The following is a 112,766-nucleotide window of genomic DNA, read 5'->3' on the forward strand; positions in this document are numbered from 1 at the left end:
TTTATCTACACCCCCTCCCCCCCCCCGCGGGCCCGCGCGGCCCCCCCGCGGGGGGCGCCGGCCGGACGGACCGGCCGCTGCCCGTACCGCCCGGACGTCCGCGTCCGCGCAGAGAGGGTGAGGAAGATGTTCCACCACCACCGCCACGAGCGCGCCGCCGACGGCACCCGCTCCCGGGCCACCTGGGCGGAGCTGTTCTACGACATCGTGCTCGCCTTCGGCGTCAGCCAGACCACCCACATCATCGGCCACTCGCCGAGCTGGGCGACGTTCGGCCAGGCCCTGCTGATGCTCACCCCGCTGTGGTGGGCCTGGGTGGACGTCGCGCTGGCCGTCACCATGGTCGAGGAGACCCACGTCGAGCGCCTGCTGCTGCTCGCCGCCGGCCTGGCCACCTACGGCATGGGCGTGGCCGCGCCGAGCGCGATGTCCGGGCACGCGGGGGCGGCGCTGTTCGCCGGCTCCTACCTGGTGCTGCGGCTGCTGATGGGCGAGGCCACCCGCCGCGAACGCCCCTTCGCCCGCACCATCCACCCCTACTCGGTCGGCGTGGTGTTCGCGCTGGCGCTGACCGTCGGAGCCTTCGTCAGCGGCCCGGCCCGGGCGGCGATCTGGGCCGCCGCCATTCTGGCCGAGGCGGTGCTGCCCGCGGTGATGAGCCGCCGGCTGCACGCCATGACCTACAGCGCGGCCCATCTGCCGGAACGCTTCGGCATGTTCATCATCATCGCGCTCGGCGAGAACATCCTCGCGGTCGGGGCCCGCGCCTCGGCCGGGGCGCTCACCGCCGCGCTGGTCGCCGCGCTGGTGCTCAGCTTCGTGATCGGCGGCGCGCTGTGGTGGCTGTACTTCCACCTCGCCGCTCCCGCCGTCGAGCACTCGATGCGGACCCACCGCACCCCGGCCACCGTGGTGCGCGACGTGCTCAGCTACGGCCACCTGGTGCTGGTGCTCGGCCTGCTGCTGGTCGCGGTCGGCACCGGCAACACGGTCGCCCACCCCACCGGCGTCTCGCACGACCCGAGCGCGGCCCTGCTCCCGATCGGCGCCGCGATCTTCGCGCTGACGTTCGGCTACACCCGCTGGCGGATGTTCGGCGCCGCCTCGGCCACCCGGGTCGGCGCCGGGCTGTGCCTGCTCGGCCTGGCCGCCGGAGCCCCGCACATGCCCGCGATCGCCACGCTCGGCGCGACCGCCGTCCTGCTGGTCGCGGTCAGCGGCCTGGAGCACTGGCTGGTCGCCACCGGGCGCCGCGTACCGCTGCTGTTCCACCGTCCTGTCCCCACCGGTCACGAGTTGACGTAGTGCCGCTGACGACCTTTCACAGTGCTCTGCGGGGGAGCGGTCCAAGCACTGGACTTCGGCCATCTGGCTAGCGTTTTGGACGCGGGCACGCCCAGCCGATGCCGTCACCCGAATCTGCTCACCGTGCACCGGAATCCACCTGCGAAACGAGGTCCCGTGAATCCTCGAAACCCCACCCCTGCCCTGCTCGCGCTGGCACTCGGCTACTTCAGCCTGGGCACCATCTCGCTCGCCGTCGTCGGCCTCAACGCCCCGATCGGCAAGAGCCTGGAGGTCGCCCCGGCCAGCGTCGGCCTGCTGGTCACCGTGTTCGCCCTCACCTTCGCGGTGGGCGCGCCGACGGCGCCGGCGCTGCTGCGCCGGATGGACCGCAAGAAGGTCCTGCTGCTCGGCCTGGCGCTGCTCACCGTCGGCGGCGGGCTCAGCGCCGTCGCCCCCGACTACACCACGATGACCCTCACCCGGGTGCTCGGGGCGATCGGCGCGGCGATCTTCGGACCGGCGTCCTCGGCGGCCGGCGCGGCCATCGTCGGACCGGAGCGGCGCCACCGTGCCCTGGCGACGGTGTTCGCCGGCATGACCGCCGCCTCCGTGCTCGGCGTCCCGCTCGCCTCCTTCCTGGGCTCCACGATGAGCTGGCGCCCGGCCCTGCTGGGCGTCAGCGCGCTCTCGCTGCTGTCCCTGGTGCTGGTGGCGGTGCTGGTACCGGACCTGCCGGCCGGCGAACCGCCGACCGCCCAGGCCTACCGGGCCGCGCTGCGCACCCCCGGCGCGCTGCCCACCGTCACCACCACCCTGCTGTTCATGGCCGCCCAGTTCACCGTGTACGGCGTGGCCGGCGCCTACCTGGCGGCCCGCTTCGACGCCAGCGCCGGAGTGGTCTCCGGCACCCTGATGGCCTTCGGCGTCGTCGGCGTGCTCGGCAACGCGCTGGCGCCGCGGATCAGCGAGAAGCTCGGCGGCACCCGCACCATCACGGTGTCGCTGGCCGGCCTGGGCGTGGCCCTGGCCCTGCTGGTCGTCACCCCGAAGCTGACGGTCGCCGGCCTGGTGCTGTTCGCCGTCTGGGCCTTCTTCAGCCAGATGTACCAGGCCCCGCAGCAGGCCCGGCTGATCGCCGTCCTGCCCGCCCACCCGGCGCTGATCCTGGCGCTGAACGCCTCCGCGCTGTACCTGGGCATGAGCCTGGGCAGCCTGCTCGGCTCCACCTTCCTGCCCTCCGTCGGCGCGACCCTGATGCCCGGGCTCGCCCTGCTGCTGCTCGTCGCGGCAGCCGGCGCGCACGTGCTGTCCGGTCGCGGCACCAAGGCTCCGGCGGCCCCGGTCTCGGCCGAGGCACCGGTCCCCGCACCATCCAACTCATGACCACCAGACACCACCGAAACCCACGAACGGGAGAATCCGCGATGTCCGAGCACAACAAGCAGCTGGTGACCGACTACCTCGACACCGTCTGGAACGAGGGCAAGGCCGACGAGGCCGACCGCTTCCTCGCCGAGAACCTCGTCCAGCACAACCCCAACCTGCCCGACGGCCGCAAGCCGGTGGTCGACTTCGTCGCCGGCTTCAAGACCCAGGTCCCGGAAGGCCGGTTCACGATCCAGCGGATCGCCTCCGACCACGACCTGGTCTTCGTGCACAGCCACTTCACCGCGCAGGACGGCGACCGCGGCATGGCCGTGGTGGACGTCTTCCGCATCGAGGGCGGCCTGATCGCGGAGCACTGGGACGTCAAGGAGAACGTCCCGGAGACCACCGCCAGTGGCCACCCGATCGTCTGATCGGCCATCTGCTGCCCGGAAGCACCGACGGCGCTTCCGGGCAGCGCCCTTCTCCAGACCCCGGAGGCTGCTGTGACCCCCATCGAAGAACAGACCGTCCTCATCACCGGCGCCACCGACGGCCTCGGCCGCGCCATGGCCCGCGAACTCGCCGCCCAGGGCGCCACCCTGGTACTGCACGGCCGCAGCCAGGAACGCGGCGACGCCCTCCTCGCCGAGCTGCGCGCCGAGACCGGCAACGACCGGATCAGCTACCTGCTGGCGGACTTCGCCCGGCTCTCCGACGTCCACAAGCTGGCCGAGCGGGTGTCCGGCCTGGAGCGGCTCGACGCGCTGGTCAACAACGCCGGCATCGGCGTCGAGCTCGACCGCCAGGAGAGCTGGGACGGCCACGAGATGACCTTCCAGGTCGACTACCTGGCCGCGTACGTGCTGGCGGTGCGCCTCGCCCCGCTGCTGGCCCTCTCCGCGCCCGCCCGGATCGTCAACGTCACCTCGGCCGGCCAGGCGCCCATCAACTTCGACGACGTGATGCTGCGCCGCCGCTGGGACGGCGTCCAGGCGTACTGCCAGGCCAAGCTGGCCCAGATCATGCTGACCTTCGACCTGGCCGAGGCGCTCGCCGGCACCGGGGTGACGGTCAACGCGCTGCACCCGGCGTCGTACATGCCCACCAAGATGGTGGTCAACCTCTTCACCCCGCAGAGCACCGTCGCCGAGGGCGTGCGGCACACCCTGCGGCTGGTCACCGACCCGGCGCTGGACGGGGTGACCGGACGGTACTTCAACCGCTCCGACGAGGCCCGGGCCAGCAGCCAGGCCTACGAGAGCAGCGCGCGGGCGCGACTGCGCCTGCTGAGCGAAGAGCTGACCGGGGTGCCGTTCGGCGCGGCGCGCTGAGCCGGGCCCGGACGCGCCACCGGACGCGACACTCGGGGGCGGCCCGTCGGGCCGCCCCCGAAGCACCGACGCCGCCGGCTGCACCGCCGACGGCGCCGATGGTGCCGGTCAGCCGGTGGCCGAGGTCTCGCGGGCGGACTCCAGGTCGGCCAGCCGGTCCAGCAGGTCGTAGCCGTGGGCGGCGGCGACCAGCGTGACGTGGTGGTGCCAGCCGCGGTAGGAGCGGCCCTCGAAGTCGCCGAGGCCGTAGTCGCGGTGCAGCCGTTCGACGGTGTCGGCGGAGCGGCCGCGCAGCTCGGCCAGGGCGACCAGTTCGGGCAGTCGGTGCACCGGGAGGTTGGTCACCCAGTAGGTGCGCGGCTGGGAGCGCCCGAACGGCCACTCGACCACCAGGTGGCGGGGCGCGGCGGGCACCAGCTCGGCGAAGCGGCCGCGGCGGGCGCTGCGCCCGTCGGTGAGCGGGACCACCAGGAACTGCGAGTGCCGCACCCGTGCGGTCGGCTCCTCCCGCCAGGCCAGCACCGCGCGCTCGCCCTGCGGGACCAGCTCGTCGGCGAGCTCGGCGGCCCGCCGCCGGACGGTGGCGGCCGGCCGGCGCACCGGCTGGGCGCCGTGGCCGCCGTGGGTGACCGGCAGGGCCCGCTGGGCACCGGTGGCGCAGGCGGGCAGCGCGGTGCCGGCGCCGACCTGGACCAGGTAGCCGAGCCCGCGTTCCTCCAGGCCGAGCAGCAGCGGCTCGACCTCCTTCTCGTTGCTCCAGTCGGCGAGCACGGGGGCGCTGGGCACGTCCCAGCCCAGTATCTCGTCGACCGAGTCGAGCAGGTGCTGCCAGCGCGGCAGGTGCCGGGCCTCCTCGGGGAGGTGGGCCTGGGTGCGCAGTTCCAGGTCGGTGTCCCAGTGCCGGGGCAGTGCCAGCTGCCAGGTGACCGGCTGGGCGCCGTGCGGGTGGATCAGCGAAGTGGCCATCGCCAGTTGGCAGTTCATGGTGCGGCCCTCGGTGGGGACGAACTGGCGGGCGACGCCGGCCGAGCGGGTGCCGTTCTTGGCGAACACCACGTCGTCGACGGCCCAGGCGTGCGGGGCGGCGGCCGAGGCGACCAGCTCGGCGAGCCGGCGGCGGACCTCGCCGACCCCCCAGGTGGACTGGTTGACGAACTGTTGGATGGGCTGCACCATGCGTTGGCCGAGCACCTGCTCGGAGATGTTGGCGGGCGTCTTGCGGCCGTCCGCCTGGCGCAGGCCGCGGAGGTAGACCTCGCCCCAGCGCCGTTGGTCGGAGCGGGCGAAGCAGCTGAAGAGCTCGTGGCAGTATGCGGAGATTCCGTCCTGCCGCAGGCCGGCGTGCGGTGTACGGAAGTTCGAAATCATGGACACATCGATCCTTGGGTGAGGTTCTGGCGCGATGGCGGTCGGGCCGGGCTCCGCCCCCGCCGGAGTGGGGCCGGCGGGGGCGGGGCGGGCCCGGCTCCCGCCGGGTGGGGGCGGCGGGGGCGGGGCGACGTCAGTCCGTGACGCAGGTCCGGTCGTCGTCGACCAGGAAGGCGTCGGTGGCCAGCAGGGCCTGGGTGACCTCGGGGAGACTGCAACCGACGATCACGAAGTCGACCTCAAGGCCCATCTTGGCGCGCTGGAACAGCAGTTCGTTGATGGCCGGGCGGCCGATCTCGGTCACCTTGCAGAGGTGGAACTCCACCCGGCGGGGCTCCACCGACAGCGCCTCGGTCAGGCAGCGGCGGAACTTCTCCAGCTCCTCGCGGTCGATCACGCCCTCGCAGTGGATGTGCGCGGTCTTCCCGTCGAAGTCGCTGGAGACCCGCAGCCGCATGTCGGCCGGCTCGACGTCCACCCGGACCTTCAGCGGACGGTTGCTCAGCGGCAGCCGGACGGTCAGCTGCTTGGGGTCGAAGTCCTCGTACGGCTCGTCGTCGATCCACACCCGGTCGATCTGGACCGAGCCGGCCGGCAGCAGGTCGGGCGACACCCGCAGCAGGCGGTCCGGGAAGGCCCCGGGCTGCGGCCGGAAGTGCAGGGTGAGCGGCGCCGAGGTGATCAGCAGGCCGGTGTAGGCGGCGGCCAGGTAGCACAGCTCCAGCGCGTGGTAGCCGGCCATCGAGTGGCTGCCCTTGAGCCGCTCGGTGCCGAGCAGGTACGGGATGCCGTTGGCCAGCACGTTGAAGTACACGCCGCCGTCGTCGTAGTCGAGGAAGTTGGCGTTGTAGAAGGCCGCCGACTCGCGGGCCAGGCGGCGGTGCTCCGGGTCGCCGGAGACGCCGGCCAGGATCAGGTAGGCGAGGATCGCCTGCTCCTGCTGCCACCAGGCCTTGCGGTCGTGCCAGACCAGGTGGTGGGCGCCGGTGTCCGGGTCGGCCACCCGCTCCACCACGTCGTACCAGCCGCCGCGCTGCTGGTCGCTGCCGACCGGCGGCATCAACTCGGCGATCCGCTCGGCCAGTTCGGAGTAGCGCTCCTTGTCGTGCAGGGCGCGGATCCGGGTCAGGTTCCAGGCGATCTTGAGGTTGTGGCCGACCACCGCGCGGTTCTGCTGCCAGCCCCAGGTCCGGTCGGCGCTCCAGTCGCCGTGGAAGCGCTCCTGGACGAACGGGCTGGCCGGCTCGTCGGGGAAGCGCTCGGCGATGGTGTCCGCGGTCTCCTCCAGCAGCTTGGAGAAGTCCTCCCGGCCGGTGGCGAGATAGGCGTTGATCAGGTACGCCGGGGCGTGGTCGCCGATCGAGTTCCAGTTCTTGCGGGACCGGTTGCGGCCGAGCGAGTCGGCCCGCGGGTCCATGGTGATCGGGTCGAGGTGGGAGAAGAAGCCGCCCTGGTCCTCGTCCCGGAAGAAGCGTTCGAACAGGGCGACCGTGCGGTCGATGTCGTCGAGGATCCGCGGGTCGCCGGTGATCCGGTAGGTCTGGGTCGGCCCGGCCAGCGCGTAGATCTGCTCGTACATCGGGATGGCGTCGAAGTCGTCGCCGAACTCCGAGGCGTAGACCTTGCGTTGGCCGGCCTCGGTGATGTCGATGCCGTGGTACCAGTAGACGACGCCCTCCGAGTCGTCGGCGACCCGCATGTGCTCGCGCAGGTACTCGGTGCCGGACTCGGCGGCGCTCAAGAACCGCTCCTCGCCGGTGAGCAGGAAGGCGGTGGCCAGGCCGTAGACCAGCCGGGAGATGGTGTCGGTCTCCTGCCGCACGTCCTCGCCGGTGAAGTCCGGGACGTGGGTGCCGCTCAGGGTGAGCCGGGTGCGGAAGTTGCGCCAGTCGTACCGGCCGTCCTTGTCGGGGCCGTCCGGGAAGTGGCCGCGCAGGTAGAAGTCGGCGATCTCGGCCGCCTGCTGCACCCACCAATTGGGGTGCTCGAAGACGTAGTTGCCGCGGCTGGTCTCCGGGAAGGTGATCTGCCGGGCCTCGATCCGCTCGCCGCCGTCCCAGCGGTAGAACAGGCCGTAGACGAAGACGTACCGGCCCTCGGCCAGCATGTCGCGGGTGGCCTCGCCGGTGTCGCGCGGGCCGTCGCCGAGGTTGCGGACGATCTCGGAGCTCAGGAAGCCGTTCAGGTGGATGGTGAACTCGCGCCCGTCCGAGGTCCGCAGGCCGAACCGGTCGTGCGCGGGGTCGTAGTTGGTGACATAACCGGCGATGCTGTCGGAGTACATCCGCCGGGTGTCGGGTGCGTTCATCGGTGCGTTCCTCCCTCATCGGGCAGCGCCGCCAGGACGACGACACTGCGGCCCTGGGCATGGAAGGTGTGGCCGGGGACGGGTGCCTCGGCGCCGGGGGCGAGGACGTCCTCGCCGGCGCCCTGCGCGGTGTCCACCAGGCGGGCCCACCGGTGGCCGTCGATCGACGGCAGCTCGAAGTCCAGGCCCAGGTGGAACATGTTGAGGACGACGTGCAGGTCCGGGTCGCCGTCGAAGCCGGCCAGGGTGAGCGCCAGCACCCTGGCCTGCGGGTCGTCCCAGCCCGGCTGCTCCAGCCGGGTGCCGTGCCAGGTGACGTCGGGCAGGCCGCGGGGGTTGGTGCGGCCGGAGAAGAACCGGGCCTCGCGCACCGCGCGGAAGCGCCGGCGCAGGGCGGTCATGTTCCGGAAGAAGTCCCGGACCTCGGTCTCCTTCTCGGCCTGGTTCCAGTCCAGCCAGGCGGTCTCGTTGTGCTGGCAGTACGCGTTGTTGTTGCCGCCCTGGCTGTTGCGGAACTCGTCGCCGGCCAGCAGCATCGGCACGCCCCGGCTGAGCAGCAGCACCGCGAGGTGGTTCTTGATCTGACGCACCCGCAGCCGCTCGACGTCCGCCGAGTCGCTGGGGCCCTCCACGCCGCAGTTCCAGCTGAAGTTCTCGTGGGCGCCGTCCGCGTCGGCCTCGCCGTTGGCCCAGTTGTGCTTCTCGTTGTAGCTGACCAGGTCGTTGAGCGTGAAGCCGTCGTGGCAGGTGATGAAGTTGATGCTGTTGGTGGGCAGTTCGCCGTTCCGGCCGAACAGGTCGGGCGAGCCGCCGAGCCGGGTGGCGACGGTGCCGACCAGGCCGGCGTCGCCGCGCACGAAGCGTCGGATGTCGTCCCGGTACGGGCCGTTCCACTGGGCCCAGCGCTTCCCCGGGAAACGGCCGACCTGGTAGAGGCCGCCGCCGTCCCACGGCTCGGCGATGATCTTCGACTCGGAGAGGATCCCGGACAGCTCGATCCCCCACAGCACCGGCGGCACGTCCATCTCGTAGCCGCCGGCCCCGCGCGAGAGCTCCGAGGCCAGGTCGAAGCGGAAGCCGTCGACGTGGTGCTCGGTCACCCAGTACTCCAGGCACTCGATGACGAACTTGGCCACCGCCGGGTGGTTGGCGTTGATCGCGTTCCCGCAGCCGGTGAAGTCCATGTAGTGCCGGCGGTCCTGCGGCCACAGGTGGTAGTACACCTCGTTGGCCTGGCCGCGGAAGCTGATCACCGGGCCGTTCTCGTTGCCCTCCGAGGTGTGGTTGAAGACCACGTCGAGGATCACCTCGATGCCGGCCCGGTGCAGCGCCTTCACCATGTCGCGGAACTCGGTGATGTGGGTGCACTCGCACGGGTCCGAGCAGTAGCCGGTGTGCGGCGCGAAGAACCCGAACGGGTCGTAGCCCCAGTAGTTGTACAGCGGCGCGCCGTTCGGCCCGATCCGCAGCACCTGCCGCTCGTCGAAGTCGAAGATCGGCAGCAGCTCGACCGCGGTGACGCCGAGCTCCTTCAGGTACGGGATCTTCTCCACCACCCCGTTGAAGGTGCCGGGGTGGACCACGTGCGAGGACGGCGAGGCGGTCAGCCCGCCCACGTGCATCTCGTAGATCACGGTGTCCGCCAGCGGGGTGCGCAGCGGCTCGTCGCCCTCCCAGTCGTAGCCGTCCAGGTCGACCACCATGCTGCGCATCGAGTACGCGCAGTTGTCCTCGGTGCCGATCGCCCGGGTGCGGTCCCACAGCGAGTTGACGTTGGCGCGGGCGTACGGGTCGATCAGCACCTTGCGGGGGTTGAAGAAGGTGCCGGAGTCCTTGGTGCGGCGGGGGCCGTCGACCCGGTACGCGTACACCTGGCCCTTGGTCAGGCCGGAGAGGTGGCAGTGCCAGAAGTGGTAGCTGCGGTGCCGCTCCGGGTCGAGCGGGATCACCCGGGTCGGCACCAGGTCCTCGTGGTGGGTGAAGAGCAGCAGGTCGACCCGGGTGGCGTGCTCGGAGTAGAGGGAGAAGTTGACGCCGTCGCCGTCGCCGTCGAGCGTGGCGCCGAGCGGCTGGGCGTGACCGGGTCCGATCTCGGCCGCCTCGATCTCGGCCCTGCGAGTCTCGTGGTGTTCGCTCATGTCGGCGTCAGCCCACCGGGGTCCGGTCGCCCTGGAGCCCGGCGAACGCCTCGCTCCACGCCGGGAAGGTGCTGCCGGGCTCGTTGAAGATCTCGAAGGTGACGCCGTCCGCGGCCGGCTGGAGCAGCGCCTGGACGCAGGCCTCGGCCAGGTCCGGCCGGGAGACCTGGCCGAAGCCCTGGTCGCCCTGCTCCAGCCGGACCCGCTCGCCCGCCTCCCGGGTGTCGGTGAGCCAGCCCGGCCGGATCACGGTGTACGGCAGGCCGGATTCGCGGACCGCGTTCTCGCCGGCCAGCCGCCACTCCAGCACCCGGCCGTAGGCGTTCAGCGGGTGGGCCAGGTGGGTGGCGTGGATCTGGCTGACCAGCACCACCCGGGGGCGGTGGCCCCCCTCGGCGACGGCCGCCAGGGCGTTGCGCACGCCCTGGTAGACGGTGGTCTCCGGCCGGTCCGGGCCGCTGTCGGCGGTGCCCGGGGCGACGCAGTAGACCAGGGCCGAGGTGCCGGCCAGCGGTTCGATCAGGGTCTCCGGCCGGCGGACGTCGCCCTCGAAGTAGAGCGCGCCGGGCGGCAGGCTGCGCCGGGCGTGCTGCACGCTGCGGCCGATCGCGCGGACCGGTTCGCCGCGGTCCAGCAGACGCTGGGCGATCAGGCGGCCCAGCCGTCCCGAGCCGCCGATCACCGCCACGGGGTTGTCCATCGCTTGCTCCTCGTCTCTCGGGCTTGCTCGGGGTCTGTCGGGCTGCTCGGGTGTGCTCAGATCCAGCGCAGGATGTCGTCGGAGTTGGTCAGCCGGGTGCCCGAGGGCAGGTTGGCCAGGGCCGGCACCCGCAGCCGCGGATAGATGCTCACCCCGGTGAGGCGGGTGCCCTGCCAGACGTGCACGCCGTCGCCGACCGCGCAGTAGCCGTCCATCCGGACCGGGTTGTCCCGGGTGGAGTGGATGTCGGCCATCGGACCGATGTAGGAGTCGCTGATCCGGGCGTACGGGCCGACCATCGAGGAGTCGCCGAGCGAGGTTCCGCTCAACCGGGCGCCCTCGCGCAGCTCCGCTCCGTCGCCGATGTCGGCGTGCTCCAGCCGGACGCCGGAGCCGATGGTGACGTGCCGGCCGATCCGTACGCCCTGGCCGATCACCACGTCGCCGCTGGCGATCTTGTCGGCGAGGGTGGTGCCGGAGACGTCGTCCTTGGTGTGCAGGCTGCTCTCGTGGATCCAGTACCGCGGGCGGTCGCTGCGCGGCTCGGGCATCAGCTGGTTCATCTGGTGGAAGTCGCCGGCCAGCACCTGGCGCAGCGTCACCAGGTAGTCCTCGACGTTGCCGAGGTCGCCGAGCCGGGCGATGTGGTGCGCGGCCACCGCGCGGCCGTGCTCGACCAGCCAGGGCAGCAGGTCGCCGCCCCAGTCCAGGCGCTGCTGGGCCTGCCGCATCAGCTGCGGCTCCCGGGCGGCCAGCCGCAGCCGACGGCAGTCCACCAGGTACATGCCCGCGTTGGTGGGCACCAGGGCGCAGTTGTCGCTGGTCGCCTCCGGGAAGATCTCGTGCACCCGGGCCAGGCTGGGCTTCTCGACGAAGCCGGAGACCAGGCCGTCGGCGTCGGTGCGCATCGCGCCGTACTTGCCGGCCACTTCGAGCGGGCTGCGGGCCACCGCGGCCACGGTGACCACGGCGCCGGTCGCCTCGTGGGTGGCCTCCAGCTCGGCGAGCGAGAAGTCGAAGACCGAGTCGACCGGGAGCACCAGCGCCCGCTCGGTGAGGTCCCACTGCTCCAGGTTGTGCAGGGTGGCGGCGCCGGACCCGACGTTGTACCGGTCGAAGCTGGAGCGCGAATAGCGCACTTCGACCCCGTACTGCTCGCCGTGGCCCAGCAGCAGTTTGATCTGGCTGCGGTTCTCCAGGCCCTGCGCCACCACGTAGAAGCGGCGGATGCCCTGCTCGCGGCAGGCGTCGATGACCCACTCGATCAGCCGTCGGCCCGCGAACGGGATCAGCGCCTTGCTCCGGATGTAGTCCGCGGACTCGAGGGTGATGGGCTTCGCGCGTTCTCCTCGTCCGCCGGCCAGGATGATCCCGACCGTCCCGCCGTCTCGCTCGGCCATCTCGCTTCCCCTGACTAGGCGACCTTGGTGCGGCAGATACAACACCAGATGTCAAATCGTGTCAAGGGAGGCTGTAAAGTTCATGGGCATGCCCATGTCATGTGCCCCGTGACGAGCGGGGACCGAATCAATATCGGCCGGAATGCTATTCCGCCAGGAATAGGGAATCTGCTGCCGCCGAAGTCGAGACTTCACGACGGCAAATGCGTGCGGCATGATTACCCGGTTGGTAGCGCCCCGCGCGCGAACAGAGCGGGAGCAGTACGGGAACGGAGGAGCGTGATCATCCGGCGTGGCCGCCGCGCGGCATTCTTCGACGTGAGATACAACCTGCTGTCGGCCGGCTCGGCACTCACCGTGCTGGAGGCCGCGGCCCACCATCGCTCGGCCGGCGACCTGCTGGTCTGCGTCGCCGACGGTCCGTCGCCCGGCGTCCCCGCCGCCCGTCCGGCCGTCGGCCGGGCGACCGTCTCGGGCGCCGGTCTGGCGGCGGATCTGGTGCTGTACACGGACGCGCCGGACGAGGCGGGCTCCGAGGTGGTGGTGGAGGCGATGGCCCGGCTCGGCCTGGACCCGGCCCAGTGCTTCGCGTACGGCGACCGCCGCGAGGGCCTCACCATCCTGCGGGTGGTCGGCAATCCGCGGGTGGTCGGCCGCGATCCGCTGATGACGGAACTGGCCCGCGACCGCGGCTGGCCCATCCTGCACACCGCCCGGTACTGACCGGAACTCGCCCCTCCGAAAAGCCCGGGTATCCGATAGTCGCCCACCGCACCTGACGCAGTACCGTATCCGGCCCGCGGTGGGCGACGGCCCGCCGACGGGGCTGCGTATCGTGCCCTGTATTCGTTCCGATCGCGCGTATTCCGGCCATTCGGCGGGACGGCCGCGACAATGGGAAAGGGTTGGTGTTGACCTTGGCTGAAACGACTCGTCGCGGGTTCCTCGGGGTGGCTGCCGCGCTCGGCGGCACTGTCGCGCTCCCCGCGATTGACAGTTTTGCCGCCGACTCTGTCAACAGCACTGTCGATTCGGCCGCGCTGTGGACACCGCCCGCCCGCACCATCCCGCCCACCGACCCGCGCTACCTCGACCTCACCTCGCGCGGCTACAACGGACGCTTCGTCGGACAGCCCGACTCGGTGCGCGTGGTGTACACCACCGCGCAGGTGATCGCGGTGGTGAACGAGGCGGTGCAGGGCGGGCGGCGGATCGCCGTCCGCGGCGGCGGCCACTGCCTGGACGGACTGGTCGACGACCCCGCGGTGCGGACGCTGATCGACACGTCCGAGATGAACGCGGTCTCCTACGACTCCGCCCGCCGCGCCTTCATGGTCGAGGCCGGCGCCACCCTGGGCCACGTCTACCGCACCCTCTACCTCGACTTCGGCGTCACCGTCCCCGGCGGCACCTGCCCGACCGTCGGCGTCGGCGGCCACGTCACCGGCGGCGGCTACGGCGCGCTCTGCCGCGCCTACGGCTCGATCGTCGACCACCTGTACGCGCTGGAGGTGGTCGTGGTGGACGCCTCCGGCACCGCCCGTGCGGTGGTCGCCACCAGCGACCCGGGCGACGCCAACCGCGAGCTGTGGTGGGCGCACACCGGTGGCGGCGGCGGCAACTTCGGCGTGGTCACCCGCTACTGGTTCCGCACCCCCGGCGCCACCGGCACCGACCCGGCCGGGCTGCTGCCCAAGCCCCCGGCCACCCTGCTGAAGGCCACCGCGGTGTGGAAGTGGAGCGACCTGAACGCGGCCGACTTCGCCGCCGTCGTCCGCAACCACGGCGCCTGGCACGCCGCCAACAGCGCCGACGGCTCGCCCTACGCCGGCCTGCACAGCGTGCTGATCCTCGGCAACGCCGCGGTCGGCACCCTGACCCTCAGCGCCCAGATCGACGGCACCGTCGCCAACCCGGCCGGCCTGATGACCGGCTACCTCGACGCGGTCTCGGCCGGCGTCCAGGCGCCCGCCGCCCGCACCCAGTCCACCTCGCCGTGGCTGAAGGCCACCCTCAAGGACCCGTACGACACCGGCGCGTTCAACCGCACCAAGTCCAAGGGCGCCTACCTGCGCAAGGGTTGGGACGCCGGCCAGATATCGACCCTGTACCAGTACCTCTCCGACCCCGGCTACGACGGGCACGCGTCGATCCTGCTCTACTCCTACGGCGGCCGGGCCAACGCCGTCGCCCCCGACGCCACCGCGATGCCGCAGCGCGACTCGATCCTCAAGGCCAACTTCACCACCTACTGGGCCGACCCCTCCCAGGACGCCCGCCACGTGGCCTGGATGCGCGCGCTCTACCGGGACGTGTACGCCGCCACCGGCGGCGTGCCGGTCAGCAACGCGGCCAACGACGGCTCCTACATCAACTACCCGGACGTCGACCTCGCCGACCCGCAGTGGAACACCTCCGGCGTGTCCTGGCAGACGCTCTACTACAAGGGCAACTACCCCCGTCTGCAGCAGGTGAAGGCCGTCTGGGACCCGACCAACGTGTTCCACCACGCACTGTCGATCACGGCCAACTGACCCGGACCGACCGACGGCCCGGCCGGGCGACCCCGGCCGGGCCGCGGGCCTGCCCGCACGCGGCACGGTTCCGGCACCGGCGGGGCGGCCGGGCACTCCCCGCCGCAGGCCGCTGCGCGGTGGCCCGTAGTCGGGCCATCACCGCAGGTCACGGCATATATGCAGACTGGTGCCCAGAGCCGGACTCGAACCGGCACGGCCTTCCGGCCAAGCAGTTTTAAGCTGCCCGTGTCTGCGTTCCACCATCTGGGCCTGGGAGCGCAATGAGCTCGACCACTGAGCCTAGTCGGCCGGGCGAGGGTTTCGCATATTTCCTGGGACGGAAGTTGTCATGCTTCCATGCGATCTGACGAAGCGTCTGTCATTTCGGCCACCCTTCGGCGCTTCTCGGCCACCGCGGGCTCTCGGGGTGCGAGTCATACCGAAGGAGGAGACCCCGGCGGGGTCCGTACGCCTGCGGGCGGGGCGGCAACCGTTCGACGGATCGACGAATTCCATGATCACGAAGGAGAGGATGGAGTAGCGGTCGACGTACGTGCGGACCGCCCTCCAGTGACGATCCCAGCACCTCCCGGACAAGGAGTCCCCTTCGTGAGCACCTCGACCGCGTACGCAGCCCACACCGGTCTGGCGGCGGCCCGCGCCACCGGTCTCAACAAGGTCTACGGCGAAGGCGACACCCGCGTCGTCGCGCTCGACAACGTCTCGGTCTCCTTCGGCCAGGGCGAGTTCACCGCGATCATGGGCCCCTCGGGCTCCGGCAAGTCCACCCTGATGCACTGCATGGCGGGCCTGGACACCGTCAGCTCCGGCTCGGCGACCATCGGCGACACCGAGCTGGTCGGCCTGAAGGACAAGCAGCTGACCAAGCTCCGCCGCGACAAGATCGGCTTCATCTTCCAGGCGTTCAACCTGCTGCCGACGCTCACCGCGCTGGAGAACATCACGCTGCCGATGGACATCGCCGGCCGCAAGGTCGACAAGCCCTGGCTGGACCGCGTGGTGGAGACCGTCGGCCTCTCCGGCCGGCTCTCGCACCGCCCGGCGCAGCTGTCCGGCGGCCAGCAGCAGCGCGTCGCCTGCGCCCGGGCGCTGGCCTCCAAGCCGGAGATCATCTTCGCCGACGAGCCCACCGGCAACCTGGACTCCCGCTCCGGCGCCGAGATCCTCTCCTTCCTGCGCAACTCGGTGCGCGAACTCGGCCAGACCGTGGTGATGGTGACCCACGACCCGGTCGCCGCCTCCTACGCGGACCGCGTGGTGTTCCTCGCCGACGGCCGGATCGTCGACGAGCTGGCCAACCCCACCGCCGACTCCGTCCTCGACCGGATGCGTCGTTTCGACGCCAAGGGCCGCACCAGCTGACGGCCCACAGCAGCGCCGACCCGACCACACCACCCCAGGACTGACCCATGTATCGCACCGCACTGCGCAATGTGCTGGCCCACAAGGGCCGACTGCTGATGACGGCACTCGCCGTCATGCTGGGCACCGCCTTCGTCGCCGGCACCCTGGTGTTCTCGGACACCATGGGCCAGGCCATGAGCAACAGCTTCTCCAAGAGCTACTCCGACGTCTCGGTGCAGGTCTCCGACCACCGCGTCGGCAACCTCAACCACAACGACGGCGCGCAGACGCCGGACCAGAAGAAGCGCGAGACGCTGAACGACGCCACCCTCAAGGACCTGACCGCCCTGCCGGGCGTCGAGCGGGCCCGCGGCGTGGTCTACGCGTTCACCGGCGTCGCCGACAAGAAGGGCAACCTGGTCGGCGAGGCGTGGAGCGCCCGAGGCACCAACTTCGTGCCCGACGGCTCCGGCCAGGACCCGCGCTACCCGATCGCACAGGGCCGCGGCCCGAAGACGGCCGGCGAGGTCGCGCTCAACCAGCAGGCCGCCGACAAGACCGGCTACCACGTCGGCGACAAGATCCGGGTGGCCGGCAACGGCGCCGCCGAGGACGTCACCCTGGTCGGCGTCTTCACCACCGACGACCCGCAGGTCACCTCCGGCGGCACGCTGGTCCTGATGGACACCGCCACCGCCCAGCAGCGCATGCTGGAGCCCGGCCGCTACAGCTCGATCGTGCTGACCGCCAAGCCCGGCACCTCGGAGAGCGCCCTGCTGGACGCCGTCCGGGCCAAGCTGCCCGCCGACTCGGTCTCGCTGGAGACCGGCCAGCAGCTCAAGGACGACCAGGCCAAGATGGTCGCCGACTCGGTCAAGGGCACCAAGACCATGCTGCTGGTGTTCGCCGGCATCTCGCTGTTCGTCGGCATCTTCATCATCGTCAACACCTTCACCATGCTGATCGCCCAGCGCCTGAAGGAACTGGCGCTGCTGCGCGCGGTCGGCGCCGGCCGGGCCCAGGTCACCAAGTCGGTGCTGGTCGAGGCGCTGCTGATCGGCGTGCTCTCCTCCGCGGCCGGCCTGCTCGCCGGTGTCGGCATCGGCGCGGGCATGCAGTCCCTGATCCACTCCATGAACGAGGGCATGCCCACCGGCTCGCTGGTGATCGCCCCGGTCACCGTGGTCACCACCCTGATCGTCGGCATCGTGGTCACCGTGCTGTCCGCGCTGTTCCCCGCGATCCGCGCCTCCCGGATCCCCCCGGTGGCGGCGATGAGCGCGGGCGACCTGCCCAGCACCCAGCGCGGCCTGGTGATCCGCAACTCGATCGGCGCGGTGATCGCCGGCGGCGGCATCGCACTGATCCTGGCCGGCGCGTTCGGCAAGGGCGACGGCGCCCGCGCCATGCTGGAGATCGGCGCCCCGTTCACCCTGATCGGCGTGTTCGTCCTGCTGCCGCTGCTGTCCCGCCCGGTGGTCGCCCTGGTCGGCCCGCTGCTCGGCAAGGTGTTCGGCACCCCCGGCAAGCTGGCCCGGCTGAACGCCGTCCGCAACCCGCGCCGCACCGCCAGCACCGCGGCCGCGCTGACCATCGGTCTGACCCTGGTCACCGCGCTGACCGTGATCGGCAGCTCCGTCACCACCACCGTCACCAAGATGGTCAGCGGCTCGATGAACGCCGACTACGTGGTCTCGATGGCCAACGGCCACGAGCTCTCCCGTGACCTGCCCGGCCTGATCGCCAAGGCGAACGGCGTGACCGCCGTCAGCCCGGTTGCGAACGTGATGTGGACGGTCGACGGCGAGGACCGGGCCGTCACGGGCCTGGACGCCGCCGCCTTCGACCAGCTGGTGAAGATCGACCTGAACTCCGGCTCCACCGGCGCGCTGAAGCAGGGCCAGATCCTGGTCAACGACGAGTACGCCGCGAAGCACAACGTGACCCAGGGCTCCACCGTCAAGATCGAGGTGGCCGAGGGCAAGACGGCGGACGTCACCGTCGGCGGCGTCTTCCAGCGCAACGACAGCCTGTCGCCGGTCATCGCCCCCAACGCGCTGATCGACCAGTACGAGCCCGACGCCTACGTCAACGAGATCATGGTCAAGGGCGCCAACGGCCCGTCCGCCGAGCTCAAGCAGTCCATCAAGGACGCGACCGGCCGCAACCCGGTGATCGAGGTGCTGACCGAGAAGGACATGGTCGACCAGTTCAGCCGCATCATCACCACCGCGCTGAACATCATGTACGGCCTGCTGGGCATGGCGGTGATCGTCGCCGTCCTCGGTGTCATCAACACGCTGGCGATGTCGGTGTTCGAGCGCAAGCGCGAGATCGGCATGCTGCGGGCGATCGGTCTGGACCGGCGCGGCATCAAGCGGATGGTCCGCCTGGAGTCCGTGGTGATCTCGGTCTTCGGCGCCCTGGTCGGTGTCGGGCTCGGCGTGTTCCTGGCCTGGGCCGCGACCCGGGTGCTCTCCTCCGACCTGAAGGGCCTGACCACCGTGATCCCCTACGGCAGTGTGCTGCTGTTCCTCGCCCTGGCCGCCCTGGTCGGCATCGTCGCCGCCCTCTGGCCGGCCCGCCGGGCCTCCCGGATGGACATCCTGAGCAGCATCAAGACCGACTGACGCCCGATCGACGACAGCGCCGCCCGTCCCCTTCCAACCGGGGGCGGGCGGCGCTGTCGTGGCGCGGTCAGCGGGTCTCGATCACGACCTTCTCGATCACCACGTCCTGCACCGGGCGGTCGTTGCGCGGGTTGGTGTCGGTGGTGGCGATCGCGTCCACCACCCGCTGGCTCGCCTCGTCCGCGACCTCGCCGAAGATGGTGTGCTTGCCGGTCAGCCAGGTGGTCGCGCCGACCGTGACGAAGAACTGCGAACCGTTGGTGCCCGGGCCCGCGTTGGCCATCGCCAGCAGGTACGGCTTGGTGAACGCCAGGTCCGGGTGGAACTCGTCGGCGAACTTGTAGCCCGGGCCGCCGGTGCCATTGCCCAGCGGGTCGCCGCCCTGGATCATGAAGCCTTCGATGACCCGGTGGAAGACCGTTCCGTCGTACAGCGGCGCGTTGCTGGGCTGCCCGGTGTTCGGGTCGATCCACTGGCGCTCGCCGGTCGCCAGCTCCACGAAGTTCTTGACCGTCTTGGGCGCGTGGTTCGGCAGCAGCCGGATCACGATGTCGCCCTTGTTGGTCTTCAGGGTGGCGTACAGCTCCTCGGCCATCCGGAGGGCCGCCTTTCTGATCGGGTGTCAGTTGCGTCTCCCACCCTGCCGTCTCGGGGGCCCCGCGCGCAGGCGACACGGGATCCTCCTCACGGCTGACGCGGAATACTTTGCCAAACCATTACTGTTGTGGTCTGAGTGGGTGGTGCTGTACCGCCCCGGAGGGAATGTGATGAGAAGCAGAAACCCGGTCTTCTCGCGGGAGGGGTCCTTCACCCGCGACAACCAGTACGCGGGGTTCGGCACGCAGCCGGCCGGGCAGCAGGCCCAGGCGTACGGCAACCCGTACGCCAACAACCCGTACGGCAACAACGCCTACGGCCAGCCCGGCGGTCAGCCCATGACCGACCAGCAGCTCGCCGAGATGTACGCCGCCCCTGCCGCGGGCCCGGCCCAGACCGGCCGGATGACGCTGGACGACGTGGTCGCCCGCACCGCGATGACGCTGCTCACCCTGGTCGCCGCCGGCGCGGTGGCCTGGTTCGTGGTGCCGGTCGAGAACTACGCGCTGGCCGGCGTCGCCGCGATCGCCGCGATGGTCATCGGCCTCGTGATCAGCTTCAAGCGGAGCGTCAACCCGGCGCTGATCCTGACGTACGCGGGCCTGGAAGGCTTCTTCCTCGGCGCGATCAGCAAGGCCCTCAACACCCTGCTGCCGGGCATCGCCATCCAGGCCGTGCTGGGCACCACCGCGGTCTTCGCGGCCACGCTGATCGCCTACAAGAGCGGCAGGATCCGGGTCACCCCGCGGTACACCCGGATCGGCATCTCGATCGCGATCGGCTTCGTGATCCTGATGTTCGTCAACGTCATCGCCACCATGTTCGGCGCGGACTTCGGCCTGCGCTCCGGCCCGCTCGGCATCGTGGTCGGCCTGGTCGGCATCGCCCTCGGCGCGTTCTTCCTCACCCTGGACTTCAACGAGGTCGAGGAGGGCATCCGGCACGGCGCCCCCGAGCGCGAGTCCTGGCGGGCGGCCTTCGGCCTGACGCTGTCGCTGGTGTGGATCTACCTGGAGATGCTGCGCCTGATCGCCATCCTGCGCGGCGACGACTAGCAGTTGCGGCGGTACAGCGGCGGGCCCCGGAGGAGCATCCTCCGGGGCCCGCCGCGTTCCGTTCCGCCCCGGCTTGGCTACCCTCGGGGCCATGTCCGAGGAGCCTCCCGTCACCCCCGCCCAGTTGACCGCCGCCGTGGACCGGCTGGCCGACCGCTTCCGGGCGCTGCCGCAGAGCCGCCTGCTGGCCGCCGTCCCCGGCCACCCCTCGCGGGCCGCCGCGGTGCTCGCGCTGGCCGGCCGGCTCGCCGACGCCGGCCGCGCGCTGGAGGGCCTGCCGCCGCTGCCCGTCCCCGACTGCGGGGCGTTCGCGGTCGGCGACCAACTCGCCGTCACCGGCCACGACCTGGCCGCCGCGGCCGCCGACCACCCCGAGGTGCTGGCCGACGCGCTCGCCGACCTCGCGGAGACCGACCGGACCACCGCCTGACGCGCCGCCTGACGCGCCGCCGGGAGAACGCCCGCGAGAACGCCGGAGGGGCGCCGATCCGCGCGGGCAACCCCTTGCCGCGCGGTCGACGCCCCTCCGGGCGTGGCTCAGATCGAGGCGACCACCCGGTCGGCCAGCACGTAGACGGTGTCGCCGTCGGTGGAGAAGGTCAGCGAGTACGACCCGGAGAACCGGGAGCCGCCCAGCAGCCGGACGTCCTCGCCGGCCCGGACGGCGTCGATCAGCCGGTACGCCGCCTCCCGGTCGCCGGGGGCCACGCACAGCGTGGTGCCGTCCGCGAACGCGTACACGTCCAGCGTGCCGAGCGGGCCCGGGCGGACGTCGGTGAGGGCGATCCGCTCCTCGGCGAGCGCGGCGAGCCGGTCGTCGGTCCACTCGCGGGACGGGGTCGGGCTGGGCACGAAGTCGGGGTGCGAGGGGTGGCGGCGCGGGTCGGGCGCGGCGGCGGGCTCGGCCTCGGCGTCCAGCAGCCCGGCCTCCAGGCCGGTGGCGAGCAGGTCGGCCTCCCGGCGGGCCTTCACGTCCCCGTTGTCGCCGGGCGCCGGGAAGCCGCCGCCCTGGCTCGGGTGCCGGATCCCGCCGTCGGCCGAACTGCCGTCCGCAGGGCCGTCCTTGACCAGGTCCTCCAGGGCGTTCCGCAGCGCCTCGCCGAACTCCGGGTCCATCACCCCGTGGTTGTCGGCGGCCTCCTGCGGGCCGGTCGGACGCGGGAAGAAGATCGGCCATTCCTCGCCGGTGGTGGTGAACGGGGTGTCGAACAACGGCGCGTCCTCGGCGGCGCGCGCCTCCTGCTCGGCCCAGAACGCCCGGGCCTCGGTGATCTCCCGTTCCCGGTCGGCGGCGAGCGCCTCGGCGACGGCACGGCGTATCAGCGCCTCGTCGAGCTGCGGGGCGGGCTGCGCGGTGCGCTGCACGGCGTCCAACTTCCGTCCCAGGGCCCGGAGGTGGAGCAGGACGGCGGCGGTCAGGGCGATCAGGGCCAGCAGCAGGGAGGTGTGGACGACGCTCACGGAACGTACTCCCAACGAGGAGCGGAACGGGGTTACGGCTCCACACTGCCGTATTGGCGGCCGTTACTGCAGAGGCTGATGTCCGATTTGCTGGTGACTTTCCTACTTGTCCTTAAATTGTTGGGTAATACCGTTCCACGCAGCGGAGTTGATCCATTCCGGTGCGTCGCCATTTCGGTCCCGGAGGGCAGAAAAAAGGGCCGGATCGCACCTCGGGTGTGATCCGGCCCTCAATTACGGACGGTGACTCCGGATGGGTGAGACGTCCGTCACGGCGTCACCGTCGCGATCAGCTCAGGCGCTCGATGACCATCGCCATGCCCTGGCCGCCGCCCACGCACATGGTCTCCAGGCCGAACTGCTTGTCGTGCCACTGCAGCGAGTTGATCAGCGTGGTGGTGATCCGGGCGCCGGTCATGCCGAAGGGGTGGCCGACCGCGATCGCGCCGCCGTTGACGTTCAGCCGGTCCAGGTCGATGCCGAGGTCCCGGTAGGAGGGGATGACCTGCGCCGCGAACGCCTCGTTGATCTCCACCAGGTCGATGTCGCCGATCGACAGGCCGGCCCGCTTCAGCGCCTGCTTGGACGCCTCCACCGGGCCGTAGCCCATGATCTCCGGCGACAGCGCCGAGACGCCGGTGGAGACCACCCGGGCCAGCGGGGTGATGCCCAGCTCGCGGGCCTTGGTGTCCGACATGATCACCAGCGCGGCGGCGCCGTCGTTCAGCGGGCAGCAGTTACCGGCGGTCACGGTGCCGTCGGGGCGGAACACCGGCTTCAGGCCGGACACGCCCTCCACCGTGACGCCCGCACGCGGGCCGTCGTCCGCGCTCACCACGGTGCCGTCCGGCAGCGTCACCGGGGTGATCTCGCGCTGCCAGAAGCCCGCCTTGATCGCGGCCTCGGCGAGGTTCTGCGAGCGGACGCCGAACTCGTCCTGCTCGGCCCGGGTGATGCCCTTCAGTGCGGCCAGGTTCTCCGCGGTCTGGCCCATCGCGATGTACGCGTCCGGCAGCAGGCCGTCCTCGCGCGGGTCGTGCCACTTGCCGCCGCCGACCTCGGCGCGGTGCGCGGTGCGGGCCTGGGCGTCGGCGAACAGCGGGTTCATGGTGCCCGGCATGCCGTCCGAGGTGCCGTGGATCGACCGCGAGACGGTCTCCACGCCGGCCGAGATGAAGACGTCGCCCTCGCCGGCCTTGATCGCGTGCAGTGCCATCCGGGTGGTCTGCAGCGAGGACGAGCAGTAGCGGGTGATGGTGGCGCCCGGCAGGTAGTCCATGCCCATCTGGACGGCCACGATCCGGGCCAGGTTGTGGCCCTGCTCGCCGCCCGGCAGGCCGCAGCCCAGCATCAGGTCGTCGATCAGGCGCGGGTCCAGCTGCGGGACCTTGGCCAGCGCGGCGCCGATGATCTGTGCGGTCAGGTCGTCCGGGCGGATGTCCTTCAGCGAGCCCTTGAAGGCCCGGCCGATCGGCGAACGGGCGGCGCTGACGATGACGGCTTCGGGCATGGCGGGCTCCTCGCTGAGTGACCTCGGGACGCGATCCGGTGGATCTCCCGGGAAAGTTACCGCTTGGTAGCTCCGGCGTCATCCGCCTCCGGCTGTGAGTTGGCCGACGCGATCGCCCGCAGCCGCGCACCGTCCGCGAGGGCGTCCGGCTCCGGGTCCTCGCCGCCGGGCAGCGCCAGCCGGAACCGCTGCTTGAGCGTCGCCCACCGCCAGGTGCCGTTCGACGGGCCCGCCGCCGTCACCTCGGTGCCCGAACGCCCCGCCGCCGCCGCGGCCGCCACCGCCACCGGCAGCACCGCCTGCGGCTCCACCGGGCCGCCCACCGCCGCCGGGGTGTCCTGCGGCCACAGCTCCAGCGCCGCGCACACCGACGGCAGCATCGCCATCGACGCCGTCGCGTAGCCCTGTGCGGACGGGTGGTAGCGGTCCGCCGAGAAAAGCTCCGGCCGGGTCGCGAACTCCGGGCCCAGCAGCGACCCCACCGAGACCGTCCGGCCGCCCGCCTCCACCACGGCGATGGTCTGCGCCGCCGCGAGCTGCCGGCTCAGCCGGCGCGCCACCCAGCGCAGCGGCGGGCGCACCGGCTTGATCGTGCCCAGGTCCGGGCAGGTGCCGACCACCACCTCGCAGCCCGCCGCGACCAGCCGGCCCACCGCCTCGCCCAGCTCCCGCACACTGCGGGCGGCCGGGGCGTGCCGCGTCACGTCGTTGGCGCCGATCATCAGCACCGCGATGTCCGGGAGGTGCGGCAGCGCCCGCTCCACCTGGCTCGCGAGATCGCCCGAGCGGGCGCCCGACTTCGCCACGTTCAGCAGTCGCACCCGGCGCTCGGCGACCGACGCCAGGCCGGACGCGAGCAGCGCGCCCGGCGTCTCCTGCGCCCGCTGCACGCCCAGGCCCGCGGCCGTCGAGTCGCCCAGGAACGCCATCACCAACGGGGGGCGGGTGTCCGCGGGATCGGCGAACGCCTCGCCGTGCAGGCCGTCGGCGCGCGGCGGATCGCCGTCCAGATTGCCGATCGCCCGGATCGCCATCCGGCTCTCGGTCAGCAGCACCCCGGCCAACCCGACCCCGAGCAGCCCCAAGCCACCACCGCCGTACGCTGCGGCGGTGGCGATCCGTCGCGCCACCCGCGCCCTCGACGCCTGCGAGCCGGCCATTCGGCCACCCCCTCTCCCTTTCCCCCTGCTCGTACCCGCTCCCCCCGATCCCCTACCGTCCACCCCTGCCAACCACCCGGCCGGAGCCCCGTACGGCCGGGTGTTTCGGGCCTGCCGGGTGGGGCGGTCGGGCGCGGTGGGGGGAAGTCGGGCCCCAGGGCCTGTCCGGTCGATCTTGTCGGATCGGCGCGCGGCGTCGGGCGCCCGGCTGGGAGTGCCGGCGAACCGTCCTCGTACTGGGTGTACTTGGATGGTTTGCCGGTGCTTCCAGGCGGGATGATCCGGCGTCGCGCGCCCGGCAAGATCGACCGGGCAGGCCCTAGGCTGGGGGTTTCGGCAATCAGGGCTGCCATTTACCGGGAGGACCCCCGTGCGGTACCACAATTCGATCATCGAGCTGGTCGGCGACACCCCGTTGGTGAAGCTCAACAAGGTCACCGAGGGCATCAGCGCCACCGTGCTGGCGAAGGTCGAGTACTTCAATCCGGGCGGTTCGGTGAAGGACCGGATCGCGATGCGGATGATCGAGGCGGCGGAGGCCTCGGGTGCGCTCAAGCCGGGCGGCACCATCGTCGAGCCCACCAGCGGCAACACCGGTGTGGGCCTGGCGATCGTGGCTCAGCAGAAGGGCTACAAGTGCATCTTCGTCTGCCCGGACAAGGTGTCCACGGACAAGATCAACACGCTGCGGGCGTACGGCGCGGAGGTCGTGGTCTGCCCGACCGCGGTCGCTCCGGAGCACCCGGACTCGTACTACAACGTCTCCGACCGGCTGGTCCGTGAGACCCCGAACGCCTGGAAGCCGGACCAGTACTCGAACCCGGAGAACCCGGCGTCGCACTACCACTCCACCGGTCCGGAGCTGTGGAAGCAGACCGAGGGCCGGATCACCCACTTCGTGGCGGGCGTGGGCACCGGCGGCACCATCTCGGGCACCGGCCGGTACCTGAAGGAGGCGTCCGGCGGCACGGTGCAGGTCGTCGGCGCGGACCCGGAGGGCTCGGTGTACTCGGGCGGCACCGGCCGTCCGTACCTGGTGGAGGGCGTCGGCGAGGACTTCTGGCCGACCGCGTACGACCGCGAGGTCGCGGACCGGATCGTCGCGGTCTCCGACAAGGACTCGTTCCGGATGACCCGCCGCCTGGCGAAGGAGGAGGGCCTGCTGGTCGGCGGTTCCTGCGGCATGGCCGTGGTGGCCGCGCTGGAGGTGGCCCGCGAGCTGGGTCCGGACGACGTCGTGGTCGTGCTGCTGCCGGACGGCGGCCGCGGCTACCTGTCGAAGATCTTCAACGACGACTGGATGGCCGACTACGGCTTCCTGCCGACCGCCACCGACGAGGCGCACATCGGCGAGGTGCTGGCCCGCAAGGACGCGCTGGAGCACGAGGGCATCCCGCAGTTCGTGCACATGCACCCGGGCGAGACGGTCGCCGAGGCGGTGCGGGTGCTGCGCGACTTCGGCGTCTCGCAGATGCCCGTGGTGTCGCCGGGCGCCGGCCACCCGGACATCATGGCCGGCGAGGTGATCGGCTCGATCGTCGAGCGGGAGCTGCTGGAGGGCCTGTTCAGCAAGCGGATCGAGCTCACCGACACGCTGGACAAGGCGATGTCCAAGCCGCTGCCGGTGGTCGGCTCCGGCGAGTCGGTGACCAACCTGATGTCCGTGCTGGAGAAGGCGGACGCGGTGGTGGTGCTGGTGGAGGGCAAGCCGCAGGGCATCGTCACCCGCCAGGACCTGCTGGCCTTCCTGACCGCCCGGGCCGGCCACTGACGTACCGTCACCGCCCCTCGGTCGACGGAACGCGGACGTCACAAGCGCGCAGCATCGGGTTAACACGGCTCGGGCATTGTGGTGGTCACGGCAAGAGAAGCCGAGCACGGTGACGGCGGGGTCGGGAGCGGCTCTCCGACCCCCGCGGTCACACCACGCGCCGTGAGGCGCGGCTTCCGCGCAGTCCCGGGTGGGGGAGTGCGCGCGAGGCGGCAGGGCCGGTCCGGGTACTCCGGGCCGGCCCTCGCCGCTTGCCGGAGCAGGGCCGCCGTTTCCGATGGACCGGGCGACCCCCTACGCTCGCTGTCATGACCAGCACTGACCTGCCCGAGCAGGACGCCCCGCGTTACGTTCGCCTCACCATCGAGCTGATCGCCGAAATCACCGACGAGCGGGCCCTGAAGGCCGCTGCCCTGACCCAGGTCGCCGACGACGAGTACCTGGACGACGAGGAGCGCGCCCAGGCCGTCGAGGCCATCGAGGTGGACCCGACCGGTTCGCTCGCCCACTTCGTCGACCCGGTGGCGCTGCTCGGCGAGGTTCCCGGCGTGGAGCTCGCCTCCGCGACCTGGGAGTCCGCCACCACCGACTACGACCCGGACGACGAGGGTTGGGACGAGTACGAGGTGCAGTAGGCGCCCACGCGCGCAAGGCCCGGTCCGGGGTTCCCGGGCCGGGCCTTTTGTCCGTTCTTTGGACTCCTTGAGTACTCTCGTATGATCTGCACATTTTTGAGCGATCTTGAGTGATCCGGGTACCGAGGAGCATGGACGTGGGCGCAGGGGAGAAGCAGGACCGGCCGCTCGGCGGCACTTGGAGCCGCCGCGGCGTGCTCGGCGGGCTGCTCGGCGCCCCCGTGCTGCTGCTCGCCGCCTGCCAGAGCGGCAGCGGCTCCAAGCCCGCCGCCGGCGCTGCTGCGGGCGGGGAGAGCCCGTCGGTCAGCCCGAAGGCGTCCGTCGCGAAGATCGCCATCACCCCGGCCGACGGCGCGACCGCCGCGCCGTTCACCGCGCCGGTCACCGTCGCCGTGCAGGACGGCACGCTGACCTCCGTCACCGTCACCGACGGCGCGGGCAAGCAGATAGCGGGGCAGCTCGCCGCCGACGGTGCGAGCTGGACCTCCAGCGACCCGCTCGCCAGCGGCAGCACGTACAGCGTCGCCGCGTCCGCCCAGGACAAGGACAAGCGCCCGGCGGACGCCAACGCGAGCTTCTCCACCGCCTCCCCGGCCAACACCTTCGTCGGCTACTTCACCCCCGAGGACGGCTCCACGGTCGGAGTCGGCATGCCGGTGTCGATCAACTTCAACAAGGCGATCACCGACCGCAGGGCCGTGCAGCAGGCGATCACCGTGGTCGCGGACCCGCCGGTGGAGATCGTCGGCCACTGGTACGACTCGACCCGGCTGGAGTTCCGCCCGCAGCAGTACTGGGCGAAGGGCACCACCGTCACGTTGAAGCTGCGGCTGAAGGACGTGGCCGGCGCCAAGGGCGTCTACGGCACGCAGTCGAAGAACGTCACCTTCACCGTCGGCCGCAGCCAGGTCTCGGTCGCCGACCTGAAGGCCGACACCCTCACCGTCACCACCGACGGCAGGGTCACCGCCACCTACCCGGTGATCGGCGGGTCGCCCGAGCACCGCACCTGGGCCGGCAAGATGGTGATCTCCGAGCGGTACAAGGAGACCCGGATGAACTCCAACACCGTCGGTCTCGGCAGCGAGTACGACATCCCGGACGTGCCGCACGCCCAGCGGCTCACCACCTCCGGCACCTTCATCCACGGCAACTACTGGTCGGCGGCATCACAGTTCGGCAACTCCAACACCAGCCACGGCTGCATCGCACTGCAGGACGTGCAGGGCGGCAACAACCCGAACACCAACGGCGCCCGGTTCTTCGCGAGCTCGATGGTCGGCGACGTCGTCGAGGTGGTCAACTCCGGTGACAAGACGGTGAATCCGTCGAACGGCCTGAACGGCTGGAACATGTCCTGGGCGGACTGGAAGGCCGGCAGCGCACTCTGACGCACCGTGCGGACGGGCGTCGGGGGCGGGGGCGTTTGTGAGAGTGTCCTAAACGAATGGTAAAAAATACTCGCGTGCGGGGGGATGCGTCGATGTGCTGAGGTGGCCTCCGCGGCAGGGCCGATCGGGCCCGAGTTCCGCGTTCAGGCACAGGAGTTCAGCCATCAACATCGCCCTTCGCCGGTCCGTCCGCGCCGGCATAGCCGTCACCACCGGAGCCGTTGTGCTCGCCGCCGGCCTCACCGCCTGTGGTACTGCCAAGCAGCTGAGCGCCGGCGAGAAGCTCTCCGGCGCATTCGAGAAGCTCGGCGACGCCAAGTCGCTGAGCTTCCAGCTGTCCGCCGACGCCACGGCGGAGCAGATCGTCGCCTTCGGCAAGGCCGTCGACGACCCGATCGAGCAGAAGGACGCCGAGCTGCTCTCGGACCTGACGCTGTCCATGTCGATGAGCGCCGACAAGCCGCTCAAGGACACCGAGGCGTTCAAGGCGTACCGCGCCGACCAGTTGAACGACACGTTCGACCTCAAGGGCGTGGCGATCGGCTACTCGCTGACCAGCAAGAAGTCCGGCAAGGCCCTCGCGGACATCCGGCTGGTCGGCGACAAGATGTACGTCCAGGCGGACGTCAAGGGCATCGCCAAGCTGGGCGGCGAGGACACCGCCGAGATGGACCGGTTCGTCTCCGCGCTGCCCGCCGAGGCCGGCCCGATCAAGGACGTCTTCGCCGGCAAGTGGATCTCGCTGGACCTGAAGAAGCTCAACGAGCTCGGCAAGAAGCAGCAGGGCTCCGGCGCGGCCGGCGCCAACCCGCTGAACCCGATGTTCGGCGGCGGCATGCCGGACCTCGACCCGGCCGAGCTGCAGCGCTTCGGCAAGACGATCAAGTCCGTGCTGTCGAAGAACGTCACGGTGGAGGAGAAGGGCAAGTCCGGCGACGCGGACGTCATCCAGGTCTCCGCGCCCGCCCGCCCGCTGGTCGAGGGCCTGCTGAAGGCCGTCGAGAAGCTGGCCTCCGGCACCACCGGCTTCCCGCCGGTCCCGTCCGAGGACATGTCCAAGGTGCCGGACCGCAAGTTCTCCGCCGACGTGCTGATCAAGAACGGCAAGGCGCAGGCCGTCACCCTCGACCTGATGCAGTTCGCCGACAAGCCCGACGCGTCGGCGCACTTCCCGCTGCGGCTCGGCTTCGCCGCCGACGCCCCGGCCGTCGCCGCGCCCACCGGCGCCACCGAACTCGACCTGGCCCAGCTGGAGAAGACCTTCGCCGAGCTGGCCTCCACCGACGGCCTGGGCGGCTCGGACGGCGAGGACGGCCCGGGCACCCCGGCCACCCCGCTGACCGAGGAGCAGTACACCAAGCTGGCCGCCGCGGGCATCGACCGGGCGCAGGCCAAGAGCATGAACGAGGCCGGTCTCTCCTTCGAGGAGATCATCGAGCTCAAGGACATCATCAAGGGCTGACCGCCCGACGGCGGGCGTCCGCACCACGGCCCGTCGCAGCTCCGGCTGCGGCGGGCCGTCGCACGTCCCCGACCCGGCAGACGCGATGTCCGGAACCCGCCGGAACGCGGCGGGCGGCGGGCGCAGGCTGGGGTGCATGAACACCACCGACACCACCCTCGACGTGCGGGCCGTCCCCGCGGAGACGCTCGCCGAACTGCGCCGACTCGACGACAGCGGACGCTGCCACCCCGTCACCGTCACCGAGGGCGCCGGCGCGCCGCTGCGCTGCTGCCTCACCCGGGCCCGGGTCGGCGAGCGGGTCGTCCTGCTGTCGTACGCGCCGCTGCGCCGCTGGGCCGAGGCGGCGGGCTGCGACCCGGGCGCGTACCTGGAGACCGGGCCGGTGTTCGTGCACGCCGACCCGTGCGAGGGCTTCGCGGGCGGTTGGCCGGACGGCTTCCACGGCGGGCAGCGCGTGGTGCGGGCCTACTCGAAGGACGGCCGGATCCTCGGCGGCCGGGTCGGCGAGCCGGACGAACTGCCGAAGCTGGCCGCCGAGTTGCTGGCCGACCCGGAGATCGCAGTGGTGCATGTGCGGGCCGTCGAGTACGGCTGCTTCATGCACGAGGTGCGGCGGGCCGCCTGAGGTGCGGCTTCGGCTTCAGCTCCGCTTCGCGTAGTCGGTGAAGCCCTGCCAGTCGACGACCACGCAGGCCACGTCGCCGATCACCCAGGCGTCGTGGCCGGGCGGGCAGATCATGACGTCGCCGGCCCCGAACTCCTCGGCCTGGCCGTCGTCCATCTCGATCCGCATCCGGCCGGAGATCACGTAACCGACGTGCGAGGCCTGGCAGCTGTCCGTGCCGGCGATCGGCTTCACGTGCTGCGACCAGCGCCAGCCCGGTTCGAACACGCCCCGGCCGACGCCGCCGGCCTTCAGGTTCACCAGTGCCACCTGTCCCTTGCCGCCCTCGAACGGGCGGACCTCCTCGGGGGAGTCCAGACTCATCCGCACCAACCCGGCCATCACCGTTCACCTCCGGCAGACAACGCCCCGCGCCCCCGTCGCCGGGCTCGGCGACGGGGGCGCGGCTGACGCTTCCCATCCTGGTGACCCGGCGCGCTCCGCGCCAGGCACGGCGGTCACTGCGCGGTGGCCGCCGTGACGATGTAGACCCGCCGGTCGGCGAACCGGTCGACCGGGTTCTCCCAGTACGTCCACGGCTCGGGGACGATCGGGCCGAGCGCGCGCAGGTGCGGCATCGCGTCGGCGTCCCGGCCCGACTGGGCCAGCACCCAGACCAACCAGCCGTGCGCGTAGGCGCGGTGGCGGTCGTCGGGGTCGGCCAGCTCCAGGTCGGCGACCACCGCGTCGGCGGCGGCCCGCACCTCGGGGGAGGTGTACGGCTCCTTCTCCCCGGTGAACTGCTCGAAGTACGCGTCCAGCTTGAGCGCGGTCAGCAGGCTGCCCGCCGGGGCGGCGGCGATCGCGGCGTCCGCGAAGGCGTGCATCTGCTCGTGGCTGCCCTTCCACTTGGCGCACCAGTACTGCAGGGCGCCGGTGTGGGCCGAGAAGTTGTGCGGGTCGCGGGAGACGATCTCCTGCCAGAGCGCCCGGAAGCGCTCGTTGTCCCAGCTCTGACCCATCGCCAGCGGGATCTGCAGGACGAACGGCAGCGGGTCGGCCGGGTCGGCGAGCCGGACGGCCTCGGCGGCGGCCGCCTCGGCGTCGGTCAGCACCTTGCCGAAGGCGGCCCAGCGCTCCGAGGTGACCTGGTGGGCGCGCTTGCTGGTGCGCACGTTCCAGGCCAGGACGATCAGCCCGTCCTGGGCGAGCAGCGCGGCGTCCGCGCTGTCCGGCTGCTCGGCGCGCCAGGCCAGCAGCCAGGCGTCGTCCTCGGCGGCGGGCTCGGCGAAGCGGCGCAGCAGGCCCCGGCGGCGGTCGTGGTCGCCGGCGGCGGCGGCCAGGAGTTCGGCGGCCGGGCGCCAGTCGCCGCCCTTCACCGCGGCCAGGGCGGCGTCCACGTCCGGGCCGCTCAGGCCCGGGTCGACGAACAGGTCGTCCCGGTGGAGCATGCCGTGGTCGGTCGGGTAGATGACCGGGCGGCTCGCCTTCTCGTACTCGTCGATGGTGGCCTGCGCGGCCTCGGCGCGGGCGTTGAGGGAGGCGACGCGGCGCTTCATCAGCCAGGTGGCGAGCTTGATCCCGACGATCAGGAGCAGCGGAATGATGACGATCAGACGGGCCATCGGACGGATCAGCTCCAGGGTGTCAGGACCGGGCGGCGGTCAGCTCGGCCAGCAGGGTGCGCAGCGGGGCGGTGTCCGGGGCGTCGGCGACCGCGGCGTCCAGCGCCTCGGTCAGCCGCCGGTCGGCGTCGCCGGGCAGCACCAGGGCGGCCGGGCGGCTCCACGAAAGCTCCCAGCGGGCCGCGTTCTTCGAGGCCAGCGCGAGCACCGTGAGCGACCGCAGCGCGCCCCGCAGCAGCGGGCGGCGGAACTCGCGGGCGGCCCGGCCGGTGGCCTGCGCGGCCTCCTCGCTCTGCGGCAGCCGCTGCGCGAGCTCCGCCGAGCGCCCGGCGTCCAGCGCGTCGAGCATCGCCTCGACGGTGCCGTGCAGGCCGCTGTCGGTGAGGGCGCGCAGCACCGGCTGGGCGTCCTCGCGGGCGTGCGCGAGCATCGCCTCGTGGACCAGGTCCGGCCAGTCCAGCCGGCGCATCTGCCGGGCCTCCGGGATCAGCGCCAGCGTCTCCAGGTCGGCGAGGCGCTGCTGCGGGTCGCGCAGCAGCGCCAGCGCGGGCCGGTCCGCGGTGAGGCCGCGCAGACCGGGGGTGTCCTCCAGCGCCTCGACGGCGGCGACCCGCTGGCTGATCGGCGGGTGCGAGTCGTACGGGTCGGGCTGCTCGTCGGGCAGTTCCAGGCCCAGCTCGGCGAGTTCCTCGCGGCGCTCCGGGTCGGCCAGCAGGCGGTCCAGGCCGCCGAAGAACTGGCCGGGCAGCGGGAGCAGTCCGGCGTCGACGCCCATGGTGGCGTAGCTGTTCAGGTAGAAGCTCTGCGCGGCGTCCAGCACGGGGATGCGGCGCAGCGCGGAGGCGGTGGCGTCGCGGCCGGCGATCCTTGCGGCGTGCCGGTCGGCGGCGTACTCCTGGCTGCGGCTGATCGACTCGGAGACCCGGAAGTACAGCTTGGCGTACAGGGTGAAGAACTTGGCGAGGTAGCGCTCGATGCCGCCGTTGCCGGTGTCCTCGTCGTTGCGGGTCTTGCGGCCGCGGGCCGACCGGTAGGCGTTGTCCTCGGCGATCTCGCGGGCCTTGTCGGCCACGTTCTGGTCGGCGCGGGCGTGCAGGGTGGCGATGGTGTGGCCGATCGCGGTGCGGCCGGACACGGTGACGGCCGCCAGGCGGACGTCGTTGTTGGCGTAGTGGCCGAACTCGTGGGCGAGCACCGAGTCCAGCTCGGCCTCGGTCAGGCCGATCAGCAGCGGCGCGCCGATGATCAGGTGGCGGGGGCCGGGGATCAGGCCGAGCAGCCTGGTCTCCTCGTACACGCCGGCGTTGACCTGCGGCACCAGGCGGATCTCGGCCGGGCCGCGGACGCCGGTGGCCTCGGCGATCCGGTCGACCCGGGCCCACAGTTCGGGCTGCTCCTCGCGGGTCAGCGGCAGGCCCTCCTCGCTGTCGTCGCGCCGACGGCGGGTCAGGAACACCACCCGCAGCACCGGGTAGGCGATGGCGGCGCTGAGCAGCCAGATCTTGATCATGGCGGGACGGAGGTGGTCGGAGTTGACGACCAGTTCGACGTTCAGCCAGACCAGGCCGACCACGACGGCCGCCGCGAGCAGGTAGAACCCGGCCAGCAGCGCGACCGCCAGCAGGGCCCGGGTGGATGTGCGCATGCCGGTGCGCTCGGTGGACATGTCCGCGCCCCCAAGTGTGTCGATCATGTGTGCGGCTGGCAGATCGTAGCGGTACGACCTGACATCCCGCGAGGCAGAAAAGGTGTCGGTACGGCAACCTGACGCGCCGACCGGGCGCACCCGCACAACCGCCGCCGGTGATCCGTCCGCCGCACTAGGCTCGACGACATGACCGAGCACCAGCTTTCCCACGGCTTCGAAACCCTCGCCATCCACGCGGGCCAGGAAGCGGACCCCCGGACCGGGGCAGTCGTCACACCGATCTACCAGGTGTCCACCTACAAGCAGGACGGCGTCGGCGGACTGCGCGAGGGCTACGAGTACAGCCGCTCCGCGAACCCCACCCGCACCGCCCTGGAGGAGTGCCTCGCCGCGATCGAGGGCGGCTCCCGCGGCCTCGCCTTCGCCTCCGGCCTGGCCGCCGAGGACACCCTGCTGCGCACCGTCCTCAAGCCCGGCGACCACATCGTCATCCCCAACGACGCCTACGGCGGCACCTTCCGGCTGTTCGCCAAGGTGCTGACCCGCTGGGGCGTCGACTTCTCCGTCGCCGACACCCACCACCCCGAGAAGGTGCGCGAGGCGATCCGCCCCAACACCCGCGCGGTGTGGGTGGAGACCCCGTCCAACCCGCTGCTCGGCATCACCGACCTGGCCGCGGTCGCCGAGATCGCGCACGCCGCCGGCGCGCTGCTGGTCGTCGACAACACCTTCGCCAGCCCCTACCTGCAGCAGCCGCTGTCGTTCGGCGCGGACGTCGTCGTGCACTCCACCACCAAGTACATGGGCGGCCACTCCGACGTGGTCGGCGGCGCCCTGGTGGTCGCCGACGCCGGCCTCGCCGAGGAGGTCGCCTACCACCAGAACGCGATGGGCGCCGTCGCCGGGCCGTTCGACGCCTGGCTGGTGATGCGCGGCATCAAGACCCTCGGCGTCCGGATGGACCGGCACTCCGACAACGCCGCCCGGATCGCCGAACTGCTGTCCGGCCACCCGAAGGTGACGCAGGTGCTGTACCCCGGTCTGCCCACCCACCCCGGGCACGGCATCGCCGCGAAGCAGATGAAGGCGTTCGGCGGCATGGTGTCGTTCCGCGTCGCCGGCGGCGAGCAGGCCGCCGTCGAGGTGTGCAACCGCGCCCAGCTGTTCACCCTCGGCGAGTCGCTCGGCGGCGTCGAGTCGCTGATCGAGCACCCCGGCCGGATGACCCACGCCTCCGCGGCCGGCTCCCCGCTGGAGGTGCCCGCCGACCTGGTGCGCATCTCGGTCGGCATCGAGTCCGCCGCCGACCTGCTCGCCGACCTGGAGCAGGCGCTCGGCTGACCTCACCGGGCAGGGCTCAACGGCGGCGGTGCGGACCGCCGTTGAGCCGCTGGTGGCTCAAAGGCGGTTGCGCAGACTGCCGTTGGCTCTCTCAGGGTTCAACGGCGTTTGCGCAGACCGTCGTTGAACCGCTCCAACAGTGCGCAGAACACCGCGCGCTCGTCCGCCGTCCAGGCCGCCGTCAACTCGGCGACCAGCCGCAGCCGCTGCTCGCGCACCTGCGCCAGCCGGCCCGCGCCGAGCGGGGTCAGCGCCAGGCGTACCGCCCGCCGGTCCGCCGGGTACGGCACCCGGGCCAGCAGCCGCTCGCGCAGCAGCGGCGCGGCCTGCCTGGTCACCGTGGAGGAGTCCACGCCCAGCGCGGCCGCCAGCGTCTTCACATTGGCCGGCCCGCCGGCGGCGAGCTGATCCAGCAACAGGAACGTGGCCCGGTCGAACTCCCCGGCGGCACTGATCCGCCGGGCGAACACCGCGACCTGGTAGGGGAGTCGGCAATCGGGCTCGGGATCGGGGGCATCGGGCGGGGAAAGGCTCATCGCGGCTCACGGGGGTGCGGGCGACTCGTGCCCAGCAGCGTACGCGCGCCGGGTGGGTACCGGAACTGCCCCGTTCTAAGCTGATCTTCATGCAGAACTGGCCGATCACGCTGGACGACGTCCGCGGCGCACAGAAGATGCTCGCCGGGGTGGCCCGGGTCACCCCCATGCAGAGCAGCCGCCACCTGTCCGGGGTGGCCGGCACGCCCGTGCACCTGAAGTGCGAGAACCTCCAGCGCACCGGCTCGTTCAAGCTGCGCGGCGCGTACCTGCGGATCGCGGGCCTGCTGCCGGTGGAGCGCGCCGCCGGCGTGGTCGCCGCCAGCGCGGGCAACCACGCGCAGGGCGTGGCGCTGGCCGCCGCACTGCTCGGGGTGCGCTCCACCGTCTTCATGCCGCTCGCCGCGCCGCTGCCGAAGGTCGCCGCCACCCGCGAGTACGGTGCCGAGGTGCGGCTGCACGGCGCCAACGTCGACCAGGCGCTGGAGGCGGCCCGCGAGTACGCCGACGCCACCGGCGCGGTGTTCATCCACCCCTTCGACCACTGGGACGTGATCACCGGCCAGGCCACCGTCGGCCTGGAGATCCTCGAACAGTGCCCCGAGGTCCGCACCGTGCTGGTCGGCACCGGCGGCGGCGGACTGCTGGCCGGCGTGGCGATCGCGATCAAGGCGCTGCGCCCGGACGTCCGGGTGATCGGCGTGCAGGCGGCGGCCGCCGCCGCGTACCCGCTGTCGCTGGCGGCGGGCCGTCCGGTCTCGCTGGAGCGGTTCTCCACCATGGCGGACGGGATCATGGTCGGCCGCCCCGGCGACATCCCGTTCGAGGTGGTCAACTCCCTCGCCGACGGCGTGCGGACGGTCTCCGAGGACGAGCTGTCCCGGGCCCTGCTGATCGGCCTGGAGCGGCTCAAGCTGGTGGTCGAGCCCGCCGGGGCCGCGCCGATCGCCGCGCTGCTGGCCGAGCCGGGCCGGTTCGAGGGCCCGGTGGTCGGGGTGCTGTCGGGCGGCAACATCGACCCGCAGCTGATGCAGCGGGTGCTGCGGCACGGTCTCGCCGCGGCCGGCCGCTACCTGTCGCTGCGGGTGCGCCTGGCCGACAAGCCGGGCGCGCTGGCCGACCTGCTCGGCGTGCTGACCCGGGTCGACGCCAACGTGCTGGACGTGGCGCACGTGCGGATCGACCCGCAGCTGGGCCTGACCGAGGTCGAGGTGGACCTGCACCTGGAGACCAAGGGGCCGGAGCACTGCGCGGCGGTGATCGGGGAACTGCGCGAGGACGGCTTCGTGGTCACGCACTGACGCCCGTCGGCCGGGACCCGCGTCACCTTCCGGGTTGACGCGATATATCGCGAGTGGCAGCATCTTGCGATGTATCGCGAGCTTCGCCATCGGCGGATCCGGGTATCAATTCGGGTGATCTGCGCCCAAATCCGGCTCGCATCGTGTGTGCGCATCCGACTTCAGGGAGATGAGGCACGACCATGGCGTCAGCCATCGAAGCCGAGAACCTGGTCAAGACCTTCGGCCCCGTCCGCGCCCTCGACGGCGTGAGCCTGGACGTTCCCGAAGGCACCGTGCTCGGACTGCTCGGCCCCAACGGCGCCGGCAAGACCACCGCCGTCCGGGTACTGACCACCCTGCTCCAACCCGACTCCGGTCGGGCCGCCGTGGCCGGCGTCGACGTGCTCAAGAACCCCAACCAGGTGCGCAGCCTGATCGGCCTGTCCGGCCAATATGCCGCCGTGGACGAGTACCTCACCGGCCGCGAGAACCTCCAGATGGTCGGCGAGCTCTACCAGATGAGCGCCCGCGACGCGAAGAAGCGGGCGCTGGAACTGCTCGAATGGTTCGGCCTGTCGGATGCCATGGACCGCACCGCCAAGACCTACTCCGGCGGCATGCGCCGCCGCCTCGACCTGGCCGCCGCCCTGGTGGTCCGCCCGCCGGTGATGTTCCTCGACGAGCCCACCACCGGCCTCGACCCGCGCAACCGGCTCGCCCTGTGGGAGGTCATCGAGACCCTGGTCGAGCAGGGCACCACGCTGCTGCTCACCACCCAGTACCTGGAGGAGGCCGACCGCCTCGCCCACGACATCGCGGTGGTCGACCACGGCAAGGTGATCGCCCGCGGCACCGCCGACCACCTGAAGGCGCAGATCGGCGGCGAACGCATCGAGGTCGTCGTGCACCGCTCCGACCTGGTCCCCGAGGCGGTCGCCGCGCTCGCCCCCTACGCCAAGGGCGACCCGGCGGTCGAGAAGAACACCCGCCGGATCACCGTCCCGGTCAGCGGCGGCGCCAAGGTGCTCGCCGCCGTCATCCGCGAACTGGACGCCCGCTCCATAGAGATCGACGACATCGGCCTGCGCCGCCCCACCCTCGACGACGTCTTCCTCTCCCTCACCGGCCACGCCACCGAGGACGGGAAGGACGCCGACGAGGACGGGAAGCCGGCGAAGAAGGGCCGTCGAGGCCACGGGAAGGACGCCTGAGATGGCCACCGCACTGCCCGACGCGGCGATCGGCCCCGTCCCCGTCACCCCCCGGCACGGCGCCGTCGCCATGCTGCACGACTCCTGGGTCGTCGCCAAGCGCAATTTGCGCAGAATGACCCGGATTCCGGAAATTGTCGTTTTTGGGCTCATGCAGCCGATCATGTTCGTGCTGCTGTTCTCGTACGTGATGGGCGGCGCGATCGCCATCCCCGGCGCCGCGCCCAACCACGACGTGTACATCCAGTACCTGATGGCCGGCATCTTCGCCCAGACCGTCACCTTCGCGGTGGCCGGCGCCTCGGCCGGCATCGCGGAGGACATGACCAAGGGCCTGGTCGACCGGTTCCGCTCGCTGCCGATGTCCCGCGCCGCGGTGCTCACCGGCCGCACCCTCGCCGACCTGGTGCAGACCGCGATCACCGTGGTCGTGCTGGCCCTGGTCGCGCTGCTGGTCGGCTGGCGGATCCACGACGGCTTCCTGAAGGCGCTCGGCGCGTTCGGCCTGCTGCTGCTGCTCGGCTACGCGTTCTCCTGGATCGGCGCGCTGATCGGCCTGTCCGTGCGCAGCCCCGAGGCCGCCACCTCGGCCGGGCTGATCTGGCTGTTCCCGCTGACGTTCATCTCCAACGCCTTCGTGCCGATCGGCTCGATGCCGGGCTGGCTGCAGCCGATCGCCTACTGGAACCCGTTCTCCGCCACCGTGCAGGCCTGCCGCAGCCTGTTCGGCAACCAGATCGGCCCCGCCCCCGACGTCTGGCCGATGCAGCATGCCGTGGTGGTGTCGATCGGCTGGTCGGTGCTGATCACGGTGGTGTTCTCCTGGCTGTCGGTGCGCAAGTACCGGCGCGCGGCGGGCTGAGGCCTTCCACGCGGCGGGCCGAGGCCTTCTGCGCGGCGGACCGAAGCCTTCTGCGCGGCGGACCGACGGGCCCACCCGGAAACGACGGACGGCCGCTCCCCCCACCCGGGGGAGCGGCCGTCCGTCGTCACCTCGTCGGTCAGCCGGAGAACGGCTTGGCCTCGACGATCTTCACGCCGGCCTTCTTGCCGTTCGGCAGCTCGTACTGCGCGTCCTCGCCGACCGACCTGCCGATGATCGCGCGGCCCAGCGGGGACTGCGGCGAGTACACGTCGATGTCGCCGTCGGTGACCTCGCGGGAGGCCAGCAGGAACTCCATGGTGTCGTCCAGGTCGCCGTCGAAGGCCACCTTCACCACCATGCCGGGGGCCACCACGCCGGAGTCGGCCGGAGCCTCGCCGACCTTCGCCCGCTCCAGCAGCTGGGACAGCTGGCGGATACGCGCCTCGGTCTTGCCCTGCTCGTCCTTGGCCGCGTGGTAGCCGGCGTTCTCCTTGAGGTCGCCCTCCTCGCGCGCCGCCTCGATCTTCTGGGCGATCTCGATGCGCCAGGGCCCGGTCAGGTGGTCAAGCTCGGCCTTGAGCTTGTTGTAGTGGTCCTGAGTGAGCCAGGTCACGTCATCGTTGGTCTGGGTCACAGGGTGCTCCTCGTCGGTGCTGGCGCTGCTGTGAGGGTGGTTCGGCAGCAGTGGGTCGATTTTCTGGGCAGATGCAAAGCAACGCCCGCTTCCGTGCCGTTCGGCAGGGAAGGGGCGAAATCACGAGCCTAACAAGTTCTTCGCGCGGGCGGGAAGGGCTGTGGGCGCCGAGGGCGCGCCGCTCCTCCGACTATGCGCTCGAAAGGGTGAGCGGAGCAAAGGCCCTCGGCGGGGACACGGCGGGACAGGGCGGGACCGTGTGGGGACCGGGCGGGGTTTCGGCGGGGGTTACTTCTTGTCGTCGGGGGTGCAGCCCAGGAGTTCGGCGGTGGAGCCGCGGGCGGTGGTGCGCAGCGTCACGACCTTGTCGTAGGTGGTGCCCTCGGCCGGCACCTGGAAGTCGGACTGGCCGACCACCGCGCCGTCCGTGCCCTGCGAGCGGACGGTGCACACGCCCGAGACGCCGTCGCCCTTGCGCACCGACAGCTGCAACTGCACCTCGCCGTCGGACACCGTCTGGAAAGTCGGCACCGTACCGTTCAGCTTCGTCTCGCGCAGCAGGTAGGAGGAGCCGAGCCAGGCGATCACGCCCACCAGCAGTGCGCCGAACAGCGCGCCGGCGATCCGCAGCCGGCGGTCGGTCGTCCGGTCGTCGGAACGGCTGTAGCGGCCCGCGGGGGGCGCCAGGGGCGGCTGGGGCGTAGGGCTCTGGTCCATGGTGCGGCTCGGTCCTTTCGCGGAGGAACGTTCGGCCGTCCGCGGGAATGGACGCGCCCTCCAGTCCGTCACTATAGGAGGGGCACGTCCGCGCCACAGGCGGCGGGGGAGCCGGCCCGACGAAGCGGACATACCTGTACCTGGAAGGGATACCCAGGCGTTGAGCGAGCAGTTGCGGTTGATGGCGGTACACGCGCACCCGGACGACGAGTCCAGCAAGGGCGCCGCCACCATGGCGATGTACGTGGCCCAGGGGGTGGAGGTCCTCGTCGCCACCTGCACCGGGGGCGAGCGGGGGTCGATCCTCAACCCCAAGCTGCAGGGCGACCCGTGGGTCGAGGAGAACATTCACGAAGTGCGCCGCAAGGAGATGGACGCCGCCCGGGAGATCCTCGGCGTCCAGCAGGCGTGGCTCGGCTACGTCGACTCCGGCCTTCCCGAGGGCGACCCACTGCCCCCGCTGCCCGAGGGCTGCTTCGCCCTTGAGGACGTGGACGTGGCCGCGGGCGCCCTGGTCAAGCTGATCCGCGAGTTCCGCCCGCACGTGATCACCACGTACGACGAGAACGGCGGCTACCCGCACCCCGACCACATCATGACCCACAAGATCACCATGGCGGCCTTCGACGCCGCCGCGGACCCGGAGGCCTACCCGAAGGCCGGCGAGCCCTGGCAGCCGCTGAAGCTCTACTACAACCACGGCTTCCCGATGGGCCGCATCCGCGCCCTGCACGCCTACCTCACCGAGCACGGCCACGACTCGCCCTACGGCGAGTGGATCGAGGGCTGGGAGAAGTCCGGGCGCGCCGAGCGGGAGATCACCACCCAGGTCGAGTGCGGCGAGTACTTCGAGGTCCGCGACAAGGCGCTGATCGCCCACGCCACCCAGATCGACCCCGACGGCCCCTGGTTCCGCGTCCCGATCGACATCCAGCGGGACGTCTGGCCCACCGAGGACTACGAACTCGCGAAGTCCCTGATCGACACCGACCTCCCGGAGTCCGACCTCTTCGCAGGCCTCCGCAAATAATCCCGTACCACCCCCCGGTGACCCGGCCCGCGTAGGGCCGGGTCACCATGGATGAATGAGCACCCCCGTGAACGTCACCCAGCTCGCCGCCGATCTCGCCCTCGACGAAACCAAGGTCACCCCCGGCCTGCTCGGCTTCGTCGTCTTCGCCGCGCTCGGCATCGCCACCTGGTTCCTCCTGAAGTCGATGAACGCCCGCTTCAAGAAGATCGACTTCACCGAACAGCCCGACCCGAAGGACGACTGACCCCCCACACGTGACCCCTCACGCGCCGGGAGCGGACGGCCTCGACCGCCCCGCGTGGTGTCCTGCTGCGCCGGCTACGTCAGGACCTTGAGCAGCTCCTGGGCCAGGGGGCCGGAGGAGGCCGGGTTCTGGCCGGTGTGGAGGTTGCGGTCGGTGACGGTGTAGGGCTGCCAGACGGGGCCGCGTTCGAAACGGACGCCCAGGCGGACGAGTTCGTCCTCCAGGAGCCAGCGGGCCTTGGGTGCGAGGCCCACGGCGTGTTCCTCGTCGTTGGTGAAGGCGGTGACGCGGTAGCCGGCGAAGGGGGAGACGCCGCGGATACGGGTGGCGAGGAGCGCGGCAGGGGCGTGGCAGACCACGGCGAGGGGTTTGCCGGAGGCGAGCGCTGCGGTGAGGAGGCGGCCGGCGTCGGCGTCGAGCCAGAGGTCCTCCATCGGGCCGTGGCCGCCGGGGAAGTAGACGGCGTCGTAGTCGTCGAGGCGGGCCTCGGAGAGCCGGAGGGGCCGGCGGAGCTCCTCGGCCGAGCGGATGACGGCCTCCAGGTCGAGGGCGGCCTGCGCGCCGCCGGCCAGCTCGGGCCGCAGGCTCATCATGTCGACGCCGGGGACCACCCCGTTCGGCGTGGCCACCACCACCTGGTGGTCGGCCCCGGTGAGGATCCGGTAGGGGGCCGCGAACTCCTCGGCCCAGTAGCCGGTGGCGTGCCGGGTGCCGTCCTTGAGGGTCCAGTAGACGGCTCCGGTCACCACGAAGAGCAGTTTCGCCATCGTCGATCACTCCTGGTCCACGCGCGGGGGTGCTGCCTCGGCCACGATCCCCCAGGACGCGGGCACCCGCATCCGCCCGTCGGGCGGACCCGGGCGGGACCGTGGCCCCATATCCTGAGAGGCGACAGGAAGGAGCCGTTGATGAGCGTCGACGCGGTCATGCACACCGAGTTCCCCGCTGGGTACGTGGTCTTCTTCGGTACCGACGGGAAGGTGATCATGACTCCGCAGAGCTTTGAGCACTCCAGCACGATCAAGTCGATGCAGATCGACTCGCTCTCGCTCGGCCGGCACGCGAAGACCGCCTCCGACGTCTACCTGGACTTCCCGGCCGACGAGAACTCCGCCCCGGACTTCGCGATCCTGCGGGAGGACGCGCAGCGGCAGGGCAAGCGCTACGGCTTCGAGGACGTGCTGTTGATCGCCGAGGTGGTCTCGGCCTCCTCCGCACGCAAGGACTACGACGACTGCACCGCGAAGTACGGCCGCTACGGCATCCCCGTCTACGTGGTGGTGGACCCGTACGCCGCTGAGGTCGTCGTCCACACCCGGCCCACCGGCTCCGGCTACATCGCGGCGCACACGCACAAGTACGGCTCGGGCAAGCTGCCCATCGACCTGGCCGACGGGCGGACCTACACCCTCGACCTCGACGAGCTGCCCCGGCCCGAGCCGGACGCCCGCTGACCTGTCGGGCAGACCTGTACCCGTCGTCGGGGGAGGACGTAGGTGCAGACGAGGGGAACGCCGTTGGCGGTCCGACGCGCGAGTCGGCAGATCGGCCGGTTCACCGACCCGGTGAACCGGCTGTTTCGGTCGAGACCGTCGGAACGGGAGCCGAGGTGTCCCCGGGGAGGGACGCAGCGGTGCCCCGCTCGCCGGTGATGCCGATGGTGCCGTCGGGGAGGAGCCGGACCGAGCGCACGCCGGGCAGCAGATTCAGCAGCACGCACGGCGTGCCGATGACGGCTGCGGCAGCCAGCAGTGTCGTGCGCGTCCCGAGGAACTCGGCGACCGGACCGGCGGCGGCGTAGCCGGCGGGCATGGCGATGAACGAGATCATCCAGTCCAGTGAACTGACCCGCGCCAGCATCTCCTTGGGGAAGAGCTGCTGCTGAACAGTCGCCAGGACCTCGTTGACGAGCGCGGTCATGAGGAAGGCCACGGCCACCCCGATGGCGATGACGAACACCGGGGCAGGGGGAGCGAGCAGAGCCAGTGGGCCGATGCCGAACACGGCGGTCGCGTTGGCGACAACCAGCGGACGGCGCGGCCGGTAACGCAGTGCGGCCAGCCCGCCGACGATGGAGCCCACCGCGCCGGTGATCAGGATGATGCTCCAAGCGGTGGCCCCGCCATGGCCGTGCTGCATCACGACCGGCCCCAGGACGAAGAAGAAGGCGATCGCGAAGTTCCATATGCCCCAGGCGAGCAGGTTGGCCAGGTACCAGCGGCGCCGGGCCACCACCACCCAACCGTCGCGCAGCTCCGCGAAGAAGTGGTGCTTCTCGGGCCGTTCCACCGGCCTGGACAGGTGCATCCGGGAGACCAGCACGAAGCTCACCAGGAAGCTGACGGAATCGACCAGGATCGCCGTGCCCGGACTGGAGACCGCCAGCAGCAGCGCGGCGAGGGCCGGGCCCACCACCTTGGTGGTGCTGTCGGTCAGGCCGAGCAGGGCGTTCGCCGGTTGCAGGTTCCCGGCATCGACGAGCTCGGGCACGACAGCCCTGGACGCCGGGGTGAAGAAGGCGAAGGCCATGCCGGCCACCGTGTAGGCGACGCCGAACTGCCAGACCGCGGCGTGGTTCAGGAACACCAGTACGGCGAGCAGGCCGTAGCAGACCGCCTGGACGGCGTCGGTCGCCATCAGGACGAGCTTGCGCGACAGCCGGTCCGCCCAGACCCCGCCCACCGGCAGCATCACCACCTGGCCGACCGCTTGGCAGGTCAGCACGGTGCCGACGTCCAGGGCGCTGCCGCCCGAGCGCAGGATGGCGAAGACCACTGTCACCGGCATCAGGGCATTGCCCATGGCGGAGATGCTGCGAGCGGTCCACAGGAGCCGGAAGGGACGATCTCGCAGGATGTGCAACGACTTCGGCAAGGGCATGGGTGGGCTTCCTTTCCGGGCGACGGGTTTCGCGGAACTGCCATGGGGGCGCAGCGAAACGACAGGCGGAGAAGTGGCAAGGGGTGCCCGCGCCGCCGTCGTCGAGGACGGTCTTCCGGGCAGGGAGCAGCGCCGTCCCACGCGCGGGTGGACCGGGATCGGGGGAGGACGTCGTCAGGCGGTCGTGCGGACCCGGCGCCGGTAGGCCGCGGGCGTCGTGCCGATCCGCTTGCGCAGCGCTCGGTGGAGCGTCTCCACCGAGCCGAGCCCGCACTCGGCGGCGACCTGGTCCAAGGTCCGGTCGGTGTCCTCCAGAAGCCGGCGGGCCGCTTCCACCCGCACGGCCTCGACGTAGGCGCCCGGAGTGGTCCCGGTCTGCTGGCGGAAGACCCGCGCGAAGTGACGCTCGCTCAGGTACATGCGTGCCGCGAGGGCGGCGGCGGACAGGTCGCCGGCCAGATGGTCGACGATGAACATCCGCAGATCGTCGATGTCTCGGCGGGTCGCGGGCGGCCGGCTCAGCGGGGCCGAGACCTGGCTCTGGCCGCCCGGGCGCTTGAGGTACACGACCAGCTGCCGGGCCACTGCCAGGGCGACCTCCTCGCCCAGGTCCTCGGCGACCAGCGCCAGTGCCAGGTCCACGCACGAGCTGATCCCGGCGCCGGTCCACACGTTGCCGCAGCGTACGAAGATCGGGTCGGGGTCGACGGTGACCCCGGGATGCTCGGCCGCCAACCGCGCCGCGGTCGACCAGTGCGTCGTCGCCGTCCTGCCGTCGAGCAGCCCGGCGGCGGCCAGCAGGTGCGTGCCCGTGCACACCGACACGACCCGCCGGGCCAGCGGCGCGACCCTGGCGACCCACGCCACCACGTCGTCCGAACCGGCGGCCCGGTCGTCGGGGCCGGCATTGACCGCTCCGGGGACCAGCAGCGTGTCCAGGACGCCGTCCACCTCGGCGAAGGCAAGGTCCGCGACCAGCCGCAGCCCCGCCGACGTGGCGACCTCGCCGCGGGTTCGCGCCACGAGCTCGACCTGGTAGCCGGCGGCGCCTCCGGTCTCCCGGTTGGTCAGGGCGAAGACCTCGGCCGGGCCGGTGACGTCGAGGAGGTCGACGCCCGGGAAGACCGCGATGACGACACGGCGGGTGCTGGACATGGGTCCATCCTGACCCGCGTCGCTCGGCGGCGACAATGACGGTCTGCTGTCAGATCCGGACATGCCGGTCCGCCATGCGCGCCGGTCGTAGGGGAACGCCGTTGGCGGTCTGCTCGATCCGCCAGTAGAAGGCGATACCGGCCTGGGCGTACCGATCCACCTTCACGATGCGGTCGGTGGTCTCCGAACCCGGTGGCACGACCTCGACGACCAGGAGAACGTGCTCCGGGCGGGTGGGCGTGATGTCGACGGTCTCGGCCCGGTAGACCACGACGTCGGGCCGCCGGTTGGTCAGGGGCGCGTCCTGCAACCGGACGTCGGAGTCCGTGTCGGCGTTCCAGTCCGGACCGGCGGCTGCCTCCAGGGCGTTCGCCAGGATCCGGGCCAGGCGGTTGTGCCGCTTGGACGCACGCGGGCTCACGGCGACCATCCCGTCCACAATCTCGATGCCCGCGCACTGCTCCGCGGACCAGGAGTCGTCCTCGTCCGCGGTGATCTGCCGGTGCATCCACTCAGGAGCGACCATCTCGGCGGTCATCGGCGTACCTTTTCGGGGCTCGACGGGCCCGGTGCTGCCGGGCCAGCGTACTGTGCGGTCGCAGGGCGCGTGGTGTTCTCCGGTGCCGACGGGAAACCGGCCCACCGGCACATCCACCGCCGTCCGAAGCCGCTTGCGCATGGTGCGGCCCGCAATGTTGCGGTGGTTGAGATACTGCGCGCATGGTGAACCGTCTGGCTGATGCCGCGTCCCCCTACCTCCAGCAGCACGCCGAGAACCCCGTCGACTGGTGGGAGTGGTCTCCCGACGCGTTCGCGGAGGCGGAGCGGCGCGGGGTGCCGGTGCTGCTGTCCGTCGGCTATTCGAGTTGTCACTGGTGTCACGTCATGGCGCACGAGTCGTTCGAGGACGAGGAGACCGCCGGGTACCTGAACGAGCGGTTCGTCGCGGTGAAGGTCGACCGGGAGGAGCGGCCGGACGTCGACGCGGTGTACATGGAGGCGGTGCAGGCGGCCACCGGGCAGGGCGGGTGGCCGATGACGGTGTTCCTGACGCCCGAGAAGCAGCCGTTCTACTTCGGGACGTACTTCCCGCCGCAGCCCCGGCACGGGATGCCGTCGTTCCGGCAGGTGCTGGAGGGCGTGGACAAGGCGTGGACGGGGCGGCGGGCCGAGGTCGGGGAGGTCGCGGCGCGGATCAGCAAGGACCTCGCCGAGCGGGCCTCGGTGTACGCGGTCGGGAGCGGCATCGCCCAGCCGCCCGGGGACGCCGAACTGCACGGCGCGGTCGTGGAGTTGACCCGGTCGTTCGACGAGCGGCGGGGCGGGTTCGGCGGGGCGCCGAAGTTCCCGCCGTCGATGGTGCTGGAGTTCCTGCTGCGCCACCACGCCCGGACGGGCTCGGAAGCCGCGCTGCAGATGGTGCGGCGCAGCTGCGAGGCGATGGCCCGCGGCGGGATCTACGACCAGTTGGGCGGCGGGTTCGCCCGGTACGCGGTGGACGCCACCTGGACCGTCCCGCACTTCGAGAAGATGCTTTACGACAACGCGCTGCTGCTGCGGGTGTACCTGCACCTGTGGCGCGCCACCGGCGACGAGCAGGCCCGCCGGGTCGCGCTGGAGACCGCCGACTTCCTGCTGCGCGAACTGCGCACCCCGGAGGGCGGGTTCGCCTCCGCGCTGGACGCCGACTCGCTGGACCCGGCGAGCGGGAAGACCACCGAGGGCGCGTACTACGCGTGGACGCCCGAGCAGCTGACCGAGGTGCTGGGCGAGGCGGACGCCGACCTCGCGGTGCGGCTCTTCGACGTCACCGGCACCTTCGAGCACGGCACCTCGGTCCTGCAACTCCCGCACGACCCCGAGGACATGGACGCCTACCGGCGGATCCGCGAGCAGCTCTTCGAGGCCCGCGCGCAGCGCCCCGCCCCGGCCCGGGACGACAAGGTGGTCGCCGCCTGGAACGGCCTGGCGATCGCCGCCCTCGCCGAGGCCGGCGCGCTGCTGGAACGCCCCGACCTGATCGAGGCCGCCGAGCGCGCCGCCGACCTGCTGATCGCCGTCCACCTCACGCCCGAGGGACGGCTGCTGCGCACCTCCCGGGACGGCATCGCGGGCGCGAACGCGGGCGTGCTGGAGGACTACGCGGACGTCGCCGAAGGCTTCCTCGCGCTGTACGCGGTCGGCGGCGAGGCGGCCTGGCTGCAACTCGCCGGGGAGCTCCTCGACCTGGTGCTGCTGCACTTCGCGGACCAGGAGTCCGGCGCGCTGTACGACACCGCCGACGACGCCGAACAGCTGATCCGCCGCCCGCAGGACCCCACCGACAACGCCGTCCCGTCCGGCTGGACCGCCGCCGCCGGGGCGCTGCTCGGCTACGCCGCGTACACCGGCTCCGCGCGCCACCGCACCGCCGCCGAAAGGGCGTTGGGCATCGTCTCGACGCTCGGGGCGCGCGCGCCGCGGTTCACCGGCTGGGGGCTGGCCGTCGCCGAGGCGCTGCTCGACGGGCCGCGCGAGGTTGCGGTGGTCGGCCCCGCCGGCGACGCCGGGCGCGCCGCGCTGCACCTGGCGGCGCTGCGCTCCACCGCCCCCGGCGCGGTGGTCGCCGTCGGCGAGGTCGGCGACACCGAGGTGCCGCTGCTCGCCGACCGCCCGCTCCTGGACGGGAAGCCCGCCGCGTACGTCTGCCGGCACTTCGTCTGCGAGCGGCCGGTCGCGGACGCCTCGGAACTGGCGGAACGCCTGCACGGCAAGTGACCGGAACGACGGTGCCGCCGACCGAAAAGCGCTGGTCGGCGGCACTGTCCGCAGGGCAGGATGAGTCATGGGCTGGACACTGACCACATCACCGGACGACTTCCGCGCCGCCGCCGGGGAGTTCCTCGCGGCCGACCCCGTCGCGAACACCGTGCTGCTCACCATCCTCGACCGCCTCACCCGGGACGGCCTGCACGCGTACGGCGCGCAGCCGCCGCGCTTCGGCTGGTGGCAGGGCCCGGACGGCGAGGTCGCCGGCACCTGCGTGCGCACCCCGCCGTGGGGGCAGCGCCTCGGACCGATGCCGGCGGCCGCCGCCGAGGAGCTGGCCCGCACGCTCGCCGCCGGCGACGCCGCCGACCGCCCCGACACGGTGGCCGGCGACCACGACACCGCCCTCGCCTTCGCCGCCGAGTGGCACCGGGCCACCGGCGTCGACTGGCACCTGGAGCGGAGCGAACGACTGTACCGGCTGGGCGAGTTGACGCCTCCGTCGGTGCCGCCCGCCGGCCGCTCCCGGATCGCCGGGCCCGCCGACCGGGAGACCGTCGCCCGTTGGTTGGTGGACTTCTGCGTCGAGGCCGAGATCCTGCCGCCCGCCGACGCGGCGGCCGACGCCGAGCAGCGGATCGCCGCCGAGGTCCTGCTGCTGTGGGAGACCGAGGACGGGCGGGCGGTCTCGCTCGCCGGAGCCAGCCCCGCCGTCGCCGGGATGTCCCGGATCGGCCCCGTCTACACTCCGCCCGCCGACCGCGGCCACGGCTACGCGAGCGCCCTGACGGCTGCCGCCACCCGGCACGCACAGTCCCGCGGTGCGGCCGAGGTCCTGCTCTACACGGACCTCGCGAACCCGGTCAGCAACGCGATCTACCCCCGCCTCGGCTACCGGCCCGTCACCGACGCGGCCGAGGTCGCGTTCAAGTAGCGCTCCACGAAGGGCCCTTGGGGGAGAACCCGCCGGGGCCCTTTCGCGTGCCCTGGTCGAGCTGCGACGTCGACTGCGCAACCCCTCGGGGCCGGGCGGCCGTGGCCTCGTGCGGGTGGCTCGGCAGGGCGAGGTCGTCGGTCGGCGCTCAAGTGGGGGTCCGCGGAGGGTTTTGGGGAGCGCCCCCGGGGCCTTTCGCGCGCCCGGGGTGGGCTGCCGCTGCGCGGGGGTCCGGAGACGTCGGTTGTGCGCGCTTCCCGGGGGCGGGGGCCGGGCGGCCGTGGTCTGGTGCGGGTGGCTCGGCGGGGCGAGGTTGCCCGTCGGCGCTCAAGTGGTGCTCAACGGAGGGTTTTTGGGGAGCGCCCGGGGTGAGCTGCCGCTGAGCGGGGGTCCGGAGACGTCGGTTGTGCGCGCTTCCCGGGGGCGGGGGTGGGCAGCCTGGCAGGGCGAGGTTGCCTGTCGGCGTTCAAGTAGCGCTCCACGAACGGCCTTTTGCCCCCGGCTCTGCCGCCTGCCCTGGGTCGGCTGCCATCTCGCCGACCACCCTCAGGCCCCTGTCGCCTCCCTGAGGGGGAGTCAGCGGGGGCGCATGGTGCGGTAGCCGGGGTGGATGCCAGGGGTGAGGTGTTGCTGTGCGGCGATCCGGCCGAGCAGGGATGTCAGGTGTGCGTGCTCCTCGGGGGTGAGGGCCTGGGTGACGTCCTGTTCGTGGGCCATTGCCGCTTCGCGCAGGCGGCCGAGCAGGGCGAGGCCGTCGTCGGTGAGGTGCAGTGCGTACAGGCGGCGGTCCTCCGCGTTGCGGCGGCGTTCGATCAGGCCGCGCTGCTCCAGGCCGTCGGCGAACGGGACGAAGCGGCTGGGGGGCATGCCGAGCGCGTCGGCGAGTTCGCGCTGGCTGCGGCCCGGGTTCTGCACCAGCAGCCGGAGCAGGCCGGCCTGTGCGGGGGTGAGGTCGAGTGCGGAGATCCGTTCGGCGAAGCGCTCGGCGGCGTGCGCGCCCAGTTGGGCCAGCAGGAATGCCGCACCGCCGCCGGGCGGCCCGCCCGGGCCGGGCGCTGCCTGCGGGGTGCCGTCGGGCCGGTCCTGGCGGTCCGCCTCTCGATTCATGCTCATGCCGACATCGTACCCGTTTGACAATCGTTCCACGATGTAATCATTATTCCGAGTGTATCGATGGATGCGCGTCGACGGATGTCATGGAGGAACCATGAGCACCACCGCCCAGCCCCGCCCCGCCCCGGCCGCCCGGCCGAAGGGCGGCCCGCAGACCGGCCCGCCGCTGCTCGCGCCGACCCTCTCGGTCACCGGGCTGACGATCGCCTACACCGTGGTCAACCGGGCCACCCCGCACCCGGACGCCACCGGCGCCGAGGTGGTGCGGTACGCGCAGGAGCACGGCGGCACGGCCCGTCTCGGCGCGCTGCTGCTGCTGGCCGCCGCGGTGCCGCTGGCGCTGTGCGCGGCGCTGCTCTACCGGCGGCTGCGGGCGCTCGGCATCACCGCGCCCGGCTCCGCGATCACGCTGGTCGGCGGCGTGCTGGCGGCGTCCGCGCTGTTCCTGAGCGCGGCCGGGGCGTGGGCGGGCGGGCGGTTGTCGGCCGACGCGCCGCCCGCGCTGGGCCGGGCGCTGGCCGACGTGTCCTTCCTGGCGGGCGGGCCCGCGTTCGCGGCGGGCTTCGGTCTGCTGGCGGCGGGCGTCTCGGTGTCGGCGATGCTCACCGACCTGCTGCCCCGCGCCGTGACCTGGTCCGGCCTGGTGGTGGCCGCCGCCGGGATGCTCGCGCTGTTCGCCCTGGTGGCGGACGGCTTCATGTACCTGCTGCCGGTGGTCCGGTTCGGCGGGCTGGTATGGCTGCTGTTCGTGGCCGCCCTGCTGCCGAAGACCCGCCGTCGCAGCACCGAACACTGATCACAGGGGAGTTGAGTGCGATGACCGGAACGTATGCGGAACTGAAGGGCCGGACGGTGGTGGTCACCGGCGGTTCGCGCGGGATCGGGGCGCACACCGCGCGGGCGTTCGCCGCGCAGGGCGCGTCGGTGTGCGTGGTCGGCCGGGACGAGGCGGCGCTGGCGGCGGTGGTCGCCGAGATCGCCGCCGCGGGCGGCGAGGCGGTGGCCGCCGTCGCCGACGTGACGGACAGCGCGGCGCTGGACGGCGTGCGCCGGACGGTGGACGAGCGGTTCGGCCCGGTGGACGTGCTGGCGGCGTTCGCCGGCGGCCAGGGCTTCCCGGTGCCGACGGCCGAACTGTCCGAGCAGCGCTGGCGCGAGGTGCTGGACTCCGACCTGACCTCGGTGTTCCTCACCGTGCAGGCCTTCCTGCCGGGCATGCTGGAGCGCGGCGCGGGCAGCATCCTCACCATGTCCTCGGCGGCCGGCCGCCAGCCCAGCGGCGCCAACCTGGCGTACGGGGTGGCCAACGCGGGCGTGGTGATGCTGACCAGGCACCTGTCGGCCGAGCTCGGGCCGCACGGCATCCGCGTCAACTGCCTTGCCCCGTCGGCGATCCTGACCGAACGGGTGCAGCAGCGGATGCCCGCCGAGGTGCAGGCCAGGGTCGCGGCCACCCACCCGCTGAACCGGCTCGGCACCCCGGCCGACGTGGCGGACGCCGCGCTGTTCCTGGCCTCCGACGGCGCGGGCTGGCTGACCGGACTGACCGTCGACGTGGCCGGCGGGCGGATCACCAACTAGGGCGGACAGGCCCTGGGGCGGAGGCCCTGGCGGGCTGGGCTCACTCCCAGTCCCAGCGCAGCCCGAGCAGGCAGGGCGGCAGCCCCTCGGCCACCAGGTGTGCGCAGTGGTGCCCGTCGAGGGTCAACTCCTCGGTCTCCAGGGGGGATTGGCCGGGGGTGCGGACGGTGAACCGGTCGCAGCGGACGGGCAGCGCGGCCGGGTCGAAGGTCACCTGGAGCACGTACTGCCCGGCCCCCGCGTTGAAGCCGCGCACGTACTCGCGGCTGGGCTGCGGCGACGGCGACTCGTCGAAGCCGTAGCCCAGCAGGTGGGTGTCGCCGGTGCGCAGCCGGCGGTCCAGCAGGAGTTCCACGACCAGCAGGTGCGCGGCGGGGTCGCGGCGGATCCGGCCGACCCGGCAGTTCTCCTCGGCCCGGACCCGGACCCGGCCGATGTCGCAGCCCGGGTCGCCCTGGTAAATGGCGAGGTAGCGGTCGATGCCGTCGCGGTGGGCGCGCAGCACGTGCTGGGAGTCGCGGCGCCGCAGCCGCCGGTCCGCGCCGACCCGGATCCGTTCGATGTGGGTGACGGTGTGCAGCCCGGTGTCGGGCGGCCCGGAGAGGACGGCGATCAGGCCGTCCACCGCCTCGGCGGGGGTGATCAGGTCGCGGTACGGGCGGACGGGCGGCGAGGCGGGGTCGGGGGCGGTGCGGCGGGGGCCGAGCAGTCGGGTGAGCGAGTGCTCGGGCAGCTCCAGCACCTCTTCGAGCGCGGCGACGGCGCGCAGCGACTCGGCCCGTTCGGGGCGGCGCAGGCCCTGCTGCCAGTAGCTGAGGCTGGTGACGCCGACGTGCACGCCGCGCTGCGCGAGGTGTCGGCGCAGCCGGTGCAGGGCGAGGCCGCGGGCGGCGATGGCGGCCCGCAGGGCGAGGTGGAACGGTCCGGTGCGCAGGGCCAGGGCCAGTTCGGGCGGTGCGGTCGGCTGCGGCATGGCCGGCTCCTCAACTGAGCGTGAATATTCACACCTTGTGGACGGCGGGTCGCCGCCCCGGTCGATATTCGCGCTGCCCGGCGGGGGCGCGTTCACACCCGGCGGAGGCCGTTCACACCTCGACTCCCCGGCCGGGCGCGGCCGTTGACCGCCCGGTGGCAACGGCCGGATGCTCGTCGGCAGCGCGTCCGGACGCCGCCCCCACACCCCCACTCCTCTGCCAGGAGGACATTCCCCATGCCACTCACCCCGATGCGGCTGCGTCGGACGGTCGCCGTACTCGCCCTGGGCGTTCTCGCCCCGGCGTTGAGCGCGGCCGCCGCCGTTCCGGCCGTGGCCGCCCCCGCCGTGGCCGCTCAGACCCCCGCCGCGATACAGCCCGCCGCGATACAGTCCGCCACCGCCGCGAAGCCGCAGGCCCCGCTGGCGGCGGGCACCGCGCGCACCCTCAACCTGACCATGCAGGCCCAGCAGCAGACCAACTGGTGCTGGGCGGCCTCCGGCAACACCATCGCCTCCTACTACGGCTACACCTGGAGCCAGAACCAGTTCTGCAACGCCGCATTCGGCCGCTCCACCAACGCAAGCTGCCCGAACAGCCAGGCCAGCCTGGCCGAGGTGCAGAACGCGCTGTACACGATCGGCATCAACCCGGGCTCGTACGTCAGCGGCTACCTGCGCTACTCCACCGTGCAGGGCGAGATCGACGCCGGCCGGCCGGTGGAGACCCGGATCCAGTGGAGCTCCGGCGGCGGCCACATGAACGTGCTGTACGGCTACGACAGCGGCAACAACTGGCTGTACTGGGGCGACCCGTGGCCGTCCAACTACCGCTACAACTGGGGCGACTACAACTACTACGTGAACAACGGGTCGTTCTCCTGGACCCACTCCCTGTACCGGATCGGCGCGTGAGGAGCCCCGTCATGAGCAGCCACCGCGTCCGACTCGCCCGCGCCGCCGCCGCACTCGCCGCGGCCACCGCCCTCGGCCTCGCCGCCGCCCCGCTCGCGCAGGCCGCCGATCAGCAGCTCGGCTCCGGCGACCTCGCCGCCGCCCGGGCCGCCGCCCAGAACCCGTCCGTGCTCGACCAGTTGGGGCACTTCTTCGCCCGCAAGGGGGTGCCGCCGACCCAGCCGTTGGCGATCGGCCCGAGCGACGAGGCCCGGGCGGCGAGCGACGCCGCGCCCCGGCTCAGCGGCGACACGGTGCCGGTCCGCACCCTCGATGCCGGCTTCGTGGCCGGCCGGCCCGGCGCACCGGTCGCCACCGTCGAGTTCACCGCCACCAAGGCCGTCGCCGCCGACGGGCAGAGCGCCTCGGTCTGGACGGCGCAGCAGAACGGCAGCTGGCGGGTGGTCAACATCGCCTCCGGCAGCGACGAGACCGACTACGCGGCCCGGGCCGCCGCCGACGGCGGAACCGCCTTCCGCGAACCGCAGTTGGGCGCCTGGTACGAGCTCAAGGACGGCCGGGTCCTGCCGCTCGACGACACCGCCCGCCGCTCGGTCGGCGCGCACGGCGCCACCGTCGCCGCCTACCAGCAGCTGGTCCACCAGCGGTACGGCGACAAGCTGCCCGGCTCCGCGTACGACCGGGCCGGCAAGGCGGGCGGCTTCCAGGCCGACGCACCCACCGCCTCCACGAGCACCGCACCGCTGCTCGCCGCAGGCACCGCACTGGGCGCAACTGCCCTGGTGGGCACGGTGATCGGGGTGCGCCGCCGCCGCAGGGGCTAGTGCCGCGGCACTAGTTCCCGGCGAAGGTCCGCCGGTAGGCGAGCGGCGAGACGCCGATCGCCGCGTGCAGGTGCTGACGCAGCGACACCGCGTTGGCGAAGCCGACCCGGCCGGCGATCCGGTCGACGGTCAGGTCGGTGGATTCGAGCAGGTCACGGGCCAGGGCGACGCGCTGCTGGGTGAGCCAGCGGCCGGGGCTCTGGCCCGTCTCGTCGTGGAAGCGGCGGGCGAAGGTACGGGTGCTCATCGCGGCGTGCCCGGCCAGCTCGGCCAGCGTCAGCGGCAGGTGCAGCCGCTCCAGCGCCCAGGCGCGGGTGGCGGCGGTGCCGACGGCCCCCGCCGCCGGGACGGGCTGCTCGATGTACTGGGCCTGCCCGCCGTCGCGCCACGGCGGGACGACGGCCAGCCGGGCGGCGTGGTTGGCGACGGCCGCGCCGTGGTCGCGGCGCAGCACGTGCAGGCACAGGTCGACGCCGGAGGCCGCGCCCGCCGAGGTGAGGATGTCGCCGTCGTCGACGAACAGCACGTCCGGGTCGAGCCGTACCCGGGGGAAGAGCCGGCGGAAGCGGTCGGCGAGCGCCCAGTGGGTGGTGGCGGGCCGGCCGTCCAGCAGGCCGGCGGCGGCGAGCACGTACGCGCCGGTGCAGATCGAGATCAGCCGGGTGCCGGGCCGGATCAGCGCCAGCGCCGCGGCGACGGCGGGGTCGAGGTCGGCGGTGGCGAGGGCGGGCGAGAACGGCGGGATGACCACGCTGTCGGCCGCGCGGAGGATCTCCGGGCCGTGCTCGACGCCGATGGTGAAGTCCGCGTCCGAACGCACCGGCCGCCCGTCCACGGTGCAGGTGGCCAGCTCGTAGCGGTCGCCCGCGGCGGCGAACACCCTTCGGGGGATGCCGAGTTCGAACGGGTAGACGCCCTCCAGGGCGAGCACGGCGATCCGGTGCGGCGGTGTCTTCGCGGCGTTCGGCACGGCAGCCTCCTGGCAGAATCCCATCGGACAGTGGCCATCATGCCACTGCCGCGCCCGCCCCGGCCGGGACAGGCTGAGGGCATGACGACGAACACGATGCGTGCGATCAGCCAGGACGTCCTGGGCGGCCCCGAAGTCCTGAACGTGGTGGAACTCCCGCGCCCCGAGCCCGGGACGAGCGAGATCCTGGTCAAGGTCCGGGCGGCCGGCCTGAACCCGACGGACTGGAAGCACCGGGCGAACGGCCTCTTCCTCGGCAAGCCCCCGTTCGTGCTCGGCTGGGACGTCGCGGGCACCGTCGAGGCCGTCGGCTTCGGGGTCACCCTGTTCAAGCCCGGTGACGAGGTCTTCGGCATGCTGCCCTACCCGCACGGCGTCGGCGCCCACGCCGAGTACGTCACCGGCCCGACCCGGACGTTCGTGACCCGGCCCGAGGGGGTGGACGTCGTCCAGGCCGGCGCGCTGCCGCTGGCCGCGCTGACCGCCTGGCAGGCGCTGGTCGACACCGCCCGGGTGAAGGCCGGCGACCGGGTGCTGGTGCACGCCGCGGCCGGCGGCGTCGGCCACCTCGCCGTGCAGATCGCCAAGGCCCGCGGCGCCCACGTGATCGGCACGGCCAGCGCCGCCAAGCACGACTTCCTGCGCGGCATCGGCGTGGACGAGCCGGTCGACTACCGCGCCGCCGACTTCGCCGAGACCGTCCGGGACGTCGACGTCGTGCTGGACACCGTCGGCGGCGAGTACCAGCTGCGCTCCCTGCGCACCCTGCGCCCGGGCGGCCTGCTGGTGTCGATCCTGCCCGTGCCGTACGAGGGGCTGGCGGAGGAGGCCGACCGGCTCGGCGTGCGTACCGCGATGATGCTGGTGGAGGCCGACCACGCCGGGATGGCCGCCGTCGCCGACCTGGCCGGACGCGGCCTGCTGCGGGCCGAGATCGCCGATGTCCTCCCGCTGGAGGAGGCCGCGAAGGCACACGCCCTGGGCGACACCGGCCGCACCACCGGCAAGCTGGTGCTGCGGGTGGACTGACCCGGCGTCAGAGGTTCTGCAGGTGGGCGAGGGCCCGGTCGAGCAGGTCCGCCAGGTTGTCCCGGGCGCCGTTGTCGGCCCAGTACAGCGAGGTCTCGGTGAGCGCGGCGGAGACCGTGGCGGCGGTGATCCGCAGTTCGAGGGTGGGGGCGTCCAGGCCGGCTCGTTCGGTGAGCAGGCCGAGCAGCATCCCGGTCGGCTGGCCGGAGCCGTTGAGCATCCGGGCCCGCAGGCTCGGGACCGAGGCGGTCAGTTGCATCCGCTGGTACAGCTCGGCGTGCTCCCGCTCGTCGATCCGGCGGACCAGCCCGACCAGCACCTCCCGCGCGGAGGTGAGGAAGGGCTCGTCCGCCGGCCGGGACCGGATCGCGGCGGCCATCAGCGGGTCGTACTCGTCGCTGAGGACCAGGTCCTCCTTGGTCGGGAAGTACCGGAAGAAGGTGGACGGGGAGACCTCCGCCGCCGCCGCGATCCGGTCGACGGTGGTGGCCTCCCAGCCCTGCTCCGCGAACAGCCGGAACGCCTCCCGGCGCAGGGACTGGCGGGTCTTCAGCTTCTTGCGCTCGCGCAGCGACAGCGGTGCTTCGACCAGCTCCTCCAACGAACCGGAGGAGTCGTCGGACGGGCGGGGCCGGGCGCTGCGCGGGGTGGTCATGCGGTCGATTCTCCGGGATCACCCGCCGCCGCGGCCACCGGCCGCACCTCGGGGGCGTCCGCGGCCACCGGGTCGCCGGCGCCCGGCATCCGGGCCGCGACCAGCACGGCGGCCACCGCCGCGAGCAGCCCGGCCGTCAGCAGCACCAGGCCCATGCCGTGCACGTACGCGCCGTGCGCGGACGCGGCCAGCCCCGGATCGGCCAGCCGCTCGGCGACCGCGTCGGCGGCGACCACCGAACCGCGGACCCGCTGCGCGGCGTCCGCCGGGAGCGTCGGGAGGTGCAGTCCGGAGCGGTAGCCGGCAGCCAGCAGGCTGCCGAACACGGCGACGCCGATCGCGCCGCCGACCTGGCGGAGCGTCTGCACCAGCCCGGCGCCGACCCCGGCCTTGGCCGGCGGCAGCAGGAGCAGCGCGGACGCCGTCGCGGTGATCAGGACCAGGCCGAGTCCGGCGCCGAACAGCACCAGCCACAGCGCCGTCCACCCGTAGCCGTCGCCGACCGAGGTGCGGCTGCCGAGCAGCATCGCGAGGGCGATCAGCGCCAGCCCGGCGGTGATCACGCCGCGCGGGGCGAAGCGGCGCACCAGGCGCTCGCCGAGCCGGGCGGCGACCAGCAGGCCGCCCATCATCGGCATCAGCCGCAGGCCGCTGCCGAGCGCGTCGGCGCCCAGCACGCTCCGGAAGTACGCCGGCAGCACGAAGAACCCGCCGAACAGGGCGATCGAGACCAGCGTGACGGCGATCGCGCACCAGCGGAACATCGGCTCGGCGAGCAGCCGCAGGTCGAGCATCGGGTGCTCCCGGCGGCGGCTGCGCAGTACCAGCGCCGTCAGCGCGGCCGCGGCGCCGACCAGCGCGCCGAGCACCAGGGCGTCGCCCCAGCCGCGTTCGGGGCCCTCGATGATGCCCCAGGTGAGCGCGGCCAGACCGCCGGCGGCCAGGCCCGCGGACGGCAGGTCGATCCGGGGCGCGGCCGGGTCGGCGGACTCCGGGAGCAGCAGCAGGCAGGCGACCACCCCGAGCAGCACCAGCGGCACGTTGATCAGGAAGATCGAGCCCCACCAGAAACCGCGCAGCAGCAGGCCGCCGATGATCGGCCCGAGCGGCACGCCGAGCGCGGTCATGGTGCTCAACAGGGCGGTGGCGCGGCGCTGTTCGGCGGGCGGGAAGATCGCGGGGATCACCGCCATCGACATCGGCATCACGAACGCGGCGGCCAGACCCATCGCGGCGCGGGCCGCGATCAGCGTGGCGGGGCTGCCGGCCAGGGCGCCGAGCACCGAGGCCGCACCGAACAGGGCGAGGCCGAGCACCAGCGTGCGGCGGCGGCCGAACCTGTCGCCCAGCAGGCCGGCCGGGAGCATGGCGGCGGCGAACACCACCGTGTAGGCGTCGACGATCCACTGCTGCTGCCCGGTGCCGGCGTTCAACTGCCGGGCCAGGTCGGGCAGGGCGACGTTCAGCACCGTGGTGTCGAAGCCGATGACGAGAACGCTGAGTGCGACCGCGACCAACGCGATCCAGCGCCGTGGGTGTGGAGCAGACATGACGGAACCCCCATCCGATGGCATCTCTCGAATGAGAGTAACTGTCAAAAGATGGCAGGTGTCAACCGAAGCCCGCGCTGCGGGATCCCCACGTCTGGAATTGATGCGCTGTTGATCCCCCGTTCGCCCGCGCTGCGTGCCGGACGTGTCACTGTAGGTGGGGAGTTCTCTGACGACCTGTCAGATAACCTGTCGGCCGGCGGGAGGTTTGCCAATGGAGTACGGAGCGACCGGGTTCTGGAGCGGCGTGGTCGGTGTGCTGGCCGCGCTGGCGGTCATAGCCGGGTACTTGATCGGCGGAGCCCGCCTGGTCTGGGTGGTGTCGGCGGTCGAGGTGGCGGCCGTGATGGTCTGGGTCGGGTACCGCTTCCGCGGCCGGGCCCACCAGCGGGCGGCAGGCGAAGGGCCCGACGCGGCGCATTGCGAGCGCTGCCGTCGGGCCCGGGAGCGGCTGGAGGCGCGGGCGGCCCAGCCGGTGCGGTACTGAGTGGAGCAGGAGCGTTTCTGCGGCGGTCAGCCGGCGGCGGTGTACGCCACCAGCGAGACCCCCACGTACTGCACGATGAACGCGCCGAGGGTGAACGCGTGGAACACCTCGTGGAAGCCGAACCAGCGCGGTGACGGGTTCGGGCGCTTGATGCCGTAGATGACCCCGCCGATGGTGTAGAGCGCGCCGCCGACGACGATCAGCGTCAGCACGGCCGCGCCGCCCTTGTGCAGGAAGTCCGGCAGGAAGAACACCGCCGCCCAGCCGAGTGCCAGGTAGCACGGGGTGTACAGCCAGCGCGGGGCGCCGACCCAGAACACCCGGAACGCTATGCCGGCCAGCGCCCCGCCCCACACCAGCCACAGCAGGATCTGCTGCCGCGCGCCGTCCAGCAGCAGGATGGTGAACGGGGTGTACGTCCCCGCGATGATCAGGAAGATGTTCGCGTGGTCCAGTCGGCGCAGCACCGCCTCGCCGCGCGGACCCCAGGTGAAGCGGTGGTACACCGCGCTCACCCCGAACAGCATCCAGGCGCTCACCGAGTAGACGACGCAGGCGACCCGCGCCGCCGTCGACTCGGCCAGGCAGATCAACACGATTCCGGCGGCCAGCGAGGCCGGGAACATGCCGGCATGGAGCCAGCCGCGCCACTTGGGCTTGACGAGTTCGAGGGCTTCCGCGGTCATGGGCAACATCTTACGGAACCGTAGGTTACCGGCTCGTAGGAAAGTGGCGATCCTCACTTTTAGACGTTCTGGAGTGTTCGGGGGGTGTCGGAGAGGGCCGTTCGGGGCGTCGGCCGGGCGGTTCACGGCCCCTGAACCAGACACTACGTAGTAAAGATCTCGTCAATAGCGCCATTTCGACGAATGGAGGGGGGGTTCGCCGGTCTACCGTGTAAGGACCCTCAACCCCCGCGTAGCCGTCTCCTGGCCGAGATGGTGTGAAACGGAGCGATCGTGTCGCCTCAGATCTCTGCGCTCGCCGAGTCCGCGCCCACCCGCCACCAGCGTCTGGTGGAGTGGGTCGACGAGATTGCCGCCCTCACCGAGCCCGACCGGGTGGTGTGGTGCGACGGCTCCGAGGAGGAGTACCACCGCCTCGCCGAGCAGCTCGTCGCCCAGGGCACCTTCACCAAGCTCGACGAGAGCAAGCGGCCCAACTCCTACTACGCGGCCTCCGACCCGTCCGACGTCGCCCGCGTCGAGGACCGCACCTTCATCTGCTCCGAGCAGGAGAAGGACGCCGGCCCGACCAACCACTGGAAGGCCCCCGCCGAGATGCGGGAGATCTTCCAGGGCGAGAAGGGCCTGTTCCGCGGCGCGATGAAGGGCCGCACCATGTACGTGGTGCCGTTCTCGATGGGCCCGGTCGGCTCCCCGCTGGCCGCGTACGGCGTCGAGCTCACCGACTCCGCGTACGTCGCCGTCTCGATGCGCGTGATGACCCGCATGGGCCAGGCCGTGCTCGACCAGCTCGGCGAGGACGGCGACTTCGTCAAGGCCGTCCACACCGTCGGCGCCCCGCTCGCCGAGGGCGAGGCCGACGTCGCCTGGCCGTGCAACACCACCAAGTACATCTCGCACTTCCCCGAGACCCGCGAGATCTGGTCCTTCGGCTCCGGCTACGGCGGCAACGCCCTGCTCGGCAAGAAGTGCTACGCGCTGCGCATCGCCTCCACCATGGCCCGCGACGAGGGCTGGCTGGCCGAGCACATGCTCATCCTGAAGCTCACCCCGCCGTCCGGTGAGGTCAAGTACGTCGCCGCCGCGTTCCCGTCCGCCTGCGGCAAGACCAACCTCGCCATGCTCCAGCCGACCATCCCGGGCTGGAAGGTCGAGACCATCGGCGACGACATCGCCTGGATGCGCTTCGGCGCCGACGGCCGGCTCTACGCCATCAACCCCGAGGCCGGCTTCTTCGGCGTCGCCCCCGGCACCGGCGAGGACACCAACGCCAACGCCATCAAGACCCTCTGGGGCAACACCGTCTTCACCAACGTCGCGCTCACCGACGACGGCGACGTGTGGTGGGAGGGCCTCACCGAGGACGCCCCCGCGCACCTCACCGACTGGCGCGGCAACGACTGGACCCCCGAGTCCGGCACCCCCGCCGCCCACCCGAACGCGCGCTTCGCCGTCCCGGCCTCGCAGTGCCCGACCATCGCCGACGAGTGGGAGGACCCGGCGGGCGTCCCGATCTCCGCGATCCTCTTCGGCGGCCGCCGCGCCACCGCCGTCCCGCTGGTCACCGAGTCCTTCGACTGGCAGCACGGCGTCTTCCTCGGCGCCAACATCGCCTCCGAGAAGACCGCCGCCGCCGAGGGCACCGTCGGCGAGCTGCGCCGCGACCCGTTCGCCATGCTGCCGTTCTGCGGCTACAACATGGGCGACTACTTCGCGCACTGGCTGAAGGTCGGCGCCGAGGCCGACGCCGCCAAGCTGCCGAAGATCTACTACGTCAACTGGTTCCGCAAGAACGCCGACGGCAAGTTCGTGTGGCCCGGCTACGGCGAGAACAGCCGGGTCCTGAAGTGGATCGTCGAGCGCCTCGAAGGCACCGCCGAGGGCGTCGACACCCCGATCGGCGTCCTGCCGAAGGTCGAGGGCTTCGACCTCGACGGGCTGGAGATCCCGGCGGCCGACCAGGAGCTGCTGTTCTCGGTCGACAACGAGATCTGGAAGCAGGAGGCCGCGCTGGTCCCGGCCCACCTGGAGATGTTCGGCGAGCACACGCCGAAGGCGCTGTGGGACGAGTACCAGGCGCTTGTGAAGCGACTCGGCTGACGCCGGACGACCCCTGCGCAAGGTCCGGTCGAGGAGGGACGTCCCTCTTCGGCCGGACCTTGCTGCGCGTTACGTCTGGACGTAGCCCGAGAGGAAGTCGCCGATGCGGGTGACCGCGTCCGTGATGTCCTCCGGGCGGGGCAGGGTGACCAGGCGGAAGTGGTCGGGGGCGGGCCAGTTGAAGCCGGTGCCCTGGACGATCAGGATGCGCTGGGCGCGCAGCAGGTCGAGGACCATCCGCGCGTCGTCCTTGATCTTGTAGACCTGCGGGTCGAGCCGCGGGAACGCGTACAGCGCGCCCTTGGGCTTCACGCAGGAGACGCCGGGGATCTCGTTGAGGAGCCGGTGGGCGGCGTCGCGCGAGGCGAGCAGGCGCCCGCCGGGCAGGATCAGGTCGTGGATGGACTGCCGTCCGCCGAGCGCCGCGGCGACCGCGTGCTGGGCGGGCATGTTGGCGCACAGGCGCATCGAGGCGAGGACGTTGAGGCCCTCGATGTAGGAGCGGGCGCGCTGCCGGTCGCCGGAGAGCACCATCCAGCCGCTGCGGAAGCCGGCCACCCGGTACGACTTGGACATGCCGTTGAAGGTGACGCAGAAGAGGTCCGGGGCGAGGGTGGCGAGCGGGGTGTGCTCCACGCCGTCGTAGAGGATCTTGTCGTAGATCTCGTCCGCGTAGATCACCAGCCGGTGCCGGCGGGCGAGTTCGGCGATCCCCTCCAGCAGTTCGCGCGGATAGACCGCGCCGGTGGGGTTGTTGGGGTTGATGACGACGATCGCCCGGGTGCGGTCGGTGATCTTCGCGGCGATGTCGGCGAGGTCGGGGTACCACTCGGCCTGTTCGTCGCAGCGGTAGTGGACGGCGGTGCCGCCGGCCAGCGAGACCGAGGCCGTCCACAGCGGGTAGTCGGGCGCGGGGACGAGGACTTCGTCGCCGTCGTCGAGCAGGGCGGTCATGGCGAGCTGGATCAGCTCGGAGACGCCGTTGCCCAGGTAGACGTCCTCGACCGACAGACCGTGCAGGCCGCGTTCCTCGTAGTGCATGACCACGGCGCGGCGGGCCGACAGCAGGCCCTTGGAGTCGCCGTAGCCGTGCGCGGAGGACAGGTTGCGGAGGATGTCCTGGAGGATCTCGGGCGGGGCGTCGAAACCGAACGCGGCCGGGTTGCCGGTGTTGAGCTTGAGGATGCGGTGGCCCTGCTCCTCCAGCCGCATCGCCTCGTCGAGCACCGGGCCGCGAATGTCGTAGCAGACATTGGCGAGTTTGCTGGACTGGATGACCTGCATGCCCGGTTACTTTACGGCCGCGCGGGGCGGGTGTCGGCGTGGTGTTCGCCACCTGGACACGGACGGGCGAACGGCGGTGCGGCGGTAGGGTCGCGGCGGGTCGTCAGGGGAGGCAGCGGATGCTGGGAACGACGGTGGGGGCGGTGCTCGGCCTGCTGGCCGGGGTGCTGCTGCGCTCCGCGGTGGTGCGGTTCGCGGTGCCGGCCGGCGAGGCGTGGCGGTCCTGCGCGGTGACGCCGCTGGGCCGCTGCGTGCGCTGCGGCGGGCGGTCCTGGCCGCCGCCGCTGACCGTCGAACTGGCCGCCGCGGCCGTCGGCGCGGTGCTCGCCGCGCACGCCCCGCAGGGCCGGCTGCCGCTGCTGGTGTGGGTGGCGCTGTTCGGCACCGTGCTGGCCTTCGTGGACGCGGGCGTCCAGCGGCTGCCGGACGCCCTGACCCTGCCGCTGCTGGCCGGGACGGCCCTGCTGGTCCCGCTCGCCGACCACCGCCCGGCGGTGTGGCTGCGCTGCGCGCTGGCGGCGGGCGCGCTGGGCGCGCTGTTCCTGCTGATGGCGCTGTTCGCGCCGATGGGCCTCGGCGACGCCAAGCTCGCCCCGTCGCTGGGCGCGGTGCTCGGCCTGGCCGGCTGGCGGACGTTCTACGCCGGTCTGCTGTACATGTGGCTGATCGCCGCGCTGTGGGCGGTCGCCCTGCTGGTGCTGCGCCGGGCCGGCCGCCGCAGCGAGTTCGCGTTCGGCCCGGCGATGCTGCTGGGCACCCTGGCGGCGGTGCTGGTCACGTCCTGACACAGGGACGGGGCCCGCCGTACCCCCAGTGGTACGACGGGCCCCTGGTGTGCACCTGCTCCACCCTCAAGGAGCGGCGCACCGACGGAAGGTCACTGCATGCCGCGGACGAACGCCCCGACGTTGTTGGAGAAGTCGTTGCCGTTGTTGGCGTCCCAGTTGGTCGACCAGGTCATCGCACCGCGGATGGTCGGCCACTTGGCCGGCGGGACGAAGCTGCCGCAGTGGTTGCCGGTGGCCAGGCAGTCCAGCGCGTTGTTCACCACGGTGGAGTTGACGTAGCCGCCGCCCGCCGCCTTGCTGGAGGCGGGGACGCCGATGCCGACCTGGTCCGGACGCAGACCGCCCTGGATGTGGGTGCAGACCTGCGCGGTGATGAAGTCGACGGTGCCCTGGGTGTAGACCTTGCCGTCGCAGCCGTTCATGCCACCGGAGTTGTAGAACTGGGTGTTGACGACGGTGAGGATGTCCTTGGTGGCCAGCGCCAGCTGGAAGTACGCACCGGCGGTGGAGTACATCCCGATGGTCTCGGGCGCCATGGTCAGCACGAAGCCGGAGCCGACCTTGGCCTGGAGGGTGTGCAGCGCCTGCGCCATGTAGGTGGCGTTGACGCCGTTCTCCAGGTCGACGTCGATGCCGTCGAAGCCGTACTGCTGGATCAGCTTGTACGCCGAGTCGGAGAACGCGGTCGCGGCGGCCGAACTGCCCACCGAGATCGCGCCGTTCTGGCCGCCGATGGAGAGGACGACCTTCTTGCCGGCCGCGTGCTTGGCGGCGATGTCGGCCTTGAAGTCGGCGTCGGTGTAGCCGCCGAGCTTGGTGGCCAGCGCCGGGTCCAGGGTGAAGGAGATCGCGCCCTGGGTGGTGGTCGAGTCGGCGAAGGAGACCGCGATGATGTCGTACGCGCCCTGCACGTCACGCAGCTTCTGCACGGTCGAGCCGTTGTCGAAGTTCTGCCAGTAGCCGGTCAGCACGTGCTTCGGCAGGCCGGTGTTCGGCGGCGGGGTGCTCGCGGAGCCGGACGGGCTCGGCGAGTTGGACGGGCTGGGGGAGCTGGACGCCGACGGCGAGGCGCTCTGCGACGGCGACGCGGAGGCCGAGGCCGAGGCGGACGGCTTCGGCGAGGCCGAGGTGGCGGAGGCCGACGGTGTCGGGGTGGCGGTGCCGCCCGGGCCGATCAGCTGGATGTCGTCCGCGTAGTAGGTGGGCTGCCCGTACCAGCCGTGCACGTACAGGGTGACGCTGGTGGTGTTGGCGCCGGTGGTGAAGGTGGTGTTCAGCTGGTTCCAGCTGCTCTGCGCCGACCAGGTCGACGGGTCGGTGCCGCCGGTGCCGCGGGCGCCCAGGTAGACGTACGAGCCCTGGACCCAGCCGTTCAGCTGGTAGGCGGTGTTGGGGAGCACCGAGACGGTCTGGGTGCACTCGGCGGTGTCGCCGGCGCCCGGGGTGGCGGCCAGCGCGCCGGTGCCGGAGTGGACCGGGGTGGAGACCGTGGTGGTGCTGCCGGTGCAGGTCCAGCCGGAGAGGCCGGAGTCGAAGCCGCCGTTGCTCACCAGGTTGCCGACCGCGGCGTTCGCGCCGCCGGCGGACAGGGCCAGTCCAGTGCCGGCCAGCGCCAGCGCGGTCGCGGTGGCGAGCACCGCCGGGAACTTGTTGCGGCGCCGGTGGGACGGCTGCTGCAGGGTACGGGCCATGACAGGCTCCAGAACAGGAGATGGGGGAGGGGTGTGGGGGAAGCAGACGTGGCGGGGGAAGGGAGAGCCGCCGCGGTGGGGGTCGCGGCGGCTCCGCTGTGGGGGTGGTCCGCTGTGGTGCTGACCACACGCTGGACTAGACCAATGGCAAGCGTCAAGACCCGGAATCCGGTTTAGGGACCGTTTAAGGATTCGGAGACCGTTCCGTATCCCGCCCCGTGCGCCCACTGTGACAAGACCGGTACCTGCGGTTTTACCTTCGGTAATGCCGGGCGGAGTAGGCTGCCGCAGGGATTTCGCACCCGGAGCAATCAGCACGGAGGGGCCGTTCACGATGGGTCTGCGCGATGTGGTGGAGCGCACGCCGGGACTGCGCACCCTGCTGGACAGGGCCTACCGGCTGTACGGCCGCCGGGTCGAGGTGCACCTGGCCAACACCCCGCACCACATCGGCGTGATCCTGGACGGCAACCGCCGCTGGGCCAAGGCCACCGGCGGCACCACCGCGTACGGCCACCAGCGCGGCGCCGACAAGATCAGCGAGTTCCTGGGCTGGTGCGCGGAGACCGACGTCCGGGTGGTCACCCTGTGGATGCTCTCCACCGACAACCTGGCCCGCCCCGCCGAGGAACTCGTCCCGCTGCTCGGCATCATCGAGGACGCCGTCCAGGGCCTGGTCGACGCCGGCCGCTGGAAGGTCCACCCGGTCGGCGCGCTCGACCTGCTGCCCGCGCCCACCGCCGAGGTGCTCAAGCGCGCCGAACAGCAGACCGCGCACATCGACGGGCTGACCGTGAACGTCGCCATCGGCTACGGCGGCCGGCAGGAGATCGCCGACGCCGTCCGCTCGCTGCTCCAGGAGCACGCCGGACGCGGCACCTCGATCGAGGAACTGGCCGAAATCCTCGACGTCGAGCACATCGCCGAGCACCTGTACACCAAGGGCCAGCCCGACCCGGACCTGGTGATCCGCACCTCCGGCGAGCAGCGGCTGTCCGGCTTCCTGCTCTGGCAGTCCGCGCACAGCGAGTTCTACTTCTGCGAGGCCTACTGGCCGGCCTTCCGCAAGGTCGACTTCCTGCGGGCGCTGCGCGACTACCAGTTGCGCAACCGGCGGCTGGGTCGCTGACGCGCGCTCAACTCCCCCTGTTCGCAAGGGAACGAGCATCGGCAGCCGGTCAATTCCCCATACCCGTCCGGCCGACACGAAAACGTTCATCGGTTGTGTTCCTGCCGTTCGCTCCGGCGCGAATGCGGGCCTCCTCGCCTGGGAAGACTCCCTCCAGACCGTCCCCCCGGCCAGCGGGGCCGCGGGGACCGGTGGGCCGCGGGTGACGTCGGGTCACCCGCTCTGGAGGGCTAGTGGTCAGTTCCAAGAGCCGCCGGACACCTGACCGGCGCACGTACGTCCTCGACACCAGCGTGCTCCTGGCCGACCCCCTCGCCATGACGCGTTTCGAGGAGCACGAGGTGGTCCTCCCGGTCGTCGTGGTCACCGAGTTGGAGGCCAAACGGCACCACCCGGAACTCGGCTACTTCGCCCGCCAGGCGCTGCGCCTGCTGGACGACTACCGGATCCGCCACGGCCGGCTCGACGAGCCGATCCCGGTGGGGGAGTTGGGCGGCACCATCCGGGTCGAGTTGAACCACTCCGACCTGTCGATCCTGCCGGCCGGCTACCGGGCCGGCGGCGGCGAGGCGGACACCCGGATCCTCGCGGTCGCCCGCAACCTGCAGGCCGAGGGCTACGACGTCACCGTCGTCTCCAAGGACCTGCCGCTGCGGATCAAGGCGAGCTCGGTCGGCCTGCTGGCCGAGGAGTACCGGGCCGAGCTGGCGATCACCTCCGGGTGGACGGGCATGACCGAACTGCACGTCCCCGCCGACCAGGTGGACGAGCTGTTCGCCGGCCAGGACCACGCGCTCGCCGTCGACGGCGCCGAGCAACTCCCGGTCCACACCGGCCTGGTGCTGCACTCCGAACGCGGCCGCGCGCTCGGCCGGGTGGCCTCCGACGGCCGGGTCCGGCTGGTCCGCGGCGACCGCGAGGCGTTCGGCCTGCGCGGCCGCAGCGCCGAGCAGCGGATCGCCCTCGACCTGCTGCTCGATCCGGAGATCGGGATCATCTCGATGGGCGGCCGGGCCGGCACCGGCAAGTCCGCACTCGCCCTGTGCGCCGGCCTGGAGGCCGTCCTGGAGCGCCGCCAGCACCGCAAGGTGATGGTGTTCCGCCCGCTGTACGCGGTCGGCGGCCAGGAACTCGGCTACCTGCCCGGCAGCGAGGCCGAGAAGATGGGCCCCTGGGCGCAGGCGGTGTTCGACACCCTCTCCGCCGTCACCACCCAGGACGTGATCGAGGAGGTCATCTCCCGCGGCATGCTGGAGGTCCTGCCGCTCACCCACATCCGCGGGCGCTCCCTGCACGACGCCTTCGTGATCGTGGACGAGGCGCAGTCGCTGGAGCGCAACGTGCTGCTCACGGTGCTCTCCCGGATCGGCCAGAACTCCCGCGTGGTGCTCACCCACGACGTCGCCCAGCGGGACAACCTGCGGGTCGGCCGGTACGACGGCGTGGTCGCGGTGGTGGAGAAGCTGAAGGGCCACCCGCTGTTCGCCCACGTGACGCTCACGCGTTCGGAGCGTTCGCCGATCGCCGCGCTGGTGACCGAGATGCTGGAGGACATCCAGCCGTAGGCATAACCGGACGTACCGGGGCAAAGGGGTCTGACGCCTACCGTCAGGCCCCTTCGCTGTCAGCACTGCTGACGGCCCCTCGACGGACCGTTCGCCAAACTCCCTGGTGGGAAAGTTTGTGAGATCCGCCACGGCACAGGGAATTGCGTAGACACCATCGCGTGCGGCATGGTGAGGGTTCTGTCAGGCCCCGCGTACGGCAATACCACACCCGCCAACTCCGGTCGGCGGGCGGAAAACTGAATACCGAAAGGCCGTACGCCGCTCGATTCCACCGCCGCTCCGGGCCCGCCCGGGGGGACGGCCGAGCCAGCGCCTCCCGTGACCAGAGCTCTACGGAGGCCAGTGACCAGGGGGCAGATATGCGCCCGGACGGTCACGCGCCGGGCGACGCTGGAAGGAAACCATGTGACTCGGATCTCGGTCCGGGGAGTCGCTGTCGCCTCCGCCACCGCGGTGACCGCCGTCGGTGCTGTCGTGGGTGCGGCCTCTGGCAGTGAGGGCAAGACCGTTCAGACGGTCGACGTCGCGAGCGCCACCCTGCTCGCCGACGCGCCCACCGGTGCACAGGCCCAGAACGTCAGCGACGGCATCAACCGTCAGGCCAACGCCCAGCAGGTCTCCGCCGACGCCGCCGCCAAGAAGGCCGCGGAAGAGGCGGCCCGGCAGAAGGCCGCCGCCGACGCCCAGGCGAAGGCCGACGCGGAGAAGGCCGCCAAGGCGGCCGAGGAGAAGCGCGCGAAGGAAGAGGCCAACCGCGCCTCCGCCCGCAGCGTGCTCGCCACCGTCAGCCCCGGCTCGGTCCAGGAAATGGCGCTGCGCATCGTCGGCGACAGCAACCAGTTCCAGTGCTTCAGCCAGATCGTGAAGCGCGAGAGCGGCTGGGACTACACCGCCACCAACGCCTCCTCCGGTGCCTACGGCCTGGTCCAGGCGCTGCCGGGCTCCAAGATGGCCTCGGCCGGCGCGGACTGGCGGACCAACCCCGAGACCCAGATCAAGTGGGGCCTCAACTACATGAACAGCCGCTACGGCAGCCCCTGCGGCGCCTGGTCGTTCTGGCAGTCCCACCACTGGTACTAGGCCTGCCCGGCCTGCCCACAGCTCGCACGGAAGGGCCCCGCTCTCGCACGGTCGAGAACGGGGCCCTTCGTGCTGCCGCGAGACAGCTGACGGGCCGTGCCGCCCGGGCGGCGCTGACCAGTGCGCAGCGGACGGCGCGGCCTGGTGCGGACGCGGGGGAGCGGAGCGGGTCCTGGTCTCTCCGCTCCCGGCCGGTCCGCGGACAGATGGTCTGACTGGCCCCTTCCCCGCTCCCGGCGGACAAAACAGGATGATTGGTGGGATTTGCCGGAAATCTCCGGGAAGCGGTCGGTGATACCCCCGCGACCGGGGCCCCCGACGGCAGGTAGCGTTCCTCACCGACGGCCGCGCGACCCGCGGCCGCGCAGTGGACGAACACGGGGGAGACCGGGGCAGTGACGGAAGAGACGAGCGGCGGCCGTTGGCGCGGCCTCGCCAAGATAGGGGCGGTGGCGGCCGGCCTGTTCGCCGCCGCGGAACGCCGCCGGCGCGCCGCCATCTCGGCCGAGGCACAGGCGCTCGCCACCGAACAGGCCGTCGAACTCGCCGCCGAGCGGGCCGCCCGGCGCACCGCCGAACAGACCGCCCGCCAACTCGCCGAACACGGCGGCGGCGCCCCGGCCGACGGTGGTCAGGCTCTCGCCGTCGCACCCCCGGAAGGAGCGCCCGTGCGGACCGAGGAGACCGTGCCGCCCCCGCGCGCCCCGCACAGCACCGAACAGCCGGCCGGCGCCGCCCCGCCCGGCCGGCCCGCCAACCCGGTGGACGCCGTGCCGTGGACGCTGCGGGTCGCCGCCGAGTCCACCTGGCGCCTGCTGCTGCTCGGCGTCGCCCTGTACGTGGTGTTCCGGGTCATCGACACGCTGCGGCTGGTCGCCTTCTCGGCCCTCGCCGCGCTGCTGATCTCCGCACTGCTGGAGCCCACCGTCTCCTGGCTGCGCCGGCACGGCGTCCCGCGCTCGGTGGCGGCCGCCGGCACCTTCCTGTCCGGCCTGGCCGGCATCGGGCTGGTCGGCTGGTTCGTGTTCTGGCAGGTGTCCACCAACCTCGACCGGGTCACCGTCAAGGCCCAGGACGGTGTCCGGCAGCTGCGCGACTGGCTGGTCACCGGGCCGTTCCACCTCACGCAGGACCAGCTCGACAGCTTCACCAACCAGATCACCACGTCCATCGGCAAGAACTCCGACCAGCTCACCTCGGCCGGCTTCACCGGCGTCAGCATCGCCGTCGAGGTGCTCACCGGCATCGCGCTGACCGCCTTCACCACGTTCTTCCTGCTCTACGACGGCTCCCGGATCTGGAGCTGGGTGCTGCGCGGCCTGCCTCGGCACTCCCGGTACGCGATGGCCGGCGCCGGGCCCAAGGCCTGGACCACGCTGACCGCCTACGTGCGCGGCACCGTGATCGTCGCCTTCATCGACGCGCTGTGCATCGGCATCGGGCTCCAGCTGCTCGGCGTGCCGATGGCGATGCCGCTCGCGGTGATCATCTTCCTGGGCGCGTTCGTGCCGCTGGTCGGCGCGCTGGTCACCGGCACCATCGCGGTGCTGATCGCGCTGGTCACCGTCGGACCGGTCAAGGCGCTGATGGCGCTGGCGGTGCTGGTCATCGTCCAGCAGTTGGAGGGCCACATCCTGCAGCCGCTGATCCTCGGCCGCGCGGTGCGGGTGCACCCGCTGGCCGTGGTGCTCGGCGTCGCCGCGGGCTCCATCATCGGCGGCATCGCCGGCGCGATCGTGGCGGTGCCGCTGATCGCCGTCACCAACACCGTCACCGGACACCTGAGGCAGCGCAACGCGGCCGGGCAGCAGGTCTTCCAGGCGATCGAGGCGGCCCGCAAGCAGTAGCCGGGAACGCCGAAAGGTCCGTCCGCGGAAGGGAGTTCCCTTCCGCGGACGGACCTTTCGCTGTCGTTACGCCAGCTGCGCTTCGGCGTCCAGCACCGAGGCGACGGCCTGGACGGTGGCGGCGATCTTCACGGAGGCCTGGACGACCTCGCGCTCGACACCGGCCTTGCGCAGCACGCCCTCGTGCGAGTCGAGGCACTGGCCGCAGCCGTTGATCGCGGAGACCGCGAAGCACCACAGCTCGAAGTCGACCTTGTCGACGCCCGGGTTGCCGATGATGTTCATCCGCAGACCGGCGCGCATCGTCCCGTACTCCTTGTCGGAGAGCAGGTGCAGCGTCCGGTAGTAGACGTTGTTCATCGCCATGATCGCGGCGGCGCCCTTGGCGGCCTGGTAGGCCTCCGCGGACAGGTGCGACTTGGCCTCGGGCTCAAGTTCGCGCAGCACGGCCGAGGAGCCGGTCGCCATCGCGCAGGCGAGGACGGTGCCCCAGAGCTGCTGCTCCGGCAGGTCCGAGTTGCCGATGACCGAGCCCAGGTTGAGCTTCAGGTCCTTGGCGTAGTCCGGCAGGGCGGCCTTGAGTTCGTCGAGAGCCATCGGGATCAGCCGGCCAGCAGGGCCTGGGCGTCGAGGGTGTCCTCGCCCTTGGTCCAGTTGCACGGGCACAGCTCGTCGGTCTGCAGGGCGTCCAGCACGCGCAGGACCTCCTTCGGGTTACGGCCGACGGAGCCGGCGGTCACCATGACGAACTGGATCTCGTTGTTCGGGTCGACGATGAACACGGCACGCTGCGCGGTGCCGTCCTCGCCCTCGACGCCACAGGCGCGCATCAGGTCGTGCTTGATGTCGGCCAGCATCGGGAAGGGCAGGTCGCGCAGGTCCTTGTGGTCCTTGCGCCACGCGTGGTGCACGTACTCCGAGTCGCCGGAGACGCCGAGGATCTGGGCGTCACGGTCGGCGAACTCCTCGTTCAGCTTGCCGAACGCGGCGATCTCGGTCGGGCACACGAAGGTGAAGTCCATGGGCCAGAAGAACACCACGCGCCACTTGCCCTCGTAGGACTTGTGGTTGATCTCGGCGAAGGCGTTCGCGGCGTCGAGGTCAACGCAGGCGTTGAGTTCGTACTCGGGGAACTTGTCGCCGATCGTCAGCACGTCGTTACTCCAAGGGTTGAGATGAGGGTTGTCCGAATTGCGGACAATCCCCAGCGTCGCACAGGCCCCACTGATCAGTGAAATCGGATCTACCGCATTGCCCGATAGGCAATCCCGATCAGTGCGGCACACTGGACGCAGTACCCGGACCACGCAGGAAGCGCACCGTGAAGCACCCTACGCAACGCACCCCCACCGTCTCCCAGCTGCGGGCCTTCACCGCCGTCGCCGAACACCTGCACTTCCGGGAGGCCGCCGCCGCGATCGGCACCAGCCAACCCGCACTGTCCGGCGCGGTCGCCGCCCTGGAGGAGAGCCTCGGCGCGCAACTCGTCGAACGCACCACCCGCCGCGTCATGATCACACCGCTCGGCGAACGCGTCGCCGTCCACGCCCGCGAGGTGCTCTCCGCGCTGCACGCCCTCACCGAAGAGGTCGAAGCCGCTCGCCGCCCCTTCACCGGGCCGCTCCACCTCGGCGTCATCCCCACCGTCGCGCCCTACCTGCTGCCGGCCGTGCTGCGACTCGTCCGCGACACCTACCCCGACCTCGAACTCCACGTCCACGAGGAACGCACCCCCTCGCTGCTCGACGGCCTCGCCACCGGACGGCTCGACCTGCTGCTGCTCGCACTGCCCGCCGGCGGCGGTGTCCCGGTGGCCGAAATCCCGCTGTTCGACGAGGACTTCGTGCTGATCGTGCCGCCCGAGCACGAACTCGCCGGACGGGTCGACGTACCGCGCGACGTCCTGCTCGACCTCGACGTGCTGCTCCTGGAGGAAGGCCACTGCCTGCGCGACCAGGCGCTCGACATCTGCCGCGAGGTCGGCGCCGACGCCTCCGGCGGAAGCACCCGCGCCGCCGGACTCTCCACCCTCGTCCAACTCGTCGCCGGCGGCCTCGGCGTCACCCTGCTCCCCGCCACCGCGCTCGACGTCGAAACCGGACGCACCGACCGGCTCGCCGCGGTCCGCTTCGCCGCCCCCACCCCCGGCCGCCGCATCGGCCTCGCCCACCGCCCCGGCTCCGCCCGCACCCCGGAGTACGACCGCTTCGCGGCCGCCCTCCGCGACGCCCTCCGGGAGCTCCCCGTCCGCCTCGCCCCCTGAACCCGCTGCGCGCGGATGGGCGGCCGCACGGCGGGGCATAGGTCCGGTGGGACCGACGCAGGGGGTGGCCGGTGTACGTGTCGCGGATCAGGGTGTCCGGCGTGAAGTGCTTCAGCGGTGCGCGCGAGGTCGACGTGGCGATCCCGCCCGGCCCGGGCTGGACGGTGGTCGCCGGGCCGAACGGCAGCGGGAAGAGCACGCTCCTGCGAGCGGTCGCGGTCGCGCTCGGCGCACTGCCGGACGCGGCGGGCGGCGACGGCCGGGCCGATGGCCGGGCCGATGGCCGGGCCGATGGCCGGGCCGACGGCCGGGTCGACGGCTGGGTCGAGGCGTCCCCGGCCCCCCGCCACCGGCTCGGCGAACCGCAGGGCACCCCGCGAGCGCTGTTCGTCGAACACGCCCAGGGCCACGCCGTCCCGCTGGACGCCGACGCCGTGACGGCCGTGCTGCCCGAGGGCTGGCGGGTCAGCGACCCCGACCGCCACCACGTCAGCAACGGCGCCCTCGACCTCCCCCTGGCCGAACTCGGCGACGGCACAGCCACGTTGGCCCGCCTGGTCGCCCGGCTCACCGCCGCCGCCCCGCACCCCGGCCCCGTGCTGATCGACGACGTCGACCGCCACCTGCACCCGGTGTGGCAGCAGCGCATCGGCGGCTGGCTGACCGGGCGCTTCCCGCAGACCCAGTTCCTGGTCGCCACCCACAGCCCGTACGTCTGCCAGGCCGCCGACCCGGGCGCACTGATCCGCCTCCCCGGCCCCGCCGAGGACTTCGCACCGCACCGCCTGGACGAGGACCTCCGCCAGCGGGTGCTGTACGGCAGCGGCGAGGACACCGTCCTGTCGGAGCTGTTCGGACTGCCGAGCGCCTACTCGCCGGCCGCCGAGGCCGAACGCCGGCTGCTGGTCCGGCTGGAGCGCAAGATGTACGCCGGCCGGGCCACCGACGCGGAGCTCGCCGAGTACCGGGAGCTGGGGGCGAAGCTGAACAGCTCGCTGACCGCCCGGGTCGACGAGGTCACCGCGCGACTGCTCGGCCGGGACGAGTGATCCCGCTGCAGCGGCCCGCCCTGCACCCCGGGCTGGCCGCCCAACTCGACCGCGCCACCGCCGGCATCCGGGCGGCCGGCCCCAGTACCGCGTCCGGCCGCGCCGCGTGGCGCAAAGCCGCCCGCCCGAAGGCCCAACTGCGCCTGATGCTGCGGCAGATGGCACCCGGGCTGGAACGCTGCATGTACTGCGGCGACAACCTGGGCACCGACATCGACCACTTCGAGCCGATCGCCCAGGCCCCGCTGCGCACCTTCGACTGGCAGAACCACCTGCTGGCCTGCGCGCACTGCAACAGCAACCGCAAGCGCGACCGCTTCCCGCGCGACCCGGCCACCGGCGACGCCCTGCTGATCGACCCGTGCCGCGACGACCCGGCCGACCACCTGCTGCTCTACCTGGACTCCGGCGCCTACGACCCGCTGACCGTCCGCGGCGAGGCCACCATCGAGGTCTTCGGCCTCAACGAACGCCCCGAACTGGTACGCGGCCGACGGCTGATGTTCGCCGTGGTCAAGGCACTCCTGCTGACCTGGCAGGCGGCCGAAGCCCCCGCCGAGGCCGAGGAGTACGCCGCCGCCCTCCACGAGATCCACCACGCCGACGTCGTGCGCAGCGTCCTCGGCCTGCGCCGCTCCCGCCCGCTGGCACTCGCCGTCCTCGGCCCGGCCGTCCTCGCCGCACTGGACCGACTCGCCGCCACCGACGGCAGGTTCGCCACCTGACGGGCAGCAGGGCCCGGACGGTTCACAGCCGCTGCTCGAACCAGACCACCTTGCCCGCGCCCAGCCGGGTCGCGCCCCAGCGGTCCGCGCAGCGGGCGACTATCTGGAGGCCGCGACCGCGTTCCTCCTCGGGGCCGGCCCGGCGGGTGCGGGGGAGGGCGGCCGAGTCGTCGCCGACCTCGCAGCGCAGCCGGGAGGTGCGGACCAGACGGAGCGTCACCGGCCGGGTGGCGTGCCGGATCGCGTTGGTGACCAGCTCGCTGACCATCAGCTCGCAGTTCTCGCGCAGATGGTCCAGGCCCCAGTTGTGCAGCGCGTGCCCGGCCAGCCGGCGCGCCCGGCCCGGGGTCTCGTGCCGCGGCTGGAGGTACCAGTAGGCGACGTCGCTGGCCGGAATGCCGTCGAACGCGGCGGCCAGCAGCGCGATGTCGTCGGCCCGGTCGCCCGGCGGCAGGATCCGCAGCGCCTCCTGGCACAGCTGCTCCGGGGTCAGCCGGTGCGCGCCCTCCAGCCGGGCCCGCAGCAGTTCCAGGCCGATGCCCAGCGGGCGACGGCGGGTCTCGACCAGGCCGTCCGTGAACAGCAGCAGCGCCGACCCGGGCGGCGCGGCCAGCTCCACCGAGGTGAAGTCGACCCCGCCGACGCCGATCGGCGCGCCCGGCGGCAGGTCCAGCAGCTCGCTGGTGCCGTCCGGACCGACCAGCACCGGCGGCACGTGCCCGGCGTTGGCGATCACCACCCGGCCCGCGATCGGGTCGTACACCGCGTACACGCAGGTCGCCAAGTGGTGTTCGCGGCCCAGGCGTTGGGCCTGCTCGTCGAGGTGGTACAGCACCTCGTGCGGCGGCAGGTCGAGGCCCGCCAGGGTCTGCGCGGAGGTGCGCAGCTGGCCCATCACCGCCGCCGAGGTCAGCGAGTGGCCCATCACGTCACCGGCGATCAGCGCCACCCGGTTGCCCGGCAGCGGGATCGAGTCGTACCAGTCGCCGCCGACCTGCGCCCCGCGCTCGCCCGGCAGGTAGCGGTGCGCCAGGCGCACGCCGTGCGGCTGCGGAAGCTCCGCGGGCAGCATCGAGCGCTGCAGCTCGTCGGCGATCTCCCACTCGCGGGTGTAGCGCAGCGCGGTGTCCACGGCCAGGCCCGCGAGGGTCGCCAGGTGCGCGGCCGTCGCGGTGTCCGCCGGGTCGAACGACGCCGGACGCCCGTCCGCCGCCGGGCGCCGGATCAGCAGCAGCATGCCGAGCGCGGCCTGCCGGCCGTGCAGCGGCAGCGCCAGCAGCGCCGTCCCCTCCGGCAGCCGGCCCAGCGCCCGGGCGCCGAGCAGCTCGGCGGGCAGGCCGCCGCGCCGCCCGTCCCCGTCCAGCACCGTCGGACCGTGCGGGGCGCGCCGCTCCAGGGCGCGCTCCAGCACGCTGCCGGGCTCCACCGGGCGCAGGCCGCCGCGGCGGCCCAGCCGCGTCCCGCAGGTGTGCAGCACCCGCAGCGCGCGCGGCCGGCCGAGGTCGCGCTCCACGTCCGGCAGCGGGTCGCGGACCAGCACCACCAGGGCGTCCGCGAGTTCGGGCACCAGCACCCGGCCCAGGTTGCGCAGGGTGGCCTTCAGATCGAGCGCACTGTTGATCCGCCGGGCCGCACCGTCCAGGTACGCCAGGCGTTCGGCAAGCCGGGGCCGCCCGTCCGGCGGCGGATGCCGCTGGACGGGTACGGCGGGCTGCTGCCCCGCCAGGGGCTCCAGTTGGTCGCGCACGGGCTGCCCGATTCTGTGCAGATGTGGAGGACTCGAAGACGGAGGCGGCGCCGGGTCAGCCGGTGCGCCGACAGCGCAGGTACAGCTGGGTCTCCGGCGGCAGCGTGGACCCCGCCGGGGCGTACGACTGGGAGTCCACCCCCTCCACGGCGAACCCCGACCGCTCCAGCAGCCCCGTCAGCTCCTCGCGCAGATAGCCGCTGACCCGGATCTGCTGATCCAGGAACGGCAGCGGCGCGTCGTCCAGGTCCGCCTCCACCATGCCCAGCGCCAGCAGGCCGCCCGGACGCAGCAGTTCACGGATCCGGCCGAGCGCCACGGCGATCTCCGGACGCGGCAGCATCAGCAGCGAGAAGAACGCCGCCGCGCCGTCCAGCGTCCCCGCCCCGGCCGGGCCCAACTCGGGGACGCCCCAACGCTGTTCGGCACCTTCGGTGGCCAGGTCGACGACGTCGAAGCGGTGGAACTCCGCCTCCGGCACCGCCTTCCGGGCCTGCGCCAGCATGCCCGCCGAGAGATCGACGCCGATCACCCGGAGTCCGCCGTCCACCAGCTGCCGTGCGGTCGGCTCGCCCGCCCCACAGCCCACGTCCAGCACCAGGGCCCCCGCCGGCAGCTGCTCCAGCAGCCAACCGGCACAGGCGAACTGCCCGGACCTGGCCGGAAACACCTCCTGGTACTGCGCCCCCATCGCATCGAACGCGGCGGCCTGGCCCGCCCGTTCGGCCCGGCGCCCCTCACCCGCGGACGCCCGTTCGGCGTCGGCGGGTTCCGCAATCTGTTCATCCGTCACGTGATCTGGGCACCTCTCCCGCGCGCGTCCTGCCCCACCCGTCGTGGTCCGCACACCACTCCCGACCCTGGCCTATGAGAATAAACGCGATCACCGCACTGTGGAGTCCGTTTCCGGCCAACTCGTGCGCCGTTGGGCGATTATCGCCCGCCAGGGATGGCACACCGTCGCCCGCCAGGGAGCGCGCCAGCCTCCGCGCGCCTCCCAGCGCTCCCGCACCACACCCCTGACCTGCGTCGACGCTGTATCAACTCGCTTGCCGCCGACGTTTATCGAACGTCAATTGCGGCCTGGCAGAGTCTTCCTCAGCGCCGGGGAAGCGTCAAAGCGTTCCCGCAGCCGGGGGGCTGCGGGGGCGCTGACGCCCCGGGGGGACAGGCCTTCGCCAGGGGGGACCAGGGGGGAAACCAGGGGGGGAACGAAGGCCTACGGCGCGGGGGGAGGGGAAGGCTCGGTGTGCCGCGAGTCGATGAGGTCCTGCACGGGCTGGGCCTCGGGCACACCGAGCCGCGTGAACACCGTCAACGCCTCCTGAAGACACGCCAACCCACGCGACGGCTGCCCCAGTTCGAGCAGCGCCTCGCCGAGCGCCGCGTTCGCCATGCCCTGGCAGTACGCCGCCTCGATCTCCTGCGCGATCGACAACGACTCCTCCGCCGCCTCGGCCGCGCCGGCGAACTGACCGTCCGCCAACAGGCAGGCCGCCAGCCGGGCGAGCGAGTAGCCCTCCCAGATCGGATGCTGGTGGGCGCGGTACAGCTGATGCGCCTCACGGAGATGTACGGCCGCCTCACCCGGCTCACCGGTCGACCGCAGCACCACGCCCAACTGGTAGAGCGTGTCCGCCAGACACGGCACATTGCCGGACGCCCGCGCCGCCGTCACCGCCGCCCGGGCCGCCTCCACCGCCTCCTCGTGCCGGTCCAGCCCGACGTACGCCCGGGCCATGTTGGCGAGCAGCCTGGCCTCGCTGGTCGGCGCGTCGATCTGGCGGACGATCCGGTGGGCCTGCTCGTAGAAGGGCAGGGCCTCGGCAGGCCGGCCTTCCATGATCAGGACGATCGCCAGCGCATTGGCCGTGATCAGCCGCAGCATGGTGGCCTGCTCGGCCGGCTGGAGGGCCAGGCTGGCTGCCAACGCCTCTCCTGCTTCGGCGAGTTCGGCCGCCACCTGGTGCATGTGGCCGAGTGCGTAGTGCACCCGGGCGAGGGTCCCCGCGTCACTCCGGGCCGCAGGATTCGCGGCGGCCGCGTGCAGCACGCTGCGAATGCGGGGAGCCAGCGACGGATCCTCGACCACGCTGGTCATGCTCTGGAGAATCTCGACGGCGGGCTGCACCAGTTCCAGCGGCGCACTGGCCGCGGCCTCGACAGACCCGAGCAGAACCGCGACCTCCGACCGGAGCCACTCGCGGGCCGCAGCCGTGTCGGGAAACGACAGCCCGGACGACTGCGCGATGTGCAACTGCTCCATCAGGATGTCGTCGGGTTCCAGCACGTGCGCGGCGTTGCGCATGGTGGCGTGGAGCAGGTCCAACAGCCGCAGCAGCGCCGCCTGCTGGACCTCGACGTCGGCGGTCTTCGCGTTCTGCCGCTGGGCGTAGAGCCGCAGCAGGTCGTGGTAGCGGTACCGGCCGGGGGTGAAGCACTCCAGCATGTTCGCTTCGACGAGCGCCTCCGCCAGGTCCTCCGCCTGCTGCTCCTCGGTGCCGAGCAGCGCGGCGACGGCGGACAGCGGCAGGTCCGGGGAGTCCACCAGGGCGAGCAGCCGGAACGCCCGGGCCTCCTCGGGCTGGAGCTGGGCATAACCGAGCCCCAGGGTGGTCTCCACGGCGAGGTTGCCGAGCTGGAGCTCCTGGAGTCGGTTGCGCTGGTCCGCTAACCGACGGGCCAGGTCGGAGACGCTCCACCGCGGCCGGCTGGCCAGTCGGGCTGCGGCGATACGGACGGCCAGCGGCAGGAACCCGCAGGACGTCACCACCTGGAGGGCGGCCTCGGGCTCGGCCGCGACCCGCTCGACGCCGACGATCGCCGAGAACAGCGCCAGCGCCTCGTTTGGGGTCAGCTCCTCGATGTCCACCAGGTGCACGCCGGGGATCTCCGCGAGCCGCGAACGGCTGGTCACCATCACGGCGTTGCCGGAGACACCCGGGATCAGCGGGCGCAACTGCTGGGCGTCGCGGGCGTTGTCGAGCAGGATCAGCATCCGCTTGTCCGCCAGCAGCGAGCGGTACATCGCGGCGCGCTGGTCCAGCGAGTCGGGGGCCTCGGGCGTGCCGAGGGCGTGCAGGAAGTCACCGAGCACGACCGCCGGGTCGGCGGGCGAGGCACCCGCGCCGCGCAGGTCCACGTACAACTGCCCGTCCGGGAAGTCCGGGCGCAGCGAGTGCGCCACGTGCACCGCGAGGGTGGTCTTGCCGACGCCGCCGATGCCGGCCAGCGAGGTGACCACGACGGCTTGGCCGGAACCCGCCCTCAGCACGTCCCGCAGCTCGTTGACAATCTTGCTGCGTCCGGCGAAGTCCGATACGTCGGCCGGGAGTTGGGCCGGAGGGACGAACGATGTCGACTCCTCCGCAGAGGCCTTCTGCGGGGCGGCGAGCACCGCCATCAGCTCCGGGTCGCCGGCCAGGATGCGGGCGTGCATCGCGGCCAGCGCGGTGCCGGGCTCCACCCCCAGTTCCTCGATCAGCAGCTTCCGGGTGTCCGCGTACACACCCAGCGACTCGGCCTGCCGGCCGCTGCGGTACAGCGCCAGCATCAGCAGTTCGCGCAGTCGTTCGCGCAACGGGTTAGCGGCGGACAGCGAGTTGAGCTCGGCCACCACGTCGGCGTGCAGGCCGATCTCCAGCGCCATCGCGCAGCGCTCCTCGGCCACGGCGAGCCGACGTTCCGTCAAGCGACCGCGCTGCGCCTCGGCGTACGGACCGGGAACTCCGGGCAGCGGGCGCCCGCTCCACAGATCCAGCGACGAGACCAGCCCGTCGTGGGCAGCCCGGAACGCTCCCTCGGAACGCGCGTTCGCCGCCTCCGCGACACGCTGCTCGAAAACCACCAGGTCGAGTGAGTCCGACGGAATCCGCAGCGCGTAACCGTCGCTCACCGAGATCAGCACCTCGGCCGGCTTGCGGACCTCGCGGTTCGGCTCCAACACCGAGCGCAGCCGGGAGATGTAGGTGCGCAGCGCAGCCACCGCCTGCGGCGGGGTGCGGTCGCCCCAGATGCCGTCGACCAGGTCGTCGGTGGTCACCGGGCGGCCCTCGCCGAGCAGCAGGGCGACCAGGACCGCCTGCTGCTGCGGCGATCCGAGCGCCAAGGGAGCGTCACCGCGCCATGCCTGGACAGGGCCGAGCACTTGGAAGCGCAACGCCTCTGCGGAGCGCGTGCCCTGAAGCTCCATGTCCTCCCCTGTGGCCGATGAACCGTCTGTTCCCCACGCTGCCGCCGGTCGTGTGGGGGCGTCAGCTTATGAGGGCGCGAGCAAACGTCCACCAAGCGGATGCAGGGTGCGACGTTTATGAGACATTTAGCGGCCTCTACGATACTGGCCGCGCGCCCGGAGAACGTCGTCCGGGTGATCCTCCCTCAGCTGAAAGGCGGCCCACCCCATGGCCGACGAGACTCTCACGGCTACGCCCCAGATCGAGCACACCGTTGCTCCCGCCGACCCGGACGCGCTCGAAAAGGCCCTTGAGGTGCTGGCCGGGCAGCCGTCCGCCCCGTCCGTGGAGCAGATCGAGAAGCCGGTCGCGCCGAAGGACGACGAGACCTTCGAACCGCTCGGCTCCGTCATCAACTGCCCGTGATCGACGCCCTCACTCGCAGAACGAGCCCCGACCCTCACCGGCCGGGGCTCGTCCCGTTTCGGCGGGTCACTGCGCCGAGCGCACCCGCAGGTTGGTGATCAGCGGGCCGTCCGTGACCTCGGCGAAGAAGTCGTTGCCCTTGTCGTCCACCACGATGAACGCCGGGAAGTCCTCGACCTCGATGCGCCAGACGGCCTCCATGCCGAGCTCGGGGTACTCCAGCACCTCGACCTTCTTGATGCAGTCCTGGGCGAGTCGCGCCGCGGGGCCGCCGATCGAGCCGAGGTAGAAGCCGCCGTGCTCGTTGCATGCCGTGGTGACCTGCTTGGAGCGGTTGCCCTTGGCGAGCATGACCATCGAGCCGCCCGCGGCCTGGAACTGGTCGACGTAGGAGTCCATCCGGCCGGCCGTGGTGGGGCCGAAGGAGCCGGACGCGTAGCCCTCGGGGGTCTTGGCGGGGCCCGCGTAGTAGACCGGGTGGTCCTTCATGTACTGCGGCATGCCCTCGCCGCGGTCCAGCCGCTCCTTGATCTTGGCGTGCGCGATGTCGCGGGCGACGACGAGCGTGCCGGAGAGCGAAAGCCGGGTCTTCACGGGGTACTTGGAGAGCTGCTCGCGGATCGCGGCCATCGGCTGGTCGAGGTCCACCCGCACCACGTCGCCGTCCAGGTGGGCGTCGGTGGTCTCCGGCAGGTACTTCGCCGGCTCGGTCTCCAGCTGCTCCAGGAACACGCCCTCGGCGGTGATCTTGCCGAGCGCCTGGCGGTCGGCCGAGCAGGAGACGGCCATCGCGACCGGCAGCGAGGCGCCGTGCCGGGGCAGGCGGATGACGCGGACGTCGTGGCAGAAGTACTTGCCGCCGAACTGCGCGCCGATGCCGATCTTCTGGGTGAGTTCGAAGACCTTCTGCTCCAGCTCCAGGTCGCGGAAGCCGTGGCCGGTCTTGGCGTCGCCGCCGGTCGGCAGGTTGTCCAGGTAGTGCGCGGAGGCGTACTTCGCGGTCTTCAGGGCGAACTCGGCGCTGGTGCCGCCGACCACGATGGCCAGGTGGTACGGCGGGCAGGCCGCGGTGCCCAGCGAGCGGATCTTCTGCTCCAGGAAGGTGAGCATCGACGACTCGTTGAGGATCGCCTTGGTCTCCTGGTACAGGTACGACTTGTTCGCCGAGCCGCCGCCCTTGGCCATGAACAGGAACTTGTAGGCGTCCCCGTCGGTGGCGTACAGCTCGATCTGGGCCGGCAGGTTGTTGCCGGTGTTCTTCTCGTCCCACATGGTCACGGGGGCCATCTGGGAGTAGCGCAGGTTCAGCTTGGTGTACGCGTCGTACACGCCCTGGGCGATCGCCGACTCGTCCTGGCCGGAGGTCAGCACGTTCTGGCCGCGCTTGCCCATCACGATCGCGGTGCCGGTGTCCTGGCACATCGGGAGGATGCCGCCGGCCGAGATGTTGACGTTCTTCAGCAGGTCCAGCGCGACGAAACGGTCGTTGGGGCTGGCCTCCGGGTCGTCCAGGATGCGGCGCAGCTGGGCCAGGTGGGCCGGGCGCAGGTAGTGCGAGATGTCGTGCATCGCCTCGGCGGTGAGCAGCCGCAGGGCCTCCGGCTCGACCTGCAGGAAGGTGCGGCCGCCGGCCTCGAAGGTGGAGACGCCCTCGGAGGTGAGCTTGCGGTACGGGGTGGTGTCCGCACCGAGCGGGAGCAGGTCGCGGTAGGCGAACTCTGAAGCCATGGGGGAGATCCTTCAGTTCTTTCGGCGTCGTCGACGAGGCACCCTCCAGGTTAGGCGCACGGAGCACGCCCCCGGCGCTCGGGTCGGCCTGCGTGACGCGGCTCACGCCGGGCCGCCCGTTCCGCGGTCATCCGCTTTGCGTCGAACCGGCGTTCGGGTATTGAGCGGGCTCGCTAGGCTTGTGACGTGGACAACTCTCCCGCTCAGCAGCCGCAGGGCCAGCCGCCCGCCCCGATGAAGAAGAGCGAGCCCGCGCCGGCTCCCGCTCCCGCCCCCGGTACCGACCTGGCCGCCGAGCTCCGGGCCGCCGACGCCGACCGCGAACGCGTCGCCGACCTGCTGCGCGACGCCTACGCGGAGGGCCGGCTCACCGTCGACGAGCACGCCGAACGGATCGAGGCCGCCTACAACGCCCGCACCTTCGGTGAGTTGGAGCCGCTCACCCGCGACCTGCCCAGCCACCCGGGCCCGATCCGGCACAGCCTGACCAAGCCGCCGCTGGACACCCCGGCCCCCGCCCCGCAGCCGGCGCTGCCGCCGGCCCGGGCCGAATCGCCCACCATGGTCGCGGTGTTCGGCGGCGCCGCCCGCAAGGGCCGCTGGCGGGTCGGCTCGCACCTGAGGGCCGTCGCGGTGTTCGGCGGGATCGAGATCGACCTGACCGACGCGGTGTTCGAGTCGCCCGAGGTGGTCATCGAGGTGATCGCGGTGTTCGGCGGCGTCGAGGTGCGCGTCCCGGAGAACGTCAGCCTGCAAGGCAGCGGCGCCGGCATCTTCGGCGGTTTCGACGTCCGCGAGCAGACCTCGCCGGACCCGTACGCGCCGGTGGTGCGGATCAAGGGCGCGGCGGTGTTCGGCGGCTGCGAGGCCAAGCCGAAGCGCGGCAAGAAGCTCAAGGAGTGGGTCCGGCGGCAGCTGGAGGGCTGACCTGCGGCGATCCGGCGAATCGTCAACTCGCCTGGCGGCACTCGTCGTTGTTCCGAGTGCAGCGGGTAGTCAGTTGCGTGCGGTGTGCATGAATCCGGGGGTGGCGGGGTAGTTCCAATCGCACATCGTTCCTGTACGGCTGTGACCCCGCGGGTCGGCGACGGTGCCACGGCGAGGGAGCACGGGGCAGTCGGGCAGGAGGCGACCGATCCCCGAGCCTTGAGCCTGGTCAGGAGTCACCGTGCTGCACCCGATCGAGTCCACCGCCGCCGCTCGCCGCCCCGCGGCACCGGATCCGGACGACAACCCCTGGCACACCTCCGCCGCCTGCCGAAGCGACGAGGCCGGGCTGTTCTTCGCTCCCTCCAAGGAGCCGACAGCCGCCCGGCTCTCCCGCGAGGAGCACGCCAAGCGGGTCTGCGCCCGCTGCCCGGTGCTGCTCGAATGCCGCGAGCACGCGCTCGCCCAGCCCGAGCCGTACGGCGTCTGGGGCGGGCTGACGGCCGCCGAGCGCCGCGTGGTGCTCGCCCGCCGGCGCCGCCGCGAGGCCGAACTGCTGGACGCCCGGCGCCTGACGGCCCGGATAGCCGGCTGAGACAGCCGGCCGGACGCACGGCAGGGGCGGGCCGGGGAGGAAGCTCCCCGGCCCGCCCCTGGACGCGTCGGCGGGCTCAGTTGGCCCGGTCGAAGTCGATCGCGCTGTAGGCCCGCAGCTTGGCCAGCTTGTGGGTGGAGTCGATCTGCCGAATCGTTCCGCTCTTGGAGCGCATCACCAGCGACGAGGTGGTCGCGGTCTCCGAGCGGTAGTGGACGCCGCGCAGCAGCTCGCCGTCGGTGATGCCGGTGGCGACGAAGAACACGTTCTCGCCGCTGACCAGGTCGTCGGTGTGCAGCACCCGGTCCAGGTCGTGGCCGGCGTCCAGCGCCTTGCGCTTCTCGGCCTCGTCCTTGGGCCACAGCCGGCCCTGGATGGTGCCGCCCATGCACTTCATCGCGCAGGCCGCGATGATGCCCTCGGGGGTGCCGCCGATGCCCATCAGCAGGTCCACGCCGGTGCCCTCGCGGGCCGCCATGATCGCGCCGGCGACGTCGCCGTCGGAGATGAACTTGATCCGGGCGCCGGCCTCGCGGATCTCCTTGACCAGGTCGTTGTGGCGCGGCCGGTCGAGGACGACGACGGTGACGTCCTCGACGGCGGAGCCCTTGGCCTTGGCGACCCGGCGGATGTTGACGGCCGCGGGGGCGGTGATGTCGACGAAGTCGGCGGCCTCGGGGCCGCAGACCAGCTTGTCCATGTAGAAGACCGCGCTGGGGTCGAACATGGTGCCGCGGTCGGCGACCGCGAGGACCGCGACGGCGTTGTTCATGCCCTTGGCGGTCAGCGTGGTGCCGTCCACCGGGTCGACGGCCACGTCGCACTCGGCGCCGGTGCCGTCGCCGACCCGCTCGCCGTTGTAGAGCATCGGGGCTTCGTCCTTCTCGCCCTCGCCGATGACGACCACGCCGTTCATGGAGACGGTGGACACCAGGGTGCGCATCGCCTTCACGGCCGCGCCGTCGGCGCCGTTCTTGTCACCCCGGCCGACCCAGCGGCCGGCGGCCATCGCCGCGGCCTCGGTGACCCGGACCAGTTCGAGGGCCAGGTTCCGATCGGGAGCTTCCGGCGCGACCTCCAGGGCGCTGGGAAGGTGGTGCGGGTACTGCGTGGTCATCGTCGTTACCTCTCTGTACGCGACGGCCAGTCAGCGCCGGGTCGCGGAGGGTCACCGGCGCTGCGATGAGGGATGCTGCGATCGTATCGGCAGGTGGGACGGTCGTCTGCGGCGCACTCCGCGCGCACCGCTGCGGGGCAGCCGGTGGAGGGGCTTTCCGTAAGCGCCGCCTACCATGGGCGGGTGGCAGGCAACAGCAGCAAGAGGGGCCGTCAGACGGTACGGGACATGGTCCTGTCGATGGCGGCGGTCGGCATCGTGGTCGCGGTCGCGTACTTCAGCATCCCCAGCGCGGAGAGCAAGAGCGGCGTCCACCCGGTGACGTACCAGGTGGAGGTGGCGTCGGCGAAGCGCGCCGCGCCGTACCCGCTGCTCGGCCCGGAGAAGCTGCCGGACGGCTGGCAGGCCACCTCGGTGAGCTACAGCCCGAACGAGAAGGGCCACGCCGTGTGGCACCTGGGCCTCAGCACCGCCTCCGGCCAGTACGCGGCGATCGAGCAGAGCGACGGCAAGCCCCAGGACGTGGTGGCCAAGAACGTCCCCGGCGGCAAGCCGGACGGCAGCTCCACGGTGGACGGCCAGGAGTGGCAGCGGGTGCAGGGCGACCGCTACCGGGCGCTGACCCGCCCCGCCGGCAGCACCGGCACCACGGTGCTCACCGGCACCGCCTCCTACGAGGAGCTCGCGGAGCTCGCCCGGACCCTGAAGTAGCCCGGCCCCGAAGTGCCCGGCCCCGAAGTGGGCCGACACGAAGAGGCCCCCGCCGCACGGCGGGGGCCTTTCGCTGTCGCGGGCCGGACTCAGACGGTGGTGACGACCTCGTCGTAGGCCAGACGCGGGCTCCGCGGGAACCAGGCGTCCTCGCCCGGCTTGCCGATGTTGACCACGGCCAGCACCGAGTGCTCGCCGTCGGCGAAGAACTCCTTGTTGATGCCCGCGGCGTCGTAGCCGGTCATCGGGCCGGCGGCCAGGCCGGCGGCGCGCACGCCGACGATGAAGTACGCGGCCTGCAGGGCGCCGTTCAGCGTCGCGGAGGCCTCACGGACCGAGCGCTCGCTGAAGAACATGTCCTTGGCCTGCGGGAAGTGCGGCAGCTGGGTCGGGAGCTCCTCGTGGAACTCGTTGTCCGCGGCCAGGATCGCGACCAGCGGCGCGCCGGAGGTCTTGGCCTGGTTGCCCTCGGCCATGTGCTGCACCAGGCGGGCGCGGGCGTCGTCGGAGCGGACCAGGACGATGCGCAGCGGCTGCTGGTTGAAGGCGGTCGGGCCGAACTTCACCAGCTCGTAGATCGCCTGGATCTGCTCGTCGCCGACCGGCTCGTCCGAGAAGGTGTTGGCGGTGCGGGCCTCGCGGAACAGCAGGTCCTGGGCGGCGGCGTCGAGGGCCAGGGTCATAACGGTGTCCTACCTCAAGGCTGGGGGCGGTCAGGCACGGCGGGCGCCGTACACCCCGATCCAACTTCGATGAAAGTTAAACCATTCCCTGGACCGCCTGTGATCCGAGCCACACTCCGGCGCGGCTACTCGCCCGCGGACTCCTCGGCCGCCAGCGCCGCGTCCAGCCGGGCCCGTGCGCCGTCCAGCCAGCGCTGGCAGACCTTCGCCAACTGCTCGCCGCGCTCCCACAGCGCCAACGACTCCTCCAGCGTCGTCCCCCCGGTCTCCAGCCGCCGGACCACCTCCAGCAGCTCGTCCCGCGCCTGCTCGTACCCGAGGCCCTGCTCGACACCCTGATCAGCCATGCCGCTCAGCCTAGGGCTCGTGGCGGACAAACCCCTTGCGCCCCCGCCTACGCTGCCGGACATGAGCACCCCACGCCCTGCCCGCCCCGAGGACGCCGCCGAACTGGTCCGCCTCCGCGCGCTGATGTTCGAATCCATGCAGGGCGAATCGCGCCCCGGCGCGTGGCAGCACACCGCCGAGGGCCTGGTGGCCCGCCAACTCGCCGAACCCGACCGCCGCCTGCAGGCCTACGTCGTCGACGACCCCGACCGGCCCGGCCGACTGGCCAGCTGCGCCGTCGGCACGCTCGAACAGCGCCTGCCCGCGCCCGGCCACCCCGACGGCCTGTTCGGGTTCGTCTTCAACATCTGCACCGACCTCGACCACCGCGGCCGCGGCCACGCCCGGGCCTGCACCGAGGCGCTGCTCGCCTGGTTCGACGAGCGCCGCGCCACCCGGATCGACCTGCACGCCACCGAGGGCGGCGAAGCGCTCTACCGCAGCCTCGGCTTCCACGAGCACTCCACCGCGCTCTCCCGCGAGCGGCTGCTCCACTGACCCCGTCAGCCCTGCTCGGCCACCCGCACCCCGAAGCCGCCGCCCGCCACCCGGGCCCGCAGCGCCTCGCCGTCGGCGACCTGCCCCGGATCGGTCACCACCGAACCGTCCTCGCGCTGCAGCACCGCGTACCCGCGCTCCAGGGTGGCCAGCGGCGACAGCGCCACCACCCGGGCCAGCGCATGGCCCAGATCCGTCTGCGCGTGGTCCAGCCGGTGCCCCACCACCCGCCGGGCCCGCTCCAACAGCGCCGTCACCTCCGCGCCGCGCGCTGCCACCGCCTCGGTCGGCGCCGCGAGCGCCGGACGGCTGCGCACCGACGCCAGCCCTGCGGTCTCCCGCTCCACCCGGTGCACCACGTACCGCCGCGCCCGGTCCCGCAGCTGCCGCACCTTCGCCAGCTCCTCGCCGACGTCCGGCACCACCCGCTTCGCCGCGTCGGTCGGCGTGGACGCCCGCAGGTCCGCGACGAAATCCAGCAGCGGCTGGTCCGGCTCGTGCCCGATCGCACTCACCACCGGCGTCCGGGCCGCCGCCACCGTCCGCACCAACTCCTCGTCGGAGAACGGCAGCAGGTCCTCCACGCTGCCGCCGCCACGCGCCACCACGATCACCTCGACCTCCGGCCGCGCGTCCAACTCCCGTACCGCCGCGCACACCTGCGACACCGCCTGCGGCCCCTGCACCAGCACGTTCCGCACCTCGAACCGCACCGCCGGCCAGCGCCGCCGGGCGTTCTCCAGCACGTCCCGCTCGGCCGCCGAACCGCGGCCCGTCACCAGGCCCACGCAGCCCGGCAGGAACGGCAGCGGCTTCTTCCGGGACTCCTCGAACAGGCCCTCGGCGAACAGCTTCCGCTTCAACTGCTCAAGCCGGGCCAGCAGTTCACCCAAGCCGACGAGCCGGATCTCGGACGCCCGCAACGACAGCGTGCCGCGCGCCGCGTACCACTCCGGCTTCGCCAGCACGATCACCCGCGAGCCCTCCTGCACGGCATCCGCGACCTGCTCGAACACCGACCGGAAACACGTCACCGTCAACGAGACGTCCCGATCCGGATCACGCAGCGTCAGGAACACCATCCCCGCCCCCGGCCGCCGGGACAGCTGGGCGATCTGCCCCTCCACCCACACCTCGCCCAGCCGATCGACCCACCCGCCGATCAGCGCCGAGACCTTCCCCACGGGCAGGGGCGCTTCCGGACTGCTCGCATTAGCCATCCCCCGAGGCTAGCCCTTCGGGCCGACGGGAAACCGGGGGCACGGGGCCGGAAAGCCCGCGCGAACGGTCGGGCGCATCCCTAGTGCTGCTCTCCCCGGGTTCGCGTCCCCACCAGCAACACCAGCAACCCCGCCACCAGCCAGATCCCGCCCACGATCAGCGCCGTGTGCGACGCCTCCACCAGCACCGCGACGATCACCGCGACGCCCAGCAGCGGAACGACGGCGTGGCGCAGCCAGTCGCGGGAGTGGCCGCGCACCACGTACCAGCCCACCACCGAGGCGTGCAGCAGGATGAACGCGGTGAGCGCTCCGACGTTGACCACCGAGGTGAGCCGGTCGAGCCCGTCGTCGCGGCGGGCGGCCCAGACCGCGGCCACCAGCGTGATGACGGCCGCCGTCAGCAGTGCCCGCCGAGGGGTCGCGGAGCGTTCCTCGACCACCCCGAGCCGCCGGGGCAGCCGCCCCTCCCGCCCCATCGCGAACACCAGCCGCCCGGCCGCGGCCTGCCCGGCCAGCGCGGCGAACGCGGCGCCGATCGCCTTGGACACGGCGATCAGCACGTGCAGCCAGTGCCCGACGGCGGCCTCGACCGTGTCGTAGAACGCCGACCCCTGCGCGGCCGGGTCGGCGGCCAGTTGATCGGGCGTCATGGACTCCAGCACCGCCGCCAGGTAGGTCTGGACGACGAACAGCAGCCCGGCCAGCGCCAGGCACCACAGCACCGCCCGGGCGACCGCGGCCGACGCGCCGACGGCCTCCTCGACGAAGGAGGCGATCGCGTCGAAGCCCAGATACGAGAGCACGGCGACGGACACCGCCGACAGCACCGCCGTCAACGAGAACCCGCCGATTCCCCCGAACGGGGAACCCCAGTCGCGGGCGGCGCCGTGCAGGGCCAGTTCCACCGACGCGGCGACCACGAACACCGTCAGCACCACGATCTCCATCGCCAGCACCGCGAAGCCGACCACGGCCGCCGTCCGCACCCCGATCAGGTTGAGCGCGGTGGTGACCAGCACTGCCAGCGTCGTCCACACCCAGCGGGAGACGCCCGGCACCAGCGAGTTCAGTGCGATGCCGGAGAACAGGTACGCGACGGCGGGGATCAGCAGGTAGTCCAGCATCGCCATCCACCCGGCGATGAACCCGGGCCCCTCGCCCAGCCCGGCCCGGGCGTAGGCGAACACCGAGCCGGCCCGGGGCACCGCCTTCACCATCTCGGCGTAGGAGAGGGCGGTGAATCCCATGGCCACGGTGGCCACCAGGTAGACGGCGGCCACCGCGCCGTGGCTCTTCGCGTCCAGCACGCCGAACACGCCGACCGGCGCCATCGGGGCGATGAACAGCAGCCCGTACACCATCAGATCGCGCACCCCGAGAGTGCGCCGCAGTTCCGTCGTCCGCGCCTGTGTGCTCACGCTCGCCATTCCACCCGGCCGTCCCCGCCACGACAGTGCCGACGCGCGTCCACGCGGGCGGGACTCGCCCGTACGATGGAGCCATGTCCACCACTGCTCAGCGCCGTGTCCTGCTCGCCGCCCCCCGTGGCTACTGCGCGGGCGTCGACCGCGCCGTGATCGCCGTGGAGAAGGCCCTGGAGCAGTACGGGGCGCCGATCTACGTCCGCAAGCAGATCGTCCACAACAAGTACGTCGTGCAGACCCTGGAGAAGCAGGGCGCGATCTTCGTCGACGAGACGGAGGAGGTGCCCGAGGGCGCGATCGTGGTGTTCTCCGCGCACGGTGTCGCCCCGTCGGTCCACGACGAGGCCGAGGCCGGCAAGCTCGCCACCATCGACGCGACCTGCCCCCTGGTCACCAAGGTGCACAAGGAGGCCCGCCGGTTCGCCGACGAGGACTACGACATCCTGCTGATCGGCCACGAGGGCCACGAGGAGGTCGTCGGCACCATGGGCGAGGCCCCGGACCGGATCCACCTGGTGGACGGTGCCGAGGACGTCGCCAACGTGAAGATCCGCGACGAGTCCAAGCTGGTCTGGCTCTCCCAGACCACCCTCTCCGTGGACGAGACCATGGAGACCGTCGGCGCCCTCAAGGAGCGCTTCCCGCTGCTGGTCTCGCCGCCCAGCGACGACATCTGCTACGCCACCCAGAACCGCCAGGTCGCCGTCAAGCAGCTCGCCCCCGAGGCGGACCTGCTGATCGTGGTCGGCTCCAAGAACTCCTCCAACTCGGTCCGCCTGGTCGAGGTCGGCCTGGAGTACGGCGCCAAGGCCGCCCACCTGGTCGACTTCGCCGACGAGATCGACCTCGCCTGGCTGGAGGGCGTGCAGACGGTCGGCCTGACCAGCGGCGCGTCCGTGCCGGAGATCCTGGTCGAGGGTGTCCTGCAGCTCCTCGCCGCACACGGCTTCGAGGACGTGCAGATCGTCAAGACCGCCGAGGAGCACCTCACCTTCTCGCTCCCCAAGGAGCTCCGCCGCGACCTGCGCGCCGAGGCCGCCGGCAAGCTCTGAGCCCCAGCCGGCCCCGTCCGACGCCCGGAGTCCCTCCCCCGAGGGGCCCGGGCGTCGTCCGTGCGGCCGTCACCGTCCGGGAACGGCTGCGCCCGCCCCCGCGCGCCCGTACGTTGGTGCGAGGGCCGGCGGGCAGCGGACGCCACCGGCGGTACGGAAGGCGACGGCAGTGACGACGGTCTTCGGCGTGGACATCGGCGGCTCGGGCATCAAGGGCGCACCGGTCGACCTGGACAGGGGCGTGCTCGCGCAGGAGCGGCACAAGGTGCTCACCCCGCACCCGTCCGGCCCGGACGCGGTGATCGACGCGGTCTGCGAGGTCGTCCGGCACTTCGACCACCACGGGCCGGTCGGCCTGACCTTCCCCGGCGTGGTCGTCGACGGTCACACCCGCACCGCCGCCAACGTCGACAAGGGCTGGATCGGCCTGGACGCCGCCGCCCGGTTCAGCGACGCGCTCGGCATGCCCGCCACCGTGGTCAACGACGCCGACGCGGCCGGCCTCGCCGAGGTCACCCACGGCGCCGGCCGCGGCCGCTCCGGGGTGGTCCTGCTGCTCACCTTCGGCACCGGCATCGGCAGCGCGCTGTTCTCCGACGGCGTGCTCGTCCCCAACACCGAGCTCGGCCACCTCGAAATGCGCGGCAAGGACGCCGAACGGCGCGCCTCCTCCGCCGCCAAGGAACGCCACGACCTCAGCTGGCCGCAGTGGGCCGAGCGGGTCGACGAGTACCTCGACCTGGTCGAGATGCTCTTCTCCCCGCAGCTGGTGATCGTCGGCGGCGGCGTCAGCCGCAAGCACGAGAAGTTCCTGCCGCTGCTCAAGGACCGCCGGGCCGAGGTCGTCCCCGCCGAACTCCGCAACAACGCGGGCATCGTCGGCGCGGCGATGGCCGCCGGGCGCTGAGCCGCTGACCGCCGGGCACCGGCTGCTGGTCATCGGCCGCCGAGGTGTTACCGGCCGCCGGGTCGTTACCGGCTGCGGTGGCGGCGGCGCTGGGCGACGTAACGCGCGGTGACGATCGCGGTGGCCAGGCCGGTGCCGGCGAACAGCCAGCCCGCGCGCAGCGCCAGCCCGCCGGCCAGCGCCACCACCTGGCCGGTGATGCCGCTGGTGCTGCCCGGCTGCAGCAGCACCAGCGCCGCCGCGAACGCGATCGGCCCGCAGATCGGCGCGGCCGGCAGGTCCGGGTACCGCACCCGCACGGCCAGCTGGAAGCACACCACCAGATAGCCGAGCCCGAACAGCACCCCGAGCCCCCCGAACACCAGCCGGTCCAGCGCGGCGAACGCCAGCGTCCCGGCTGCCGCGACCACCCCGGTGCCCACCGCCGTCAACCTGGCCGGCGGCCCGCCGGCCCGCCGCCGACGGAGCGTCAGCAGCCGGTTCAGCAGCCGCTGCAGCACCTGCGCGGCGAGTGGTGCGGACCGGCCGGCGGAGGCCGTCCGCAACCGGGACTCGGGGGGTCGGCTCTGCCCCGGAACGGCGGCCTCGTCGGCGCCGCGCCCCGGCGCTCGTCGTCTCGGCCCTGGCGGCTGGGTACGGGTGCTCTGCTCCACCCGACCAACGTACGGTCCGATCATCGACACCCTGTGTAATGGCTTCCCGGCAATTGATCCGTGTCCGGCCGGTGCGCGCCCCACCGCGCTGCCTGGGGCCCCCGCACGCCCCGTAGACTGGGGGATCGGCCCGGCACCGGGCCACCTCGACGCCCTCCAAGCCACGGGACACCACTCTCCATGTCGCTCACGATCGGAATCGTCGGCCTGCCGAACGTCGGCAAGTCGACCCTGTTCAACGCCCTGACCAAGAACGACGTGCTGGCGGCCAACTACCCGTTCGCCACCATCGAGCCCAACGTGGGCGTCGTCGGCGTTCCGGACCCGCGGCTGGACAAGCTCGCCGAGATCTTCGGCTCGCAGCGCATCCTGCCCGCCACCGTCGACTTCGTGGACATCGCCGGCATCGTCCGCGGCGCCAGCGAGGGCGAGGGCCTCGGCAACAAGTTCCTCGCCAACATCCGCGAGGCCAACGCGATCTGCCAGGTCGTCCGCGCCTTCACCGACCCGGACGTGGTCCACGTGGACGGCAAGGTGTCGCCCAAGGACGACATCGACACCATCCACACCGAGCTGATCCTCGCCGACCTGCAGACCATCGAGAAGGCGCTGCCCCGGCTCCAGAAGGAAGCCCGGCTCAAGAAGGACACCGCCCCCGTCCTCGCCGCCGCCGAGGCCGCCCAGGCGATCCTGGAGACCGGCAAGACCCTCTTCGAGGCCGGCTTCGACACCACCCTCGTCCGCGACCTCCACCTGATGACCGCGAAGCCGTTCCTCTACGTCTTCAACGTCGACGAGGACGCCCTCTCCGACGAGGACTTCAAGAACACCCAGCGCGCCCTGGTGGCCCCCGCCGAGGCCATCTTCCTCAACGCCAAGATCGAGTCCGAGCTCATCGAACTCGAGGACGACGAGGCCCTCGAACTCCTCCAGTCCATGGGCCAGGAGGAGCCCGGCCTCGCCACCCTCGCCCGCGTCGGCTTCGCCACCCTCGGCCTCCAGACCTACCTCACCGCAGGTCCCAAGGAAGCCCGAGCCTGGACCATCAAGCAGGGCGCCACCGCCCCCGAAGCCGCCGGCGTCATCCACACCGACTTCCAAAAGGGCTTCATCAAGGCCGAAGTCACCTCCTTCGACGACCTCGTCGCCACCGGCTCCATCGCCGAGGCCCGCGCCAAGGGCAAGGCCCGCATCGAAGGCAAGGACTACGTCATGCAGGACGGCGACGTGGTGGAGTTCCGCTTCAACGTCTGACGTTCGGTCGACACCAGAAGGGACCGGCCGATGGCCGGTCCCTTTGTCGTACCGGTCAGAGGCCGGAGACGAGTTGGTCGAGGTCGAGATCGATCTCGAACGGCACCGGGACCTGGAGCGTGCCTCGGAAGATGCCGGTCGGGACGTAACTCCGGGTCGGGGCGTCGAGTTCGTAGACGTGGACGACGGGGTGGCCGTCCTCGTCCTCGATTCGCCAGTAGTGGGGGATTCCGGCCGCTGCGTACTTGTGGAGCTTGACCGTGCGGTCGCGGTGGGCGGATTCGGGGGAGACGACTTCGACGGCCAGCGCGACCTCTTCGGGGGCGAGCCATGTGCGGTCGCGGTCGATCGGGGCGTCGGTCACCAGCAGATCCGGTTCGGGCCGATTGTGGGAGTCGAGTCGGATGGTCATCTCTCTGCCGACCTTGTACCCCTGCGGGCACTGGCCCATGAGCGCGACGGTGAGCATGGTGACGAGGTGGCCGTGCCCCCAGCGCTGCGGCGACATCATGAAGACGAGTACTCCGTCGATCAGTTCGGTGTGTCGAGGCGCCTCGGGGAGGCGGTCGAGATCCTCCGCGAACCAGCCCTCCGCGCGCGGCGGGCGCATCCAGTCGGGCAGTGAGGTCATGTCCTCAGGGTAGTGGGTAGACAGTGTCTACTCGATGTTGGTAGACAGTGTCTATGGATGATGAGCGGACGTCCCTGCGTGAGCGCCTGGTGGATGCCGGGGTGGAGTTGGTGCTGGCGGAGGGGTCGGGGGCGGTGGGGTTGCGGGAGATTGCGCGGCGGGCGGGGGTGTCGCACGGGGCGCCGCGGCGGTATTTCGGTACGCATCGGGAGTTGCTGTCGGCGGTGGCGCGGCGGGGGTTCGAGGAGTTGGGGCGGCGGTTCGCGGGGGTGCGGGCGGAGGGGCCGCGGGGGCGGTTGGAGGGGGTGGCGAGGGAGTACCTGGCGTTCGCGGCGGAGTGGCGCGGGATGTTCGAGTTGATGTTCCGTCATGACTTGTTGAGCAGTGACGGGGCGGAGACGGCGGAGCCGAGGCTGCGGGAGGCGACGGGCCCGCTGTTCGGGGGGATGGTCGGGCTGGTCGCGGAGTGCACCGGGGACGGGGAGCGGGCGCCGGTCGTCGCGGCCGCGCTGTGGGCGAACCTGCACGGGCTGGCGCAGTTGCAGGGCTGGGGGAGCGTCGAGTTGATGCTCGGGGAGGGGCGGGAGGACGCGCTGCTGGAGGCGGTCCTGACGGCGCACCTGGGCGCGCGGTGAGCCGGCTCGCGCTGCCGGTGAGTGCCGCGGCCGCGATGCTGGTGGCCCTGGACGGCACGGTGCTGCTGATCGCCCAGCCCAGCATGCGGCGCGAACTCGGCGCAGGGGCAGCGCAGTTGCAGTGGACCAGCACCGGTTACCTGGTCGCCGTCGCCGCCCTGCTGGTGGTGTCCGGCCGCCTCGGCGACCGGTACGGGCACCGGGGGACGCTGCTGGCGGGGGTGCTCGGGTTCGGTGCGGCCTCGGCCGGGATCGCCCTCGCCCCCACCGTCGGCTGGGTGATCGGACTGCGGGTCGCCCAGGGCGCGTTCGGCGCACTGCTGCAGCCCGGGACACTCGCACTGCTGCGGCTGTGCTGCCCGCCGGAGCGGCTCGGCCGGGCGATCGCGGTGCGGACGGGCGCGATCGCCGTCGCGGCCGGTGCCGGCCCGCTGCTGGGCGGCGTGCTGGTGGGGCAGTTCGGGTGGCGGGCGGTGTTCTGGATCAACGTGCCGGCCGCCGTCCTGATCGCCGCCCTGACGCTCGCCCTGCGCCCGCCCGAGGTCGACCGGGGACGCTCGCGGCTCGACCTGGCGGGTGCGGTGCTGCTCGCCGCGGCGCTCGCCGTCCTGGTGCACGCGCTCGCCGAGGTACCCGGCCGGGGTTGGGCCGCCGCTGGCACGCTCGCCGAACTCGCGCTGTCCATCGGCCTGTTGGCGGTTCTGATCGGCCACGAGCGGCGCGCCGCCGAACCGGTGGTGCCGCGACCGGTGGCCGGCTCGCGGCCGGTGATCGGTTCACTGGCGCTGCTCCTGACGTCCTCCGCCGGACTGTTCGGCACCCTCTTCAGCACCACCTTCCGCCTCCAGGACGCCCTGCGCCTCGGCCCGCTGGACACCGCGCTGCGGATGCTGCCGCTGACCGCGCTGATGGTGCTGGGCGCCCCCGCCGCCGAACGGGCGCTGCATCGGTACGGTCCGCGCGCCACGGCGTTCGTCGGAACGTTGCTGCTGGTGGCGGGAGTTGGAGCACTGGCCGGTCCGGGCGACGGCGGAGCGGCGACGGTCGCGACGGCGGTGGCCTCCGCCCTGCTGGGCGCGGGGTTCGCGGCGGTGATGGTGACGGCCACCGGCAGCGTGGTCGGCGATGCCCCGCCGGGCTACGCGGGCGCGGTCGGCGGACTGAAGCAGACCGCGATGAACATCGGCCCCACCCTCGGCATCGCCACCGCCTCCGGCGTCGGCCCGCACACCGCCCTCCCGGCCCTCGCCGCCGTGGCCGCGGGAGGTCTGCTCCCGGCTGCGGCGCTGCCCGCCGTACGGCGCGGGTCGCGCAAGGGGGTTGTGGTTTCGGGTGGGTGATCCGCAGAGCCGGCGGCATCGGAGCGTCAGGCCGTCGGGCTCGGCCATCGTCGGCCCGGCCGGCCTGCTCGCTGCGCAGTAACCTGCCGCGCCGAGAGCGGAGATGTCCTCTACGGTCGGCCCGCCGCGCCGGGTCGGCGGTGGGGCGCCGGCTCCTTGTCGCATGGCACTGGCCACGCCGGGAGCCCGTGGTCTCGGGTGGGTGATGCGCGGGCCGGTGCTGGAAGGCCCGGCAGCAGATTGCCGGTTCGGCGGTGTCGGCCATCCCCCGCTTCCTTTCGGCTGGAGGCGGCGTGCCGGGCCGATGGCGGGCGTCGGCCTCTCCGCCGCACGCCGCACGCCGCACGCCGCACGCCGCGCGGCACCGGCCGCGTCGGGGTTGTTGCTGTCCCCAGGGCAGCTGGTGCGCCGGGCCGGTGAGGGAGAACCGGAGGCGGGTGCCGGTTCGGCACCGTCGGCCGTCGTCGCTCTCCCCGTCGCGCCGTTCTGCCGCTCGCCGCCGACCCTGCCGTGTCGGGAAGCCGCCGTCGGTGGTGCGTGACACGCTGGCCCGGTGACGGAACAGCAGACAACGGGGCATCGGCCCATCGGCGCGCTCAGCTCGACGGTGCTGGACTGCCCGGACCCGGAGCGGCTGGCGGCGTTCTACCGGCGGCTGACGGGCTGGGAGGTGACGTACCGCAGTGAGGCGTACGTGTTCATCGGGGACGGTCCGGTGCGGATCGGGTTCCAGCGGGTCGGGGGGTTCCGGCCGCCGGTGTGGCCGTCGGACGGGGCGCGGGCCCATCTCGACTTCACGGTGCCGGAGTTGGGGCCGGCGGTGGCGGAGCTGCTGGCGGCGGGCGCGACGAAGCCGGAGCATCAGGCGGGCGGCGACCACTGGGTGACGCTGCTGGACCCGGACGGGCACCCGTTCTGCCTGGCGGTGCCCGAGTGACGGCGGCGGTCGGCACGTTCACCCTGGAGGCGGACGGTGAGCGGCTGGCGTGCACGGTGGTCGAGCCCGCGGCCCCGGCCCGCCGGGGTACGGCGCTGCTGATGCACGGTGGGGGGAGCAGCGGCAAGCACCGGTGCCTGCCGCTGGCAAGGGAGTTGGCGGTCGCCGGCTGCCGGTCGGTGGTGTTCGACTTCGCGGGGCACGGCGAGAGCACCGGCGAACTCGGACAGCTCTCGCTGGCCCGCCGCGCCCGTCAGGCACGCGCCGTCCTGGCGCGGCACGCGCCGGACGGGCCGCTGCTGCTGGCCGGGTTCTCGATGAGCGGCCAGACCGTCGCGGACCTGCTGGGCGATCCGGACATCGGCGGGCGGGTGCGGGCGCTGGCCCTCGGCGCACCGGCCGCGTACGCCCGCGAGGTGCGGGAACTCCCGTTCGCCGCGCCGGAGTTCACCGCCACGCTGCGTACCCCGGGCAGTTGGCGCAGCAGCTCCGCGTTCGAGACCTTCGCGGCGTTCGACGGCCGGGCGGTGCTGGTGCTGCCGGAGACGGACGAGGTGATCCCGGCCGAGGTGACGGACGCGCTGGACGCCGCGCTGCGCACCCGCGCCGCGTACACCCGCCTCACCCTGCCCGGAGCCGACCACCAGCTCGGCGGCTGGCTCGGCACGCACCCGGAGCACCGCGCCCTGGTCGCCGCCGCGCTCCTCTCGGAAGCCTGACGGGCCCGACGGGGGCGGGAACCGGTCAGGGCAGGCGGACGATCAGCCCGCCCGTCGGGTCGGCCGTGACGGTGACGCCGGTGAGGTCGTCCACCAGGTGGTCGGGGGAGTACGCGGCCGCGCGCGGGCCGACGCCGAGGACCGGCATGCCGGCGGCGCGGGCGGCGGCGATGCCGGCCTCGGAGTCCTCCAGGACCAGGCACTCGGCGGGCGCGATGCCCAGCTCGGCGGCGGCCTTCAGGAAGCCCTCGGGGTCGGGCTTGCTGGCGCCGACCAGATCGGCGGTGATCATCAGCGGCGGCAGCGGGACGCCGACGGCGGCCATCCGGACCCGGGCGAGGCGGTCGTCGGCGGAGGTGACCAGGGCGTGCGGCAGCCCGGCCAGCGACTCCATCAGCCGTCGGGCGCCCGGGACTTCGACCACGCCATCGGTGTCGGCGGTCTCCTCGGCGAGCATCTGCCGGTTCTCGGCGAGGTTCTGCTCCATCGGGCGGTCGGGCAGCAGCAGCGCCATGGTCAGGTGGCCCTGCCGGCCGTGGACGGTCTTCATCGCCTCGTCGCCGTCGAGGCCGTTCCGTTCGGCCCAGCGCCGCCAGCAGCGTTCGACCACGGCGTCGGAGTTGACCAGGGTGCCGTCCATGTCGAGCAGGACGGCCCGGACCGGCGGGGTGAGGACGGGCATCGGGGCTCCTCGGGGGCCTCGGGCGACTGTTTGTTCCGCAATTGTACAAAACTCGCCGAAGGGGACGGAGGGGCCCTCACCCCAGCAGGTGCGCGTTCACCGCCCGGGCCTCCGCGGCCAGCTCCGGCAGCTCCACCACCTCGACGCCCGCCGCGGCGAGCAGCTCGGCGCCCTGGCAGTCCGCGACGAACAGCGCCGGCTCCCGCCACGCCACCACCACCCGCGGCACCCCGGCCGCGACGATCAACTCGGCACACGGGTGCGGACGGGAGGCCCGCTGCCCGCACGGCTCCAGGGTGCTGTAGACAGTGGCGGCGCGCAGCCGCGGATCGCCGGGCGCGAGCTTGCCGAGCGCGGCCTCCTCGGCGTGGTTCACCGCGTCGACCTCCCGGCTGAAGCCCTCGGCCAGCACCTCGCCGTCCGCGCCGACGATCACCGCGCCCACCGAGAACGCCGTCCGCGACGGCGGGCAGCGTCGGGACAGTTCGATCGCGCGGCGCAGCCACGCCTGGTCGGTGGTCATCGGCGGACTCCTCGGGGGAAGGGCGGGTGGACGCCCCTACCGTACGAGCAGCCGGCTCAGGCGACGGGACGCGGCGGCAGCGGGAGCGGCACCGAGGGCAGGCCGTCGATGCTGGCGGCGACGTAGTCCTTGCTCTCGCAGTAGTCGCTGAAGTTCTCCTCACCCTTGCGGGCGAAGTACTGCCGGTGGATCTCTCGGTCGGAGCGGTAGTCCATGAACGGGACGGCGTACCCGCAGGAGTCGCTGACCCGTTCGGCCCGCACCAGGACGATCGCGCGCAGCGCCTCGCCGTCCGCGGCCGGGTCGAAGTGGCCGAGCAGGTCGGCGAACCGCGGGTCGTCGCGGAACACCGGCTCGCCCCGCCCGTGCACCCGCAGCACCGTCGGCGGGCCCTCGAAGGCGCACCACATCAGGGTGATCCGCCCGTTCTCCCGCAGGTGGGCGATGGTCTCGGCGTGCGAACCGCCGAAGTCCAGGTAGGCGACGGTGAGTTCGTCGAGGACGGCGAGGGTGCCGGAGCGGCCCTTGGGGGAGAGGTTGACGTGCCCGCCGCCGGAGAGCGGGGCGGTGGCCACGAAGAACACGGGCTGCCTGTCGATGAACGCGCGCAGCCGGTCGTCGATGCGTTCGTAGGTCTTTCCCATGCCGGCGATTCTGCGCCCGGCCCGGCCCCGCGGGCGAGGAGATTTCCTCTGCGTCCCATATGACAAGACGGGAGTGTCCGACCTGTGGAACATTTTCCTATCCTGGGCGGGCCGCCTTCGAACGAGAGGGGAACCGCCGTGGCCGGCTACACCCATGGGCATCACGCCGCCGTCCTGCGCTCGCACCGCACCCGCACCGCCGCCAACTCCGCGGCCTACCTGCTGCCCGAACTCCGCCCGGGGCAACGACTGCTGGACGTCGGCTGCGGGCCCGGGACGATCACCGCCGACCTGGCCGAACTGCTCGGACCGACCGGCAGGGTGATCGGCGTCGACCCGTCCGCCGAGGTGCTCGCCCAGGCCGCCGCGCTCGCCGCCGAACGCGGGCTGGAGCAGCTGAGCTTCGAGGTCGCCGACGTGTACCGGCTCCCGTACGCCGACGCCTCGTTCGACGTGGTGCACGCCCACCAAGTGCTGCAGCACCTCGCCGACCCGGTCGCCGCGCTGCGCGAGATGCGTCGGGTGACCGCCCCCGACGGGGTGATCGCGGTCCGCGACGCCGACTACGCCGCGATGGCCTGGCACCCCCAACTGCCCGAGCTGGACGACTGGCTGGCGCTCTACCGGCGCACCGCCCGGGCCTGCGGCGGTGAACCCGACGCCGGCCGCCGCCTGCTGTCCTGGGCGCACGCCGCCGGACTGACCGACGCCCGGCCGTCCTCCAGCACCTGGACGTACGCCACCGAGGACGAGCGCGCCTGGTGGTCGGAGAGCTGGGCCGAGCGCACCCTGCGCTCCAACACCGCCGCCACCGCGCTGGCCGAGGGCCTCGCCACCCCCGCCGAGCTGGACCGGATCGCCGCCGGCTGGCCCCGCTGGGCCGCCCACCCGGACGCCTGGTTCGCCGTGCTGCACGGCGAACTCCTGTTGAGCGTAAGCTAGTTGGCCCTGTCGCCGGTCGCCTCTCCGTCCGGCGGCCCGGTCCGGCCTGCCCCCCATCGGGCCGGACCGCTACCGTGTGGTGCCATGGGACACCCGGACCGCACGCCCGCCACCCATCGCGTCATGCGGCAGGACGACAACGGCAACCGCTTCCTGCTCGCCCGCGGCCTCACCCGCCCCGCCGCCGAGGCCCTGGCCGCCGAGTTCGAGGCCCGCGGCCACAAGCAGCTCTACTGGGTCGAGCCCGAAGAGCCCGAAGAGCCCAAGGCGGCGGAGGAGCCCACGCGGTCCGAGTAGCGGCGCCCGTCGCGCCGTAGCGTGGTCCCCACCGGACACGAGGAGGACCCGTTGGCTGTGGAGATCGAGCGCAAGTTCCTGGTCCCGGACGGCGAGACCGTCCCCGCCGGCCAGGAGTCCGAGGTCCGGCAGGGCTACCTGGTGATCGGCCCGGAGGGCGCCGAGGCCCGGGTGCGCGACCAGGGCGGCGCATGTTCGCTGACCGTCAAGCGCGGCACCGGCCTGGTCCGCGGCGAGTGGGAGACCCCGCTCGCCGCCGAGCAGTTCGAGGCGCTGTGGCCCGCCACCGAACACGCCCGGATCGCCAAGATCCGCCGGGTGGTGCAGCTCGGCCGGCACGAGGCCGTGGTCGACACCTTCCACGGCCGGCTGGCCGGCCTGCGCACCGTCGAGGTCGAGTTCGCCGACCCGCAGGAGGCCGCCGCCTTCACCCCGCCGCCCTGGTTCGGCCCCGAGGTCACCGACCGCGCCGACCTGAAGAACCAGCACCTCGCCACGGCCGCCGGGCCGCCCCGCCCCTGACATAGGGTCGGGAGCCGACGAGCGGCACGAACGGCACGATGGCAAGGGCGGCAATGGCAGAGCTGATCGACACGGTGGCGTGGGTCCGACTGGAGGGCGGCCGGATCCTCTGCGCGCGCCCCCGCGGCAAGGATGTCTTCTACATCCCCGGCGGCAAGCGCGAGGGCGACGAGACCGACCTGCAGACCCTCACCCGCGAGATCGCCGAGGAACTCACCGTCGCCATCCGCCCCGAGACCGTCGTCCACGTCGCCACCTACCACGCCGACGCCCACCCGGGCGGCCCCACCGTCCGGATGGCCTGCTACCTGGCCGACTACACCGGCACCCTCGCCGCCAGCAGCGAGATCGAGGACGTCGAGTGGTTCGGCTACGCCGACCGCGACCGCGTCCCCCCGGTCGACCAGCTGCTCTTCGACGACCTGCACCGCGACGGCCTGCTGCACTGAGGCCAGGGGCCTCCGTTACACCCTCGGAGGCCCGAAGATCCAGGGAAATGCCCGTTCTGTACGCCAATCGGACAGACGACCCGTATGCCGGGATAGCTGCGCGTTTCCCTGGGTATGGCAGTGTTCGGCTGCATTCGTCACGATCAGTGAGCGCTCGACGCGAGGCGTGGCGACGGCCCGTGCCCCGTCGGCCCGTCGGCGGCGCGTTCCAGCGACGGCCGGAGGCCCCGCAGGTGGCGAAGCCGGGTGGGGGCGGGGAAGAAGACGAGGCGTCCGGCCTGCCCCCGCGTGGGCCACGGCGGCCCGGTGGCTCCGCGCCGCCCGCGGCCGGCGGCCGGTCCGGCAGCGCGGCCGCCCGCGCCCGCCTGCGCCACCGCCCCGGCAGCCACGAACCGCCGCCGCCCACCGCCGGGCCGTCCGCCGGCCCCGAACCGTCCGACCTGAACACCCCGAGTGCCCGAGGCACCCGAGGCCGCCCCGTCCGGGCGTTCCCCGGCGGGCCCGGCCGGCCCCCGGGCGCCCGCGCCGACGCCGCGCCGACCACCCTCCACCCCAGCCGCCGCACCGAGGGCGGCAGCCTGCTCGACGTGGTCCGGGTGGCGATCGTCATCCTGGACACCGCGGGCCGGGTGGTGCTGTGGAGCCCGACCGCCGAGGAGATGCTCGGCTGGCCCAGCGAGGTCCTGGTCGGCCGGGCGCTCGAAGAACTGCTCGCCGAGCCGGACGACCAGCAGCGCGCCCGGGCCGCCCTCCAGGAGACGCTGCGCCGCGGCTCCTGGCACGGCTTCACCGGCATCAGCGACCGCGACGGCGTGCCGGTCGAGGTGGAGGTCCGGATGTCGCTGCTGGTCGACGGCGACGGCGCCCCCTACGTGCAGGCCGCGCTCACCGAGGCCGCCGCGCTGCGCGCCGTCGAACGCGACCTCGCCGTCCGCGACGCCCTGTTCGAACAGTCCCCGCTGGGCATCGCCGTGCTGGACACCGACCTGCGCTACACCGCCGTCAACCGCACCCTCGCCGAGATGAACGGCCTGCCCGCCGAGGCGCACATCGGCCGCACCACCGGCGAGACCCTGCCGGAGCGCTCCGCCGACGAGGTCACCGCCCTGCAACGCCAGGTGCTGGCCACCGGCGAGCCCGTCATCGACGTCACGCTGGCCTCGCCGGGCGGCCGGGCCGGCTACCGCTCGATCTCGTTCAGCCGGATGACCGACCGGGCCGGCCGGGTGCTCGGCATCTCCGGCACCGCGATGGACGTCACCGAGCGCTACCGGGCGGTGGCCAAGGTCGAGGGCGCCCGCCGCCGGCTGTCGCTGCTCAACGAGTTCGGCTCCCGGGTCGGCGACCTGCTGGACGCCTCGATGATCGCCCAGGAGCTGGCCGGCGCGGTCGTCCCGCGGCTGGCCGACTACGCGGCGGTGATCCTGCTGCAGGCCGTCGCGCACGGCGACGACCTGCCCCGGCACGGCCACGACCGGCGCACCTCGCTGCTGCAGCTCGGCGTCGCCGCCGTCCAGGACGGCCCGGCGGTGGAGACCATGCTCCGGCACGGCGCCCGGATCACCTTCGAGGACGAGTCGGCGTTCGGCCGGGTGCTGCGCCGCGGCGTCCCCGAACTGCTCACCGGCGCCGAACTCGACGAGCTGTCCTTCCCCGACGACCCCAAGGTCGAGGCTGCCCGCGAACTCGGCATCCACTCCCGGCTGGTGGTGCCGCTGCGGGCCCGCGGCATCGTGATCGGCCTGATGGTGGTCAGCCGGGCCGGCTACCGGGAGGGCTTCGACCGGGACGACCTCGCCTTCACCGTCGAACTCGCCGACCGGGCCGGCAGCTCGCTCGACAACGCCCGCCTGTACGCCCGCGAGCGGACGGCCGCGCTCACCCTGCAGCGCACCCTGCTGCCCCAGCAGGTGCCGCAGCCCGCCGGCATCGAGGTCGGCTACCGGTACGTGCCGGGCTCCAGCGGCACCGAGGTCGGCGGCGACTGGTTCGACGTGATCCCGCTGCCCGGCGACCGCACCGCGCTGGTGGTCGGCGACGTGATGGGCCACGGCCTGCGGGCCGCCGCCACCATGGGCCGGCTGCGCACCGCCGTCCGGGTGCTGGCCGCCCTCGACCTCGCGCCCGAGGTGGTCCTGCGGCACGTCCACGAACTCGCCGACGACCTCGCCCAGGGCCCCGACGAGGCCCTGCTCGCCACCTGCGTCTACGCGGTGTTCGACCCCGCGCGGCGCATCCTGACCGCCACCAAGGCCGGCCACATCCCGCCGGTCCTGGTGGTGCCCGGCGCCGACGCCCGGCCGGCCCGCTCCGGCGGCCCGCTGCCCGGCGGGGCCGGCCAGGTGCTCGACCTGCCCTCCGGCGCGCCGCTCGGCGTCGGCGGGGTGCCGTTCGAGTCCATCGAGATGGAGATCCCGGACGGCAGCCTGCTCGCCCTGTGCACGGACGGGCTGGTGGAGTCCCGGGACAAGGATCTGGACGTGGGACTGGGGAGGTTGATCAGCGTGCTCGAACAGCCGTACGCCTCGATCCAGCAGGCGTGCGAGGCCGTCCTCGACACCATGGAACAGGGCCGCGAACCCGACGACGTGGCCCTGCTGCTGGCCCGGCTCGGCCAGGAACGCGACGACGCCCCCACCGCCGGCTGGACGCTGCCCGCCGAACCGACCGCGGTCTCCCGGGCCCGCCGCCTGGTCCGCCACACCCTCGCCGACTGGGGCGCCGAAAGCCTCACCGACACCGCCGAACTGCTGGTCAGCGAACTCGTCACGAACGCCGTCCGGTACGCCAGCGCCCCGATCGGAGTCCGCCTCACGCTCGGCGACCTGCTGCTGGTGGAGATCTCCGACCCGCTGCCCGACCCGCCCCGGGAGCGGCACGCGAGCGCCGGCGACGAAGGCGGACGCGGTCTCGAACTCGTCCGCAGGCTCGCCCTGCGCTGGGGAACGCGGGCCGAGGGGCTGGGCAAGGTCGTCTGGTTCGAGCTGGCAGACTCGGACGTTCAACCACCCGAGTCGATGTTGTGACGTTGAAGGGCGTGTGCGCCCACGCCCGAATGATGAATACTCGGACATCGGAATACTCGGTCGTCTCGACACCGGATGGGCGCGCGGGTTGGAGGGGTCGGTCCGTTGAACAGCTTCCCGGCACGGAACACGACGCACGGCAGCAACGGCCGTGCCGCGCTGCCGGAGCAACCGGGTGCCCCCACGGTGCCTGCCACCCTCCCGGACAGCCGGGAACAGGGCTCCGCCGGCACCATCTACGACTACATCCGGGTCGCCACCTTCGCCATCGGCCCCGACGGGCGGATCGCGCAGTGGAGCGACCGGGCCGCCAAGTTCTTCGGCGTGCCCGCCGCCGAGGCCGTCGGCGCCGACCCGATCACCGCGTTCGTCCCGCGCGAACTCTGGCAGCGCGGCCGGGCCCGGCTGGAACGCATCCTGTCCGGCGAGGAGTGGGTGGGCACCGCCCCCTACCGGGACCAGTCCGGCGCGGAGAGCCTCGCCGAGGTCTACGCGATGCCCGACAGCGCCGACGGCTCCGCGACTTGCCTGGCCGTCGACCTCGGCCGGCTGCGCGCCATCGAGACCGACCTGGCCGCCTCCGAGGCCGTCATCCGGCAGACCCCCACCGGGTTCTTCCTGTTCGACACCGACCTGAAGCTGCAGCGCGTCAACGCCGCGTTCGCCAACGGCGTCGGCCGCAGCCCCGCCGCCCTGCAGGGCCTCGCCCCCGGCGACGTGTTCCGGCCCTCCGACGCGGACCGGCTGCTGCTCGCCCTGCGCAAGGTCCTCACCGGCCAGGAGCCCGTCCTCGACCTGCGGATGTCCGCCCCCGCCCGCCCCGGCCGCCCGGGCGGCCGCGACGACGAGCGCACCTGGGCGGTCTCGCTGTACCGCCTCACCGCCGCCGGCGGCCGCCCGATCGGCGTCGCCGGACAGGTCCAGGACGTCACCAGCCGGCACCTCGCCGAACGCGAGGCCGCCGGGGTCCGCCGCAGCCTCGCCCTGCTCAACGAGGCGTCCACGCACATCGGCTCCACCCTCGACCTGGAGACCACCGCCAAGGAACTGCTCGACGTGATCGTCCCGCAGTTCTGCGACGTCGCCACCGTCGACCTGTACACCGCGCTGCTCACCGGCGACACCTCGCTCATCGCCAACCCCGAGAACGGCGAACTGCGCCGCGTTGCGGTCTCCAGCGTGGTCGGCAACGCCCCGTCGGTGCTCGGCGCCGAACGCGGCGGCGTGCGGACCGCCGAGGCCGGCGGCACGCTCTGCTACCCGCCGCGCTCCCCGCACGCCCGCGCCCTGCGCACCGGCCGCAGCGTCGTCCCGCAGCCCGGGCCCGACCCGCTGCTGCGCTCCACCCTGGTGGTGCCGCTGGTCGCCCGCGACCAGGTGCTCGGCCTGGTGCAGCTGTCCCGGGCGATCGGCAGCGAGCCGTTCGACGCCCGCGAGGTCGCGATCGCCGAGGAACTCGTCGCCCGCGCCGCCGTCTGCGTCGACAACGCCCGCCTGTACCGCCGCGAGCACGAACGCGCCCTGATCCTGCAGCGCAGCCTGCTGCCCCCGGGCAACCCGGCCGCGTCCGGCCTGGAGATCGCCCGCCGCTACCTGCCCAGCAACAACAACACCGAGGTCGGCGGCGACTGGTTCGACGTCATCCCGCTGCCCGGCAGCCGCACCGCCCTGGTGATCGGCGACGTGATGGGCCGCGGCCTGCGCGCCGCCGTCGCGATGGGCCAGCTGCGCACCGCCGTCCGCACCCTCGCGATGCTCGACCTCGACCCCGAAGAGGTGCTCTCCGCCCTCGACGAGATCGCCCGCGGCCTCGGCAACGACGACGCCGAACCGGACCGCTCCGGCGCCGAGGTCTACCTCGCCACCTGCGTGTACGCCGTGTACGACGCCGTCAAGCAGCGCTGCACCTTCGCCAACGCCGGCCACCTCCCGCCGGTGCTGCTCGAACCCGGCCGGCACGCCCGGATGCTCGACGTGCCGCCCGGCCTGCCGCTCGGCGTCGGCGGCGAACCCTTCGAGGAAGTCACCGTCGACCTGCCCGAGGGCGCCGTCCTCGGCCTGTACACCGACGGCCTGGTCGAGTCCCGCAAGCACCAGCTCGACGAGGGCCTCAAGTCCTTCCGCACCGCCCTCACCAACGGCTCCGACCGCCTGGAGGAGCTCTGCGACCAGGTCCTGGACGAGCTCAACCCGCACCACGGCGAGGACGACATCGCCCTGCTGATGGCCAAGGTCCAGGCCCTGCCCGGCGGTTCGGTCGGCGACTGGCGGCTGCCGCCCGAGCCGACCTCGGTCGCCCGGGCCCGCGAGGCCGCCTGCGGCTGGCTGCTGGAACGCGGCCTCGACGAACTCGTCGACACCTCCGAACTGCTGGTCAGCGAACTCGTCACCAACGCCCTGCGGCACGGCCGCGGCGAGATCCGGCTGCGCCTGCTGCGCGACCGGACCATGGTCTGCGAGGTCTGGGACGACGCCTACGCGCAGCCCCGCCAGCGCCGCGCCCAGGAGACCGACGAGGGCGGCCGCGGCCTGCAGCTCGTCTCCCTGCTGGCCGAACGCTGGGGCAGCCGCCGCACCCCCAAGGGCAAGATCGTCTGGTTCGAGCTGTCGCTGTAGCCGCAGGGAAGCCGTTCGTACCGGGAGCAGTCCCGTGCGCCTGTGATCCAAACCTCCACAGGCTGCCCGTTTCTGCTCCATTGCGGCCTTCCCCGTACGATGGGGAGAAGCCGAGGCATGTGCCGTGCCCGGTGGGTGGACCGGTGAATGCTGACGCGGGCCGGGCACCGTGACCCACGATTCCGGGAGAATCAGCGCCGCATGCCCACGCGCAACGACATCCGCAACGTAGCCATCGTCGCCCACGTCGACCACGGCAAGACCACTCTGGTCGACGCCATGCTCAAGCAGGCGGGTGCCTTCGCGGCCCACCAGCACCTCGACGACCGAATGATGGACTCGAACGACCTGGAGCGCGAGAAGGGCATCACCATTCTCGCGAAGAACACCGCGGTCAAGTACCACCCCAAGGACGGCGGCGCGCCGATCACCATCAACATCATCGACACCCCCGGCCACGCCGACTTCGGTGGCGAGGTCGAGCGCGGTCTGTCGATGGTGGACGCGGTCGTCCTGCTGGTCGACGCCTCCGAGGGCCCGCTGCCGCAGACTCGCTTCGTGCTGCGCAAGGCGCTCTCCGCGCGCCTGCCCGTCATCCTGTGCATCAACAAGACCGACCGTCCGGACGCCCGGATCGACGAGGTCATCAACGAGACCTACGACCTGTTCCTGGACCTGGACGCGGACGAGGACCAGATCGAGTTCCCGATCGTCTACGCCTGTGCCCGTGACGGCGTCGCCTCGCTGACCAAGCCGGAGAACGGCACCGTGCCGGCCGACTCCGAGAACCTGGAGCCGTTCTTCTCCACCATCCTGGCGCACGTCCCGGCCCCGACCTTCGACGAGGGCGCCCCGCTGCAGGCCCACGTCACCAACCTGGACGCGGACAACTTCCTCGGCCGCATCGCGCTGCTCCGTGTCGAGCAGGGCGAGCTGCGCAAGGGCCAGACGGTGGCCTGGATCAAGCGCGACGGCTCGATCCAGAGCGTCCGCATCTCCGAGCTGCTGATGACCGAGGCGCTCACCCGCAAGCCCGCCGAGGTGGCCGGCCCCGGTGACATCTGCGCCGTCGCCGGCATCGGCGAGATCATGATCGGCGAGACCCTCGCCGACCCCGAGAACCCGATCGCGCTGCCGCTGATCACCGTCGACGAGCCGGCGATCTCGATGACCATCGGCACCAACACCTCGCCGCTGGTCGGCAAGGGCGGCTCCGGCAAGGGCGCGGACGCCAAGTCCACCGGCAAGGTCGACCGCAAGGTGACGGCCCGCCAGGTCAAGGACCGCCTGGACCGCGAGCTGATCGGTAACGTCTCGCTGCGCGTGCTGGAGACCGAGCGCCCCGACGCCTGGGAGGTGCAGGGCCGCGGTGAGCTGGCGCTGGCCATCCTGATCGAGACCATGCGCCGGGAAGGCTTCGAGCTGACCGTCGGCAAGCCGCAGGTCGTCACCCGCGAGGTCAACGGCAAGACCCACGAGCCGGTCGAGCGCCTCACGGTGGACGTCCCCGAGGAGCACATGGGCGCCGTCACGCAGCTGATGGGCATCCGCAAGGGCCGGATGGACAACATGTCCAACCACGGTTCGGGCTGGGTCCGGATGGAGTTCGTGGTGCCGTCCCGCGGCCTGATCGGATTCCGGACGGAGTTCCTCACCAACACCCGCGGCACCGGCATCGCGCACTCGATCCACGAGGGCTACGAGCCGTGGTTCGGCCAGCTGACGACCCGTAACAACGGTTCGCTGGTCGCCGACCGCTCCGGCGTGGTCACCGCCTTCGCGATGACCAACCTGCAGGAGCGCGGCGTGCTGTTCACCGACCCCGGCACCGAGGTGTACGAGGGCATGATCGTCGGCGAGAACTCGCGCGCCGACGACATGGACGTGAACATCACCAAGGAGAAGAAGCTCACCAACATGCGTTCCTCGAACGCTGACGTGGCCGAGTCGATCGTCCCGCCGCGCAAGCTCTCGCTGGAGCAGTCGCTGGAGTTCTGCCGCGAGGACGAGTGCATCGAGGTGACCCCGGAGACCGTGCGCATCCGCAAGGTCGTCCTGGACGCCAAGGAGCGCGGCCGCACCGCGTCGCGCGCCAAGAAGGGCTGACGCCCACCCGTTTCGGCCGACCGGCCGGTGTCCTTCGGGACGCCGGCCGGTCGGCTTTTTTGGTGACGTTCCGTCACGAGCGGCCGGGCGAAGGGTGTTCGTTAATCGGACGTCACGGATCGTCATCCGTGACAACTGTCCGTTTCGCCCCTGTCTGGCTATGTCTGGAATGTCCGATTATTGGGATTCATGCACCGTTCATGTGACCAAATTGAAATCCGGATTGGTCAATTCCGTGTCCGTGGGTGACCGATAGTGGGTGCAGTCGAGCTCGGGTCGAGGCTTCCAGCGCAGGGGTGCGCGCCAGGCCGCGAGCGATCTGCAACACGATTCAGGAGGCACACCCATGCGCGGTGCCAGCCAGGCCAAGTGGGTTGTCGCAGCCGTCGCGGTCGCCCTTGCCGCCACTGCTTGCGGCAGCAGCTCGTCGGACGGCGCTTCGAGCGGTCCGGTCAACGCCCAGGGCACGTTCAGCTACCAGAGCTCCGAGCCGCAGAACCCGCTCCAGCCCGCCAACGCGATGGAGGTCGGCGGCGGCCGCGTCCTGAAGAACCTGTTCAAGGGTCTGGTGGACTACGACCCCGCGACCGGCAAGCTGCGCAACCAGGTCGCCGAGAAGATCGAGACCACCGACGCGCAGAACTACACCATCACCCTGAAGTCCGGCTGGACCTTCCACGACGGCAGCCCGGTGACCGCGCAGTCCTTCGTGGACGCCTGGAACTGGTCCGCCAACACCAAGAACAACCAGATCAACTCCGACTGGTTCTCGGACATCCAGGGCTATGACGCGGTCCACCCGGACAAGGGCGACCCGACCGCCGACACCATGTCCGGCCTGAAGGTCGTCGACGACACCCACTTCACCATCGCGCTGACCGGCCCGGTCTCGTACTTCGAGTACAAGCTCGGCTACACCGCCTTCTCGCCGCTGCCGAAGGTGTTCTTCACCGACCCGGCGAAGTACGGCCAGTCGCCGATCGGCAACGGCCCCTACAAGTTCGTCTCGTGGGAGCACAACAAGGCGATCACCGTCGCCGCGTACGACAAGTACGAGGGCGTCGACAAGCCGAAGAACTCCGGCATCGTCTTCAAGAACTACTCGCAGGCCGAGGCCGCCTACAAGGACCTGGTCTCCGACAACCTGGACGTGCTGGACCAGGTCGACCCGAGCGACCTCGCCTCGTACAAGAGCGACCTGGGCGACCGCGCCGTCGACCAGCCCCAGGGCGCCATCCAGAACATCTCGTTCTCGCTCTACCAGGACTCCTGGAAGGGCCAGGACAAGGCCAAGGTCCGTCAGGGCCTGTCGATGGCGATCGACCGCGACACCATCACCAAGACGGTGCTCAACGGCTCCCGCCAGGCCGCCAACTCCTGGGTCGCCCCGGGCGCCATGGGCTACAAGGACAACACCTGCGGCGAGGCCTGCACCTACGACCCGGCCAAGGCCAAGCAGCTGATCACCGAGGGCGGCGGCGTCCCCGGCAACAAGATCACCGTCCTGTACAACGCGGACGGCGGCCACAAGGAGTGGGTGGACGCGGTCTGCAACTCCATCCGTCAGGCCACCGGCGTCGAGTGCGTCGGCGACCCGAAGCCGGACTTCAAGTCGGCCCGCGACCTGGTCAAGAACAAGAAGGTCGACGGCCTGATGCGGACCGGCTGGGTGCAGGACTACCCGCTGAACGCCAACTTCCTGCGCGACGTGTACGGCACCGGCGCCGCCGCCAACGACGCCGGCTACTCCAGCCCGGAGTTCGACAAGCTGGCCGCCGAGGCGGACAAGGCCACCACGGTGGAGAAGACCGCCGAGCTGTACCAGCAGGCCGAGGAGCAGCTGGCCAAGGACATGCCGGCCATCCCGCTCTGGTACTACAAGACCACCGCCGGTTACTCGAAGAACGTCCAGAACGTGAAGTACGACTCGTTCGGCGACCCGGTCTTCACCCAGGTCGAGGTCAAGCAGAAG

General features: G+C 72.2%; 100 protein-coding genes, 1 tRNA gene and 2 pseudogenes (1 of these 103 cut by a window edge). 59 read left to right on the plus strand and 44 right to left on the minus strand.

The features are described from left to right. Positions 1-126 precede the first annotated feature (126 nt). The 4 genes from ACFV4P_RS05065 (at position 127) to ACFV4P_RS05080 (ending at position 3,986) form a co-directional block, all read left to right on the plus strand. Complete coding sequence (locus ACFV4P_RS05065) at positions 127-1,305, plus strand: low temperature requirement protein A (RefSeq protein WP_380467505.1); 1,179 nt, start codon at positions 127-129, stop codon at positions 1,303-1,305. A 156-nt stretch (positions 1,306-1,461) separates the two neighbouring features. After that, positions 1,462-2,670, plus strand: a complete 1,209-nt coding sequence (locus ACFV4P_RS05070) for an MFS transporter (protein WP_380467507.1) — start codon at positions 1,462-1,464, stop codon at positions 2,668-2,670. A gap of 41 nt (positions 2,671-2,711) precedes the next feature. Then, positions 2,712-3,086, plus strand: coding sequence for a nuclear transport factor 2 family protein (locus ACFV4P_RS05075; protein WP_380467509.1), 375 nt, complete (start codon positions 2,712-2,714; stop codon positions 3,084-3,086). Between the two features lie 72 nt (positions 3,087-3,158). After that, complete coding sequence (locus ACFV4P_RS05080; RefSeq protein ID WP_073811185.1) at positions 3,159-3,986, plus strand: SDR family NAD(P)-dependent oxidoreductase; 828 nt, start codon at positions 3,159-3,161, stop codon at positions 3,984-3,986. Positions 3,987-4,094: 108 nt separating this feature from the next. Here the strand turns inward: ACFV4P_RS05080 and ACFV4P_RS05085 are convergent, their stop codons facing one another. From ACFV4P_RS05085 to ACFV4P_RS05105, 5 genes are all read right to left on the minus strand, one after another. Next, positions 4,095-5,354: an IS701 family transposase gene (locus ACFV4P_RS05085; protein ID WP_380467511.1), complete on the minus strand. Its 1,260-nt coding sequence runs from the start codon at positions 5,352-5,354 to the stop codon at positions 4,095-4,097. Between the two features lie 133 nt (positions 5,355-5,487). Continuing rightward, positions 5,488-7,662: an AGE family epimerase/isomerase gene (locus tag ACFV4P_RS05090; protein ID WP_380467513.1), complete on the minus strand. Its 2,175-nt coding sequence runs from the start codon at positions 7,660-7,662 to the stop codon at positions 5,488-5,490. Beyond that, positions 7,659-9,800 carry a glycogen debranching protein GlgX gene (glgX, locus tag ACFV4P_RS05095; protein WP_380467515.1) on the minus strand — a complete coding sequence of 714 codons (2,142 nt, stop codon included), beginning with the start codon at positions 9,798-9,800 and terminating at the stop codon, positions 7,659-7,661. Before glgX ends, ACFV4P_RS05090 begins: the two co-directional genes overlap by 4 nt. Positions 9,801-9,807: 7 nt before the next feature. Next, on the minus strand, positions 9,808-10,500 hold the full coding sequence (locus ACFV4P_RS05100) for an SDR family oxidoreductase (RefSeq protein ID WP_380467517.1): 693 nt from the start codon (positions 10,498-10,500) through the stop codon (positions 9,808-9,810). Positions 10,501-10,556: 56 nt separating this feature from the next. Next, positions 10,557-11,900, minus strand: a complete 1,344-nt coding sequence (locus ACFV4P_RS05105; protein ID WP_380467519.1) for a sugar phosphate nucleotidyltransferase — start codon at positions 11,898-11,900, stop codon at positions 10,557-10,559. A gap of 279 nt (positions 11,901-12,179) precedes the next feature. On the opposite strand from ACFV4P_RS05105, the gene ACFV4P_RS05110 reads away from it, so the two are divergent. Then, positions 12,180-12,623 carry a hypothetical protein gene (locus ACFV4P_RS05110; RefSeq protein WP_380467521.1) on the plus strand — a complete coding sequence of 148 codons (444 nt, stop codon included), beginning with the start codon at positions 12,180-12,182 and terminating at the stop codon, positions 12,621-12,623. Positions 12,624-12,817: 194 nt separating this feature from the next. Further along, complete coding sequence (locus tag ACFV4P_RS05115; RefSeq protein WP_380467523.1) at positions 12,818-14,434, plus strand: FAD-binding oxidoreductase; 1,617 nt, start codon at positions 12,818-12,820, stop codon at positions 14,432-14,434. Positions 14,435-14,601: 167 nt separating this feature from the next. On the opposite strand, the gene ACFV4P_RS05120 is transcribed toward ACFV4P_RS05115, so the two are convergent. Continuing rightward, positions 14,602-14,686, minus strand: a tRNA-Leu gene (locus ACFV4P_RS05120). Positions 14,687-15,025: 339 nt separating this feature from the next. Between ACFV4P_RS05120 and ACFV4P_RS05125 the strand changes: the two genes are divergently transcribed. Together ACFV4P_RS05125 and ACFV4P_RS05130 are read left to right on the plus strand one after the other, a co-directional pair. Further along, positions 15,026-15,799 carry an ABC transporter ATP-binding protein gene (locus ACFV4P_RS05125; RefSeq protein WP_073811171.1) on the plus strand — a complete coding sequence of 258 codons (774 nt, stop codon included), beginning with the start codon at positions 15,026-15,028 and terminating at the stop codon, positions 15,797-15,799. A 47-nt stretch (positions 15,800-15,846) separates the two neighbouring features. Continuing rightward, positions 15,847-18,411, plus strand: a complete 2,565-nt coding sequence (locus ACFV4P_RS05130) for an ABC transporter permease (RefSeq protein WP_380467525.1) — start codon at positions 15,847-15,849, stop codon at positions 18,409-18,411. Between the two features lie 67 nt (positions 18,412-18,478). Here ACFV4P_RS05130 and ACFV4P_RS05135 read toward each other — a convergent pair whose 3' ends face one another. After that, a complete protein-coding gene (locus tag ACFV4P_RS05135) occupies positions 18,479-19,006 on the minus strand; it encodes a peptidylprolyl isomerase (protein ID WP_380467527.1) in 528 nt (175 codons plus the stop codon). A gap of 172 nt (positions 19,007-19,178) precedes the next feature. On the opposite strand from ACFV4P_RS05135, the gene ACFV4P_RS05140 reads away from it, so the two are divergent. Then, positions 19,179-20,063 carry a Bax inhibitor-1/YccA family protein gene (locus tag ACFV4P_RS05140; RefSeq protein ID WP_380467529.1) on the plus strand — a complete coding sequence of 295 codons (885 nt, stop codon included), beginning with the start codon at positions 19,179-19,181 and terminating at the stop codon, positions 20,061-20,063. A gap of 91 nt (positions 20,064-20,154) precedes the next feature. Then, a complete protein-coding gene (locus tag ACFV4P_RS05145; protein ID WP_380467531.1) occupies positions 20,155-20,493 on the plus strand; it encodes a hypothetical protein in 339 nt (112 codons plus the stop codon). Positions 20,494-20,600: 107 nt separating this feature from the next. Here the strand turns inward: ACFV4P_RS05145 and ACFV4P_RS05150 are convergent, their stop codons facing one another. The 3 genes from ACFV4P_RS05150 to ACFV4P_RS05160 form a co-directional block, all read right to left on the minus strand. Beyond that, a complete protein-coding gene (locus ACFV4P_RS05150; RefSeq protein ID WP_380467533.1) occupies positions 20,601-21,524 on the minus strand; it encodes a hypothetical protein in 924 nt (307 codons plus the stop codon). A gap of 289 nt (positions 21,525-21,813) precedes the next feature. Continuing rightward, entirely contained in the window at positions 21,814-23,034 is a 1,221-nt protein-coding gene (locus ACFV4P_RS05155) for an acetyl-CoA C-acetyltransferase (RefSeq protein WP_380467535.1), read from the minus strand. 56 nt (positions 23,035-23,090) lie between these two features. After that, on the minus strand, positions 23,091-24,194 hold the full coding sequence (locus tag ACFV4P_RS05160; RefSeq protein WP_380467537.1) for an SGNH/GDSL hydrolase family protein: 1,104 nt from the start codon (positions 24,192-24,194) through the stop codon (positions 23,091-23,093). A gap of 370 nt (positions 24,195-24,564) precedes the next feature. Here ACFV4P_RS05160 and ACFV4P_RS05165 point away from each other — a divergent pair, with 370 nt between their 5' ends. The 5 genes from ACFV4P_RS05165 to ACFV4P_RS05185 all read left to right on the plus strand — a co-directional run bounded on the left by ACFV4P_RS05165 (position 24,565) and on the right by ACFV4P_RS05185 (position 30,081). Next, positions 24,565-25,965 (plus strand): cystathionine beta-synthase, encoded by a 1,401-nt coding sequence (locus tag ACFV4P_RS05165; RefSeq protein ID WP_380467539.1) that lies wholly within the window; start codon positions 24,565-24,567, stop codon positions 25,963-25,965. Between the two features lie 308 nt (positions 25,966-26,273). Beyond that, positions 26,274-26,600: a hypothetical protein gene (locus ACFV4P_RS05170; RefSeq protein ID WP_073811156.1), complete on the plus strand. Its 327-nt coding sequence runs from the start codon at positions 26,274-26,276 to the stop codon at positions 26,598-26,600. 131 nt (positions 26,601-26,731) lie between these two features. Continuing rightward, positions 26,732-27,991: an Ig-like domain-containing protein gene (locus ACFV4P_RS05175; protein WP_380467541.1), complete on the plus strand. Its 1,260-nt coding sequence runs from the start codon at positions 26,732-26,734 to the stop codon at positions 27,989-27,991. Between the two features lie 223 nt (positions 27,992-28,214). Then, positions 28,215-29,453, plus strand: a complete 1,239-nt coding sequence (locus ACFV4P_RS05180; RefSeq protein ID WP_380467543.1) for a hypothetical protein — start codon at positions 28,215-28,217, stop codon at positions 29,451-29,453. 136 nt (positions 29,454-29,589) lie between these two features. Beyond that, on the plus strand, positions 29,590-30,081 hold the full coding sequence (locus ACFV4P_RS05185; protein WP_380467545.1) for a DUF1203 domain-containing protein: 492 nt from the start codon (positions 29,590-29,592) through the stop codon (positions 30,079-30,081). Between the two features lie 15 nt (positions 30,082-30,096). Here the strand turns inward: ACFV4P_RS05185 and ACFV4P_RS05190 are convergent, their stop codons facing one another. The 3 genes from ACFV4P_RS05190 to ACFV4P_RS05200 all read right to left on the minus strand — a co-directional run bounded on the left by ACFV4P_RS05190 (position 30,097) and on the right by ACFV4P_RS05200 (position 33,351). Further along, positions 30,097-30,462, minus strand: coding sequence for a cupin domain-containing protein (locus ACFV4P_RS05190; RefSeq protein ID WP_073811150.1), 366 nt, complete (start codon positions 30,460-30,462; stop codon positions 30,097-30,099). Between the two features lie 116 nt (positions 30,463-30,578). Beyond that, positions 30,579-31,685, minus strand: a complete 1,107-nt coding sequence (locus tag ACFV4P_RS05195) for a hypothetical protein (RefSeq protein WP_380467547.1) — start codon at positions 31,683-31,685, stop codon at positions 30,579-30,581. A gap of 22 nt (positions 31,686-31,707) precedes the next feature. After that, positions 31,708-33,351: a M48 family metalloprotease gene (locus ACFV4P_RS05200; protein ID WP_380467549.1), complete on the minus strand. Its 1,644-nt coding sequence runs from the start codon at positions 33,349-33,351 to the stop codon at positions 31,708-31,710. A gap of 168 nt (positions 33,352-33,519) precedes the next feature. On the opposite strand from ACFV4P_RS05200, the gene ACFV4P_RS05205 reads away from it, so the two are divergent. Next, positions 33,520-34,674 carry a cystathionine gamma-synthase gene (locus tag ACFV4P_RS05205; RefSeq protein ID WP_380467551.1) on the plus strand — a complete coding sequence of 385 codons (1,155 nt, stop codon included), beginning with the start codon at positions 33,520-33,522 and terminating at the stop codon, positions 34,672-34,674. Between the two features lie 98 nt (positions 34,675-34,772). Here ACFV4P_RS05205 and ACFV4P_RS05210 read toward each other — a convergent pair whose 3' ends face one another. After that, a complete protein-coding gene (locus ACFV4P_RS05210; protein WP_380467553.1) occupies positions 34,773-35,210 on the minus strand; it encodes a MarR family winged helix-turn-helix transcriptional regulator in 438 nt (145 codons plus the stop codon). An 89-nt stretch (positions 35,211-35,299) separates the two neighbouring features. On the opposite strand from ACFV4P_RS05210, the gene ilvA reads away from it, so the two are divergent. The 3 genes from ilvA (at position 35,300) to ACFV4P_RS05225 (ending at position 38,566) form a co-directional block, all read left to right on the plus strand. Then, a complete protein-coding gene (ilvA, locus tag ACFV4P_RS05215) occupies positions 35,300-36,511 on the plus strand; it encodes a threonine ammonia-lyase (protein ID WP_380467555.1) in 1,212 nt (403 codons plus the stop codon). A gap of 182 nt (positions 36,512-36,693) precedes the next feature. Beyond that, positions 36,694-37,704 carry an ATP-binding cassette domain-containing protein gene (locus tag ACFV4P_RS05220; protein ID WP_380467557.1) on the plus strand — a complete coding sequence of 337 codons (1,011 nt, stop codon included), beginning with the start codon at positions 36,694-36,696 and terminating at the stop codon, positions 37,702-37,704. 70 nt (positions 37,705-37,774) lie between these two features. Further along, positions 37,775-38,566, plus strand: coding sequence for an ABC transporter permease (locus ACFV4P_RS05225; protein ID WP_380468156.1), 792 nt, complete (start codon positions 37,775-37,777; stop codon positions 38,564-38,566). A gap of 139 nt (positions 38,567-38,705) precedes the next feature. On the opposite strand, the gene greA is transcribed toward ACFV4P_RS05225, so the two are convergent. After that, positions 38,706-39,203: a transcription elongation factor GreA gene (gene greA, locus ACFV4P_RS05230; protein ID WP_380467559.1), complete on the minus strand. Its 498-nt coding sequence runs from the start codon at positions 39,201-39,203 to the stop codon at positions 38,706-38,708. A gap of 288 nt (positions 39,204-39,491) precedes the next feature. Further along, positions 39,492-39,920, minus strand: coding sequence for a DUF4307 domain-containing protein (locus tag ACFV4P_RS05235; RefSeq protein WP_380467561.1), 429 nt, complete (start codon positions 39,918-39,920; stop codon positions 39,492-39,494). A 160-nt stretch (positions 39,921-40,080) separates the two neighbouring features. Here ACFV4P_RS05235 and mca point away from each other — a divergent pair, with 160 nt between their 5' ends. Continuing rightward, complete coding sequence (gene mca, locus ACFV4P_RS05240; RefSeq protein ID WP_380467562.1) at positions 40,081-40,950, plus strand: mycothiol conjugate amidase Mca; 870 nt, start codon at positions 40,081-40,083, stop codon at positions 40,948-40,950. Positions 40,951-41,005: 55 nt separating this feature from the next. After that, positions 41,006-41,197: a hypothetical protein gene (locus tag ACFV4P_RS05245; protein ID WP_051653339.1), complete on the plus strand. Its 192-nt coding sequence runs from the start codon at positions 41,006-41,008 to the stop codon at positions 41,195-41,197. 74 nt (positions 41,198-41,271) lie between these two features. Here ACFV4P_RS05245 and ACFV4P_RS05250 read toward each other — a convergent pair whose 3' ends face one another. Continuing rightward, positions 41,272-41,964 (minus strand): type 1 glutamine amidotransferase domain-containing protein, encoded by a 693-nt coding sequence (locus ACFV4P_RS05250; protein WP_380467564.1) that lies wholly within the window; start codon positions 41,962-41,964, stop codon positions 41,272-41,274. A gap of 141 nt (positions 41,965-42,105) precedes the next feature. Here ACFV4P_RS05250 and ACFV4P_RS05255 point away from each other — a divergent pair, with 141 nt between their 5' ends. After that, positions 42,106-42,651: a Uma2 family endonuclease gene (locus ACFV4P_RS05255; RefSeq protein WP_380467566.1), complete on the plus strand. Its 546-nt coding sequence runs from the start codon at positions 42,106-42,108 to the stop codon at positions 42,649-42,651. Positions 42,652-42,751: 100 nt separating this feature from the next. Here the strand turns inward: ACFV4P_RS05255 and ACFV4P_RS05260 are convergent, their stop codons facing one another. From ACFV4P_RS05260 to ACFV4P_RS05270, 3 genes and pseudogenes are all read right to left on the minus strand, one after another. Continuing rightward, positions 42,752-44,077, minus strand: coding sequence for an MFS transporter (locus ACFV4P_RS05260; RefSeq protein WP_380467568.1), 1,326 nt, complete (start codon positions 44,075-44,077; stop codon positions 42,752-42,754). A 174-nt stretch (positions 44,078-44,251) separates the two neighbouring features. Then, positions 44,252-45,232 carry a GlxA family transcriptional regulator gene (locus tag ACFV4P_RS05265; RefSeq protein ID WP_380467570.1) on the minus strand — a complete coding sequence of 327 codons (981 nt, stop codon included), beginning with the start codon at positions 45,230-45,232 and terminating at the stop codon, positions 44,252-44,254. Between the two features lie 88 nt (positions 45,233-45,320). Beyond that, a pseudogene (locus ACFV4P_RS05270) lies at positions 45,321-45,770 on the minus strand (Uma2 family endonuclease); the annotation flags it as partial. Between the two features lie 182 nt (positions 45,771-45,952). On the opposite strand from ACFV4P_RS05270, the gene ACFV4P_RS05275 reads away from it, so the two are divergent. Continuing rightward, positions 45,953-47,989 (plus strand): thioredoxin domain-containing protein, encoded by a 2,037-nt coding sequence (locus tag ACFV4P_RS05275; RefSeq protein WP_380467572.1) that lies wholly within the window; start codon positions 45,953-45,955, stop codon positions 47,987-47,989. A gap of 67 nt (positions 47,990-48,056) precedes the next feature. After that, complete coding sequence (locus ACFV4P_RS05280; protein ID WP_380467574.1) at positions 48,057-48,914, plus strand: GNAT family N-acetyltransferase; 858 nt, start codon at positions 48,057-48,059, stop codon at positions 48,912-48,914. Positions 48,915-49,490: 576 nt separating this feature from the next. Here ACFV4P_RS05280 and ACFV4P_RS05285 read toward each other — a convergent pair. After that, positions 49,491-50,027 carry a MarR family winged helix-turn-helix transcriptional regulator gene (locus tag ACFV4P_RS05285; RefSeq protein ID WP_380467576.1) on the minus strand — a complete coding sequence of 179 codons (537 nt, stop codon included), beginning with the start codon at positions 50,025-50,027 and terminating at the stop codon, positions 49,491-49,493. A gap of 94 nt (positions 50,028-50,121) precedes the next feature. Between ACFV4P_RS05285 and ACFV4P_RS05290 the strand changes: the two genes are divergently transcribed. After that, positions 50,122-50,823, plus strand: a complete 702-nt coding sequence (locus tag ACFV4P_RS05290; RefSeq protein ID WP_073811102.1) for a DUF4386 domain-containing protein — start codon at positions 50,122-50,124, stop codon at positions 50,821-50,823. A 20-nt stretch (positions 50,824-50,843) separates the two neighbouring features. Continuing rightward, positions 50,844-51,608 carry an SDR family NAD(P)-dependent oxidoreductase gene (locus tag ACFV4P_RS05295; RefSeq protein WP_380467578.1) on the plus strand — a complete coding sequence of 255 codons (765 nt, stop codon included), beginning with the start codon at positions 50,844-50,846 and terminating at the stop codon, positions 51,606-51,608. Between the two features lie 40 nt (positions 51,609-51,648). On the opposite strand, the gene ACFV4P_RS05300 is transcribed toward ACFV4P_RS05295, so the two are convergent. After that, a complete protein-coding gene (locus ACFV4P_RS05300) occupies positions 51,649-52,581 on the minus strand; it encodes a hypothetical protein (protein ID WP_380467580.1) in 933 nt (310 codons plus the stop codon). Between the two features lie 237 nt (positions 52,582-52,818). On the opposite strand from ACFV4P_RS05300, the gene ACFV4P_RS05305 reads away from it, so the two are divergent. Together ACFV4P_RS05305 and ACFV4P_RS05310 are read left to right on the plus strand one after the other, a co-directional pair. After that, positions 52,819-53,496 (plus strand): papain-like cysteine protease family protein, encoded by a 678-nt coding sequence (locus ACFV4P_RS05305; RefSeq protein WP_380467582.1) that lies wholly within the window; start codon positions 52,819-52,821, stop codon positions 53,494-53,496. Positions 53,497-53,507: 11 nt separating this feature from the next. Further along, on the plus strand, positions 53,508-54,320 hold the full coding sequence (locus ACFV4P_RS05310; protein WP_380467584.1) for a hypothetical protein: 813 nt from the start codon (positions 53,508-53,510) through the stop codon (positions 54,318-54,320). Positions 54,321-54,330: 10 nt separating this feature from the next. Here ACFV4P_RS05310 and ACFV4P_RS05315 read toward each other — a convergent pair whose 3' ends face one another. Continuing rightward, positions 54,331-55,290 carry a GlxA family transcriptional regulator gene (locus ACFV4P_RS05315; protein WP_380467586.1) on the minus strand — a complete coding sequence of 320 codons (960 nt, stop codon included), beginning with the start codon at positions 55,288-55,290 and terminating at the stop codon, positions 54,331-54,333. 81 nt (positions 55,291-55,371) lie between these two features. On the opposite strand from ACFV4P_RS05315, the gene ACFV4P_RS05320 reads away from it, so the two are divergent. Next, positions 55,372-56,319, plus strand: a complete 948-nt coding sequence (locus tag ACFV4P_RS05320; protein WP_380467588.1) for an NADP-dependent oxidoreductase — start codon at positions 55,372-55,374, stop codon at positions 56,317-56,319. Between the two features lie 7 nt (positions 56,320-56,326). Here the strand turns inward: ACFV4P_RS05320 and ACFV4P_RS05325 are convergent, their stop codons facing one another. Both ACFV4P_RS05325 and ACFV4P_RS05330 read right to left on the minus strand, forming a co-directional pair. Next, the gene (locus ACFV4P_RS05325) at positions 56,327-56,974 is read right to left on the minus strand and encodes a TetR family transcriptional regulator (RefSeq protein ID WP_380467590.1); all 648 of its coding nucleotides are present in this window, start codon (positions 56,972-56,974) and stop codon (positions 56,327-56,329) included. Beyond that, complete coding sequence (locus ACFV4P_RS05330; protein WP_380467592.1) at positions 56,971-58,524, minus strand: MFS transporter; 1,554 nt, start codon at positions 58,522-58,524, stop codon at positions 56,971-56,973. Before ACFV4P_RS05330 ends, ACFV4P_RS05325 begins: the two co-directional genes overlap by 4 nt. A 214-nt stretch (positions 58,525-58,738) precedes the next feature. Here ACFV4P_RS05330 and ACFV4P_RS05335 point away from each other — a divergent pair, with 214 nt between their 5' ends. After that, positions 58,739-59,011 (plus strand): hypothetical protein, encoded by a 273-nt coding sequence (locus ACFV4P_RS05335; RefSeq protein ID WP_073811090.1) that lies wholly within the window; start codon positions 58,739-58,741, stop codon positions 59,009-59,011. A 26-nt stretch (positions 59,012-59,037) separates the two neighbouring features. On the opposite strand, the gene ACFV4P_RS05340 is transcribed toward ACFV4P_RS05335, so the two are convergent. Further along, positions 59,038-59,706, minus strand: a complete 669-nt coding sequence (locus ACFV4P_RS05340) for a hemolysin III family protein (protein WP_380467594.1) — start codon at positions 59,704-59,706, stop codon at positions 59,038-59,040. A gap of 264 nt (positions 59,707-59,970) precedes the next feature. Here ACFV4P_RS05340 and ACFV4P_RS05345 point away from each other — a divergent pair, with 264 nt between their 5' ends. Then, positions 59,971-61,797 carry a phosphoenolpyruvate carboxykinase (GTP) gene (locus ACFV4P_RS05345; RefSeq protein ID WP_380467596.1) on the plus strand — a complete coding sequence of 609 codons (1,827 nt, stop codon included), beginning with the start codon at positions 59,971-59,973 and terminating at the stop codon, positions 61,795-61,797. A gap of 69 nt (positions 61,798-61,866) precedes the next feature. On the opposite strand, the gene ACFV4P_RS05350 is transcribed toward ACFV4P_RS05345, so the two are convergent. Next, entirely contained in the window at positions 61,867-63,081 is a 1,215-nt protein-coding gene (locus tag ACFV4P_RS05350) for a pyridoxal phosphate-dependent aminotransferase (RefSeq protein ID WP_380467598.1), read from the minus strand. 119 nt (positions 63,082-63,200) lie between these two features. On the opposite strand from ACFV4P_RS05350, the gene ACFV4P_RS05355 reads away from it, so the two are divergent. Further along, complete coding sequence (locus tag ACFV4P_RS05355; RefSeq protein WP_380467600.1) at positions 63,201-63,866, plus strand: prepilin peptidase; 666 nt, start codon at positions 63,201-63,203, stop codon at positions 63,864-63,866. A 92-nt stretch (positions 63,867-63,958) separates the two neighbouring features. On the opposite strand, the gene ACFV4P_RS05360 is transcribed toward ACFV4P_RS05355, so the two are convergent. Then, the gene (locus tag ACFV4P_RS05360; RefSeq protein ID WP_380467602.1) at positions 63,959-65,560 is read right to left on the minus strand and encodes a chitinase; all 1,602 of its coding nucleotides are present in this window, start codon (positions 65,558-65,560) and stop codon (positions 63,959-63,961) included. A 334-nt stretch (positions 65,561-65,894) separates the two neighbouring features. Here ACFV4P_RS05360 and ACFV4P_RS05365 point away from each other — a divergent pair, with 334 nt between their 5' ends. The 4 genes from ACFV4P_RS05365 (at position 65,895) to ACFV4P_RS05380 (ending at position 71,184) form a co-directional block, all read left to right on the plus strand. Next, a complete protein-coding gene (locus ACFV4P_RS05365; protein ID WP_073811081.1) occupies positions 65,895-66,689 on the plus strand; it encodes an isoprenyl transferase in 795 nt (264 codons plus the stop codon). Between the two features lie 233 nt (positions 66,690-66,922). Then, complete coding sequence (locus ACFV4P_RS05370) at positions 66,923-68,254, plus strand: PhoH family protein (protein ID WP_380467604.1); 1,332 nt, start codon at positions 66,923-66,925, stop codon at positions 68,252-68,254. A gap of 408 nt (positions 68,255-68,662) precedes the next feature. Continuing rightward, positions 68,663-69,337: a transglycosylase SLT domain-containing protein gene (locus tag ACFV4P_RS05375; protein WP_380467606.1), complete on the plus strand. Its 675-nt coding sequence runs from the start codon at positions 68,663-68,665 to the stop codon at positions 69,335-69,337. Positions 69,338-69,732: 395 nt separating this feature from the next. Continuing rightward, on the plus strand, positions 69,733-71,184 hold the full coding sequence (locus tag ACFV4P_RS05380) for an AI-2E family transporter (RefSeq protein WP_380467608.1): 1,452 nt from the start codon (positions 69,733-69,735) through the stop codon (positions 71,182-71,184). Positions 71,185-71,250: 66 nt separating this feature from the next. Here the strand turns inward: ACFV4P_RS05380 and ACFV4P_RS05385 are convergent, their stop codons facing one another. Together ACFV4P_RS05385 and ACFV4P_RS05390 are read right to left on the minus strand one after the other, a co-directional pair. After that, positions 71,251-71,781, minus strand: coding sequence for an alkyl hydroperoxide reductase (locus ACFV4P_RS05385; RefSeq protein WP_380467610.1), 531 nt, complete (start codon positions 71,779-71,781; stop codon positions 71,251-71,253). 5 nt (positions 71,782-71,786) lie between these two features. Next, the gene (locus ACFV4P_RS05390; RefSeq protein ID WP_380467612.1) at positions 71,787-72,338 is read right to left on the minus strand and encodes a peroxiredoxin; all 552 of its coding nucleotides are present in this window, start codon (positions 72,336-72,338) and stop codon (positions 71,787-71,789) included. A gap of 167 nt (positions 72,339-72,505) precedes the next feature. Between ACFV4P_RS05390 and ACFV4P_RS05395 the strand changes: the two genes are divergently transcribed. The 3 genes from ACFV4P_RS05395 (at position 72,506) to ACFV4P_RS05405 (ending at position 75,221) form a co-directional block, all read left to right on the plus strand. Next, on the plus strand, positions 72,506-73,447 hold the full coding sequence (locus ACFV4P_RS05395) for a LysR substrate-binding domain-containing protein (RefSeq protein WP_380467614.1): 942 nt from the start codon (positions 72,506-72,508) through the stop codon (positions 73,445-73,447). A 92-nt stretch (positions 73,448-73,539) separates the two neighbouring features. Next, positions 73,540-74,496 (plus strand): AAA family ATPase, encoded by a 957-nt coding sequence (locus tag ACFV4P_RS05400; RefSeq protein WP_380468158.1) that lies wholly within the window; start codon positions 73,540-73,542, stop codon positions 74,494-74,496. Beyond that, entirely contained in the window at positions 74,493-75,221 is a 729-nt protein-coding gene (locus ACFV4P_RS05405) for an HNH endonuclease (protein ID WP_241844379.1), read from the plus strand. The genes ACFV4P_RS05400 and ACFV4P_RS05405 overlap by 4 nt, the downstream gene beginning before the upstream one ends. A gap of 22 nt (positions 75,222-75,243) precedes the next feature. Here the strand turns inward: ACFV4P_RS05405 and ACFV4P_RS05410 are convergent, their stop codons facing one another. The 3 genes from ACFV4P_RS05410 to ACFV4P_RS05420 form a co-directional block, all read right to left on the minus strand. After that, positions 75,244-76,968 (minus strand): SpoIIE family protein phosphatase, encoded by a 1,725-nt coding sequence (locus tag ACFV4P_RS05410; RefSeq protein ID WP_380467616.1) that lies wholly within the window; start codon positions 76,966-76,968, stop codon positions 75,244-75,246. A gap of 55 nt (positions 76,969-77,023) precedes the next feature. After that, the gene (locus ACFV4P_RS05415) at positions 77,024-77,761 is read right to left on the minus strand and encodes a class I SAM-dependent methyltransferase (RefSeq protein WP_380467618.1); all 738 of its coding nucleotides are present in this window, start codon (positions 77,759-77,761) and stop codon (positions 77,024-77,026) included. Positions 77,762-78,187: 426 nt separating this feature from the next. Next, a complete protein-coding gene (locus ACFV4P_RS05420; RefSeq protein ID WP_380467620.1) occupies positions 78,188-81,076 on the minus strand; it encodes a BTAD domain-containing putative transcriptional regulator in 2,889 nt (962 codons plus the stop codon). Positions 81,077-81,368: 292 nt separating this feature from the next. Between ACFV4P_RS05420 and ACFV4P_RS05425 the strand changes: the two genes are divergently transcribed. After that, entirely contained in the window at positions 81,369-81,566 is a 198-nt protein-coding gene (locus tag ACFV4P_RS05425) for a hypothetical protein (RefSeq protein ID WP_073811065.1), read from the plus strand. Positions 81,567-81,632: 66 nt separating this feature from the next. On the opposite strand, the gene ACFV4P_RS05430 is transcribed toward ACFV4P_RS05425, so the two are convergent. Continuing rightward, positions 81,633-83,294: a fumarate hydratase gene (locus tag ACFV4P_RS05430; protein WP_380467622.1), complete on the minus strand. Its 1,662-nt coding sequence runs from the start codon at positions 83,292-83,294 to the stop codon at positions 81,633-81,635. A gap of 234 nt (positions 83,295-83,528) precedes the next feature. On the opposite strand from ACFV4P_RS05430, the gene ACFV4P_RS05435 reads away from it, so the two are divergent. Together ACFV4P_RS05435 and ACFV4P_RS05440 are read left to right on the plus strand one after the other, a co-directional pair. Continuing rightward, positions 83,529-84,221, plus strand: coding sequence for a DUF1707 domain-containing protein (locus ACFV4P_RS05435; protein WP_380468160.1), 693 nt, complete (start codon positions 83,529-83,531; stop codon positions 84,219-84,221). A gap of 241 nt (positions 84,222-84,462) precedes the next feature. Beyond that, on the plus strand, positions 84,463-84,816 hold the full coding sequence (locus tag ACFV4P_RS05440; protein ID WP_380467624.1) for a WhiB family transcriptional regulator: 354 nt from the start codon (positions 84,463-84,465) through the stop codon (positions 84,814-84,816). Between the two features lie 76 nt (positions 84,817-84,892). Here ACFV4P_RS05440 and glpX read toward each other — a convergent pair whose 3' ends face one another. Continuing rightward, positions 84,893-85,933 carry a class II fructose-bisphosphatase gene (gene glpX / locus ACFV4P_RS05445; RefSeq protein ID WP_043915862.1) on the minus strand — a complete coding sequence of 347 codons (1,041 nt, stop codon included), beginning with the start codon at positions 85,931-85,933 and terminating at the stop codon, positions 84,893-84,895. A 183-nt stretch (positions 85,934-86,116) separates the two neighbouring features. On the opposite strand from glpX, the gene ACFV4P_RS05450 reads away from it, so the two are divergent. Then, positions 86,117-86,644: a DUF4245 domain-containing protein gene (locus ACFV4P_RS05450; RefSeq protein WP_380467626.1), complete on the plus strand. Its 528-nt coding sequence runs from the start codon at positions 86,117-86,119 to the stop codon at positions 86,642-86,644. Positions 86,645-86,733: 89 nt separating this feature from the next. Here the strand turns inward: ACFV4P_RS05450 and ACFV4P_RS05455 are convergent, their stop codons facing one another. Continuing rightward, entirely contained in the window at positions 86,734-87,327 is a 594-nt protein-coding gene (locus tag ACFV4P_RS05455) for a malonic semialdehyde reductase (RefSeq protein ID WP_380467627.1), read from the minus strand. 125 nt (positions 87,328-87,452) lie between these two features. Next, a complete protein-coding gene (locus ACFV4P_RS05460; RefSeq protein ID WP_073811057.1) occupies positions 87,453-87,674 on the minus strand; it encodes an exodeoxyribonuclease VII small subunit in 222 nt (73 codons plus the stop codon). A gap of 61 nt (positions 87,675-87,735) precedes the next feature. On the opposite strand from ACFV4P_RS05460, the gene ACFV4P_RS05465 reads away from it, so the two are divergent. Beyond that, positions 87,736-88,212: a GNAT family N-acetyltransferase gene (locus ACFV4P_RS05465; RefSeq protein ID WP_380467629.1), complete on the plus strand. Its 477-nt coding sequence runs from the start codon at positions 87,736-87,738 to the stop codon at positions 88,210-88,212. Positions 88,213-88,217: 5 nt separating this feature from the next. Here the strand turns inward: ACFV4P_RS05465 and xseA are convergent, their stop codons facing one another. Next, positions 88,218-89,432 (minus strand): exodeoxyribonuclease VII large subunit, encoded by a 1,215-nt coding sequence (gene xseA / locus ACFV4P_RS05470; RefSeq protein WP_380467631.1) that lies wholly within the window; start codon positions 89,430-89,432, stop codon positions 88,218-88,220. An 80-nt stretch (positions 89,433-89,512) separates the two neighbouring features. Next, positions 89,513-90,862: an APC family permease gene (locus tag ACFV4P_RS05475; RefSeq protein WP_380467633.1), complete on the minus strand. Its 1,350-nt coding sequence runs from the start codon at positions 90,860-90,862 to the stop codon at positions 89,513-89,515. A gap of 74 nt (positions 90,863-90,936) precedes the next feature. Between ACFV4P_RS05475 and ACFV4P_RS05480 the strand changes: the two genes are divergently transcribed. Both ACFV4P_RS05480 and ppgK read left to right on the plus strand, forming a co-directional pair. Then, a complete protein-coding gene (locus tag ACFV4P_RS05480) occupies positions 90,937-91,911 on the plus strand; it encodes a 4-hydroxy-3-methylbut-2-enyl diphosphate reductase (protein ID WP_380467635.1) in 975 nt (324 codons plus the stop codon). Between the two features lie 169 nt (positions 91,912-92,080). Further along, entirely contained in the window at positions 92,081-92,818 is a 738-nt protein-coding gene (gene ppgK / locus ACFV4P_RS05485; protein ID WP_380467637.1) for a polyphosphate--glucose phosphotransferase, read from the plus strand. Between the two features lie 65 nt (positions 92,819-92,883). On the opposite strand, the gene ACFV4P_RS05490 is transcribed toward ppgK, so the two are convergent. Further along, the gene (locus tag ACFV4P_RS05490; RefSeq protein ID WP_143200188.1) at positions 92,884-93,471 is read right to left on the minus strand and encodes a DUF6542 domain-containing protein; all 588 of its coding nucleotides are present in this window, start codon (positions 93,469-93,471) and stop codon (positions 92,884-92,886) included. Between the two features lie 180 nt (positions 93,472-93,651). Between ACFV4P_RS05490 and ychF the strand changes: the two genes are divergently transcribed. Continuing rightward, positions 93,652-94,725, plus strand: a complete 1,074-nt coding sequence (gene ychF, locus ACFV4P_RS05495; protein ID WP_380467639.1) for a redox-regulated ATPase YchF — start codon at positions 93,652-93,654, stop codon at positions 94,723-94,725. Positions 94,726-94,780: 55 nt separating this feature from the next. On the opposite strand, the gene ACFV4P_RS05500 is transcribed toward ychF, so the two are convergent. After that, a complete protein-coding gene (locus ACFV4P_RS05500; RefSeq protein WP_380467641.1) occupies positions 94,781-95,356 on the minus strand; it encodes a Uma2 family endonuclease in 576 nt (191 codons plus the stop codon). 53 nt (positions 95,357-95,409) lie between these two features. Between ACFV4P_RS05500 and ACFV4P_RS05505 the strand changes: the two genes are divergently transcribed. From ACFV4P_RS05505 to ACFV4P_RS05520, 4 genes are all read left to right on the plus strand, one after another. Further along, positions 95,410-95,991, plus strand: coding sequence for a TetR/AcrR family transcriptional regulator (locus tag ACFV4P_RS05505; protein ID WP_380467643.1), 582 nt, complete (start codon positions 95,410-95,412; stop codon positions 95,989-95,991). Continuing rightward, positions 95,988-97,331 carry an MFS transporter gene (locus tag ACFV4P_RS05510; RefSeq protein WP_380467645.1) on the plus strand — a complete coding sequence of 448 codons (1,344 nt, stop codon included), beginning with the start codon at positions 95,988-95,990 and terminating at the stop codon, positions 97,329-97,331. Before ACFV4P_RS05505 ends, ACFV4P_RS05510 begins: the two co-directional genes overlap by 4 nt. Positions 97,332-97,884: 553 nt before the next feature. After that, the gene (locus ACFV4P_RS05515; RefSeq protein WP_380467647.1) at positions 97,885-98,268 is read left to right on the plus strand and encodes a VOC family protein; all 384 of its coding nucleotides are present in this window, start codon (positions 97,885-97,887) and stop codon (positions 98,266-98,268) included. Further along, positions 98,265-98,987, plus strand: a complete 723-nt coding sequence (locus ACFV4P_RS05520) for an alpha/beta hydrolase (RefSeq protein WP_380467649.1) — start codon at positions 98,265-98,267, stop codon at positions 98,985-98,987. The genes ACFV4P_RS05515 and ACFV4P_RS05520 overlap by 4 nt, the downstream gene beginning before the upstream one ends. Positions 98,988-99,012: 25 nt before the next feature. On the opposite strand, the gene ACFV4P_RS05525 is transcribed toward ACFV4P_RS05520, so the two are convergent. The 3 genes and pseudogenes from ACFV4P_RS05525 to ACFV4P_RS05535 form a co-directional block, all read right to left on the minus strand. Beyond that, a complete protein-coding gene (locus tag ACFV4P_RS05525) occupies positions 99,013-99,669 on the minus strand; it encodes an HAD-IA family hydrolase (RefSeq protein ID WP_380467651.1) in 657 nt (218 codons plus the stop codon). Positions 99,670-99,745: 76 nt separating this feature from the next. Continuing rightward, positions 99,746-100,183 (minus strand): annotated as a pseudogene (locus ACFV4P_RS05530) (deaminase); the annotation flags it as partial. Positions 100,184-100,248: 65 nt separating this feature from the next. Then, entirely contained in the window at positions 100,249-100,836 is a 588-nt protein-coding gene (locus ACFV4P_RS05535; protein WP_073811036.1) for a pyridoxamine 5'-phosphate oxidase family protein, read from the minus strand. Between the two features lie 138 nt (positions 100,837-100,974). Between ACFV4P_RS05535 and ACFV4P_RS05540 the strand changes: the two genes are divergently transcribed. From ACFV4P_RS05540 to ACFV4P_RS05575, 8 genes are all read left to right on the plus strand, one after another. Next, the gene (locus tag ACFV4P_RS05540) at positions 100,975-101,778 is read left to right on the plus strand and encodes a methyltransferase domain-containing protein (protein ID WP_380467653.1); all 804 of its coding nucleotides are present in this window, start codon (positions 100,975-100,977) and stop codon (positions 101,776-101,778) included. Between the two features lie 84 nt (positions 101,779-101,862). Continuing rightward, positions 101,863-102,075 carry an SPOR domain-containing protein gene (locus ACFV4P_RS05545; protein ID WP_380467655.1) on the plus strand — a complete coding sequence of 71 codons (213 nt, stop codon included), beginning with the start codon at positions 101,863-101,865 and terminating at the stop codon, positions 102,073-102,075. A gap of 57 nt (positions 102,076-102,132) precedes the next feature. Then, entirely contained in the window at positions 102,133-102,597 is a 465-nt protein-coding gene (locus tag ACFV4P_RS05550; protein WP_380468162.1) for a CYTH domain-containing protein, read from the plus strand. Positions 102,598-102,650: 53 nt separating this feature from the next. Further along, positions 102,651-103,046 carry an NUDIX domain-containing protein gene (locus ACFV4P_RS05555; protein WP_380467657.1) on the plus strand — a complete coding sequence of 132 codons (396 nt, stop codon included), beginning with the start codon at positions 102,651-102,653 and terminating at the stop codon, positions 103,044-103,046. A 179-nt stretch (positions 103,047-103,225) separates the two neighbouring features. Continuing rightward, entirely contained in the window at positions 103,226-106,072 is a 2,847-nt protein-coding gene (locus ACFV4P_RS05560; RefSeq protein ID WP_380467659.1) for a SpoIIE family protein phosphatase, read from the plus strand. 75 nt (positions 106,073-106,147) lie between these two features. Further along, complete coding sequence (locus ACFV4P_RS05565; RefSeq protein WP_380467661.1) at positions 106,148-108,688, plus strand: SpoIIE family protein phosphatase; 2,541 nt, start codon at positions 106,148-106,150, stop codon at positions 108,686-108,688. Between the two features lie 201 nt (positions 108,689-108,889). Further along, positions 108,890-110,794, plus strand: a complete 1,905-nt coding sequence (gene typA / locus ACFV4P_RS05570) for a translational GTPase TypA (RefSeq protein WP_380467663.1) — start codon at positions 108,890-108,892, stop codon at positions 110,792-110,794. A gap of 346 nt (positions 110,795-111,140) precedes the next feature. Continuing rightward, a protein-coding gene (locus ACFV4P_RS05575; protein ID WP_380467665.1) for an ABC transporter substrate-binding protein crosses the window boundary here: on the plus strand, positions 111,141-112,766 show its 5' portion. The gene runs 3 nt beyond the window's last position; 1,626 of the gene's 1,629 nt are visible here — the first part of the coding sequence; it begins with the start codon at positions 111,141-111,143; its stop codon lies off the right edge, out of view.

It is taken from the genome of Kitasatospora sp. NPDC059795, from assembly GCF_042732175.1.
In the GTDB taxonomy this organism is placed as follows: Bacteria; Actinomycetota; Actinomycetes; order Streptomycetales; family Streptomycetaceae; genus Kitasatospora.

What these genes read in the sequence shown, in the direction of transcription:
- ACFV4P_RS05065 (WP_380467505.1), top strand. Translation starts at nt 127, where the DNA reads ATGTTCCACCACCACCGCCACGAGCGCGCCGCCGACGGCACCCGCTCC.
- ACFV4P_RS05075 (WP_380467509.1), top strand. Translation starts at nt 2,712, where the DNA reads ATGTCCGAGCACAACAAGCAGCTGGTGACCGACTACCTCGACACCGTC.
- ACFV4P_RS05085 (WP_380467511.1), bottom strand. Translation starts at nt 5,354, where the DNA reads ATGATTTCGAACTTCCGTACACCGCACGCCGGCCTGCGGCAGGACGGA.
- ACFV4P_RS05090 (WP_380467513.1), bottom strand. Translation starts at nt 7,662, where the DNA reads ATGAACGCACCCGACACCCGGCGGATGTACTCCGACAGCATCGCCGGT.
- glgX (WP_380467515.1), bottom strand. Translation starts at nt 9,800, where the DNA reads ATGAGCGAACACCACGAGACTCGCAGGGCCGAGATCGAGGCGGCCGAG.
- ACFV4P_RS05100 (WP_380467517.1), bottom strand. Translation starts at nt 10,500, where the DNA reads ATGGACAACCCCGTGGCGGTGATCGGCGGCTCGGGACGGCTGGGCCGC.
- ACFV4P_RS05105 (WP_380467519.1), bottom strand. Translation starts at nt 11,900, where the DNA reads ATGGCCGAGCGAGACGGCGGGACGGTCGGGATCATCCTGGCCGGCGGA.
- ACFV4P_RS05130 (WP_380467525.1), top strand. Translation starts at nt 15,847, where the DNA reads ATGTATCGCACCGCACTGCGCAATGTGCTGGCCCACAAGGGCCGACTG.
- ACFV4P_RS05135 (WP_380467527.1), bottom strand. Translation starts at nt 19,006, where the DNA reads ATGGCCGAGGAGCTGTACGCCACCCTGAAGACCAACAAGGGCGACATC.
- ACFV4P_RS05140 (WP_380467529.1), top strand. Translation starts at nt 19,179, where the DNA reads ATGAGAAGCAGAAACCCGGTCTTCTCGCGGGAGGGGTCCTTCACCCGC.
- ACFV4P_RS05145 (WP_380467531.1), top strand. Translation starts at nt 20,155, where the DNA reads ATGTCCGAGGAGCCTCCCGTCACCCCCGCCCAGTTGACCGCCGCCGTG.
- ACFV4P_RS05155 (WP_380467535.1), bottom strand. Translation starts at nt 23,034, where the DNA reads ATGCCCGAAGCCGTCATCGTCAGCGCCGCCCGTTCGCCGATCGGCCGG.
- ACFV4P_RS05160 (WP_380467537.1), bottom strand. Translation starts at nt 24,194, where the DNA reads ATGGCCGGCTCGCAGGCGTCGAGGGCGCGGGTGGCGCGACGGATCGCC.
- ACFV4P_RS05170 (WP_073811156.1), top strand. Translation starts at nt 26,274, where the DNA reads ATGACCAGCACTGACCTGCCCGAGCAGGACGCCCCGCGTTACGTTCGC.
- ACFV4P_RS05175 (WP_380467541.1), top strand. Translation starts at nt 26,732, where the DNA reads ATGGACGTGGGCGCAGGGGAGAAGCAGGACCGGCCGCTCGGCGGCACT.
- ACFV4P_RS05185 (WP_380467545.1), top strand. Translation starts at nt 29,590, where the DNA reads ATGAACACCACCGACACCACCCTCGACGTGCGGGCCGTCCCCGCGGAG.
- ACFV4P_RS05190 (WP_073811150.1), bottom strand. Translation starts at nt 30,462, where the DNA reads ATGGCCGGGTTGGTGCGGATGAGTCTGGACTCCCCCGAGGAGGTCCGC.
- ACFV4P_RS05195 (WP_380467547.1), bottom strand. Translation starts at nt 31,685, where the DNA reads ATGGCCCGTCTGATCGTCATCATTCCGCTGCTCCTGATCGTCGGGATC.
- ACFV4P_RS05200 (WP_380467549.1), bottom strand. Translation starts at nt 33,351, where the DNA reads ATGTCCACCGAGCGCACCGGCATGCGCACATCCACCCGGGCCCTGCTG.
- ACFV4P_RS05205 (WP_380467551.1), top strand. Translation starts at nt 33,520, where the DNA reads ATGACCGAGCACCAGCTTTCCCACGGCTTCGAAACCCTCGCCATCCAC.
- ACFV4P_RS05210 (WP_380467553.1), bottom strand. Translation starts at nt 35,210, where the DNA reads ATGAGCCTTTCCCCGCCCGATGCCCCCGATCCCGAGCCCGATTGCCGA.
- ilvA (WP_380467555.1), top strand. Translation starts at nt 35,300, where the DNA reads ATGCAGAACTGGCCGATCACGCTGGACGACGTCCGCGGCGCACAGAAG.
- ACFV4P_RS05220 (WP_380467557.1), top strand. Translation starts at nt 36,694, where the DNA reads ATGGCGTCAGCCATCGAAGCCGAGAACCTGGTCAAGACCTTCGGCCCC.
- ACFV4P_RS05225 (WP_380468156.1), top strand. Translation starts at nt 37,775, where the DNA reads ATGCTGCACGACTCCTGGGTCGTCGCCAAGCGCAATTTGCGCAGAATG.
- ACFV4P_RS05235 (WP_380467561.1), bottom strand. Translation starts at nt 39,920, where the DNA reads ATGGACCAGAGCCCTACGCCCCAGCCGCCCCTGGCGCCCCCCGCGGGC.
- ACFV4P_RS05245 (WP_051653339.1), top strand. Translation starts at nt 41,006, where the DNA reads ATGAGCACCCCCGTGAACGTCACCCAGCTCGCCGCCGATCTCGCCCTC.
- ACFV4P_RS05250 (WP_380467564.1), bottom strand. Translation starts at nt 41,964, where the DNA reads ATGGCGAAACTGCTCTTCGTGGTGACCGGAGCCGTCTACTGGACCCTC.
- ACFV4P_RS05255 (WP_380467566.1), top strand. Translation starts at nt 42,106, where the DNA reads ATGAGCGTCGACGCGGTCATGCACACCGAGTTCCCCGCTGGGTACGTG.
- ACFV4P_RS05260 (WP_380467568.1), bottom strand. Translation starts at nt 44,077, where the DNA reads ATGCCCTTGCCGAAGTCGTTGCACATCCTGCGAGATCGTCCCTTCCGG.
- ACFV4P_RS05265 (WP_380467570.1), bottom strand. Translation starts at nt 45,232, where the DNA reads ATGTCCAGCACCCGCCGTGTCGTCATCGCGGTCTTCCCGGGCGTCGAC.
- ACFV4P_RS05275 (WP_380467572.1), top strand. Translation starts at nt 45,953, where the DNA reads ATGGTGAACCGTCTGGCTGATGCCGCGTCCCCCTACCTCCAGCAGCAC.
- ACFV4P_RS05280 (WP_380467574.1), top strand. Translation starts at nt 48,057, where the DNA reads ATGGGCTGGACACTGACCACATCACCGGACGACTTCCGCGCCGCCGCC.
- ACFV4P_RS05285 (WP_380467576.1), bottom strand. Translation starts at nt 50,027, where the DNA reads ATGAGCATGAATCGAGAGGCGGACCGCCAGGACCGGCCCGACGGCACC.
- ACFV4P_RS05290 (WP_073811102.1), top strand. Translation starts at nt 50,122, where the DNA reads ATGAGCACCACCGCCCAGCCCCGCCCCGCCCCGGCCGCCCGGCCGAAG.
- ACFV4P_RS05295 (WP_380467578.1), top strand. Translation starts at nt 50,844, where the DNA reads ATGACCGGAACGTATGCGGAACTGAAGGGCCGGACGGTGGTGGTCACC.
- ACFV4P_RS05300 (WP_380467580.1), bottom strand. Translation starts at nt 52,581, where the DNA reads ATGCCGCAGCCGACCGCACCGCCCGAACTGGCCCTGGCCCTGCGCACC.
- ACFV4P_RS05305 (WP_380467582.1), top strand. Translation starts at nt 52,819, where the DNA reads ATGCCACTCACCCCGATGCGGCTGCGTCGGACGGTCGCCGTACTCGCC.
- ACFV4P_RS05310 (WP_380467584.1), top strand. Translation starts at nt 53,508, where the DNA reads ATGAGCAGCCACCGCGTCCGACTCGCCCGCGCCGCCGCCGCACTCGCC.
- ACFV4P_RS05320 (WP_380467588.1), top strand. Translation starts at nt 55,372, where the DNA reads ATGACGACGAACACGATGCGTGCGATCAGCCAGGACGTCCTGGGCGGC.
- ACFV4P_RS05325 (WP_380467590.1), bottom strand. Translation starts at nt 56,974, where the DNA reads ATGACCACCCCGCGCAGCGCCCGGCCCCGCCCGTCCGACGACTCCTCC.
- ACFV4P_RS05330 (WP_380467592.1), bottom strand. Translation starts at nt 58,524, where the DNA reads ATGTCTGCTCCACACCCACGGCGCTGGATCGCGTTGGTCGCGGTCGCA.
- ACFV4P_RS05335 (WP_073811090.1), top strand. Translation starts at nt 58,739, where the DNA reads ATGGAGTACGGAGCGACCGGGTTCTGGAGCGGCGTGGTCGGTGTGCTG.
- ACFV4P_RS05340 (WP_380467594.1), bottom strand. Translation starts at nt 59,706, where the DNA reads ATGTTGCCCATGACCGCGGAAGCCCTCGAACTCGTCAAGCCCAAGTGG.
- ACFV4P_RS05350 (WP_380467598.1), bottom strand. Translation starts at nt 63,081, where the DNA reads ATGCAGGTCATCCAGTCCAGCAAACTCGCCAATGTCTGCTACGACATT.
- ACFV4P_RS05355 (WP_380467600.1), top strand. Translation starts at nt 63,201, where the DNA reads ATGCTGGGAACGACGGTGGGGGCGGTGCTCGGCCTGCTGGCCGGGGTG.
- ACFV4P_RS05360 (WP_380467602.1), bottom strand. Translation starts at nt 65,560, where the DNA reads ATGGCCCGTACCCTGCAGCAGCCGTCCCACCGGCGCCGCAACAAGTTC.
- ACFV4P_RS05365 (WP_073811081.1), top strand. Translation starts at nt 65,895, where the DNA reads ATGGGTCTGCGCGATGTGGTGGAGCGCACGCCGGGACTGCGCACCCTG.
- ACFV4P_RS05385 (WP_380467610.1), bottom strand. Translation starts at nt 71,781, where the DNA reads ATGGCTCTCGACGAACTCAAGGCCGCCCTGCCGGACTACGCCAAGGAC.
- ACFV4P_RS05425 (WP_073811065.1), top strand. Translation starts at nt 81,369, where the DNA reads ATGGCCGACGAGACTCTCACGGCTACGCCCCAGATCGAGCACACCGTT.
- ACFV4P_RS05430 (WP_380467622.1), bottom strand. Translation starts at nt 83,294, where the DNA reads ATGGCTTCAGAGTTCGCCTACCGCGACCTGCTCCCGCTCGGTGCGGAC.
- ACFV4P_RS05435 (WP_380468160.1), top strand. Translation starts at nt 83,529, where the DNA reads ATGAAGAAGAGCGAGCCCGCGCCGGCTCCCGCTCCCGCCCCCGGTACC.
- glpX (WP_043915862.1), bottom strand. Translation starts at nt 85,933, where the DNA reads ATGACCACGCAGTACCCGCACCACCTTCCCAGCGCCCTGGAGGTCGCG.
- ACFV4P_RS05455 (WP_380467627.1), bottom strand. Translation starts at nt 87,327, where the DNA reads ATGACCCTGGCCCTCGACGCCGCCGCCCAGGACCTGCTGTTCCGCGAG.
- ACFV4P_RS05460 (WP_073811057.1), bottom strand. Translation starts at nt 87,674, where the DNA reads ATGGCTGATCAGGGTGTCGAGCAGGGCCTCGGGTACGAGCAGGCGCGG.
- ACFV4P_RS05465 (WP_380467629.1), top strand. Translation starts at nt 87,736, where the DNA reads ATGAGCACCCCACGCCCTGCCCGCCCCGAGGACGCCGCCGAACTGGTC.
- xseA (WP_380467631.1), bottom strand. Translation starts at nt 89,432, where the DNA reads ATGGCTAATGCGAGCAGTCCGGAAGCGCCCCTGCCCGTGGGGAAGGTC.
- ACFV4P_RS05475 (WP_380467633.1), bottom strand. Translation starts at nt 90,862, where the DNA reads ATGGCGAGCGTGAGCACACAGGCGCGGACGACGGAACTGCGGCGCACT.
- ACFV4P_RS05480 (WP_380467635.1), top strand. Translation starts at nt 90,937, where the DNA reads ATGTCCACCACTGCTCAGCGCCGTGTCCTGCTCGCCGCCCCCCGTGGC.
- ychF (WP_380467639.1), top strand. Translation starts at nt 93,652, where the DNA reads ATGTCGCTCACGATCGGAATCGTCGGCCTGCCGAACGTCGGCAAGTCG.
- ACFV4P_RS05500 (WP_380467641.1), bottom strand. Translation starts at nt 95,356, where the DNA reads ATGACCTCACTGCCCGACTGGATGCGCCCGCCGCGCGCGGAGGGCTGG.
- ACFV4P_RS05505 (WP_380467643.1), top strand. Translation starts at nt 95,410, where the DNA reads ATGGATGATGAGCGGACGTCCCTGCGTGAGCGCCTGGTGGATGCCGGG.
- ACFV4P_RS05525 (WP_380467651.1), bottom strand. Translation starts at nt 99,669, where the DNA reads ATGCCCGTCCTCACCCCGCCGGTCCGGGCCGTCCTGCTCGACATGGAC.
- ACFV4P_RS05535 (WP_073811036.1), bottom strand. Translation starts at nt 100,836, where the DNA reads ATGGGAAAGACCTACGAACGCATCGACGACCGGCTGCGCGCGTTCATC.
- ACFV4P_RS05545 (WP_380467655.1), top strand. Translation starts at nt 101,863, where the DNA reads ATGGGACACCCGGACCGCACGCCCGCCACCCATCGCGTCATGCGGCAG.
- ACFV4P_RS05555 (WP_380467657.1), top strand. Translation starts at nt 102,651, where the DNA reads ATGGCAGAGCTGATCGACACGGTGGCGTGGGTCCGACTGGAGGGCGGC.
- ACFV4P_RS05565 (WP_380467661.1), top strand. Translation starts at nt 106,148, where the DNA reads ATGGGCGCGCGGGTTGGAGGGGTCGGTCCGTTGAACAGCTTCCCGGCA.
- typA (WP_380467663.1), top strand. Translation starts at nt 108,890, where the DNA reads ATGCCCACGCGCAACGACATCCGCAACGTAGCCATCGTCGCCCACGTC.